91 protein-coding genes, 2 tRNA genes and 1 pseudogene (2 of these 94 cut by a window edge) are annotated in these 115343 nt (G+C 41.9%); 58 read left to right on the top strand and 36 right to left on the bottom strand.

Annotated elements, in window-relative coordinates; all coding sequences use genetic code 11:
* Nucleotides 1-12: the beginning of a LysR family transcriptional regulator gene (locus GO009_RS14725; protein ID WP_163627218.1), read on the bottom strand. It extends 876 nt beyond the left edge of the window; 12 of the gene's 888 nt are visible here — the first part of the coding sequence; it begins with the start codon at nucleotides 10-12; its stop codon lies off the left edge, out of view.
* A 74-nt stretch (nucleotides 13-86) separates the two neighbouring features.
* Between GO009_RS14725 and hutH the strand changes: the two genes are divergently transcribed.
* The 4 genes from hutH (at nucleotide 87) to hutG (ending at nucleotide 6189) form a co-directional block, all read left to right on the top strand.
* A complete protein-coding gene (hutH, locus tag GO009_RS14720) occupies nucleotides 87-1664 on the top strand; it encodes a histidine ammonia-lyase (protein WP_163627216.1) in 1578 nt (525 codons plus the stop codon).
* Nucleotides 1665-1864: 200 nt separating this feature from the next.
* Nucleotides 1865-3094 (top strand): imidazolonepropionase, encoded by a 1230-nt coding sequence (hutI, locus tag GO009_RS14715; RefSeq protein ID WP_163627214.1) that lies wholly within the window; start codon nucleotides 1865-1867, stop codon nucleotides 3092-3094.
* A 109-nt stretch (nucleotides 3095-3203) separates the two neighbouring features.
* Nucleotides 3204-5213, top strand: a complete 2010-nt coding sequence (locus tag GO009_RS14710; protein WP_163627212.1) for a urocanate hydratase — start codon at nucleotides 3204-3206, stop codon at nucleotides 5211-5213.
* A gap of 4 nt (nucleotides 5214-5217) precedes the next feature.
* Entirely contained in the window at nucleotides 5218-6189 is a 972-nt protein-coding gene (gene hutG / locus GO009_RS14705) for a formimidoylglutamase (protein WP_163627210.1), read from the top strand.
* Nucleotides 6190-6916: 727 nt separating this feature from the next.
* Here hutG and GO009_RS14700 read toward each other — a convergent pair.
* Nucleotides 6917-7366, bottom strand: a complete 450-nt coding sequence (locus GO009_RS14700; RefSeq protein ID WP_163627208.1) for a LexA family transcriptional regulator — start codon at nucleotides 7364-7366, stop codon at nucleotides 6917-6919.
* A complete protein-coding gene (locus GO009_RS14695) occupies nucleotides 7363-8622 on the bottom strand; it encodes a Y-family DNA polymerase (RefSeq protein WP_163627206.1) in 1260 nt (419 codons plus the stop codon). The genes GO009_RS14700 and GO009_RS14695 overlap by 4 nt, the downstream gene beginning before the upstream one ends.
* 141 nt (nucleotides 8623-8763) lie before the next feature.
* On the opposite strand from GO009_RS14695, the gene GO009_RS14690 reads away from it, so the two are divergent.
* Nucleotides 8764-11064 carry an FdhF/YdeP family oxidoreductase gene (locus GO009_RS14690; protein ID WP_163627204.1) on the top strand — a complete coding sequence of 767 codons (2301 nt, stop codon included), beginning with the start codon at nucleotides 8764-8766 and terminating at the stop codon, nucleotides 11062-11064.
* A gap of 5 nt (nucleotides 11065-11069) precedes the next feature.
* Here the strand turns inward: GO009_RS14690 and GO009_RS14685 are convergent, their stop codons facing one another.
* Together GO009_RS14685 and GO009_RS14680 are read right to left on the bottom strand one after the other, a co-directional pair.
* Nucleotides 11070-12248, bottom strand: a complete 1179-nt coding sequence (locus tag GO009_RS14685; RefSeq protein ID WP_163627202.1) for an acyl-CoA dehydrogenase family protein — start codon at nucleotides 12246-12248, stop codon at nucleotides 11070-11072.
* A 44-nt stretch (nucleotides 12249-12292) separates the two neighbouring features.
* A complete protein-coding gene (locus tag GO009_RS14680; protein WP_163627200.1) occupies nucleotides 12293-13003 on the bottom strand; it encodes a tRNA1(Val) (adenine(37)-N6)-methyltransferase in 711 nt (236 codons plus the stop codon).
* Between the two features lie 189 nt (nucleotides 13004-13192).
* On the opposite strand from GO009_RS14680, the gene GO009_RS14675 reads away from it, so the two are divergent.
* The gene (locus tag GO009_RS14675) at nucleotides 13193-13696 is read left to right on the top strand and encodes a hypothetical protein (RefSeq protein ID WP_163627198.1); all 504 of its coding nucleotides are present in this window, start codon (nucleotides 13193-13195) and stop codon (nucleotides 13694-13696) included.
* Nucleotides 13697-13825: 129 nt separating this feature from the next.
* Here the strand turns inward: GO009_RS14675 and rimM are convergent, their stop codons facing one another.
* Together rimM and GO009_RS14665 are read right to left on the bottom strand one after the other, a co-directional pair.
* Nucleotides 13826-14353, bottom strand: a complete 528-nt coding sequence (gene rimM / locus GO009_RS14670; protein WP_163627196.1) for a ribosome maturation factor RimM — start codon at nucleotides 14351-14353, stop codon at nucleotides 13826-13828.
* A gap of 12 nt (nucleotides 14354-14365) precedes the next feature.
* The gene (locus GO009_RS14665; RefSeq protein ID WP_163627193.1) at nucleotides 14366-14944 is read right to left on the bottom strand and encodes a 30S ribosomal protein S16; all 579 of its coding nucleotides are present in this window, start codon (nucleotides 14942-14944) and stop codon (nucleotides 14366-14368) included.
* Nucleotides 14945-15208: 264 nt separating this feature from the next.
* On the opposite strand from GO009_RS14665, the gene GO009_RS14660 reads away from it, so the two are divergent.
* The 5 genes from GO009_RS14660 to GO009_RS14640 all read left to right on the top strand — a co-directional run bounded on the left by GO009_RS14660 (nucleotide 15209) and on the right by GO009_RS14640 (nucleotide 21827).
* Complete coding sequence (locus GO009_RS14660; RefSeq protein ID WP_163627191.1) at nucleotides 15209-15664, top strand: PA2169 family four-helix-bundle protein; 456 nt, start codon at nucleotides 15209-15211, stop codon at nucleotides 15662-15664.
* A gap of 146 nt (nucleotides 15665-15810) precedes the next feature.
* Entirely contained in the window at nucleotides 15811-20196 is a 4386-nt protein-coding gene (gene dnaE / locus GO009_RS14655) for a DNA polymerase III subunit alpha (RefSeq protein WP_163627189.1), read from the top strand.
* 102 nt (nucleotides 20197-20298) lie between these two features.
* Nucleotides 20299-20616, top strand: coding sequence for a thioredoxin (gene trxA, locus GO009_RS14650; protein ID WP_108246432.1), 318 nt, complete (start codon nucleotides 20299-20301; stop codon nucleotides 20614-20616).
* Between the two features lie 82 nt (nucleotides 20617-20698).
* Complete coding sequence (locus GO009_RS14645) at nucleotides 20699-21628, top strand: DUF58 domain-containing protein (RefSeq protein ID WP_163627187.1); 930 nt, start codon at nucleotides 20699-20701, stop codon at nucleotides 21626-21628.
* Nucleotides 21629-21753: 125 nt separating this feature from the next.
* Nucleotides 21754-21827: transfer RNA gene (locus tag GO009_RS14640), tRNA-Asp, on the top strand.
* A gap of 255 nt (nucleotides 21828-22082) precedes the next feature.
* Here the strand turns inward: GO009_RS14640 and GO009_RS14635 are convergent.
* The 10 genes from GO009_RS14635 to GO009_RS14590 form a co-directional block, all read right to left on the bottom strand.
* The gene (locus tag GO009_RS14635) at nucleotides 22083-23207 is read right to left on the bottom strand and encodes a VCBS repeat-containing protein (protein ID WP_163627185.1); all 1125 of its coding nucleotides are present in this window, start codon (nucleotides 23205-23207) and stop codon (nucleotides 22083-22085) included.
* A 104-nt stretch (nucleotides 23208-23311) separates the two neighbouring features.
* Nucleotides 23312-24013 (bottom strand): hypothetical protein, encoded by a 702-nt coding sequence (locus GO009_RS14630; protein WP_163627183.1) that lies wholly within the window; start codon nucleotides 24011-24013, stop codon nucleotides 23312-23314.
* Nucleotides 24014-24049: 36 nt separating this feature from the next.
* Nucleotides 24050-25753: a serine hydrolase gene (locus GO009_RS14625; RefSeq protein WP_163627181.1), complete on the bottom strand. Its 1704-nt coding sequence runs from the start codon at nucleotides 25751-25753 to the stop codon at nucleotides 24050-24052.
* A 62-nt stretch (nucleotides 25754-25815) separates the two neighbouring features.
* A complete protein-coding gene (locus GO009_RS14620) occupies nucleotides 25816-26745 on the bottom strand; it encodes a polysaccharide deacetylase family protein (RefSeq protein WP_163627180.1) in 930 nt (309 codons plus the stop codon).
* A 5-nt stretch (nucleotides 26746-26750) separates the two neighbouring features.
* On the bottom strand, nucleotides 26751-27779 hold the full coding sequence (locus GO009_RS14615; protein ID WP_163627178.1) for a C45 family peptidase: 1029 nt from the start codon (nucleotides 27777-27779) through the stop codon (nucleotides 26751-26753).
* 123 nt (nucleotides 27780-27902) lie between these two features.
* On the bottom strand, nucleotides 27903-29672 hold the full coding sequence (locus GO009_RS14610; RefSeq protein WP_163627176.1) for a serine hydrolase: 1770 nt from the start codon (nucleotides 29670-29672) through the stop codon (nucleotides 27903-27905).
* A gap of 142 nt (nucleotides 29673-29814) precedes the next feature.
* Nucleotides 29815-30528 carry a CPBP family intramembrane glutamic endopeptidase gene (locus tag GO009_RS14605; protein ID WP_163627174.1) on the bottom strand — a complete coding sequence of 238 codons (714 nt, stop codon included), beginning with the start codon at nucleotides 30526-30528 and terminating at the stop codon, nucleotides 29815-29817.
* A 22-nt stretch (nucleotides 30529-30550) separates the two neighbouring features.
* A complete protein-coding gene (locus GO009_RS14600) occupies nucleotides 30551-31822 on the bottom strand; it encodes an amidohydrolase family protein (RefSeq protein WP_239057480.1) in 1272 nt (423 codons plus the stop codon).
* A gap of 297 nt (nucleotides 31823-32119) precedes the next feature.
* Nucleotides 32120-32818 (bottom strand): hypothetical protein, encoded by a 699-nt coding sequence (locus GO009_RS14595; protein ID WP_163627169.1) that lies wholly within the window; start codon nucleotides 32816-32818, stop codon nucleotides 32120-32122.
* Between the two features lie 24 nt (nucleotides 32819-32842).
* Nucleotides 32843-34063 (bottom strand): hypothetical protein, encoded by a 1221-nt coding sequence (locus tag GO009_RS14590; RefSeq protein ID WP_163627167.1) that lies wholly within the window; start codon nucleotides 34061-34063, stop codon nucleotides 32843-32845.
* Nucleotides 34064-34426: 363 nt separating this feature from the next.
* Between GO009_RS14590 and GO009_RS14585 the strand changes: the two genes are divergently transcribed.
* A complete protein-coding gene (locus GO009_RS14585; protein ID WP_163627165.1) occupies nucleotides 34427-35350 on the top strand; it encodes a PAS domain S-box protein in 924 nt (307 codons plus the stop codon).
* Nucleotides 35351-35459: 109 nt separating this feature from the next.
* On the opposite strand, the gene GO009_RS14580 is transcribed toward GO009_RS14585, so the two are convergent.
* The gene (locus GO009_RS14580; RefSeq protein WP_163627163.1) at nucleotides 35460-36671 is read right to left on the bottom strand and encodes a toxin-antitoxin system YwqK family antitoxin; all 1212 of its coding nucleotides are present in this window, start codon (nucleotides 36669-36671) and stop codon (nucleotides 35460-35462) included.
* Nucleotides 36672-36684: 13 nt separating this feature from the next.
* Nucleotides 36685-38274: a hypothetical protein gene (locus GO009_RS14575; RefSeq protein ID WP_163627161.1), complete on the bottom strand. Its 1590-nt coding sequence runs from the start codon at nucleotides 38272-38274 to the stop codon at nucleotides 36685-36687.
* A gap of 174 nt (nucleotides 38275-38448) precedes the next feature.
* Here GO009_RS14575 and GO009_RS14570 point away from each other — a divergent pair, with 174 nt between their 5' ends.
* From GO009_RS14570 to GO009_RS14490, 17 genes are all read left to right on the top strand, one after another.
* Nucleotides 38449-39246 carry a response regulator transcription factor gene (locus tag GO009_RS14570; protein WP_163627159.1) on the top strand — a complete coding sequence of 266 codons (798 nt, stop codon included), beginning with the start codon at nucleotides 38449-38451 and terminating at the stop codon, nucleotides 39244-39246.
* Nucleotides 39247-39971: 725 nt separating this feature from the next.
* Nucleotides 39972-40415: a GNAT family N-acetyltransferase gene (locus GO009_RS14565; protein ID WP_163627157.1), complete on the top strand. Its 444-nt coding sequence runs from the start codon at nucleotides 39972-39974 to the stop codon at nucleotides 40413-40415.
* 8 nt (nucleotides 40416-40423) lie between these two features.
* Complete coding sequence (rpsU, locus tag GO009_RS14560; RefSeq protein WP_014033016.1) at nucleotides 40424-40621, top strand: 30S ribosomal protein S21; 198 nt, start codon at nucleotides 40424-40426, stop codon at nucleotides 40619-40621.
* Between the two features lie 31 nt (nucleotides 40622-40652).
* Nucleotides 40653-40844: a hypothetical protein gene (locus GO009_RS14555; RefSeq protein ID WP_163627155.1), complete on the top strand. Its 192-nt coding sequence runs from the start codon at nucleotides 40653-40655 to the stop codon at nucleotides 40842-40844.
* A 35-nt stretch (nucleotides 40845-40879) separates the two neighbouring features.
* Complete coding sequence (proC, locus tag GO009_RS14550; protein WP_163627153.1) at nucleotides 40880-41686, top strand: pyrroline-5-carboxylate reductase; 807 nt, start codon at nucleotides 40880-40882, stop codon at nucleotides 41684-41686.
* Between the two features lie 3 nt (nucleotides 41687-41689).
* A complete protein-coding gene (gene proB / locus GO009_RS14545; RefSeq protein WP_163627151.1) occupies nucleotides 41690-42466 on the top strand; it encodes a glutamate 5-kinase in 777 nt (258 codons plus the stop codon).
* Nucleotides 42466-43665: a glutamate-5-semialdehyde dehydrogenase gene (locus tag GO009_RS14540; protein ID WP_163627149.1), complete on the top strand. Its 1200-nt coding sequence runs from the start codon at nucleotides 42466-42468 to the stop codon at nucleotides 43663-43665. The genes proB and GO009_RS14540 overlap by 1 nt, the downstream gene beginning before the upstream one ends.
* A gap of 184 nt (nucleotides 43666-43849) precedes the next feature.
* Entirely contained in the window at nucleotides 43850-44182 is a 333-nt protein-coding gene (locus GO009_RS14535; RefSeq protein ID WP_163627147.1) for a YegP family protein, read from the top strand.
* A gap of 531 nt (nucleotides 44183-44713) precedes the next feature.
* Nucleotides 44714-46855 carry a DUF5723 family protein gene (locus GO009_RS14530; RefSeq protein WP_163627145.1) on the top strand — a complete coding sequence of 714 codons (2142 nt, stop codon included), beginning with the start codon at nucleotides 44714-44716 and terminating at the stop codon, nucleotides 46853-46855.
* Between the two features lie 362 nt (nucleotides 46856-47217).
* A complete protein-coding gene (locus GO009_RS14525) occupies nucleotides 47218-49839 on the top strand; it encodes a hypothetical protein (protein WP_163627143.1) in 2622 nt (873 codons plus the stop codon).
* A gap of 87 nt (nucleotides 49840-49926) precedes the next feature.
* A complete protein-coding gene (locus GO009_RS14520; protein WP_163627141.1) occupies nucleotides 49927-51249 on the top strand; it encodes a T9SS type B sorting domain-containing protein in 1323 nt (440 codons plus the stop codon).
* An 11-nt stretch (nucleotides 51250-51260) separates the two neighbouring features.
* Nucleotides 51261-52211, top strand: coding sequence for a type IX secretion system membrane protein PorP/SprF (locus tag GO009_RS14515; protein ID WP_163627139.1), 951 nt, complete (start codon nucleotides 51261-51263; stop codon nucleotides 52209-52211).
* Between the two features lie 18 nt (nucleotides 52212-52229).
* A complete protein-coding gene (locus GO009_RS14510; protein ID WP_163627137.1) occupies nucleotides 52230-53243 on the top strand; it encodes a hypothetical protein in 1014 nt (337 codons plus the stop codon).
* 234 nt (nucleotides 53244-53477) lie between these two features.
* Nucleotides 53478-53852 carry a hypothetical protein gene (locus tag GO009_RS14505; protein ID WP_163627135.1) on the top strand — a complete coding sequence of 125 codons (375 nt, stop codon included), beginning with the start codon at nucleotides 53478-53480 and terminating at the stop codon, nucleotides 53850-53852.
* Between the two features lie 209 nt (nucleotides 53853-54061).
* A complete protein-coding gene (locus GO009_RS14500; protein WP_163627132.1) occupies nucleotides 54062-54733 on the top strand; it encodes a hypothetical protein in 672 nt (223 codons plus the stop codon).
* A 1059-nt stretch (nucleotides 54734-55792) separates the two neighbouring features.
* On the top strand, nucleotides 55793-57532 hold the full coding sequence (locus GO009_RS14495) for a sensor histidine kinase (protein WP_163627130.1): 1740 nt from the start codon (nucleotides 55793-55795) through the stop codon (nucleotides 57530-57532).
* Nucleotides 57533-57542: 10 nt separating this feature from the next.
* Nucleotides 57543-58295 carry a LytTR family DNA-binding domain-containing protein gene (locus GO009_RS14490; protein WP_163627128.1) on the top strand — a complete coding sequence of 251 codons (753 nt, stop codon included), beginning with the start codon at nucleotides 57543-57545 and terminating at the stop codon, nucleotides 58293-58295.
* Nucleotides 58296-58457: 162 nt separating this feature from the next.
* Here the strand turns inward: GO009_RS14490 and GO009_RS14485 are convergent, their stop codons facing one another.
* The 4 genes from GO009_RS14485 to GO009_RS14470 form a co-directional block, all read right to left on the bottom strand.
* Nucleotides 58458-59039 carry a bifunctional precorrin-2 dehydrogenase/sirohydrochlorin ferrochelatase gene (locus GO009_RS14485; RefSeq protein ID WP_163627126.1) on the bottom strand — a complete coding sequence of 194 codons (582 nt, stop codon included), beginning with the start codon at nucleotides 59037-59039 and terminating at the stop codon, nucleotides 58458-58460.
* Between the two features lie 102 nt (nucleotides 59040-59141).
* Nucleotides 59142-60083, bottom strand: a complete 942-nt coding sequence (locus GO009_RS14480; RefSeq protein ID WP_163627124.1) for a type IX secretion system membrane protein PorP/SprF — start codon at nucleotides 60081-60083, stop codon at nucleotides 59142-59144.
* 2 nt (nucleotides 60084-60085) lie between these two features.
* Nucleotides 60086-63127, bottom strand: coding sequence for a gliding motility-associated C-terminal domain-containing protein (locus GO009_RS14475; protein WP_163627122.1), 3042 nt, complete (start codon nucleotides 63125-63127; stop codon nucleotides 60086-60088).
* 690 nt (nucleotides 63128-63817) lie between these two features.
* Nucleotides 63818-63970 (bottom strand): hypothetical protein, encoded by a 153-nt coding sequence (locus tag GO009_RS14470; RefSeq protein WP_163627120.1) that lies wholly within the window; start codon nucleotides 63968-63970, stop codon nucleotides 63818-63820.
* 130 nt (nucleotides 63971-64100) lie between these two features.
* Here GO009_RS14470 and GO009_RS14465 point away from each other — a divergent pair, with 130 nt between their 5' ends.
* From GO009_RS14465 to GO009_RS14455, 3 genes are read left to right on the top strand one after another with little or no spacing between them, the layout of a single operon-like run.
* Nucleotides 64101-66461 carry a TonB-dependent receptor gene (locus GO009_RS14465; protein ID WP_163627118.1) on the top strand — a complete coding sequence of 787 codons (2361 nt, stop codon included), beginning with the start codon at nucleotides 64101-64103 and terminating at the stop codon, nucleotides 66459-66461.
* Between the two features lie 39 nt (nucleotides 66462-66500).
* Nucleotides 66501-67280: a DUF4625 domain-containing protein gene (locus GO009_RS14460; protein ID WP_163627116.1), complete on the top strand. Its 780-nt coding sequence runs from the start codon at nucleotides 66501-66503 to the stop codon at nucleotides 67278-67280.
* Nucleotides 67281-67338: 58 nt separating this feature from the next.
* Nucleotides 67339-67815 carry a DUF4625 domain-containing protein gene (locus tag GO009_RS14455; protein ID WP_163627114.1) on the top strand — a complete coding sequence of 159 codons (477 nt, stop codon included), beginning with the start codon at nucleotides 67339-67341 and terminating at the stop codon, nucleotides 67813-67815.
* 79 nt (nucleotides 67816-67894) lie between these two features.
* Here the strand turns inward: GO009_RS14455 and GO009_RS14450 are convergent, their stop codons facing one another.
* The 3 genes from GO009_RS14450 to GO009_RS14440 all read right to left on the bottom strand — a co-directional run bounded on the left by GO009_RS14450 (nucleotide 67895) and on the right by GO009_RS14440 (nucleotide 71566).
* Nucleotides 67895-69685, bottom strand: a complete 1791-nt coding sequence (locus tag GO009_RS14450) for a ribonucleoside-diphosphate reductase subunit alpha (RefSeq protein ID WP_163627112.1) — start codon at nucleotides 69683-69685, stop codon at nucleotides 67895-67897.
* A gap of 2 nt (nucleotides 69686-69687) precedes the next feature.
* A complete protein-coding gene (locus GO009_RS14445; protein ID WP_163627110.1) occupies nucleotides 69688-70962 on the bottom strand; it encodes a ribonucleotide-diphosphate reductase subunit beta in 1275 nt (424 codons plus the stop codon).
* A gap of 522 nt (nucleotides 70963-71484) precedes the next feature.
* Nucleotides 71485-71566: transfer RNA gene (locus GO009_RS14440), tRNA-Leu, on the bottom strand.
* Nucleotides 71567-71727: 161 nt separating this feature from the next.
* On the opposite strand from GO009_RS14440, the gene GO009_RS14435 reads away from it, so the two are divergent.
* The 3 genes from GO009_RS14435 (at nucleotide 71728) to pth (ending at nucleotide 74046) form a co-directional block, all read left to right on the top strand.
* A complete protein-coding gene (locus GO009_RS14435; RefSeq protein WP_163627108.1) occupies nucleotides 71728-72669 on the top strand; it encodes a ribose-phosphate pyrophosphokinase in 942 nt (313 codons plus the stop codon).
* A 19-nt stretch (nucleotides 72670-72688) separates the two neighbouring features.
* Nucleotides 72689-73327 carry a 50S ribosomal protein L25/general stress protein Ctc gene (locus GO009_RS14430; RefSeq protein ID WP_163627106.1) on the top strand — a complete coding sequence of 213 codons (639 nt, stop codon included), beginning with the start codon at nucleotides 72689-72691 and terminating at the stop codon, nucleotides 73325-73327.
* An 89-nt stretch (nucleotides 73328-73416) separates the two neighbouring features.
* On the top strand, nucleotides 73417-74046 hold the full coding sequence (gene pth / locus GO009_RS14425; protein WP_163627104.1) for an aminoacyl-tRNA hydrolase: 630 nt from the start codon (nucleotides 73417-73419) through the stop codon (nucleotides 74044-74046).
* 1 nt (nucleotide 74047) lies between these two features.
* On the opposite strand, the gene GO009_RS14420 is transcribed toward pth, so the two are convergent.
* Nucleotides 74048-74734 (bottom strand): hypothetical protein, encoded by a 687-nt coding sequence (locus GO009_RS14420; protein ID WP_163627102.1) that lies wholly within the window; start codon nucleotides 74732-74734, stop codon nucleotides 74048-74050.
* Nucleotides 74731-78525, bottom strand: coding sequence for a reprolysin-like metallopeptidase (locus GO009_RS14415; RefSeq protein ID WP_163627100.1), 3795 nt, complete (start codon nucleotides 78523-78525; stop codon nucleotides 74731-74733). The genes GO009_RS14420 and GO009_RS14415 overlap by 4 nt, the downstream gene beginning before the upstream one ends.
* A 58-nt stretch (nucleotides 78526-78583) precedes the next feature.
* On the opposite strand from GO009_RS14415, the gene GO009_RS14410 reads away from it, so the two are divergent.
* The 14 genes and pseudogenes from GO009_RS14410 to GO009_RS14350 all read left to right on the top strand — a co-directional run bounded on the left by GO009_RS14410 (nucleotide 78584) and on the right by GO009_RS14350 (nucleotide 90195).
* Entirely contained in the window at nucleotides 78584-79513 is a 930-nt protein-coding gene (locus GO009_RS14410; RefSeq protein ID WP_163627098.1) for a bifunctional riboflavin kinase/FAD synthetase, read from the top strand.
* On the top strand, nucleotides 79514-80830 hold the full coding sequence (locus GO009_RS14405) for an HTTM domain-containing protein (RefSeq protein WP_163627096.1): 1317 nt from the start codon (nucleotides 79514-79516) through the stop codon (nucleotides 80828-80830).
* A gap of 50 nt (nucleotides 80831-80880) precedes the next feature.
* The gene (serS, locus tag GO009_RS14400; RefSeq protein WP_163627094.1) at nucleotides 80881-82152 is read left to right on the top strand and encodes a serine--tRNA ligase; all 1272 of its coding nucleotides are present in this window, start codon (nucleotides 80881-80883) and stop codon (nucleotides 82150-82152) included.
* Nucleotides 82153-82428: 276 nt separating this feature from the next.
* Nucleotides 82429-84165: a tetratricopeptide repeat protein gene (locus GO009_RS14395; RefSeq protein WP_239057478.1), complete on the top strand. Its 1737-nt coding sequence runs from the start codon at nucleotides 82429-82431 to the stop codon at nucleotides 84163-84165.
* A gap of 112 nt (nucleotides 84166-84277) precedes the next feature.
* Nucleotides 84278-84595 (top strand): DUF4286 family protein, encoded by a 318-nt coding sequence (locus GO009_RS14390; protein ID WP_163627092.1) that lies wholly within the window; start codon nucleotides 84278-84280, stop codon nucleotides 84593-84595.
* Nucleotides 84596-84598: 3 nt separating this feature from the next.
* Nucleotides 84599-84907, top strand: coding sequence for a gamma-glutamylcyclotransferase family protein (locus tag GO009_RS14385; protein WP_163627091.1), 309 nt, complete (start codon nucleotides 84599-84601; stop codon nucleotides 84905-84907).
* Nucleotides 84908-84925: 18 nt separating this feature from the next.
* Complete coding sequence (gene rsmA, locus GO009_RS14380; RefSeq protein WP_163627089.1) at nucleotides 84926-85798, top strand: 16S rRNA (adenine(1518)-N(6)/adenine(1519)-N(6))-dimethyltransferase RsmA; 873 nt, start codon at nucleotides 84926-84928, stop codon at nucleotides 85796-85798.
* Complete coding sequence (gene mgtE / locus GO009_RS14375; protein ID WP_163627087.1) at nucleotides 85785-87137, top strand: magnesium transporter; 1353 nt, start codon at nucleotides 85785-85787, stop codon at nucleotides 87135-87137. The genes rsmA and mgtE overlap by 14 nt, the downstream gene beginning before the upstream one ends.
* A gap of 9 nt (nucleotides 87138-87146) precedes the next feature.
* Nucleotides 87147-87512, top strand: a complete 366-nt coding sequence (locus GO009_RS14370) for a cupin domain-containing protein (RefSeq protein ID WP_163627085.1) — start codon at nucleotides 87147-87149, stop codon at nucleotides 87510-87512.
* Between the two features lie 19 nt (nucleotides 87513-87531).
* Nucleotides 87532-88464, top strand: a complete 933-nt coding sequence (locus GO009_RS14365) for a 2-hydroxyacid dehydrogenase (protein ID WP_163627083.1) — start codon at nucleotides 87532-87534, stop codon at nucleotides 88462-88464.
* Between the two features lie 18 nt (nucleotides 88465-88482).
* Nucleotides 88483-88677: pseudogene (locus tag GO009_RS17980) on the top strand (DUF1801 domain-containing protein); the annotation flags it as partial.
* Nucleotides 88674-89060 carry a VOC family protein gene (locus GO009_RS14360; protein ID WP_163627081.1) on the top strand — a complete coding sequence of 129 codons (387 nt, stop codon included), beginning with the start codon at nucleotides 88674-88676 and terminating at the stop codon, nucleotides 89058-89060. The pseudogene GO009_RS17980 and the gene GO009_RS14360, both read left to right, overlap by 4 nt.
* Nucleotides 89061-89110: 50 nt before the next feature.
* Entirely contained in the window at nucleotides 89111-89500 is a 390-nt protein-coding gene (locus tag GO009_RS14355) for a YtxH domain-containing protein (protein WP_163627078.1), read from the top strand.
* A gap of 203 nt (nucleotides 89501-89703) precedes the next feature.
* Nucleotides 89704-90195, top strand: coding sequence for a GNAT family N-acetyltransferase (locus GO009_RS14350; RefSeq protein WP_163627077.1), 492 nt, complete (start codon nucleotides 89704-89706; stop codon nucleotides 90193-90195).
* Here GO009_RS14350 and GO009_RS14345 read toward each other — a convergent pair.
* The 3 genes from GO009_RS14345 to GO009_RS14335 all read right to left on the bottom strand — a co-directional run bounded on the left by GO009_RS14345 (nucleotide 90192) and on the right by GO009_RS14335 (nucleotide 93852).
* Nucleotides 90192-92012 (bottom strand): lysophospholipid acyltransferase family protein, encoded by a 1821-nt coding sequence (locus tag GO009_RS14345; RefSeq protein ID WP_163627075.1) that lies wholly within the window; start codon nucleotides 92010-92012, stop codon nucleotides 90192-90194. The two genes, GO009_RS14350 and GO009_RS14345, sit on opposite strands and share 4 nt — an antisense overlap.
* 78 nt (nucleotides 92013-92090) lie before the next feature.
* Nucleotides 92091-93341 (bottom strand): aspartate kinase, encoded by a 1251-nt coding sequence (locus GO009_RS14340; RefSeq protein WP_163627073.1) that lies wholly within the window; start codon nucleotides 93339-93341, stop codon nucleotides 92091-92093.
* Between the two features lie 28 nt (nucleotides 93342-93369).
* Nucleotides 93370-93852, bottom strand: a complete 483-nt coding sequence (locus GO009_RS14335; RefSeq protein WP_163627072.1) for a GNAT family N-acetyltransferase — start codon at nucleotides 93850-93852, stop codon at nucleotides 93370-93372.
* Between the two features lie 112 nt (nucleotides 93853-93964).
* Between GO009_RS14335 and fbp the strand changes: the two genes are divergently transcribed.
* Nucleotides 93965-94972: a class 1 fructose-bisphosphatase gene (gene fbp / locus GO009_RS14330; protein ID WP_163627067.1), complete on the top strand. Its 1008-nt coding sequence runs from the start codon at nucleotides 93965-93967 to the stop codon at nucleotides 94970-94972.
* On the opposite strand, the gene GO009_RS14325 is transcribed toward fbp, so the two are convergent.
* Nucleotides 94969-95397: a TerB family tellurite resistance protein gene (locus GO009_RS14325; RefSeq protein ID WP_163627065.1), complete on the bottom strand. Its 429-nt coding sequence runs from the start codon at nucleotides 95395-95397 to the stop codon at nucleotides 94969-94971. The two genes, fbp and GO009_RS14325, sit on opposite strands and share 4 nt — an antisense overlap.
* Before the next feature lie 98 nt (nucleotides 95398-95495).
* On the opposite strand from GO009_RS14325, the gene GO009_RS14320 reads away from it, so the two are divergent.
* The 3 genes from GO009_RS14320 (at nucleotide 95496) to mfd (ending at nucleotide 102551) form a co-directional block, all read left to right on the top strand.
* Nucleotides 95496-97958 (top strand): ligase-associated DNA damage response DEXH box helicase, encoded by a 2463-nt coding sequence (locus tag GO009_RS14320; RefSeq protein ID WP_163627267.1) that lies wholly within the window; start codon nucleotides 95496-95498, stop codon nucleotides 97956-97958.
* 262 nt (nucleotides 97959-98220) lie between these two features.
* Nucleotides 98221-98853: a ligase-associated DNA damage response endonuclease PdeM gene (gene pdeM, locus GO009_RS14315; protein WP_163627063.1), complete on the top strand. Its 633-nt coding sequence runs from the start codon at nucleotides 98221-98223 to the stop codon at nucleotides 98851-98853.
* 290 nt (nucleotides 98854-99143) lie between these two features.
* Nucleotides 99144-102551 carry a transcription-repair coupling factor gene (gene mfd, locus GO009_RS14310; RefSeq protein WP_163627061.1) on the top strand — a complete coding sequence of 1136 codons (3408 nt, stop codon included), beginning with the start codon at nucleotides 99144-99146 and terminating at the stop codon, nucleotides 102549-102551.
* A 266-nt stretch (nucleotides 102552-102817) separates the two neighbouring features.
* On the opposite strand, the gene GO009_RS14305 is transcribed toward mfd, so the two are convergent.
* The 4 genes from GO009_RS14305 to GO009_RS14290 all read right to left on the bottom strand — a co-directional run bounded on the left by GO009_RS14305 (nucleotide 102818) and on the right by GO009_RS14290 (nucleotide 107287).
* Nucleotides 102818-103975, bottom strand: coding sequence for a serine hydrolase (locus tag GO009_RS14305; protein ID WP_163627059.1), 1158 nt, complete (start codon nucleotides 103973-103975; stop codon nucleotides 102818-102820).
* 182 nt (nucleotides 103976-104157) lie between these two features.
* On the bottom strand, nucleotides 104158-106140 hold the full coding sequence (locus GO009_RS14300) for a DUF3352 domain-containing protein (RefSeq protein WP_163627057.1): 1983 nt from the start codon (nucleotides 106138-106140) through the stop codon (nucleotides 104158-104160).
* A 73-nt stretch (nucleotides 106141-106213) separates the two neighbouring features.
* Entirely contained in the window at nucleotides 106214-106873 is a 660-nt protein-coding gene (locus GO009_RS14295; protein WP_014032964.1) for a hypothetical protein, read from the bottom strand.
* Nucleotides 106874-106927: 54 nt separating this feature from the next.
* Nucleotides 106928-107287 (bottom strand): YraN family protein, encoded by a 360-nt coding sequence (locus tag GO009_RS14290; protein ID WP_163627055.1) that lies wholly within the window; start codon nucleotides 107285-107287, stop codon nucleotides 106928-106930.
* Nucleotides 107288-107456: 169 nt separating this feature from the next.
* Between GO009_RS14290 and GO009_RS14285 the strand changes: the two genes are divergently transcribed.
* The 5 genes from GO009_RS14285 to GO009_RS14265 all read left to right on the top strand — a co-directional run.
* Complete coding sequence (locus tag GO009_RS14285; protein WP_163627052.1) at nucleotides 107457-108956, top strand: DUF1800 family protein; 1500 nt, start codon at nucleotides 107457-107459, stop codon at nucleotides 108954-108956.
* Between the two features lie 10 nt (nucleotides 108957-108966).
* A complete protein-coding gene (locus GO009_RS14280) occupies nucleotides 108967-110685 on the top strand; it encodes a DUF1501 domain-containing protein (RefSeq protein ID WP_163627050.1) in 1719 nt (572 codons plus the stop codon).
* A 143-nt stretch (nucleotides 110686-110828) separates the two neighbouring features.
* Nucleotides 110829-112928, top strand: coding sequence for a methionine--tRNA ligase (metG, locus tag GO009_RS14275; RefSeq protein WP_163627048.1), 2100 nt, complete (start codon nucleotides 110829-110831; stop codon nucleotides 112926-112928).
* Nucleotides 112929-113393: 465 nt separating this feature from the next.
* A complete protein-coding gene (locus GO009_RS14270; protein WP_163627046.1) occupies nucleotides 113394-114395 on the top strand; it encodes a hypothetical protein in 1002 nt (333 codons plus the stop codon).
* A gap of 61 nt (nucleotides 114396-114456) precedes the next feature.
* Nucleotides 114457-115343: the beginning of a Tex family protein gene (locus GO009_RS14265; RefSeq protein ID WP_163627044.1), read on the top strand. It continues 1246 nt past the right edge of the window; the window shows 887 of its 2133 coding nt (coding positions 1-887); it begins with the start codon at nucleotides 114457-114459; its stop codon lies beyond the right edge, outside the window.

Genomic DNA, 115343 nt, shown 5'->3' with positions numbered 1-115343 from the left:
TTGATAATTCATACTTATTGATTATTACGAAAATAAGTATTGGCAATTATTAATCATAACCTTTAACTTTATTCAAAAGAAAAAACATGGCGATAGACCGAACATTTCAATTTGGTGAAGACCATTTAACCGCAAGCATAGCTTTGGGTATGGCCCATGGCTCCATAAAAGGTATTCTTACCGATGAATGCCTCAAAAATGTGAATGCCAGTTACCAACGTGTACAGCGTATTGTTGAAAAAGGCGATACCGTGTACGGCATCAATACGGGTTTTGGCCCCTTGTGCAGTACAAGAATATCAAAGGAAGACACCAAAATCCTTCAATCCAATATACTAAAGAGTCATAGTGTGGGAGTGGGAGAACCCATCTCCACGGAGTTGGCAAAAATCATGCTCATTCTTAAAATCCACGCCTTGGCGAAAGGTTTTTCGGGTATTGCTGAAACTACTTTGCAACGGATGCTTTGGCATTTGGAGAACGATGCCATTCCCGTGGTTCCCTCACAAGGTTCGGTCGGTGCTTCTGGGGATTTGGCTCCATTGTCCCATCTCTTTTTGCCATTGATTGGCTTGGGTAAAGTAGAATACGAAGGAAAGACCATTCCAACAAAAGAACTTTTCGAACAGAATGGATTGCAACCTTTGGAATTGGGCCCAAAAGAAGGACTCGCTTTGATCAACGGAACCCAATTTATCGCTGCACATGGGGTAATGGTGGTTCACAAACTACAATATTGTTTGCGACATGCCGACATTATCGGCGCTATGATGTTGGAGGGACTTCAAGGCTCTATGAAACCATTTTATGAAGAATTGCATGAACTGCGACCTTTCAAAGGCAACCAACACGTAGCGGGCAGGATACGCACCCTACTCCAAGGTTCCGAGATTTTGGAAGACCATATCGATTGCGAACGGGTGCAGGACCCCTACTCCCTTCGTTGTATGCCACAGGTGCACGGGGCATCGCGCAATGCTTGGCTCCACCTCAAGGAATTATTGGAAATAGAACTCAATTCGGTAACCGACAACCCTGTAATCATCAATGATGAATTGACCATCAGCGGTGGGAATTTCCACGGACAGCCTTTGGCCATGGCTTTGGATTATGCCGCATTGGCCGCTTCGGAAATCGGAAATATATCCGACCGACGCATCTATTTGGCACTCGAGGGCAACAGTCCAGGTGTTCCCAAATTGCTCATGAAGGACACGGGCATCAATTCGGGCTATATGATTTTGCAGTACACATCGGCCGCCTTGGCCAGCGAGAACAAAAGTTTGTGTTTCCCCGCCAGTGCGGACAGCATTCCGACTTCATTGGGACAGGAAGATCACGTAAGTATGGGCTCCATCAGCGGTAGAAAAGCACTCAGCATTATTGAAAACGTGGAGAAAATCCTGGCTATCGAATTGTTGACCTCAGCACAAGCCTTTGAGTACAGAAAACCGTTGAAATCGGGCGTTCTGTTGGATGAAATCCATACATTTCTTAGAACCAAGGTCGCCTTTGCCGAAAATGATCGTGTTTTTGCAGACGATATTGAAACAGGAATCGAAATCATTCAAAACAGGGAAATCATCGATTTGGTAGACCGTGTGATGGACCAAAAACAACTGAAGTGGAACACCCCACATCTTGAAGCATTTGAAATGTATTAAACCAAACCTCTGTGGATTTGAAGTCCATAATTTTTAAAAGAGTAATGAAATTGTAAACCGTTATTAGGTTATTCAGTTATTTAGACAATATGCTTCAACAACTCAATAATCTATAACTTAATAACTCTTATGACGATAATGTTTGTAGAAACTGGAAGTCTTGCACTAAAGTGCACTGCTTCAACTAATGATTGTGACCAATGAACAAACCACTATTGATAGGACCCTTTGCCCAATTACTTCCCATGACGGGACTTCCTTTAAAAGGAACGCTCAAAGATGAGCAACTTCGCATCGTTGAAAATGGGGGCATTTTGGTTTCCGAAGGAAAAATTCTCAAAGTCGGTGTTTTTAATGAATTGAAATCCGATGATGTCGACATTCATCATATCGAAGGAAACCATGTTTGCCTACCTGGCTTTGTGGACTCCCATACCCATATTTGTTTTGGAGGGACCCGTGCCCGCGATTACGCCTACCGTAATGCTGGAAAAACCTATTTAGAAATCGCCAAAGCCGGTGGCGGCATCTGGGACACCGTGACCCAAACCCGAAAAGCATCACAGCAAGAATTGGTCGAAGGGATTCTTTCCAGAAGTAAAAAACATCTCAAAAATGGCGTTACCACCATCGAAGTGAAAAGTGGTTATGGCCTTTCCGTGGATGAAGAGCTCAAAATGCTTCGCGCCATCAAACAGGCTAACGAAGACACAAATGCTTCTTTGATCCCGACTTGTTTGGCAGCCCACATGAAACCGAAAGATTGGAATAAGGACGAAGGTTATCTGGACACGATCATAAATGAATTGTTCCCAATTATAAAAACCGAAAACTTAGCCAATCGCATAGATGCCTTTGTGGAAGAAAGTGCTTTTTCCACAGAGGAAATCAAACCCTATTTTCAAAAAGCGAAGGAAATGGGATTTGACATCACGGTACATGCCGATCAATTTACCACAGGCGGCAGTCAAGTAGCCGTGGACTTCGATGCAGTAAGCGCCGACCATTTGGAGGCAAGTACCGAAAAAGAGATTCAATTGTTGGCCAAAAGCAATACCATAGCCACGGCTTTGCCCGGGGCTTCCATTGGTTTGGGATGCGCTTACACCCCTGCACGTAAAATTTTGGATGCAGGTGGTGCTTTGTCCATTGCCAGCGACCATAATCCAGGCTCTGCTCCGATGGGCGATTTGCTCACCCAAGCCAGCATTTTGGGAACTTTTGAAAAACTCTCCAACACCGAAGTTTTGGCAGGTATCACTTTCAGAGCTGCTGCAGCTTTACGATTGGAAGACAGAGGAAAACTGGAAACTGGTGCTGTAGCAGACTTTATTATTTTTCCAACGGACAACTATCAAGAAATCACCTACCATCAAGGACAATTAAAGCCTTCTGATGTGTGGAAAAAAGGAATTAACGTTTGCAAATAACTTTGTCATTCCGCACGGCTGCTGAGCGTAGTCGAAGCAAGATGCGGAATCCACTACCCTAATTTGGATTCCTGCTTTCGCAGGAATGACAAATCATTCTTAATTACTAATGAAAAAAGATCATTTCAAATCACAAATTCTTCAAGGAATTCCTTCGGAATTACCCGCCACCAAAGCATACCCCAAAAACGGCAACCCGGCACCAAAACGCAAGGATATCCTTTCCAAAGAAGAGAAAAAACTGGCCGTTCAGAATGCGCTGCGTTATTTTCCCGAGGCTTGGCACCAAGAACTCGCCCCAGAATTTGCCGAGGAACTAAAAACTTACGGTCGTATTTATATGCATCGGTTCAAGCCCTATTATGAGATGTATGCCCGGCCTATTTCGGAATACCCTGCCAAAACACATCAGGCTGCCGCCATTATGTTGATGATTCAGAACAATTTGGACCCTGCCGTAGCACAACATCCCGAAGAATTAATTACCTACGGAGGCAACGGAGCGGTGTTTCAAAACTGGGCACAGTACCTGCTCACGATGAAATATTTGGCGGAGATGACCGAGGAGCAAACCCTCAATATGTTTTCTGGGCACCCGATGGGACTTTTTCCATCCTCCAAAGAAGCACCAAGAGTGGTGGTCACCAACGGCATGATGATTCCCAACTACTCCAAACCGGACGATTGGGAGCGTTTCAATGCGCTTGGCGTGACCCAATATGGACAAATGACGGCAGGTTCTTATATGTACATCGGCCCACAGGGTATTGTCCACGGCACGGCCATTACTGTGATGAACGCTTTCAGAAAAGTATTGCAAAAAAATGAATCACCCGAAGGCAAGATTTTTTTGACCGCTGGACTTGGAGGCATGAGCGGGGCACAACCCAAAGCTGGAAACATAGCTGGGGGCATCACCATTTGTGCGGAAGTCAACCCGGAAGCGGCCAAAAAACGGCACAACCAAGGTTGGGTGGATGAATTGTTAGTGGATTTGGACCTACTGGTTGTCCGCACCAAAGAAGCCGTGGAAAACAAAGAAGTGGTTTCCTTGGCGTACATCGGCAATGTGGTGGATGTTTGGGAACGTTTTTACGAAGAGGATATTTTTATCCATCTAGGCTCCGACCAAACCTCGTTACACAATCCTTGGGCAGGAGGTTATTATCCCGTTGGACTTTCTTTTGAAGAATCCAACAACTTGATGGTGGATAATCCTGAAGCATTCAAGGAAAAAGTACAGGAATCGCTTCGTAGACAGATTAATGCCATCAACAAACACACCGCAAAAGGCACCTACTTTTTTGATTACGGAAATGCCTTTTTGCTGGAAGTATCCCGCGCAGGCGGCGACGTGATGGCCAAAAACAACATCGATTTCAGGTATCCGTCCTATGTACAGGATATTTTGGGGCCTATGTGCTTCGACTATGGATTTGGTCCATTTAGATGGGTTTGTACCTCGGGCGACCCAAAAGACCTTCAAAAAACGGATGCCATTGCCCTTGAGGTGATGAAAAAGATAAAATCCGAAGCTCCAGAAGAAATCCAACAGCAGATGCAGGACAACATCAAATGGATTTCGGAAGCGGAACAGAACAAATTGGTGGTGGGCTCACAAGCTCGAATCCTCTATGCCGATGCCGAGGGGCGGAGCAAGATCGCGGATGCGTTCAACACGGCCATTGCCAAAGGAGAAATTAGCGCTCCCGTGGTGTTGGGCAGAGACCACCACGATGTAAGCGGCACGGATTCTCCCTTTAGGGAGACCAGCAATATTTACGACGGCAGCAAATTCACCGCCGATATGGCCATTCAAAATGTGATTGGCGATAGTTTTAGGGGTGCCACCTGGGTTTCCATTCACAATGGTGGCGGTGTTGGCTGGGGAGAAGTCATCAACGGAGGTTTTGGCATGGTACTGGACGGTTCCGAGGAAGCCTCCATTCGATTAAAAAAAATGCTCTTTTTTGATGTGAACAATGGGATTTCCCGTAGAAGCTGGGCGAGGAACAAAGAAGCCCGCTTTGCCATTGAGCGGGAAATGGAACGCTCTCCAAATTTAAAAGTAACTTTACCTCATCTGGTGGAACCGGATATTTTGGACGACCTATTTTAATACTATGAAACATTACGAAATCCCAAATCAAAACCTTTGGACCGGAAGAGTGTCCAATAAATGGTTGTACCTTCATGAAAAGGTTCACTTTACCCCTTTGAACGAAATTCCCAAAGCCCAAAAAAAATCCATTGCCCTGCTGGGCTACGCCTGCGACGAAGGTGTTCGACGAAATCAAGGCCGAGTCGGAGCTGTTACAGGACCCGATGTAATAAAAAGTAGTTTTGGAAAAATGCCCAATCACTTGGGCAGTAATGTAAAGTTGCACGATGTTGGCTCCATTGTTTGCAGTGAAGGTGATATGGAATCTGCTCAAAAAGCACTTTCAAATGCAGTAACAGACCTTTTGAAGAAAAAACATTTTCCCATTGTTTTGGGCGGTGGGCACGATATGGCCTACGGCCATTACCTCGGTGTCAAAAATTATCTGGATGCAAAAAAGGAAGGGCAAACCATCGGTATCATCAATTTTGATGCACATTTTGATTTACGGAAGAACACGGAACAGAACAACTCTGGAACACCATTCTATCAGATTGCCAAGGACTGCGAAAAAGAAGGGATTGATTTTAACTACCTCTGTCTCGGTATCCGAAAGGATGCCAATGACCGAAACCTGTTTCAAACAGCCAAAGATCTGGACGTTATCTATGTAATGAACGAGACTTTTCAAGCGCCTTTAGTGGAGGAAATCAATACTTGGATCAATGCCTTTGCCAAAAATGTGGACCACATTTATGTGACGATCGACTTGGATGGCTTCTCTTCTGCCTACGCCCCTGGTGTCAGTGCCGCTTCGCCCATGGGCTTTAGTCCGTATATGGTCTTGGAGTGTTTAAAAACGATTATCGGCTCTGGAAAATTAATCAGCTTGGATATTGCCGAGATGAATCCGAAATTTGATATTGACGGACAAACGGCAAAATTGGCTGCTTCGCTGGTGCATCATGTGGCACATAGTGTTTCGGGAAGTTGATATTACTTGTCAAGCTTGAGATTTCTCACGCTTCCTACGATCGGTTCGAAATGACATCCTCCACAAAAAAAGATTAACTGGTCATTTCGAAAATGAGGAACACAGTGACGATTGAGAAATCTAATTGTTATTCTAAGCCTTTCGACTACACACTAGAAAAGCTTTGCGAAGAATCTTTTCCTTGGATAAATGGCTCGACACGAATCGCACTAATTATCACAAATGTTTTATGATTTACTGGGGAAGATTCCGACCTGCGTCGGAATTTGTTCGACCATCAATCTTGAATCAAATTCAAAATTGGGTTTCACAAACAAAAAAAGCCTTCCAAAAGGAAAGCCTTTCATTGGCGAGCATCAGTTTTGATGCTTCAACCTGATTCCAATCATCGTGACTGGAATCCAACACAACGTTGCAAAGATAGTAAAGGTTTTGGATTTATGTGTTTCTAAACCTCCTTTTTGAAATCACATCTCTTAAATTCGCTAATTATTTTCAGGTGAGCCTTTGACTTCAGAAAGCTATCCAATATGATATAAACCAATTATACATGTTGACTGAAATTTGTCAGTTCAAGTGATTTTTCGGAAGAAAAATTATACCTGCCTGCCGGCAGGCAGGTCGAGAACCAGCATTCCAAGCCCAAAACCGATTCTCGACACAAAATTCCTTCGGAATTTTACTCGAATTGACGGGTTTGGCATAAAAAGCCTTCAAAATCCAATTGTCATAATGCCTTGATCACATAAGTGACCACTCCCCAAATCAATAAATCACTATCCCTGGAAACTTCAATGGGTTTGTAGCTTTTATTTTCTGGCATCAATGTAATGGTGTTCTTCTTGATATGCAGTCGCTTTACGGTAAACTCTCCATCTAAAAAACAAACTGCTATTTTGCCGTGTTCTGGGTCCAAACTGCGGTCTATAATCAATAAATCCCCATCATCCAACCCTGCCCCGATCATGGATTCTCCACTCACCCGTGCATAGAAGGTTGCTTCTTTATTCTTGATCAAAGTTTTGTCCAAACTGATGCGCTTTTCCTTAAAATCATCCGCAGGTGAAGGAAATCCCGCAGATATGGTATTTTTGGAAATAGGGATGTTCACATCTTTACTCTCATCAGGCGTGAAAAAAGTCAGGGCATCCATATTTGAAGTTTTCTTGGAAGTCATTTTACCACAATTATTTCGTTGATATTTGTAGTGTATCTAGGGGAAAGATGATTTTGTCGCATCTTCCAAGTTCTTTCCAAATCTTGATTGGCTATTTTCATTTTGTTAGTGCCATATTTGGTATTGATCCCATCCATAACCTGCATAAGTTTATGGTGTTTTGGATTTTCGGTCAGGAACAGGTCCAATTGCCGTTCATTGGTGGGTACCAGTCCCGATACAATTACTCCCGCTCTTTTATATTTGATTCCAGGTTTGAATAGGGCAACCGCAGCCTTAACTGCGTAGTTGCTTATGGTTAGGCTGGAATCCGTAGCGTAGGGCAAAGTAACGATAAGACTGCTTTTATCCTGTGGTTCGTCTTTTTTATGCCTGTCGCTTCTTAAAAGCACCACCAAATAGTTGCAACTGCTCCCTTGGTTCCGCAATTTTTCGGCACAACTGGTCGCGAAGGTGGATATCCGTTCCTTTATATTCTCAATATCGGAATAGGTGTTCTCAAAGCTTCTGGTGGTGGCTATCGCTTTTTTATCGCGAGTGTCATCATCCAAGTCCAATGTTGGCTTACCTTCCAAATCTTTTTTCAACCTAAGACCGATAATGGCCATTTGTCTCCTTACCCATTCATCTGGCAATTGGGTAAAATCATAGGCTGTTTTCACGTTTCTGGTCTGTAACCGTTTCAGGTTTCCACGTCCTATCCCCCAGACGCTCTCGATTTTAGTCCATTTCAATGCTTTTATCCGTCTTTCTTCGGAATGGATCACATATACTCCTCCGGTTTTTGATTTCAGTTTTTTGCCGATTTTATTGGCGACCTTGGCCAATCCCTTCGTGGGTGCAATTCCTATACTGATGGGAATGCCCGTACATTTTTGAACAGTCCGTTGGATTTCCCTGCCGTAAGTATCAAAGTCATAATCTTTGAAACCATCAAACTTTAGAAAGGCTTCATCAACACTGTACACTTCCATATCGGGAGTGAAAGTTCCGAGAATGTTCATGACCCTCGTACTCATATCACCATACAAAGGGTAATTGGATGAAAACACCTTGATCTTATTATCCTTACAAAACTGCCTATATTTGAATTCCGGGGCGCCCATGGGCAATCCAAGTACCTTCGCTTCATCGCTACGCGAGATAAAACAACCATCGTTATTGGAAAGAATACCCACAGGGACATTATTGAACTGGGGCTGAAAAGCCCGTTCACAAGAGGCATAGAAGTTATTGCAATCTACAAGGGCGAACATGCTTTAAAATACTCGATTTTTGCTAAATTACATAGGAAATCCATTGTAATTCAAATTTGAACCAAAGGTAATTCCGTTCAGTATAGGATTGCCCAAAGTCATGAGAAATAATTATCCCACCCCAAAATCCTATATTAGGACATGCAAAAAGAGATAACCCGCAATATTTCCCTTACTGGGGATATCAAATTCACTGGACTCCGCCTAAAAGATCCCATGCATACATCTGCTGGCCTTTTGGGAGTAAAGGAAGCATTACGGCACACTTTTAAGGAAATGGGCATTATGCGTTCCATGCGAACCCTTTTGGAAATGAACCAAGAAGATGGGTTTCGCTGCCCTAGTTGTGCTTGGCCCGTTCCCGAACATCCATCAAAAATTGCGGAATATTGTGAAAATGGGGCAAAAGCCTTGGCCGATGAAGCCACACGGGAACATATAGGAGCCGATTTTTTTTCGGGACATTCCGTTGAGGAACTCTCCAGATTAAGTGACTTTGAACTGAACAAACTAGGTCGCCTCGTAGAACCGATGGTCTTAAGACCCAACAGTCTGCACTACGAACCCATTACTTGGCAAGATGCTTTTGAATTGATTTCTGAAGAATTGCATAAGCTAGAAAACCCCAATAAGGCCATTTTTTATACTTCGGGCCGATCTAGCAACGAAGCTGCCTACCTCTATGGTATGTTCGCCCGTGCCTTTGGCACCAACAATATGCCCGATTGCTCCAATATGTGCCATGAATCATCGGGTGTTGCCCTCTCCGAAACACTTGGAATCGGAAAAGGTTCGGTAAAACTCGATGACCTATATGGTGCTGAAGTGGTTCTGGTAGTGGGTCAAAACCCCGGGACCAATCACCCAAGAATGCTGGCTGCGCTGGAAAAGTGCAAGAAGAATGGGGGTAAGGTCATCAGTATAAACCCATTGGCGGAAACGGGATTGGTCAACTTTAAAAACCCGCAAAGTGTTTCGGACATGTTGGGCAACGGACAGGCCATGGCCGATATCCATTTGCCTGTAAAAATCAATGAGGATATTGCGCTGACCAAACTCATTCTAAAAAAATTGGTCGCTCTTGATGCCAAAAACAATAATGTCCTAGACCATGAATTTATTGTGGAATATGTGGATGGCTATGATGACCTGCTGAAAGATTTGGATCGTTATGATACGGAAAGCCTTCAAAAAAGAACGGGGGTGTACATGCGAAAAATTGATCAGGTTGTACAATTGTTGGCCGAAAACACCAAAATCGTTATCTGCTGGGCCATGGGCATTACCCAGCATAAAAATGCAGTGGATTGCATCAAGGAATATGTGAATATTCTATTGCTCAAGGGAGCTGTGGGAAAACCCTTTGCCGGGACTTGTCCTGTGCGTGGGCATAGCAATGTGCAGGGCGATCGTTCGGTGGGCATTATGCACTACGTAAGCCAAAGTTTGAACAAAAAAATCCAAAAGCACCTCAATTTTGACCCACCTACGGAAAAAGGATACGATACTGTCGAGGCCATCAAAGCCATGCATGAAGGAAAGGCCAAAGTGTTTGTTTGTTTGGGCGGCAATTTTTTGATGGCCGCTTCAGACACACGATATACTGCCGAAGCCATTCAAAATTGTGATTTGACGGTACAAATCAGTACCAAACTGAACCGAAGCCATTTGGTTACGGGCAAAACTGCATTGTTGTTGCCGACCTTTGGCCGTTCCGAAAAAGATGAGAAGAACGGCGAGCTTCAATTTTTGACGATGGAAAGCAGTACGGGCAAGGTTCGACAGAGCAGAGGACTGTTGAAACCTGCTTCCGATCACATTAAAAGTGAACCTGAGATCATTGCCCTCTTGGCCCATACTTATTTTAGAGGCAATCATTCCATGAATTGGTATGAGTTGGGTCAGGATTACAATCTTATCCGAAAGTTGATAGACAAAACCGTGAAGGGGTTCGAGAATACCAGCGAACAATCCAAAGGATTTGGCTATTATCTACCTAACAATGTCCGTACGCGTGATTTTAGGATGCTACCCAATGGAATGGCACAATTGTCCATTACCCCATTGCCCAACCATCAATTGCAAGCTAATGAGTTATTGCTGATGACCATTCGCTCGCATGACCAGTTCAATACCACCATTTATGGATTGAACGACCGTTACCGTGGCATTCACAATGAACGACGTGTGGTTTTTATGAATAAAGAGGATATGGTTGAAAAAGGGCTTACCCGATTGGATATAGTCAATCTGTACAGCACTTATGACGGTATTCAACGCACCGCAGAAAAATTTATAGTTGTGCCCTATGAAATCCCAAAAGGAAACATGGCCGCCTATTTTCCTGAAACGAATATGCTGGTTCCCTACAATCAATTTGCCGATAAGAGCCAGACGCCTATCAGTAAATCCATCAAAGTCAGGGTGGCAAAAGTTTCTTGAATCGATTATTTGAAAGCAGGAATACCGGTAATGTCGGCCCCGGTAATCAACAAGTGAATATCGTGTGTGCCTTCGTACGTGATTACACTTTCGAGGTTCATCATATGGCGCATAATGCTATATTCTCCCGTAATTCCCATTCCGCCCAACATCTGCCGTGCTTCGCGAGCTATTTTAATGGCCATTTCCACATTGTTCCGTTTAGCCATGGAAATTTGGGCGGTAGTAGCCTTGCCTTCATTTTTTAATTGTCCCAAACGAAAGGCCAATAATTGGGCCTTGGTGATTTCGGTAATCATTTCGGCCAATTTCTTTTGCTGAAGTTGATATGCCGCAATGGGTTTCCCAAATTGAACACGTTCCTTGGCATAACGGAGTGCCGTGTCGTAACAATCCATGGCAGCTCCGATAGCTCCCCATGCAATGCCGTATCGGGCGGAATCCAAACAACCCAATGGTGCACCGAGTCCACTTTTACCCGGCAACAAATTTTCTTTGGGCACTTTTACATTATCAAAAATAAGCTCGCCCGTAGCCGACGCCCTCAACGACCATTTGTTATGGGTCTCTGGTGTGGAAAAGCCTTCCATGCCACGCTCCACAATAAGTCCGTGGATTCGTCCTTCTTCGTTTTTGGCCCAAACAACGGCCACATCGGCAAATGGTGAGTTGGAAATCCACAGTTTGGCACCGTTCAACAGGTAATGGTCACCAGCATCCTTGAATTTGGTTTCCATTCCTCCTGGATTAGATCCGTGGTTGGGCTCGGTAAGTCCAAAACAGCCCATCCACTCCCCTGTTGCCAATTTGGGCAGGTATTTTTTGCGCTGCTCTTCGGTACCGTAGGCGAATATGGGATACATGACCAATGAGGACTGCACGGAAGCTGTAGAGCGAACTCCACTATCGCCACGTTCTATTTCCTGCATGATCAAGCCATAACTGATTTGGTCCAAACCTGCCCCGCCGTATTCTTCAGGGATGTAGGGACCAAAAGCACCTATTTCAGCCAATCCACCAATAATCTGTTCTGGGAATTCCGCCTTTTGGGCATATTCCTCAATAATCGGGGAGATATCTCGCTTTACCCATTGGCGGGCCGCATCACGAACCAGTTTATGCTCCTCTGAAAGCAAATCATCTAGATTGTAGTAATCTGGGGCTTCAAATAAATCGGGCTTCATTTAGAATAAATTTTAAGTAAATATAACATTTCATTCAGTTATTGTTACATTTTTAAATAAAATGCTTGAGTCAATTGGATATATTCCTTGGTGTATTTATGTCTACCTTCTTCAATGACCAAGGTATCAATGTGTGGTTCGCTTTCATCAAAACTGAATTCTATCAAACTTCTTTTAAAATCGGTATGGGGATTTCCCTTTACCCGAGTGATTCGGTTTGGAAATAATCTTTCTTTTTTGGCAACATCGGTAAAATAAGACTCCTCTTTAAAGGGAATGATTACCGCAAAAATCCCATCTTCATTCAAAAGTTTTGCTGCTCCCTCAACTAATTCCTCAAAAGGCAGCGAACTGCTTTGCCGTGCCTTGTCCCGTGATTCATTTCTACTGGCCACATCTTCGGAATAGAAAGGCGGATTGGAAATGATCAAGTCGTACTTATCGTCCATTTCATCCACAAATTCATCAAAACCTGCATGATAACAGAACAGTCTGTCTCCCCATGGTGATACTTCAAAATTAGCAACGCACTGCTCATAGGCAGCATCATCCAACTCAATGGCATCTATGGTTTCGGCCAATGAGCGTTGTGCGAGTTGCAATGCGATAAGACCGGTTCCTGCTCCTATGTCCAAAACGGATTCAGGATCATTATGCAAAGATGTCCATGCGCCCAATAATACACCATCGGTTCCCACCTTCATGGCACATTGGTCTTGGTGAACTGTAAACTCTTTGAATTTAAAAGGTTTCATGTCATCAAAGATACGTTAATGATGTGTACTTGATTTACGGACATCAATTCAAATAGGGCATTCATAAATTGATATAAGGCATTCGTTAATTCTGGAGGCAATACTTGAATAGAATATAGTTATTTCGCCGACAACTTTACGGGGAAAGGCCCCAATAAAATCATTACCAAATTATCTAAACTTATGATTATGAAAAAAATCTTTTTTGCAATGTTCCTTTTAGTTGGAATAACAACTTATGCACAAAATGACTCAAACTCCTTGAGTCAAGGTAGCTGGATTATCGAAGCCAACACGGGTTCGTGGACGACTGGTAGCACAGCTTTTTCCCTGGTCTCAACTAATGGGTATACCTTGTATTCTATCGGAACAGAGGGAGGTTACTTTGTATCCGACAATTTAGCTTTAAAACTAGGTTTAGGTTATTCTGGGGGAGATGATATGGATGGCACATTCAATTACAAAGTGGGGGTCAAATACTATATTATAGATGAGATACCTTTAGGAGTGGATTATACTGGGGCAAGTTCTAATGGAAATGGTGCCAGTTGGGTTGGCGTTCAAGGAGGTTATGCATGGTTTGTCGCAAACAATGTAAGTATTGAACCAACAATTCGATACAATATGACTTTAGATGAAGATAAGGCAGACAGTGCTTTTCAAGGATTAATCGGTTTTGCTTTTCATTTTTAAATAAAAACTAAAACTCCTACTTGGGCATATCATTAGGTTTTTATCTTGGTGGCGGCAAGTGGAAAAAATAGTGTTTCATCTAGTTTTATTAAGTTAATAGGGAGGCAAATTAATGCCTCCTTTTTGTTTTTAACCTAGATATAAATCTACCAAACCTTCGGGGGTCTTCACAAAAATTGTCCTGTTCTTGCGGTCAACCTTTTTGATTATTTCATCGCTGACAGGAATCAACAATTCCTTGTCGCCCTTTTTTACTTCAAATAAATCTTGTGAAGTACTATCGTTAATGGATTCCACAACACCAATATCTCCATAAACCTCATCCATTAGGGTAAAACCGATTACCTCATGAAAATAAAACTTGTTGCCTGTAAGTGGAGGCAGCATGGTAAGAGGAAGGTATAATTCGGAACCAATAAGTTTATCAGCACTTGGTTCGTCCTTTACCTCTTCAAAATCAATGCGAAGTAGGTTGGATTTGTGCAATCGGCATCTATCAATAAAAAATGGAATCAGGTTGTTCCCTAATGAAACAAGTACTGATTCCATATTTTCGTAGATATCGGGCTCATCGGTGTCCAGTTTGACCAACACCTCGCCCTTAAAACTATATTTTGAAACGACTTTGCCCAGGTAGAAACAGTCTTCCTTGCGCATCGCCTTATGTTTCTATTCTTCTTTTTTATCAGCTTCTTCACCAGCAGGAGCCTCCTCGGCAGGTGTTTCAGCTTCGGTAGTGGCTTCCTCTGTAGCCGCTTCGGCAGTCTCTTCGGCAGCATCTTCAGTTACTTCCTCTTCTTCTGGCAAAGCAGCGGCAACTCTCTTAGCGTTCGCTTCCTTCTCAGCTTCCAATGCTTTGGCTCTGGCTTCGGCTTCGGCTTTGGTCAATCCATCTTTCTTGTCTTGAATTTTTTGTTCTTTCTCTTCCAACCAAGCGTTGAATTTTTCTTCGGCCTGTTCTTCGGTCAATGCTCCTTTGCGAACACCGCCCAACAAGTGATGCTTCAACAGAACACCTTTGTAAGAAAGGATTGCTCTTGCAGTATCTGTTGGTTGTGCACCATTTTGCAACCATTTTACAGAACCATCAACATCTAGATTAATTGTAGCTGGATTGGTGTTTGGGTTGTAAGTACCCAATTTTTCCAAAAATTTACCGTCCCTTTTTGCTCTAACATCGGCGGCAACTACCCAATAGAATGGTTTACCTTTTTTACCGTGTCTTTGAAGTCTAATTTTAACTGGCATATCACATTAATTTGTAGGGTGCCCGACCCTGATTATTAATTCTTTTTAATCGCTTATCCGTTAAGCGGGTGCAAATATACATTTATTTGTTTATAGCACAGTGTTTTCGGTAAAAAAAGTTAAATACTTTTAACAACTGAACCCTATCTCGTTAAACCTATTATAAACCATTGCAACCATTTGTTATTCTGACACTTAACCTTATCTTATATATAGAAATCATCGAAAGCCGATGGCCATTAACCGATAAAATGAAGAGAGATTATGAAGTACACTGTAGAAATGTCGAACAAATTGAACGAACTTTTGGAAAGAACATACGATGCTGAAAAAGGATTCAAGCAAGCAGCTGAAAAGGTAAACAATACAACCATTAAACAATTCTTTATGGACAGTGCCAAACAGCGATACAATTTTGGCCAAGAGTTAAAAGCTGAAATTATGTCCTTTGGACAAACCCCAGAAAAAGGAGGAAGCACCAAAGGAACCTTGCACCGATCTTGGATAGATTTTAAATCGTTGTTCACTACCAACAATGAAGAAGCCATGTTGGAAGAAGTGCATCGAGGCGAGAAAGAAGCCATCGCCACATACAATGATATATTGCACGATAAAGATTTTGTGCTGCCACCATCCACGGAAAGCCTATTGATGAAGCACAGAAATGCCATCAGGGAAACCTTGGAGACAGCCAACATATTTGAAACAGCAGTATCGTAATTCCAAAAGTCAGCAGATACAATCAGAAAAAGTCGGGATGTATTCCCGGCTTTTTTTTAGTTGATAACTCCTAAAAACTCTATTTCACCAAATCTATCTTCTTCCGTACTTTTATCTATTCTTTTTTTGACCGAGACTATTAGCCTATGTATTTGATTTTTGATACGGAAACCACTGGTTTGCCCAAACGCTGGGACGCCCCGATTACCGATACCGACAACTGGCCAAGATGCGTTCAGATTGCATGGCAGTTGCATGATGAACTTGGTAATTTAATTGAGCACCAGGACTTTTTGGTAAAACCCGAAGGTTTCAACATTCCCTACGAATCAGAACAGATACACGGCATTTCCACTGCTTTGGCTGAAGAAAAAGGTGTTCCCCTAAGCGAAGTTTTGGAAGCTTTCAACAAGGCATTGCAACAGACCAAATTTGTGGTGGGTCAAAATGTGGGGTTCGATATCAACATTATGGGATGCGAGTTCCACCGTGAAAGTGTGGAAAGTCCTTTGACCGAACTCCCAGTACTCGATACCTGTACGGAACATACCGCAGAACTCTGTAAAATACCAGGAGGGCGTGGCGGTAAATTTAAATTGCCTACGTTGACCGAACTCCACGAGTTCCTGTTCGGCGAGCCTTTTGCCGAGGCGCACAATGCAACGGCCGACGTGGAAGCTACGACCCGTTGCTTTTTGGAATTGGTCCGCAAAAAACAATATTCCTACCAAGAACTCGATGTTCAACCTGATTATTTTGAGCGTTTCTCCGAAGCCAATCCGCAGGAAATAGAGCTTATCGGGTTAAAGCACATCAACCTAAAGGCCGCATCAAAAGAAATTGCTGATGCCCTTTGGGCCGAAGATACAGGAGGCGTATCGGATGAAGAAATACAAGAAAACGTGGAGACGTTGGAGGACGAACCCTTTGTTCATCTACACAACCACTCACAGTTTTCGGTGCTTCAGTCAACCATCAATATAAAAGATTTGGTAAAAGCCACTGCCAACCACGGCATGCCTGCGGTAGCCCTTACCGACCACGCCAATATGATGGGCGCCTTTCACTTTGTTAAAGAAGTCATGGGACACAACAAAGCGGTAAAGGCCAAAAACGAGGAACTTATAGCCAATGGCGAACAGCCTACCGAAAAAGAGATTACTCCAATCGTAGGTTGCGAATTCTTTGTCTGCGAGGATCACACCAATAAAAACGTCAAGGACTACGGACATCAAATTGTGCTCTTGGCCAAAAACAAAAAAGGCTATCACAATTTGGCAAAAATGTCCTCCATTGCGTATACCAATGGTTTCTACTACGTGCCCAGAATCGACAAAAAGGTCATTGAGCAATACAAGGAAGACATCATCGCCCTTACGGGAAACCTATATGGTGAAGTGCCCAACAAAATCCTGAATGTTGGCGAAAACCAGGCAGAAGAAGCCCTATTGTGGTGGAAAGAACAATTTGGTGACGATTTTTACATCGAAATCATGCGTCACGGGCAAGAAGACGAAGATCGTGTTAACCAAGTTTTGGTTCGGATGGCCAAAGACCATAACGTAAAACTGGTCGCCACGAACAACACTTATTATTGCGATAAAAAGGATGCCGAAGCACACGATATTTTACTATGCGTGAAAGATGGGGAAAAGCAATCCACCCCCATCGGTAGGGGTCGTGGTTATCGCTATGGATTGCCCAACCAAGAGTATTACTTCAAATCTTCGGACGAGATGAAGGAGCTCTTCAAGGATTTGCCCGAAGCCATTTTGAACATCAAGGAAATCGTGGACAAAATTGAGCCCTACGATCTTGCCAGTGATATTTTGCTGCCCAAATTCAGTATTCCAGAAGAATTCAAAGATCCTGAAGATGATGTGGATGGCGGAAACAGGGGTGAGAATGCCTACCTGAGGCACATCACTTACAAAGGAGCCGAAAAGCGGTACGGAGAACTTACGGATGAAATCAGGGAACGGATAGACTTTGAGTTGGAGATTATCAAAAACTCGGGGTACCCAGGATACTTTTTGATTGTGGAGGACTTTATCCGGGAAGCAAGGAATATGGATGTTTCGGTAGGACCAGGTCGTGGTTCCGCAGCAGGTTCGGTGGTAGCATACTGTTTAACGATTACCAACATCGACCCCTTAAAGTACGACCTACTTTTTGAGCGGTTCTTGAATCCGGACAGAGTGTCCATGCCCGATATCGATATTGATTTTGATGACGAGGGCCGTAGCCGAGTAATGGACTACGTTATCAATAAATATGGTGCAAACCAAGTGGCGCAGATTATTACTTACGGTACCATGGCCGCCAAATCGTCCATTCGCGATACTGCACGTGTGTTAGATTTGCCATTGGGCGATGCCGACCGTATTGCCAAATTGATTCCAAACATGTCCAAGCTCAACAAGATATTTGGAGTGGACGAAGCCGACCTGAAAAAGAAGTTCCGTTCCGAGGAACTCGAAAAAGTAAACGAGCTCCTCAATATCGCCGAAACCGACGATTTGGAAGGCCAGACCTTAAAAATGGCTAGAGTGCTCGAAGGGTCTTTGCGAAATACGGGAATCCATGCATGTGGAGTAATCATTACTCCAGACGATATTACCAACTTCGTACCCGTATCCGTAGCCAAAGATTCTGACCTTTACGTTACCCAGTTCGACAACTCGGTAGTGGAAAGTGCCGGTCTGTTGAAAATGGATTTCTTGGGATTGAAAACCTTGACCTTGATCAAGGACACCGTCAAAATCGTAACAGCAAGAACGGGAATAGAGTTGGTTCCCGATGATTTTCCGTTGGATGATGAAAAAACATACGAGCTTTTCCAACGCGGGGAAACCGTTGGGGTGTTCCAGTACGAATCACCCGGGATGCAGAAGCACATGAAAAACCTGAAACCTACGGTTTTTGATGACCTTATTGCCATGAACGCCCTGTACAGACCTGGGCCCATGGAATATATTCCCAGTTTTATTGCACGTAAACACGGTGAAGAGGAGATTACCTACGACCTCCCCGAAATGGAGGAATACCTTCAGGAAACCTACGGGATTACCGTGTACCAAGAGCAGGTGATGTTGCTCTCCCAAAAATTGGCAGGATTCTCCAAAGGTGATGCGGATGTACTCCGAAAAGCCATGGGTAAAAAGATTTTTGCCTTGCTGGAAAAACTAAAGCCACAGTTCTTGGACGGTGGCGAGAAAAACGGGCATCCACGTGATGTACTGGAAAAAATCTGGAAGGATTGGGAAGCTTTTGCCTCCTACGCATTCAACAAGAGTCACTCCACCTGTTACGCATATATTGCTTACCAAACCGCCTATTTAAAGGCCCACTACCCTGCCGAATATATGGCGGCCGTGCTGTCCAACAACATGAACGACATTAAGCAGGTCACCTTTTTTATGGAGGAATGTAAACGTATGGGGCTGGAAGTATTGGGTCCTGACGTTAACGAATCCTATTACAAGTTTGCCGTGAACAAGGACAATGCGGTACGATTTGGCATGGGAGCCATTAAAGGTGTTGGGCGCTCCGCTGTGGAAACCATTGTTGAAAACCGAAAAGAAGGTGGGGCTTACCGATCTATCTTCGATTTGGCTAAACGTGTAGATTTGCGTGCTGCCAATAAAAAAGCCTTCGAAAATTTGGCGCTTGCCGGAGGGTTTGATTCCTTTGGTGATACCCATCGTGCACAATATTTTCACGATGATGGCGATGGTATAACCTTCTTGGAAAAGGCAGTGAAGTATGGTTCCAAGTTTCAGGAAAATCAAAACTCATCGCAGGTGAGTCTTTTTGGGGATGCGAGCGAGGTTCAGATTCCGGAACCCATTGTTCCTCCATGTGAAGAATGGGGCACCATGGAAAAGCTACGCCGCGAAAAAGAAGTGGTCGGTATTTATATTTCGGGGCACCCGTTGGATGATTTTAAAAAAGAAATCAAGGCTTTTTGTAAAAATACGGTAAGCGATTTTGCTCGTTTGGAAGAGCACGTAAATCGGGAACTCACGGTGGCCGGGGTCATAACCGATGTTCAACACCGCATTTCCAAAAATGGGAAGGGCTGGGGGCTCTTTACATTGGAAGATTATAATGAATCTTACGAACTAAGGATTTTTGGGGAAGAATACTTAAAGTTCCGCCACTTCTTAATGATCAACTCCTTTGTGCACGTGCGGGCATACGTGCGCGAGGGCTGGGTAAACCGTGATACGGGCAAAAAAGGAGACCCAAGGCTTCAGTTCAACGATTTTAAACAGCTTCAGGACGTAATGGATGCCTTTGCTAAAAAACTCACCATCAAACTGAACATAGATCGCCTGCAAGAGCAACGCATCAGAACATTAAAGGACACTTTAACATTACATAAAGGTGACCACCCGATAAGTTTTGTAATTTATGAGATGCAAGAGGAAATCAAACTCAAACTATCGAGCCGAAAACAGAAGGTGAAGATAAACAGCGAGTTACTTTCCGAACTGGAGGCACATGAAATTCATTACAAATTGAATTAGATCATAATTATTGTCAATGGCGCAATAATTAAAACGAATACGCCCTATGTAAGTTACATGGGCATTATTTGACTAACTTTGCATAATATTAAAATAAATAAGATGGCACTAGAAATAACAGATGCAACTTTTGACGAAGTTGTTTTAAAAAGTGACAAGCCTGTCCTGGTAGATTTTTGGGCAGCATGGTGTGGACCTTGTAGAATGGTAGGTCCAATCATTGAAGAAGTAGGACAAGAATACGATGGTAAAGCCGTTGTTGGGAAAGTTGATGTTGATGCCAACCAACAATTTGCCGCTAAATACGGTGTGCGTAATATCCCTACCGTTTTGGTTTTTAAAGATGGTGAGGTAGTAAACCGTCAAGTAGGCGTATCTCCTAAAAAAACCTATACAGATGCTATTGATGCAGCACTGTAAAACAAAACTTGGAATTAGATTTTAAAAAAGGTTTGGCAAATGCCAAGCCTTTTTTATTTTATCTTGTCTGCGGAAATCAATTATGGACGTACGATCGGAACTTAGCAAAGCGACCCTTTTCCAAAACTTGGAGCTTTTGGCCCACCAAATTGTGGAAGGGTTTATCAGTGGTATCCACAAAAGTCCGTTCCATGGATTTTCCGCCGAATTTGCAGAACACAAAATTTACAACCATGGGCAGAGCACCAAACATATTGATTGGAAACTCTTCGCCCGAACAGATCGCTTGTACACCAAACGCTATGAGGACGAGACCAACCTCCGTTGCCATATGATTCTGGACAACTCGACTTCCATGTACTATCCCGAGGTTAAAGAATATGCCTTGGACAACCTCAACAAAATTGGTTTTGGGGTACTTTCCATTGCCGCCTTGATGCAGGTTTTGAAAAAACAACGCGATGCGGTCGGCTTGAGCATTTATTCAGATACCTACGATTTCCATGCTTCGGAAAAGAACAGTGAACGCCATTTTCAGATGCTGTACTCCAAATTGAACGAAGTTGCTTCCCATAAAAAAGATACGAAAGAGACCAAAACCTATACTTTCCTGCATCAGATTGCGGAAAAAATCCATCGCAGAAGCCTGATTTTTCTATTTACGGACATGTTTCAGACAGAAACAGAGGAGGAAAAACTCTTCGAAGCGCTGCGACATCTTAAATACAATAAACATTCTGTAGTTCTTTTTCACCTGTTGGATAAGGAACATGAGCTCCATTTTGATTTTGACAATACACCCAAACGTTTTGTGGATGTAGAAACAGGCGAACAGATAGATTTGTACGCTGACTCCATTAAAAAAGCATATTCAGAAAAAGTGCTGCAATACCAAAAGGACCTGAAACTGAAATGCGCGCAATATCAAATCAAATATGTGGGAGTGGATGTTCGCTCGGACTTCTCCCAAGTCTTGAATTCCTTTATGATAGAACGGCAGAAATTTGCTTGATCATTTTTTTTAAAAAAATGTTTTGCCATATCCGAAATGAGAGTGTATATTTGCACTCGCTTTAAAAAAGCAATGAACAAGATTTGAATCCGGCTGTTGTCGGAGTCTAAGAAGATAAAATCATTGGTCTGGTAGTTCAGTTGGTTAGAATACCTGCCTGTCACGCAGGGGGTCGCGGGTTCGAGTCCCGTCCAGACCGCAGAAAGCTCCGAGAAATCGGGGCTTTTTTTGTTGTTGCGGCAATCTAAACAGATACTGTTTTTAGTATAAGGTAAGTTCGACCTTAGAAAGTTGATTTTAAGGCAAGAAAAAACAGACTATTATGCAAATTAAAGTGCTGACAACCAATTCGCAGCAAATACCCTGACTTATAGTTTCTTTACTTAAGATTGCTGGGGTTTTTGTTCCATTGCTTGATCGGCCAAACTCCAGGAGTTCCATTCACAGATTTACTTCATCTGCTTTTTAAGGTTCTGTAATACAAATTCCAAGCTCCCGAATTTGCTTCCACAATGTCTGGTAGTCCATCATTGTTCAAATCTCCAATGGCAATATGATAGGTATCATCTTCGAGGTCTTCCCTGAGACCAATTTCTTGAAAATCCATATCTTCCTTACCCAAAAACACATAATTCCTCCCCTCGGAATTCCCTTCCACAATATCCATGTGGCCATCTTGGTCCAGATCGGCAACTTGTATGGAATAGGTGGAACGTTCACTTCCCAATTCAAGGGTTTTGTCAAAGTTCAACCTTTCATTGCCCAAATAAATGGTGTTTTTTGCCTCCAAATTTCCAGTAACTATGTCCAAAAAGCCATCTTTATCCATGTCTGCAATGGCTATGGAACGTGTTTCAACATTTTCATTGCCAAATTCCAGAACCTGGGTGAATGACAGCTTTTCATCACCAAGGTAGATTCTGTTATTGCCCTGTCTCTCTGCAGTTATCAGGTCCTGATGACCATCATTATTGATATCGGTCACCAATGTTTGGATGGTTTGGTCCAACCCATCACCAAAATGGAGAACAGTTGTAAAGTTACCTTGACCGTCGTTCAAGCAAATCTCGTTTTTGGCCTTTCTGTTCGATATGACCAAATCCATATCGCCATCATTGTCCACATCGGCAATTTCGAGGTTCCGTGATGGTGATATGGCCCCAAAGGGCGGTCGCTCCGTGAAGCGATTGTTTTCAGTACCGAAATACAGTGCGTTTGGAACATTGTCGTTGGCAACGGCAATGTCCATGAAACCGTCATTGTTGAAATCGGCCGACTTGATGGCATATGAGGCGTCCAGAAAATTACCGATGGGCCGTGCCATTTTAAAACCGCCTTTTCCATCATTATAGTAGATGTAATTTTGTTCTGCCCAATGTCGTCCGTTGGCAACAAGGGCATCCAAATCACCATCTTTGTCCACATCGACCAGGGTTATGGATGCAGTTCGGTTAGATTGGGTGCCTATGGAAAAGAAACCGTCTGCATTTTGGAAAGACACGTTCTGTGAAAATGTGGTCATTGAAATGGCCCCAAAAACGGCCAATAACATGTTTTTAAGTATTTTATTTAACTTCATCAACTTATTTTTTTTATACGTAAAACCAGTCATCTTCCAAAAATTCAATAATTCTCTGGGCACGACCCGATGAACTAAAATTATTGCCATTGCCGAAGAGTTTTTTAATAGGTTGTATTATTTCCATTTTTGTCAATAATCTCAAACCGGGTATTGTCCAATTCATCTACATAAATTTTAATCCGTTCATTTCCCTTTGAATCATAGATGAACAAACCTGTATTCTTGTTTTCTTCACGACCCAGGAACATTCTGTACACATTGATTTCGGAGTCCAGATGTTTTTTAAATTTCAAATATTCAACATCTTTTTCTGGCTTTGTCATTGATTTTGTACGTTCAAGAAATTGCTCGTACAATTTTTCCACCCGAATTGAATCGGACCGTTCCCTAAAGAACATTCCATACCACCTTTTCCACTCGCCCCCTTCCAAGTACTCATCTTTCATAATGGCCATTATTTGGTCATTTTTTTGTTGATCAAAGGTGATGCCTGCAAAATTCTCTTCATCCGTTCCATCATAATAGATACCACCTACTTCATCCCCAACACGATTAAAAAATATGATCCCGGGCAAGTCTCTTTTTGAACCTGGGTTGTGTGGAATACCATGGGTAGTGGCCAATGCTTGCTTTTCGGGGTTGCTGATTGAAATGTACAAGTTTTCCTCTGCATCAATTATGCTGAGTCTTTCTGCCTGGATTTCTTTGAATGTTTCCACATTTTTGACCTGTCTGTCATAAAAGAAAAAGCAGGTCAAAACAATCAGAAAAGCGAAATTGATTATTGGAAGCTGTTTTTTCATTTTATTATATCATTTTTGATTTGATGATGTAAGCACTTATTTTAATTGAACGGCGGGCAATATGTATTTGTTTACAATTGAAAAAGGACGGTCCTCCATTTCTGGAAATAAATTATAGTTGCCCCCTGTCATGGTAATGGTCATTTCAATTTCGGGAATGATGATAAGAAACTGGCCGCCATTGCCCCAAGCCTCAACGGTCTTCATCTGTTTTCCACCTACTTCACGTTCCAACAGCCTCCACAAGTACCCATAATCGGAATTTTTGGGCCAACTTCCTTTTATATGGGGTGTCGTGGATTTCTTGATCCAGGATTCCGAAATCAAGGGTTCTCCGTTCCATGTTCCCTTGTTGAGCACCAATAATCCAAACTTGGTAAAGTCGATGGGCCGCATATAAAATGACCCTGCCAAATATCCTCTCCCTTGTGGCGATGTGAGCATTTGAAAGTTATGGATTTCCATGGGCAACAATAGTTCCTCATAAAAGAAAAGAGGAAGATAGGTACCCACCGATTCTTGAATGACCTCGGTCAAAAGGTTGCTGCCTCCAGAGGAGTATTCGTAAACGGTTCCTGTCTCGTGCTCCATGGGGAGGTTGAGTTTGTACCCCACCCAGTCATCGTGCTCCCATTGCATCTTATCTTCATCCTCCAACTGTATGCCCGTACTCATGGTCAATGCATGATGGACAGTAATTTTTTTCTTCCGACCATCGTTAATGTCGTATTCAGGATAGTAGTCCAAAATGGAATTTTCAACCTTTAATCCATCACTTTTCATCATCGCCCTCCCCACCGCCAAGGATGCCATGGATTTAAAAGCGGACCGTATATCATGAAGGTATTCCCTGCTATATCCGTGAAAATATTCTTCAAACACAAGTTTTCCATTCTTTGTGATCAGAATACTATGGATGTGCTCCAGGTTCTTGTTGTTCTTTGGGTCCATGAGGTCCAAAAGCGACTTATTGATGCCGACATCTTCCAAAGAAGCTGTTTGCATGGCGGAATCGGGAGCCTTGGGAATCTCATACACATAGTTTTCATGGGGCGATCTTGGCAAATAGCCTTCCAGTTGATCATCGTTGAGTTTTTCCAACTGAATTTCCCTTTTCCCCCCAGCGTTGCCATACTTAAGGGATATATTCCTTTTCTCTGTATTGTACTCAGCCGAAATCCCGAAACGGTCGTTCGTAATGTTGAAGTTGATATGGTTCCCTTCGATCAAAACCTTATCGATGGTAAAATGCAGCTCCCTATTTTCCTTGTTACTCTGAATATTGGCCTGTACCGTGCCTGCAGAATCTTTATAAAATTCCAAATAGACGAGATAATCAGTGTCGATTATTTCCGGTTTATGAATCTTGGCGACCCATTGCATTCCCTTTTTTTGAAAATTGAGGCTTTGTGCCCAAAGATCATGGGTAAGCACTCCATGCAAAGTTTTTTCATTATGGGACAGAAAAGCATCAAAACGGAGACCTGAGGAATCCTTGAAATTTAAATCTGTTCCTTTTTTGATGATATGGTGAACGGTTTCCTTGCCCTTCGAGTATAAGCGGGCTTCGGTGGGGTCATTTGCAGGTGATAAGATTAAAGAATCGTACTTTGATTCGGTCTGGAACAATAATCCGGACCATACCCCGATGAGTTCATCCGTTTCAAATGTTACCTTTTTCGGGGAGCAAAAAGAGAACAGTATTGCCAGTAATGGTACAATAAACAGTTTTTTTATCATAATGAATGTTTGATGGTTGAGCTTAACTTTTGTTGAAAATGATACCTTCAATTCAATAGGCTTCAATTTTCAAGGATTTGTTGATAAGCGTCCTGTATTTCAGATAAATCAGGTTCCTGCTTCATCCATTCTACACGTTCTTCCTGTGTATCCATCCATCGGTATAGCCAACTAATGCCCCACTTTTTGTAATAGTGGTCTTCTTGATCATAAATCGGGTCGGTGAGCGATTCTTTGAAACTTACGATTTTGTAATCGTCATGTTTTAGCCGTGTGATGATTTCCCCCAAATAATCGGCATTAATGGCATTGTCATGGCACAAATAGATATGTTTTACGGAGCGTCCGTATAAACTTTTCGTCATTTCTTCAAAAAACCTGACCAAGGCGATAGTCTTTTCAACATATTGTTCCCCTATGGCCTTGGCCATTTCTACTTCGCCATTGTCCAAATAATGCTGATAAACAAAATCGAACATCCAATCAGAACTCTCTACGGTGAAAGGGGCTATTATGTAATCCTTTGATTTTAAATACTCCCTAATTTGTGTATGCTGGATGGAATCTTTGCCTATATCATTAAACGGAAACCGGAAATACTTAAGCCCCTTATTGTACTTGGCAGCATACTGTCTTGTCAAATTTTCACCTTGCTCAATATCTTTTACAAAACTTTTAAAACCCTCCTCGGAATATCTGGGGTGACTATAGGTGTGGTTTCCAATCAATGCCTTATCCGTTTTGATCCAAGATTCCAAGAGTTCCTTGTTACGGTTTACTGCATCTGTTTGCAGAATTTTATCCTCGTTGATAAAAATGGTAAAGGGAACATCCAAGGAGTCCAACAGGTTCAATAGCACCGGAGTAAAACCGTCTTTTTGATACTTTGTGGTATTGGGTACATCATCAATGGTTATGGAAATAGATTTTTGCTGGGCAAGGCCTAAGTACAGACAAAAAGACAAGATTATTGTAAAAAGCTGCTTTTTCATTTATTCTATTTTTCCTGAGTATTTATTTTTTTACCATCTCTCTTTCCCAACCACCAATTGAGCCTTGTGTCAGCTTTATAATTTGAAACTTTCGGTTTGGTCTCGGCTCTTTCGATCGTTAATTCATTAAGTTCGGACACAACAGACCAAATAGTGCCAAAGCCTTGCTTTTTTAAATCTAAACAAACACATTTATTGGATAAGATTTCTTTTGCTTTAGTAAGGTCTATTTTTGTAAGGGCACTTAATTGTTTTTCCAAACCTTCGTAACGCTCTAAACTTTTACTCCATGCAACGCCTCCTTTTTCGTGTTCCTTCATTTCAGTTAATTGGAATTGGTTTGTTATGGTTATAAAGTTTTCGTGGGGGTTTGGCCTTCTAACACATGCCATTTGAGGACAAGATTCTACGACTGCAATATCTCCTGTCTTATCAGCAATTAAAAAGTTATTTGCTGAAGAAACCTTTGCGTTTTGTATTAATTCAATCGCTTGTTTTGTTGATTTACATTCTTCCAGAACTTTCCTTATCATAAAATGAAAACTGATGCCTGGTTGAACTTTATTACCATTTACAAAAGACATGGCAATGGCCAACCCTTTTTCGTTAACCCCATCCGAACGTCCTATAAAAACATCAGATTGACTGATATAGGCATATTTATCTTTAGGGGCAATTAAGTTGCTTTCTGTAAACTTTTTAAACGCATAGAGCATGTCATAATTTCTCCCAAAAACAACCGAACTGTTGTTCTTAAATGCAAATACACTGCATTGCCCTGTTGAATTAAACACCCCAAGACTTAATAAAAAGGCACCTACCTGTTCAGGTTTATCATTTATTCCTTTAGCAAAGCCATTAATTTCTTCTATCACTTCTGGATAGAAATTTTGTAACTCCTTATACGACTCTAGGCCGAAGTCATGCTTTTCCTTACTTATTTTTGGCAAGTTAAAATTAGCTTTGTCCAAAAGAAGGCTACCATATTTGAGTCCCATATCATAGAAGTCTCCATAAAGTCTGGGGTGATACATAATTTATACTGTTTTAATTAAAGCTCCTTTTTTTGGCTTCTGACCAAAATATCAAAAAAAGCAATTGAAATTTAAATTGCATGATTTTCAGGAAGTTGATAGTATAACAATCGAGTAAATGTCCTAGTCTTTCTCCAACAGAAAATCCAACAAGTTCTCATTGAATTTTTCCTTCATTTCGGAATTGGTAAAAAACACATATCCTACTTTTTGATCCCTATTGAACATGTAATGGGCAGTGGAACTCAAATTATCGCCTCCATGCATGTAGTTTGTACCACCCGCCGAAGGCTCGATTACAATTCCCAAGCCATAGTTGCGTGATTTACTTTTTTCCGTTGCCGAAGATGTGGATTGGATCTTGGTCAATTCTTGATAACTCTTATCGGAAAGCAAGGTGTTGTTCATAATGGCAACCAAAAAATTACTGAATGCACTAACGTTGCTCTGCAAACTGGCAGCGGGGTTAAAATTGGGGTTATTGGCATTTATGCTCCAACCATCGTTCCTTTTTCCTCTAAAATGCCCTTTTGCCCTGTGAGCTTCTAAATAATCGTTCCATACAAAACTGCTTTCATCCATTTCCAAGGGCTCAAAAATTTCAGTTTCCATAAGGTCTTGCAACTCATTTTCTTGAATACCTTTTAAATGGGCAATGACTTTGGATAGGTATTGGTAACCTTCCCCGGAATACTGAAACTGGGTCCCCGGTTCAAAGCTGATGGTAAGTTTGTTATTGGGATTATATTCCCCTTTATCGTTCAAATACCTCAAATTGGGAAACCCCGAGGTATGGGACAGTACCATTCTGGCCGTTATTTTTTTATACCTTTCGTCATAAGCAATATCAGGGTATTCCATATAGGTATATAGCGGAGTGTCCAAATCCAGTAAACCTTGGTCCACCATTTTCAATACAAAAACGCTAAAAACAGTCTTTGACATGGAAGCAGCATCAAAAAGGGTGTTTTTGGTTACTTTTTCTTGGGTGTCCAAGTTGGTTACGCCTTTGTAATTATCATACACCATTTTATCCCCGTTAACAAAAGCTATGGACAAGCCTGGAATTTCCAGAAATTTCATCTGTTCATCTATAAATGTATCCATTTCCGATTTTGAAATACGTTTACCGTTGAAGGACTTAAAGGTTTTATCGGTTCCTTCTTGCTTTTGGGTTGTTTTTTGATTTTTCCAACGGGCAAATTGTTGATTGAGCAAGGTGACGGCGGGTTTTCCTCCTTTTTCTATGCCTTGAATGGCCATTTTAAAGATAGCATCATCTTTGGGGTTGTATACCATGATAAAAGCTGACCTGGCGGATTGAGAGCCACATCTTTTATCGCCCCCAGCTTCTTCACCAGCTTTTAGGGCCAACATCAGTCGTTCGGCCAAAGGCTTGTCCCTATTTTCATCAAAGGCTTTGTACGCATCTAAAACAACCTGTTGCCCCGGAAGGATATTCCCCATAACTGCAAAATCGTTACCCACCTCTTCTCCGTTCCAATCTTTGATTTCAGCACCTGAATAAACAAGGGGACTTGCATCGGTGTTTATTAAAATCACACCATATTGTTGTCTTTCGGGATTGAATCTTTCATCTTTCATGGCCGTCAATATCTCTTCGAGGCTACTTCCTTGGTTCATTAATTCTGCGCCTTTCATTCGTGCGAAATAATCACTTCCTGCCTGGACCACTATGGCTCCTTTTCTTGGGACGATTGATGCTATACCGGACACATCAAAAGTACAAGAAGCGCCTACAATGCCTATTTCACCGGTCTTACGGTCTACTGCAATTATCGACCAAGTGGCAAATAATTGTGAATGAGTCAGAAAGGTGAATACTAAAATTAAAAGTAATCGAAATGGTTTTTTGGTTTGATTGTGTGTCATTGTTCTTTTTTTGATTTGATGAATTAAAAAAGAAGCTGATCAGCTTCCATAGCCAAAGAGTGATTTATTTAGTTTTTGTTACACTATTTTAATGGTTTAACTCCTTTTCTACCAACGAGTTGACAATCACAAACTTTGTTTCTTAGAGAAAATACATATAATAGGTTAAAATAATGGCTGACATATTGTAGACTCCGTGGGCCACTATGGAAGCCGTAAGGCGTTTGGTCCAAATGAACAATACTGTGTATAGTATCGTGGGCACCAAAATATCGAACCAATCCAATGGACTAGAAGGCATGTGTCCCAATGCAAAAATCAAAATGGACAAAATTGCCGAAAACCACAGCCCTGTTTTTGGGTTCTTGAAGGTCTCTTTCAGTACATTGATGAAATAGCCGCGGTTAAAAAGTTCTTCAGTGATTCCACCACCGATTACCCCCAACGCCACAAAAGACAAGGTTCCGACCAGGGTGCCATCATACATTTTGGACATCCCATAAATGTCCGGACGGTTTATTCCACCTGTATTGGGAATAATGAAAACAAATTGAAGAATGGTCCACAAGCCACCGAAAAGGAGGCCCAAGAGTACATCTTTCCCCAGATTTTCGAAACTAAGGCCAATATCTCTAAAGTTTTTCTTAAGGATCTTGAGGGAAAAGTAGAGTAGAGCTGTGACCGATATCAATTGAAAGAGGGCAATATAAAGCAAGTTGATGCCGATTTTGCCTCCATTTATTTTGGTGACCCCCAAAAAAACATCGGGTATAATAAAAAGCAGATACCCCAAAATAATGGTCGCTATAAAAACAACCAACGTTTTTGTCTTGCTTACTGAATTTGTAGTCTTCATATCAATAGTTTGTGTTTGTGATTCATTCTTTTGCAAACTGCCCTTCTATGGTTTCCAAAATTGAATCAGGATCATAGCCAACGCCATTTTTAAAAACAGTTTCGACCTTTTCAATAATAGTAGGGTCTTTTTCCAAGCTTCCGTTTAGGATTACAAAATTGGCCCTTTTACCTTCCTGAATGGTTCCAATATTGGAACGTTCCAATGCTTTTGCACCGTTGCCCGTCATAATCTGAATAGCTTCTGGCGTGGAAAAACCGGCTTCAATGAGCAATTCGTAATTTCGTTGGTCACCAAAACCCGGAAGCACATACCTGCCCGCATCTACACCCGCACATAATAAACCTCCCATTTTATAGTACTGGTATTCAAATTGCATAATTCGTTTTAACCTATTGTTTCTGATGGTATCTTTTATGCTCTTGTCAAAGTTGTCCCTTCGTTCTTTATACTCGTTCAATAAAAATGGGGACATGGCCTTTAATGTTCTTTCATCTGCATACGCCCTATTGGGAATACTGGCTTCATAAATGGATAGTGTGGATGTCAGAAACACATCATTATCGATTATCAATTGCTGTAATGCTTTTACTTTTGGGTTTTCTATTATAAGTTCATCCATATACTCACGTCCGCCATTACATATACCGTACGTTTTATCGGTTCTAAAATCACTCGTACTGTTTAAGCCATGCTCAATACCATCGATTCCCCATTTAGTGGCTTCTTCAAAGGTTATGGAGCATAGATGCCCTCTTACTTTGCAATTATTTTTATGGGCTTCATCAATAATGACCTTTAGGTCATCAGGATTTGTATTGCGATACACCTTGAACCATTTTATACCTTGATTTATATAATGTTGCATGGTGTCCCTTAAATGCTTTTCATTTCTTGGAATAATCATATTGGGATTGCCACCTTTTCCCGTGATGAAGGGTGCACTGGGAATTATATCCGGTCCAATTTGCATCCCTTTTTCTATAGTATTTGAAAGTGCTATTTCATTATTTGGAGAGGCCGCTCCACAGGTCTGAATAGTAGTCACTCCTGATGCTAGGTATAATTTAGCCGCTACGTCACCTACATCGGGAAATCTTGGAATATGTAAATGATTGTGCATCCCCACAATGCCCGGGATAATGGTTTTTCCCTTAAGATCCAGGATTTTTGCATTCCTTGGAACTTTAATCTCGGTAGGCCCGCCAATGGCTTCGAACAAACCGTGTTTAATTACAATGGTTTGATCTTCCTTTAAGACCGCACCGGTTCCATCTACAACATTGACATGCATCAACGCCAAAGTTGGATAGTTGTACTTTATATATTTAAGGATACTATCTGAATAAATGTCCCGTGTGGATGAAACTTGGCTATTTCGATAATGGTGGGATTTTGATCCATGAACATTATTGCAACCCAAAAATGGAACCAAAATAAGGATCAATACTAAAAATGATATTGGTATGGTGTCTTTCACTGCGTTTTGGTTGTTTTTGTAAGATAATCTTTTCTACTTGTCCGTGGTGTACTTCAAATTTTGGAGTTTCAATGGTTATGCTATATGTCAGTAAGTTGCTTCCCCAAAGAATTATCTTAAAATAAGCAAGGCTCCTACGCGGGGTCTTTTTCTCCTCAATGAACGAACATAGAAAGTGCTGCTCCTACCTAAAATCTCATCTTGTATGTATTGCTCTTCAGAAAAGTTTCCATGATCGGATATACTTTTCCCTTTATTTGATTTTTGAAAACCATATAATTCAAATTGGTACTGATAAGCTGCCCAATACTCTAGCCATCTTCTCCGTGTTGGACTGATGGAAAAGTTCTTGAACTTCCTTTTCATTTTTTCATCAAAGTCCGAATGTCCATTTTCATCAAAAACAACAACTTTAATGGAATCTGTATTCTTCACTGATGCATGGTTCCATGTTATTTCATGCTGCGCATAATATTTTTTGGGTTTCAAGGCTTTACGTCCTCCATTCCGAAGTTCGCAGGTCAATATCAGTCTTAACTTATCATATTTTTCAAAATCCCCAACGTTAGCAATCTTCAGCACCATGGAGGTCATGTCTTCATAGATCAAAGTGTCAAAAGGTTGAACACGTTCTTCAGGGTTTCCAGAGAACAGCGCTACCCGGTTTTCTTGCCCCCATAGAGAAGTGCCGGACAACAAAATAATTGCAGTGATGGAAAAGAATAGCTTCATGCTTTGAACATTACCGATTAAAAAACAAACCACCATGCAGATATTGCGCTGCATAGTGGTCTTGGATTTAAAAATCATGTAAGGGCAATATGTACCCGCTGATTACTCACAATCGGTATCATATTGGTTTCCTGTGGCGTAGTGAAAAAGTGTATTGCCATACTCCCCGTTTTCATGCATGGACATCAAGTCAAAATACTGGAACGTACAGTGACCATCAGGCCATGTGGCTTTTGCGGCAACTTCTACAATACGCCCAATATAGGATGTTGTGATCACATCGCTCCAGCTACCGGAGGTAATTACAAGGTCGGTAAAGTTTTCTTTCCAGCCCTTCTCCTTGGCATGTTTTTGGAGTGCTTTCAGGGCTTCGGCCTTTATGGCATCATCGTTCATGGCAGCAGTGGGCATTTTTGGCTTATCAACCCAGCTATTCATAAATATTTCCCGCTGATCCTTGAACTTCTGTTCTATATCGTCTTTGGCCTTGAACTCATTTTCTGTGATTTCCTGATCGCTGTATTTCTTTTTCTTATCGTCACCGAACAGAAATATGGTCTTTTGTCCCTCATCATAGATATAATGCTGGCCATCTGCACCAAAGTACAGATACTCATCAGGGGTGCTTCTTCCCCAATACGTTGGAGTGCCATAATAAATAAATAAGTTTGGATTTAAGTGGTGTCTATAAAAAGATTTGGTAGCACCTTGAGATTTGGCAAACATTTTTATTCTTACCCCTATGGTTACATCAATGATGTTTTTATCGACCCTCTCGATGTGCACAAAATCCTTTTTACCGAATGAACTGATGCCCTTATAGGGTTTTTCGATTTGAAATCTTTCCTCTGCCGGAGCTTTGGCATATTTACACAATAGTCTTGGAAAGTAGAATTTTTCCTTTCCGCTTTCCAGCATATTTCGTCTCAATTCCGCAGAGCTCTTTTTGGAATTGACCAAGGATTGATCTTGAGACAGGATTTCATAATAATCAGCCGGATCTGCGGTAGCATAATTAAAGTTGCCGTTGAAAATGTATCGCTCAAGATACCCATCGCTCTCGGCTATAAAATAGAAAAAGCCATCGCCCACATGTAGGTAGAGCCCATCGGTACCTTGCACGGATTTCAGTTCCCTGGTATTTTCGGTTCCGTCCGTGTTCTTGAAGGTAATCGTTAACTTGCCATTGTCACAGCAGTCGGAAACTTCAATGGTGCCATCGCTGGCCGTGCGATAGTACGTTCCTTTTTTCAATTGTTGTGATCGGGCAGTAAAACCCATACAGACCAATAGTAGGCATAAGACTGTTTTTGTTGTTTTCATGTGAATAAATGATATAAAATTTAAAAATTGTTCGTTTTTTGAATTGATGGATCGAAAATAATGGGACACTGCGCCATGGGCAAACACAGAATCCCAAAACCGTTAACAAACCGTTAACGTTACATAAAAAATTATTTGAACGGGTGGCAATTAAATCAAAAAGAGGCATTTAATACTGTTGCCCCTAATGGTTGTAAAAGGTGTTGACAAAGCGTACTGCTCTAAAAAATAGTTGTCTTTTTTTGAGCTTTATTTATCTTCGCCACATCAACCCTCACTTTTTTCTATAAATGGACGTAGTTGTTTTGCATTTCTGCATTAGAACAACAAACTAAAGGTATCTGAAAACTAACATACTTGTAGGTGAACAGAACGAATGGAATACAAAACAGAGGAGAGGAAACCGAGCATCTTTTAAAGCTCCTTGACGAGGACAAAAACCTTGATGGGAAAGCGCTTGGTAGGCTATTGGCGGAACAAAGGCTCGATAAACTCAAACTTATTGCCGAAAATACCATTGATGTCATTTGTTTGCACCATCCAGCAGATGGTCGTTATCTATATGCAAGCCCTTCCACAGAGCGCATTATGGGCTACACTTCTGAAAACCTCAAGGAAAAGGTCCCCTTTGATTTTATCCATCCGGACCATCACTCTATCCTCCTAAAAAATATTTCAAGTTCCACGGAGGGTTTAACCTCAACTCCCCATAAACTAGAATTAAAGTTTAAAACAAAGCACAATGGATACCAATGGTTTGAGGGGTATACCAAACCTATTTTTGATAGGAAGAACAAAGTTGTATTGGTATTGAGCTGTACCCGGAACATCCAGGACCGGAAAATTGCAGAAATGGAGAAAAGGGAAAGAGAGGTTATTCAGCAGAACCTGCTCCTATCTTCAATTTTATTGGAGAAAAAGAAAACCATCGTCCAAAAAATAGAAAAGAAAATCTTGGAGGTCGAACCCAACCAAAGAAAAGAACTGAGGAGCGTGTTATCTTACATTCAAGAAACCTTGAACTTGGATGAGGACTGGGAAGACTTTTTGGTCCACTTTAAAAAAATTCATCCCGATTTTTACGAGAAAATCATAAACTCCTACCCTGATCTTTCAAAAAAGGATATAAAACACTTGGCCTTCATAAAGCTGGGCATGACATCTTCTGAAGTAGCCAAGACCATGATTATTAAAAAAGAGAGTTTAAGGGTATTGAGAAGTCGCTTGAAAAAAAAATTAAAACTCCAACCATCGGAAAGTCTTACTACGTTTATCCAGAATTTTTAAGTGAAAAATTCCATTTTTTTCACAATTGACTTAAACATCAGGGGCTTTGTACAATAAGCTATTGGCAAAGGTTATTTTGGGGATTAAAGCGGTATAGACCTACCCTTTTCTATAATCTTTCTTCTTTTATTAAGTTCCCATTTTGGTCATAGTAGCTCCATTTACCATGTTTGTCGCCATATTTATACTTTCCCTCTTCTTTCAGTTTTCCATTGGGATGATATGCTTCCCAACTGGCTTTATTGCTATCGCTTAATAGACTATATTTTTTTGTCGACTTCAAATCACCGTCTTCATAATAGGTTCTCAATTCTCTTAGCAATATTTTTCGGTTCACCTTTACATACTCTTTTATGGCCTTTAGTTGTCCGCTTTTATAGTAGGCTTCATAAACATATTGGTCACCATGGCCCTCTTTTAGTTTGAGTTGGCCATTGTTATAATACTCTTTCCAGATACCGGTTTTCTCATTATTGTCTTCATTATATCCTGTACCAAGTAAGAATGTAACCTCTTCCTTATAAGTACCCTGCTCCTTGAGCTGTCCATTTTTGTACCAGCTTCTGTATGGTCCCCATAAATGGGACCGAACCCTTCCACTGGTATAGGATACCGACCTGTAGTGGGCTATTTCTTTGGTCTTTCCATCGTCGTAATAATAAACCCATTTTCCTATTTTTCCGGTAATCTTTCCTCCATCCCAGTAGGTTCCTTGGGCGGCCAATTGTCCATTTTCGTGGTAATGTTTCCATGGGCCCACTTTTTTCTCTTCCCCTATTTTTTCTCCTTCTTCTTTGAGTTGGCCGTTTTCATAATAGGCCTGCCAGGCAATGGTATTTGAACCTTCCGTAGTTTTGGTTATCGACTTTAACGCGCCACTGGGGTAGTACTCTTTGGGGTTTCTTCTATCGTCTTCCTCTTGGTTCCATTTCTCCCAGGCCGCTCTGTCCTTGGGATATTTTTTGAGGTCTTCCCCAATTTGGTACACTTCCCTGAACCTATCATCAAGTTCGTAGTTGGCCATGGCCTCCAAATATGTATTTACATGGTTCCTAAGTCCCTCCAAAAGCTCGTATTGTTCCGGGTTGTTGAAAAGCTTGTCCCCATCAAACAGATGGTTTAGGGATGCAATTCTTAAGTAAAGGGTTTTTGATGTGGGTTGCGCCATGGCCTCCACTTCGTCCAGCTTTTCCAGTACCGTTTTAAAATCGCCCGAGTTAAAAGCCTTTTCGGCTTCTTCAAATTTGAGCAACGTAACGGCATCTTGCCCCTGCATGCCAATGGTTAGTAATAATGACAATAAGAAAATACTTTTTTTCATTGGTTTGTACTTATCAATTGTTTTTTATTGGAACACCCAGCCCTCCTGTGGTTTTCGGCGTTGGTCTGCCCATAGTTTTTTTGTGCTCTTTTTTGAGTGTCCCCAAAGGAACGCCCAATGGATTGGAGTTATTATTGGATTTTATCTCGCTTTTGGGTTTTCCCTCATATTCTACTTCTTTGATACTTACGCCCTCAATGGACTTAAAACTATTTACAAATTCGCTGCGCATGGTTTTAGCATCGTCCAAAGTAAGGTAATACCCTTGCATGGTAGGCGCATGCGGAGCCAGTGCGGCAATTTCCTTATCCACTCTTCGTTGATAAGGCCAAGTGCCGTTGTTGTATTGTGCTATTTCAAAGACATTGGAAACATAAACAGTGGTATTTTTCTTGTCCATGGTACTGGAATCCGTGGCATAAAAAAAGTAATAGATTTGATTGGTTTGCAGATTGCTGCTCGACAAGGGGAGCGGCAAGCTTTCGCTGAAGGCATGCAGTATATTTTTTCGCTGGTCGACAATCATTTTAAATGCTTCGCGTCTTAAACGCTCCTGTTCTTCCCGGTACCGTTGTTCCCTTTCCCGCTGCAATTTTAAGCGACGTTGCCGCTCTGCTTCTGCGCGTTCCTCTGCTTCTCTTTGCTTTTTTCTTTGGGACAGATCGGCGATTATAGATGCAGCCGTACCTACTACCACAGCACCCACCGCTCCTTCCACATTGCCCTGTCTGGCAAACTCTTCCGCTAGTGGCTGTACTCCATCTATATAATTGGTTCCGCCATTTTGTATCTGTTGGGCCCATTGGTCCATGGTCTGGTCTGCGGCATTTTGTAAATTTTGCGATTGGCGTTGCTGTTCGGCCAGTCTTTGTCGCATTGAGGCGATTTGCCGACGCCTATCCATCATTTTTTTCTGGTAGGCCTGGTTTTGACTGGCACCTTGACGGTTATAATCCGAAGTAGCTGTGGAAACGGACTGGTTATTCCCTGTTTTTAAAGCTGTATCATTATTGAACGTAGAAGGATTTTTATAATTATCGGAATTTGCCCCTGCATCCATACTGGACAGAACCAAAGTCTTTTTCTTTTTCTTGGTCTGCAGGCGAGCAATGGTGTTTTGTGCACTTAAAATGTCGTCTTCTGCATATTTGGTGCTTGCATTTCCCCCAAAACGTTGATTGATATCTTTTTGGACACCAATAGCTTGTTGTTTATAAGTTATGAATGCCTCCAATTTGTCAATGGCCTCTTGTCTGTCCGCTTCAAAATTTGGATTGTTGTCCGTTAATTTGTTGCTGGCCCTATGCCCTTCTTCCCATACTTTCTGGGCCTTATCGTCCAAAGCATTCTTTTGGACATGCATGGTCTCAATCTCAGCTTGCCTTTTTTCTTTCTCTGCCGCTTTCTTACATCTGCACTCCAAACACTTGATTATCTGCTCCATATTTTCATAACCGGCAAGGGATCCCCTTATATCGTCACAGTCAATTTTAACATTGGGCATCGCGGCAATGCCCTCACATTCCGTGCATGGGGAATTATTCTGTGCCGTCAACGAAAAGGTAGAAATTATAAAAATAAGGACCGGAAGTATTTTGAACATACCGTTTAAATTATTGAAATTTAAGTATTGGGACCAAAAAGGCTATATGCCTGGACCAAATGCCTATTCACTCCAAAACTACCTCATAAAAAGCTCCATGTAAATACCGCATTTTAGGTAATTTTAACATAAATCCCTAATTTAATCGCTGAACCGACCTAACAACTTAAGCACATGGATCCAAACCTTGTTCCTGTATTCCAGGCATGGAAAAAGGGATATAAAGACCGGATAAAAAAGCCTTCTCGGTTTAAAATCCCGACAAACTTGGTGCGCATGGCCGCACTTTTTACACCGGGCCAATTTTATTTCTACATTGTCAATACATTTACCTTTGAGTTGGAATATGTTTCTCCTGGAGTAGAAGGTATGTTGGGCATTAACCCTGAGAAAACTACCATGGATATGTTGTTGGACATGGCCTTGCCCGAGGTTATTCCTTCCATTGTGCAAAAGGAAGCGGCCACTAGCGATTTTTTTAATCGTTTTCTCTCCGAGGAAGAACGTTTACTTTATAAATACGTGTATACATATCCCTATAAAAACCATCGAGGTGAAAAACGCGATATGATGATACAGGTATCACCATTGTCACTTTCCGAAGACGGTGCAACACAACACCAACTGGGCATACATACCGATATTACCCACCTTGGCATTCAACACAATGATACAGTGTCCTATTTCAGCATTGATGAGGGAAAAAATTACTTGAACGTTTCTGCAAACAAAGGTGTTTTTGATCCCAGTATGGGAAAGGAGGTACGTAATGCAACAGCTCAATCCCTTACCAAAAGGGAAAGGGAAATAGCCAAGCTTTTGGCTAAGGGTCTAAATGATATGGAAATTGCGGAGGAATTGAAGATAGCTATTCTCACTGTCCGTACACATAGAAGGAACATGCTCAAAAAAACCCAGTGCAAAAATAGCGTGGAGCTAGTAACCTTATGCCTTATGTGCGGAATGATTTAAATAGACCAACACGGTTATTGAGGTTACCTCCTACTCCCTTTTCCTATCACATACAATTATTGGAGGTAGTACGTTTTTTTTGGTTTTGATGGTCTAGAAGAAAGTAAAGCAACCTATAGGTTAAAGCAACCCCAATTGGAAATGCCGTATGTCGCATGGGGCAGCCAATCTTTATAAAACCGTCCATACCTTCTCGTTTCCTATGTCGCTTTTTAAATGGGAAGGGTTAAAGCTTGTTGATTGGAAGCATTCTTGGATTTAATGGAAATATTTGAAATTTTGACCAAATCTATAACGGTTAAATAATCCGTTGAAAAAGTTGACTTTTAAGAACAATTAACATTAAATGCAAGATCTTTAAGTAATCCTTACAATAATCGACCCAATCACCACTTTAATTTCCGTCCAAAACCTTGAAATAAACGTTACAAAAAACATAAACCCCAGTATTATTGGGATTTAAGGGCTATATTTATTATCTTTGCCCCGATGAACGTCAAGCTCCACGAGAGAAAAAATTGCAGGATCCTAAGTTTTAATTATCTGGTGTTTAGAAACCAGCCAGATAAGTTTATACCGCCTACCCTATAATTATCTTCCCCTAACCCGGGAAGTTGACCCCATTCCAATGGAAATTACGGAAAAAGATTTTCCGCCATTTTCCATCAGCCCTATTTGTAACCGTTAACAAAAAAACCAAATCCATTATCGTTCAAAACAAAAGCATGGTAATCAAGACCTACGATGCCTATACTAGACTTTCTACCATGGAAGCAAACCGGTTTGCCAACTTCCTTTTTGATCATCAAGAGGGAAAAAAGGCAGAGAAAAAAGCCATTAGAAAAGCTATTCAGTATTCCACCAAAGACATTCCCGGATTGGGGGGATATGTTTTTGCCATGGAAGAAAAAAATGAAATTCTAGGTTTAGCTGTTGTGAACAAAACAGGTATGGGAGACTATATCCCCGAAAACTTTCTTGTATTCTTTGTAATACACCGAAATCATAGGGGTAACAACATCGAACAGAAACTATTGGACTATACGCTCCAATATTGCAAAGGGGACGTTGCCATTCACATTACCAGTGAAAACCAATATCCGAACAAAAAATTTTTTGAAGAAAAAGGGTTCAATGCAACCCATTTAGAAATGAGATTGAACAGATAAATCATTATATGCTAAAAATAGAAGTTAAGCCAGGCGAAAGTATTGAAAGGGCTCTAAAACGCTACAAAAGAAAATATAGAAACACCAAGCGTTTGGACCAAATACGAAGCCGTCAAGAATACACTAAAAAATCCGTAGAACGCCGTAAAACATTAAAAAAGGCACAATACAAGGAACAATTCCTGAACGAACAGGAAGACCAATAACATCAAAAACAAAAGTATCAACAACAATAAAATGAGACTTTCAAAAATTAAAAGGGAAACCAGATATGAAAAACGCTATAGCGTTAAAATGGGGGAACTTACCACCCAGGTCACGTATATTAAACAATACATTATAGGGCTTCCCGTTCGCACTTTGCACAAATACCGTGAAACTTACTATGGTGAGGTCAAAGATTGCGAAGAATGTAATGTATTAGCATAACACCATTATAATTTAATAACCCTTTAATAAAACAAATGAAAGTATTGGTTATTGGCGCAGGTAACATGGGGCTTACCTATGCCACAGGTATGTCCAAATCCAAATTGTTGAAGAAACGCAACATTATGGTGCTGGACAAATCAAAAGAAAAATTGGAAGAAGTAGGTAAAATTGCCTATTTCGATGCCATTGACAAAATCGAAGATTGTGTTCCGCAAGCGGACATCATCTTTTTGGCAGTAAAACCCTACCATGCCGAAGAACTCTTCCAACGCATGAAAAAATTGGTGAACCCCGAACAATTGTTCATTTCCATAATGGCAGGAGTCACCATAAACTATATTCAAGATGCTTTAGGAATAAAAAAAGTGGTAAGGGCCATGCCAAATTTGCCGGCACAGGTTGGGAAGGGTTTGACCAGCTATGTTTCTGCCGAGGAAGTATCCCGTTTGGAGCTTTTTATGGTAGAAGGCCTGTTGGACACCACAGGAAAATCGCTCCGAGTGAAAAATGAAAAATTCATTGATGCATCCACCGGAATATCCGGAAGCGGACCGGCATACGTATTCTATTTTATGCAAAGTATGATGGAAGCCGCCCTGCAAATGGGATTCTCCGAAAATGTATCCAAAGTATTGGTGAGCCAAACTTTTACGGGTGCGGTAGAGTTGTTCAACCAAAACAACCTAAACCCCGACACTTGGATGGAAATGGTAGCCTCCAAAGGAGGAACAACCAGGGCCGCCTTGGACTCTATGGAAGACAACAATGTAAACGAATTAATCAAAGAAGCCGCCTTTGCAGCATTTGGCAGAGCTGTGGAACTGGGTGAAGAATACTAAAACATGTATAAAGAACTAGTGGTCATCAAAGTAGGCACAAATGTGATGACCAACAAAGACAACAGAATAGTAAGACCTGTGCTAAACAATTTGGTACAACAAATTGCAGAACTGTACGAACGGGACATCATGACCATTTTGGTCTCCTCTGGATCGGTAATTGCCGGTAAAGAGGTGCTGGGAAAAGCAAAGATCAAGGACAAAACCCAACGTAGGCAAGTGTATTCTGCCATTGGGCAGCCCAGAATGATGAGAAAATATTATAACATTTTTAGTGATTATGGGATGAAGTGTGCCCAAGTACTTCCCACAAAAAGGGATTTTAACCCAGGGGTACACCGCGACAATATGATCAATTGCATTGAAGGACTCCTTTCCGAAGGAGTAATCCCAATAGCCAATGAGGATGATGCCGTTTCCGTATCCATGTCCATGTTTTCGGACAACGATGAGCTGGCAACCTTGCTTGCACAATTAATGAAAGCCGACAAATTGATCCTTATGACGGATATTGACGGACTTTATGATGGACATCCCGAGAAAGAGGATTCCAAAGTAATCGATAAAGTTGAGCCAAAAGAAGACTTGGACAAATATATCGAAGAAGGAAACAAAGAAGAAGGTGAAGGCCGTGGAGGCATGGGATCTAAGTTGAGCTACGCACAAAAAGCAGCTGCCGATAACATTCCATCCTACATTGTTAACGGTAAGCGGGATAACGTAATCCTAGATATTATAGACGGAAAAAACGTAGGAACAGAAGTTTCAAAACCAGAGTAATGAAGTTATTAAAAACAGATTTAAAAAATAAAGTATTACAAGATATGGAGCAAATTCTTGATGAAAATCGAGAAGAATTGCTCCAAGCAAACAAAAAAGACCTTGATGCATTTAATCGCGACGACCAAGCGCTTTACGATCGTTTGGTAGTGGACCAAAAGAAAGTGGATCAAATGATCCAGGCCGTAAAAGAGGTTCGCTTGCAAGATGACCCCGTTAACAAGGAGATTTCTACAAGAGAACTCGACAATGGTCTAAAAATCATCAACCGTACAGCACCTTTTGGCACTATAATGATCATTTACGAATCCCGCCCCGACGTAACCGTTGAGGCTGCCGTACTTGCATTTAAGGCCAACAACAAAATATTGCTAAAAGGAGGTAAAGAAGCCTACCATAGCAATAAGGCCCTTGTTAAGTTTTGGCACCAAGCCTTGACCCAAAACGGACTGTCCGAAGACTTTATCCAATTCTTAGAAATGGACAGAACCCAAACACAGGAGTTCCTTAGGAATCCGGACCAAGATTTGGACCTTATTGTCCCCCGAGGCGGTGAACGTTTGATCGCTTTTGTGAAAGAGCATGCCAAATGTGCGGTTTTGATAAGCGGTAGAGGAAACAATTTCCTTTACGTGCACAAAGATGCCGATTGGGAAAAAAGTTTAAAAGTGATTTTAAACGCAAAAACCCATAAGATTTCGGCTTGTAACGCATTGGACAAAATTTTGGTCGATACCCAAATTGATGGTTACGAAGACAAGCTGAAGGAATTTCAACAAGTACTTACGGCAAACAATGTATCCATTATCGTGGACGATGAAGTCAAAAAAACATTGACCAATGAGGATACCATTACAGACGAATCCATTTGGCAAGAAGAGTTTTTAGCGATGAAATGCGTTATCGGTGCCGTCAATAATATTGATGAAGCCGTGGAAAAAATCAACAAAAATTCCGGTGGACACTCTGCCTCCATAATGACAGAGAACAATGGCGTAGCCAAAACGTTCATGGAAAATGTGGACTGTGCAGCCGTTTACCAAAACGCCTCCACCCGATTTACCGATGGTGGACAAATGGGTGTTGGTGCGGAACTTGCCATTAGTACGGATAAATTACATCACCGTGGTCCTTTGGGACTTAAACAATTGGTCACCAACAAATACTATGTATTTGGAGACGGTCAGATCAGGGTGTAAAGCATAAACTTACATTAATTCAGAAGGAGGCCAGTCGGCCTCCTTTTTTGTCTGAAAAATATGTATGCTATTCCCATTTACCCTTTATCAAAGAGTAAAAGCTTATTTTATTGGTAATTTCTCCCTCATTTATTGGTCAATTTTTAATAAAATATCTAGATTTATTACTTAAAACATAAAGAATATGGGAAAATTTGAGATTAAAACGGATAAAGCTGGTAAGTACAGGTTTAATTTAAAAGCCGGAAACGGCCAAGTAATTTTAACCAGTCAGGGATATTCCTCCAAAGCTGCCTGCGAAAATGGAATCGAGTCAGTAAGAACTCATTCTCAGGACGATGGAAATTTTGAAAGAAACACCGCAAAGGATGGAAGCCCATTCTTTAACTTGAAAGCATCCAACGGACAAGTCATTGGAAATAGCGAAATGTATTCCAGCGAATCTGCCATGGAAAATGGTATTTCTTCCGTTAAAAAGAATGCACCAAGTGCATCGGTAGAGGAAATCTCCGAATAAAACCGTAGTATTTAGATTATATACAGCAGTCCTTGAGGCTGCTTTTTTTATGTCTCAAAATTTCTTTGTCAAATCAAAAAGGCCATTCGTTAGTTGAAACAGGGCATCCGTAAATTTGGGTCCTTTTTATTTAATTTTTGCTCTTATGTTTGTTCTGCAATCAAGCGTTAAAGCCAATTGAAAAAGCAAGATCAATTTTTAACGCATGCACATATAGCAATTCACTTTTGACGACTGTTGGTCATAAAAGTGTTTAGTTTAGTTGAGGTTTCCGTTACGCCAAGGAACTAGATCAGTTCCTTGGTTGTAATGGTTTTTTATTTTCCAACACCTGTGTTTTTTCCATCCATTTTTCTGGGGAATATTCCTTCAAATTAAATTCCAGATAAACCCAACTCCCCCATCCGTCAATTCAAAAGGGCCTTTCGTGCATTGTACCCTCTACGCTACCTCTTTTTGTATTCTCTTTGGGGTCTATTAATCAAAATAATTAATAACCCGCCCTTGTTATAGGGACTAAAATTTTAAAACATGCATTCAAAAAATACCCTTTTGAGCATTTTACTTTTATTTTCAGTCTACATGCTCAGAGCACAATCTTATGAAGGTTTGCTCACAGACAATTACAATGGAGTGCACGGTGTTCTTTCCAACCCGGCCAATATTGCAGATTCCAGATTAAAGCTGGACATTAACCTAATAGGTGTAAGTGCCTTTTTTGGAAACAATTATTTAAGCGCCACTTTGGGAGATGCATTCAATGACATAGACAAAACCTTTGACGATGCCAAAACAACTCCAAAAAGCAACAACTTTATAGCGGCCAACTTGGATATTCTTGGGCCATCGGCCATGCTCAGTCTTTCCGAAAAACATTCGGTAGCCCTTTATACAAGAGCCCGCATTTTTGCCAATGTGGATGATATAGATGGTTCTACCATTGACAAAGAAGGAGGTTTTGATGAAAATGAGGATTTTTCCATCAATGAAGGAGACCTGTCCGGAGAGCTCAACCTTTGGACAGAAATAGGTGCCACCTATGCAAGGATATTGATGGACAAGGACGAGCATTTCCTAAAGGGAGGTCTTACCCTTAAATATTTGTCCGGCATACACCATGCCTATCTTAATGGTTCCGAAGTAACTGTGGACTATAATGCTGCCACAGAAGAAGTAGCAACAAATGGAACCCTTACCCACGGTTATGATGTTGGAGGTGACGACAGTTTGGGAGATGCATTCAATTTTGGAGAGTCCACAGGCCTTGGTGCAGATATCGGATTTGTATATGAATGGAGACCCGACCATGAAGATCAAAAGTTAGTGGACCTCAATGGAAATAAAATATCCAACAGGGGCATCAATAAATACAAGCTAAAATTTGGTGCGTCCATCACAGACATAGGTAGCATAAACAACAAAGGAGGAGAACAACAAACCTATGACCTGAACAAGGTACAGAGCATTGATAATTTTGAAGGAGATGATCTGGAAGATGCATTAAAAGATAATTTTGATGCCATCGGCGGATTGCAAGAATCATCCAAAACAGGATTGCCCACCGCTTTGCATGCCAATGTGGATTGGAACATCTATTCAAAGTTCTACCTGAACCTAAACTCCGATATATCGTTAAGGAGAGAGAACAAGCTTAATACACATCATATCCAAAACCAAGTTTCATTGACCCCAAGACTGGAAACTGCTTGGTTGAGCATCTACTCCCCAATAAGTTTGATGCGGGAAATAGGTTTTCGTTGGGGTGCTGGTCTTAGAGCTGGTCCATTCTATCTGGGATCGGGATCCATCCTAACATCTATTTTTGGTCAAACCAAATCCTTGGATGTCTATGCCGGACTAAAGGTCCCCATTTATCAAAACAAATTACGTGATAAAGATGGTGATGGGCTCAAAAATGATATGGACCGTTGCCCAGAAACCCCTGGCCCCATAGAAAATACGGGCTGTCCTTGGCCAGATACTGATGGTGATGGCCTTTTGGACAAAGACGATGACTGCCCCAATGAAGTTGGACCACAAGAAAACAATGGATGCCCATGGCCCGACACCGATGGAGATGGTATTCTAGACAAGGATGACAAATGTCCGAACACAGCGGGACTTGAAGAATTCAATGGTTGCCCCGATACGGATGGGGATGGAATTATAGACCTAGACGACCGCTGTCCCAACGACCCAGGTAGCCCAGAACTTAAAGGATGTCCAGATTTTGATGGCGACACATTGGCCGATATGGATGATGACTGTCCTAAAGTAGCAGGTCCTGTAAGCAATAATGGATGTCCAGAAGTAACGCAGGAAGTTCAAAAACAGTTGAACGATTATGCCAAGACCATCCTTTTTGATACCGGAAAAGCAACGATCAAACCAGAATCTGTTACTGTGATGGTAGATATTATCCAAATCTTGAACGAATACCCCAATGCCAAATTTACCGTGGAAGGACATACCGATAGTGTTGGAAGCCAAGCCAGCAACCAAAAACTATCGGAAGCCAGGGCCAATTCGGTAAGGGATTTCTTGATCAACGAGGGAATCTCAGGCAATAGATTAACAGCCATTGGGTATGGTGAAGAAAAACCAATCGCCTCCAATGGAACAAAAATTGGAAGAAAGCAAAACAGAAGAGTAGAAATAAACCTGATAAAATAACCATCCTGCCCATATTTTTAAATCAATGTATGAACTAGGTTTGGTGTAACTCTTTGGTTCTTCACTAACAGAGATGGTTGGGCCGCCAATAAAAAATTGGCGGCCTTTTTTATCAGCTTATCATTTTCTGCATTCTTTCAGAATTCAATCATTCTTAAAAATAACAAGACAATACTTACAAAATTGACTATTTCTACATAAGGGCAATTTTTCATTCGTAAACTCATTTACGCCTTTCATCAATTGGAACCCTGCATAGGTTAATTGGTTGACCCTGTGTATGTATAAAGTACCTTATTTTATACTTACCAAATCTATTTCTTGAACTGGCCCCATCAAGAAATCTTTAAAACCTACTCGTTATGACGAAACTTCTACTCCATTTCTTTTTTCAACAGAAATCAGCCAAAAAAGAACCCTGTGTTCTCTTCGGTGATTTGCTGAAATATACACTCCAGTGCATAATTATACTATGCATATTCCTTTCAAAAAGTGAAACTTATGGTCAAAATCAAGTAGATACATGGTTTAAAGCGGGAAGGGCCATTAACGCTGCTCCTGGCAATAATTTTTTTTGGGATCCCAACCCATTGCCGCCAGCAGATGGCACACCTGTTTCCATTTGGTACGATCTGGTCACATATACCCCACAGGATGCCGTTCAGCATCCAGCTCCATCAGATTATCCACTCCCATATCCCGATGGATTTGATTATCCTTTTGGTTCTCCAAATTACCTCGACCCAACTGGTTCCATTCCTGGATTGCCGGTTTTTCGAAGAGGAAGTACAGAAAACATCAACTTTAACCCCGTAGTACGGTTCGATGGCAGTGGTAATGGTCAAGCCTTGCATTTTCGCTCCAACTCCAGGGACAATATCACCGTGTTCATTGTATTCAAAGCAGAAGGAGCAGGAAATTCAGCAGAGACCCAACGTCTTCTATTTGGTGGCGATATGGACACATATCATAGTTCAACCACAAATTTATCATTGGGCGTTGCAGATGGGAATCGTTTTTCCATAGGTCGTACATGGTCAGCCCCGGGAAGTGATTATTTCCAAAGTGGAAATGTTGACCTTTTGGCACAACCAACCATAGGTGTTTTTAGAAGAGAAGTTATCAACTTTGAAGAGGAAGCTTTGACCACTTATGTAAATGGCATTCTTGACATTTCTCAAAATAGGCTTGATAACTCCGCAGACTTGAGTCTTTCAATTTTTAACAGATTGGGAATGCACTTCAACAGCAGCGACCCCAACCGTAACCTTACCGGTGATATTGCAGAAGTGCTATTGGCTGATGAATCCCTACCCAGCAACTATATCCAAAGAGCCGAAAGCTATCTGGCCATAAAATATGGCATTACCCTGTACAATGGCCCCCAATTGGGAAGCATTGTAGGCAATGACACCTACAGGTACTTAGCTGCCAACGGAGACATTATTTGGGAAGCCGAAGCAACATATAAGCATGATATAGCAGGAATTGGCGCTGATCGGTTCAATGACAACGATGCTGTAAATGGCGGAATAAAACTTCGCTATACATTAGATCAGCGCATCTCCAAAAGTGAAAATGCAGATGCCATTGTCACCATTTCCACAAACACAGATTTTATTGAAGACAATGTAGATCCAGACAGCAGACCAGCCATTCCCGGATGGCCAACTTATAATTACAACTACCTCCTTTGGGCCAACGACAACGGAAATGTAAACGAAATATTCACAGAACTCCCAACAGACCCAACCGGAATTACATCAAGAATAGAAAGGGAATGGAGAGTGCAGAGCAATCAACTCGGTGGTGTAACCCCCATATCAGGAGTAAGTGTTCGCGTAAATCTTTCAGGATCCAACATATTGACCAACAATGATGCTTGCGCCATCAAATTATTGATAGATACTGACACTGATGGTGACTTTACAACAGGCACCATTACCGAGATAGAAGCCACAAGCATCGATGGAGACGGAAACGCTTACTTCGATAATGTAACCTTCAATCATCGAGAAGTATTTACAATTGGTTATGGCGATAACACACCCCCTACCGCATCCAACCCAGACCCCATTACCGTCTGCAATACAGCACCAGACCCAGACCCTACGGTAGTGGATGATGAAAATGATAATTGTGGCGTCCCTACGGTAACATGGATTGATGACACCTCTGACAACCTCTCCAATCCCGAAACCATTATACGCACCTATAGAGTAACCGATGCTGCAGGTAATTCCATTAACGTAAAACAAACAATCACCATATACACATCTCCAACTATAGATGCAGGAGAAAATGCAAAAGTCTGTGGAGAAACTGATTTTATTGTATCAGATGCAACTGCATCTGGTTATAACACTTTGGAATGGAGTCACAATGGAAACGGAGATTATGTGGACAATACCGTATTGAACGCTGTCTACCAACCAGTTGCATCAGATATTGGTAATATCGTTACACTCACCCTGACCGCCACAGGTCCCAATGACTGCCAAACTTCCGATACAGTTGAAATCACATATCGTACAGCCCCAGAAGCTTTCGCTGGAAACGATGCACAGGTATGTAGCAATGAAGACTTTACGCTTTCAGGAGCCACTGCATCAGGTTATGACATCCTGCAATGGACCACTACCGGTGATGGCAGTTTTGTTGATTCATCAATACTCAACGCAGTATATCAACCAGGAACCAACGACATTAGTACGGGAAGCGTCACTCTCAGACTTTCTGCCACTAGCATAGATAACTGTACAACAACGGATGAGATGGTTTTATCTATCTCAATACCCGCCAACACCGTCTTCGCTTCACTGCCCACCGACGACGTCTGCGGCCCTCATTGGCATCACTGCCCACCGACGACGACAACTCCGTGGCCGGTAGCTGGGCCGTGGCCGACAACGGGGACGACACACATACATACACCTTCACCCCGACGGACACCGACTGCTACAACGACTACGACTTCACCGTGACAGTCACGGGGGCGGCCAACACCGTCTTCGCTTCGCCAACACCGTCTTCGCTTCACTGCCCACCGACGACGTCTGCGTGGGCCCTCATTGGCATCACTGCCCACCGACGACGACAACTCCGTGGCCGGTAGCTGGGCCGTGGCCGACAACGGGGACGACACACATACATACACCTTCACCCCGACGGACACCGACTGCTACAACGACTACGACTTCACCGTGACAGTCGTAGAACCACCACTAGTTGACAATCCTGTCAATGTAGAAGTATGCAACTCCTACATTTTACCGGAACTAGTTAATGGAAACTATTTCACTGAAAGTGGTGGTACAGGAATCCCAATGCTTGCTGGAGATGTTATTACCTCATCACAAACGATATATGTATTTAGTTCTGGTGGTGCTATCTGCCCGGATGCTGAGACAAGTTTTGAAGTGGCAATAACTGGATTCAATGTAACCACAAATGTTCAGCATGAAAGCTGTTGGGAAAATAATAATGGTTCTGTCTCCGTAGCTATTGAGGATGCAGTTTTGCCTGTTACAGTTCAGTTGAACAATAGGGAACCTATAGTTTTCAATACAAATTCGTTTGATATTGACGATTTGGCTCCTGGCAATTATGAAATGACCGTAATTGATGACACGGGTTGCCAAACCACTACCAGCTTCGGAATCCAATCTGGAGGGCCAAACCTTGGTGCTTCGGTTGAAGTGATGTATTTGTGTGATTCAAATCTTCCATCAAATACTATTACAGTTACATTATTTGACCAATCCATCAGCAATGATGTACTCTATGCCTTGGATTCCACAGATCCAAATGATTTTGTCCTAAGTCCTGACTTTGGAAATATCACTCCAGGAAATCATACGCTTTCCATCATGCACCATAATGGTTGTTTGACAGAGATTCCTTTTGAAGTTGTAAGCTTTGAGCAATTAGAGTTAACGCTGGTAAGTGAATATGTGAATCAAATAACCGCAAATGTTACTGGTGGAGCAGCGCCTTACACTTATTATTTTGACGATAATGAAGGAACCGATTCTAATACCTATACCATTGATCGAAGTGGGACTCTCCCGATTCGAGTGGTGGATAGTAATGGATGTGAGGTTGTGCAAAGTACCACGATGAATTTAGTGGATATATCAATTCCAGACTTTTTTACTCCGAACAATGATGGACAAAACGATTATTGGAGTCCCAAAAACACTGAATTGTTCCCAGATATTGAAACCTACATTTTTGACAGGTACGGAAGAAAAATCAAAATCATGGGACAATCCGATGAATGGGATGGTGAATACGATTCCAAACCTATGCCTTCTGGCGATTATTGGTATATCGTGAAGTTAAATGATGGATCGGGGCGTGAGTTTGTTGGACACTTTACGCTGTACAGATAAAATTGAAATCAATGAAAAAAATTGTAGTTTTTTTAATATTAATGAATGTATTCCTCGTCAAGGGGCAGGAACTTACCGTGCCCCAATTGTCGCAATACTTATCCGACAATCCTTTTTTGATGTCGCCTACCTATGCCGGTATCGGCAACTTTGTGAAGGTGAGAATGAACGGTCTTACACAATGGGTGGGTGTCAAGGATGCTCCTGACACCCAATCGTTGTCCGCCGATGTGAGACTGGGGAACAGATCTGGAATCGGGATGGTGCTCTATAACGATTCCAACGGGGAAACCAAACAGCGTGGTGGTAAGGTTTCCTTTGCGCACCACTTGACCATTGATAAATATGAGGACCATTATTTCTCCTTTGCCCTCTCCTTTAATCTCAATCAAATTAGGTTTGATATTGAAAACTTTGACCCAAATTCAAAAAAAGACCCAGCGATTATAAACGATCGGTCTTCAAGCAATCCAAATTTTGATGTGGGGACCTTGTACAGGCGTGGTGGATTCTACCTTAGCCTGAATGTTTCCAATATTCTAGATAAAGATTTTGAAAAGTTCAATCCAATTTTTGAACCCAATAAGTTGCGGAACTATAACTTGTATTCCGGATATAAGTTTAGAAAAAATAGAAGGACCGATTTTGAAATTGAGCCTTCTGTCTTTTTCCAATATTTTGAAAATGATGGTAGATCGATTACGGACATCAATACAAAATTCAAATGGTTTGATTTTTTAGACTATTACTATGCTGGAATAACCTACCGATTTTTAAACGATCAATTGGGGTCTCCACTTTATATAGCTCCGATTATTGGGCTTAAAAAGGGGGATTTTTACTTTGGGTATTCCTATCAAGCTGTTATGACCGAAATATTGGGATACTCATCCGGGACCCATGTAATAACCTTGGGCATTGACCTCTTCCAAGGAATTTCCAATTGCACTTGCACCTATTAATTTAAAACAAATATGACTATGAAAAATTTTCTTAAATCGTTCCAAAAACTCAATCTACTTGCTCTCTTGGCCCTTTTGGGCGCCGCATCATCCTGCAGTGATGATGACAATGGTTTCCCATCTGGCCCTGTGAATGGCAAAACTGTAATTTCATCCACAACTTCGGACACCATTGTTCAGTTAAAAGTGAATAATGGCATTGTTCCCGTTTATTTATCCATCCCTAAAAATTGTAATAAAAAAAACTACCCTGCCGTGGTTGTGATGCATGGTTCGGATGGTATGTGGACAAACCACGATTCCAGCAAAGGAATCATGTCCGGCCAATTCAACGAATGGCGTAAACTATTCGATGAAAACTGTATAGTTGGCGCATTTGTGGACAGCTACTCGGGCAGGGGCGTATCCACAAGAACGGGCAAATGGACCACCGCTCCCGACAACTTTAAAATAAGTTCACAATTTATAAGGCCCAGGGATGCAAACGCAGCATTGGCCATGCTCAAGAATTTAACGTTCACCGATGGTAGCCCCGTCGTAAGACCCAAAGACATAGGTCTGTTGGGGTTTTCCGATGGTGCCAGTGCCGTAGCGGCAACCTTGTATAATACCGACACCACGCCAAAAGGATGGGAATGGACCCAAAGTTTTGAGGGAAAAAAATACGATACCTCTTCGGGCGTAATGCCTCCTGAACCTAAGCCTAGCATTGGTTTTGCTGGCGGTGTGTTCTATTATGGAGGTTCCGGCGGGTATAATTATTGGGGAGCCAGCCCATGTGGTGACAATGCCTTGGATGGAAATATCTTTCAACCCTATGCGCCAATGCTGTACCAAGTTCCTACGGAGGGTTATCTGTCGGAGAACACACTTTGCATGGTCGATATCCTAAAACAAAGAGGATTACCTGTAGAGCTCAACCTTTACAAAGGGGTCGGCCACGGATTTGATTTTGATGATAACGATCAAAGTTCAATAGCCCGAGCAAAGGCACTCAACTGGTTTAATGAATTATTATATATGGACGAATAAATCTTTTAATAAAGAGCAGTCCTTCAAAAAGATTGCCCAACTGCCAGTAACCTTCTGTTTTTTTATGCTCCCATAAAATCAGATAGTACAATACCATACTATAAAAACGGTGCCTTGGTGAAACAAGGTTCCTATACCTCAAAATAGGGAGCACAACCATCAACCTCAATATTAAAATTTGAACCAAAAGCCCAGTTATGGGCCCAAATCAGAACACCTAAAACTTAATTTACAATGAAAGGAAATTTTCTAGAAAAGTGGATTTTAGACCTCGTAAAATCTGAATATGAATTTGGAAAAATCCCTAAACATGCAACCTATAAACTTAGGGAACGAATGGATGATTTTATTGAGGTTACCATAGAGTGGATGGACTCCGAAAACAACAGCCACAAAACAGTATACCACGCCAGAGCTTATGGAAAAATGAAAATTGATGAAAGTTTTGAAGTTAACAGAGACCCCATTTTTGAGCTTGAAAACTATTATACCTTAGAAATTCACACGTATGTAAACCACATAAAGAGAAATTACAGTACCAGAAAAATTGCCAACTACGATGTTATGGGGGTAGTTGGGCAGATGGACGTCGACAAGGGAAATTCTTAAAAGGAAAAATGGTCCAACTTAAAATCTAAGAGTAAATATTCTTTGATAGCACCTGTGCATTACATCTATTAAAACAGACATTTAATCGATGGTTTTGCATTCGTCAATTGAGAAGCACCATCCGTATATTATAGGGGTAAACCTTCCATTTTTATTCGTTTCTTGGTACAAGATTAAAGTTCCCAAATTCTTAATCAAAAAAATGAATTATGCATTTATTGACCATTATTTGGACATTGATTTGTGCAGCCGTAATTATTGGATACCCACTTTATCTTTTAAACAAATCCGTTTCTTTAACAAAGATTCTGCAGGACGATTATAAACCTATGGCTCCGAATACCGTAGAGTTGTTATCGTTTGACATTAGGGAACAATTGCCCAGTTGGTCCTTAAGCATAGAGGCTCCCCACATTACTGAAGAAGTACTCCACAAAAACCCAATCCTTTTTTATCTGGAATCGGAGGACACCTGCTTTAAACTACCCTTGAACAATGCAGCCATGGGCTATAAAGCGAGTGTTTACAAGAATGTTGGCAAAGTATATGTCACCTTTAAATCACTAAAAGATGGGGTATCCCATTTTCATATCCCCACTTATCATTTGAAAAACCTTAAAATCTTGATCATAAAATTCAGTGATGAAAGGATCTATGGTAATTGGGGAGCCTCACCAAACAATTATACCATTCACAAAAGTTTGGAAAAGGCCGGAATAAACATACATGATTTTGAAGATGTGCTGGGACACTTAAGTAATATAGCTTCCATAGATTTTAAAGGACACTATGTTGCAAAAATGCCCCAACGAAAAAAAGTACGTACCGTAACCAGACCCATGGAACAGATTAATAAGGAAAGGTTATTTGCAACTACATAAAAACCATTACAAAGCATGCAATGATTTTTTAGTGTTCTCATGTAAACGTAAAATGGGATCTTCCTCAAAATAGAAATCCCATTTTACACTTTTTTTCCACTTCTAAATATACAGATAAATCCATAACGGCCATCCATAAACTCAAAACATGCATTCATCAAATTGCACCACTTTTTTTAATGAAACCGAAGTAGATTTAACCCATAACAAACAAAGAATGTTGGGCTGTACAGAAACTTTAATGTTCTTGTCTTTAGTTCTGGCGATAAAGACAGTACAGCCCACAATTCAAAAAATTAACTATTAAGCAATACTAAATCACTAATCACAAACTCACCATAAGTATTTTCTTCAGCTGAGAGCAAGTATGGGGTTATGCTGCGCAACAGTTCAATAAGAAAAGAAAGTGGTGAGTTATTTTTGTTAAAGGTCTATGCAGATATGTCTCGATCTATTCAACTTAAAACGATCAACTGTCTGTTTTTAAGGCCATATTTACTCTTCCCCCAAAAAAATTGTTTAACTTAATAGGTTAAAAAGTTTTTATCTAAAAATCGAAAAGATTGAAGAAACCATTATCTTGAAGAAAGTCCACAAACAGATAAAGGGTTCGTTAACATTAGTAATTAAAAGAATGAATGCCAAGGTAGACTAAAGTTTTACTTATGAGTATATAAAATCATAACACCCTTATTTTATGAGCCAAACCTTAACATTATCACTTTCTTCACCAATAAACCTTGGTAAATCAAGCTGTATTATGCACTTTACCCAAACATATAAAAATAAATTAATTCCTACAATAATTGAAAGAAAAAAATGTTCTGAAAAATTGACCTAAGAAGGTTGATCTCTAAATTTCCTCCTTTCTGAATGATTCCAATGACAAACTATATTGTTCCAAAACAAAAGCAATACAATTTCCTTATTAGTCTTATTGTTTGTCATTCACTACAATCAACTTCCACTATCTTCTTTAAAACAGTACAGCCTTTTTCAAGAACCATTTGTCTTTTCTTATCTCTTTTATCTACGGCCTTATCAGCCCAATCAATCGAGTTGGACCGAGCCACCAAAAAACTCCCTGTTTCATATTTTATGGCTGATGATTCAGGTTTAAAACTTACAGAAGTTCTAAACAATCATTCCTTTAAACCTGTTCATAATGTTTCGTTGGAAGTTGGCCCTACCTATTGGTTTCAAGTTGATTTTAAGAATGAACTCGATACGCTTCACACCCAAAAATCATGGCGTTTAAGGACAACCCCTTTTAACGAAGCAACGCTGTATTATCTTAGTGGAGACTCCATTGGCCAAAAAAACTTTGGTCAGTTTAATCCAAAAGAGGGAAACGGTTCTTTGATTTATCCCAACGGCGTTTTGTTCCAACAAGAAAATTTAATTTCGAACAGGTATTTGTACATTAAATGTCGCATGTACTCCCCACCTTCAAATCCGGCCCATTTTGAATATCTTTCCAATACCTCGAACCGGTTTTACACCGATTACTATACTGGACAAGATATAAATAAGTTAACCCCTTCCCTATTCTATTTAGGGGCCTGTTCCATTTTGTTCTTGATTTTTCTTGTTGTGTACCTTAACATCAAAAAGGTTGAGTTTCTGTTCTATTCATTATACGTACTTTTCTCGGCTACTTATCTTGCAGGAATTGACATACCTACTTTAAATACCCTTTTTGAAAGTAAGGCAGGCTTTTGGATTGTGATGATTTCTCAAGTATTTATTAATTTATTTTATCTGCTCTTTGCAAAATACTACTTGGCAACAGCACAATATTATCCCCAACTTAACAGTATGATCAGCTTAGCTGTAGTATTTTTAATCTTCGTGACAGTAGTACATTTTTTGACTTATTTTTTGGGTTTACATCAAATACAGGGCAACATTCTAAACGTTCAAAGATTGTTTATGACCCTTTTTGGGCTTTTCTCAATGCTCTTCCTTTTGTACAAAGCCAAGGACAAGCTAGCCATATTCATTGTTGTGGGTTCATTTATATTTATGTTGGGAGCACTGGCCTATTGGTTTATCCCTAACAAGTATTACATGATGGGCGGTTCTATTTTAGAAATCATTATCTTCTCCCTGGGGCTTGCCTACAAAATTAAACTGGAATATGATGACAAATTGGAGCTTCAAAAAGAAGTGTCCCTAAAAGAGATCAGTGTTAAACGCGCACAAATGAACCCTCACTTCTTCTTTAATTCACTAAGTTCCATCCAACACCTAATATTGATCAACAATAAAACCGCCGCTTTAAATTACCTCACAAAGTTTGGTAAATTGGCACGTAACGTGTTGGAGAGCTCGTACGAGACCACGGTAACCCTTGCCGATGAAATAGAGCTGTTACATTCCTATTTGGAACTTGAATCATTACGGTTTGATAATGCATTTTCCTATACCATTACAGTAGATGACCCCATTGATCTGGATAGTGTTGAAATTCCCCTAATGCTGGTTCAGCCATTTGTCGAAAATGCGATAATCCATGGATTGGTGGGTAAAAAAGATGGAGAAAAAACCCTTGAACTACGCTTTTTGCAAGAAGGAGAATACTACGTTATAGAAATCGAGGACAATGGTATTGGGAGACAGTATTTCAAATCTGGGGTGGGCAAGAAAAAATCCAGGGGAATGGAAATCACCAAAAAAAGACTAAAAATGCTCGACAAATCCGATCAACATAAAAACACCATAGAAATCATAGACAAGTTCGATTCCAATAGCCAACCTAGCGGAACCAAAGTAACAATACGATTATATAACCCCTAAAAACAACCCAATGATTCTAAAAGCAGTAATAATCGAAGATGAAAAACACAGCAGGGAAACCCTAAAATCCATGTTGGAGGAATTTTGTAAAGATGTTGAAGTAATTGCAATGGCCGGCACCGTTAATGAAGCGGTAAAAGTGTTGTCCATATATAGCCCGGACATCGTTTTTTTGGATATCGAACTCCAATCCGGGGTAGGGTTTGATGTATTGAATCAAATCAAGGATCCCAACTTTGAGGTCATTTTTACAACAGCCTTTGAAAAATATGCCATAAAAGCCATAAAATTCAGTTCGTTGGATTATTTGTTAAAACCTATTGACTTGGATGAGCTGCAACAAGCTGTAGAAAAAGCCAGAACCAGAATGGATACCAACGTATACCGGGAGCAACTGGATACTTTAATGCAAAGCATTTCCAGAGGAAAGATAAGACCCGAGAAAATTTGCTTGGCCACAACATCGGGCATGGAATTTATCGCCATTGACGACATTATCGCATGCAAAGCCGATGGTTCCTACACCTCTTTTATGCTCGAGGACGAAAGTACGCTCTTGGTTAGCAAACACCTAAAAGAATATGAAAACTTACTTTCGGAACACCAGTTTATGAGGGTGCACAACAGCTACCTTATCAACTTAAAAAAGGTGAAAAAATATGTTAAATCCGAAGGCGGCCGCCTAATCATGGACAATGATTTGGAAGTAAACATTTCACCAAGAAAAAAAGATGATTTGATCGAAGCCATGAAGCGGTTGTAAAACTCGTTTCAAAAATTGAAGCTGTAAACTACCCCGGGCAAGCCTGTCTGCCGACAAAGGCAGGCCCAAGATACATTGGCAGGAAAGTAATTTTGATTTCGAGGCAAGCCTCAGAGCAACTTGCCTGACGGCAGTCAGGTTTAAGTCTCGATTATCGAGTGATCAATCCTTCTTGTTCACCAACCCTTTCGTGAACTCGTTCAAGGCCTCTACCTTTTGCTCAAAATCCCCTTTCAAGGTTTTGCGGTATTCGTTAAGGTTGTTCACCAGATCGTCTATATTTTCGGGGAGAACATCCTCAAAAAATTGACGCAGCCGTTTGGCCGTGGTCGGAGATTTTCCGTTTGTTGAAATGGCGACCTTAACATTGCCCTTGGTCACAATGCCGCCCATGTAAAAATCGCAAAATGGTGGGTTGTCCGCTACATTTACCAATATACTCCTGTTCCTACAGTCCTGGTACACCTGTTCATTCACCTCTGGTTTGTCCGTACAGGCAACAACTATATGTTTTCCTTCCAAAAAATTTTCTGAATAGGCTTGCCTTGTAATTTTCACATCATGCTTTTCGGCCAATTCTAATGTTGCTGGCAAAAATTCTGGAGCTACCATCTGAACTTGGGCATTGGGACTGGATTTCAATAAAAAAGTCAGCTTTTCCAATCCAACATTGCCTCCTCCCACAATTAGTACGTTCAGGTTTGAAACTTTCAAAAAAACGGGGTACAACTCATTCCTCTCCATAGCAAATCAATTTTAGCAGCTTACTTTCTATTGCAATGCTAAAGATAATGACTATTTTTTGCCGATGTACACTTCTTAAAGTGAAGATATGTTGCCCACTATTTAAAATGTTGGCGTTTCTTTCTGTTTTTGGGAGGATTTGAACTCGTACCTTACAAACAGCTCGTGCGACCCTCCCGTGTAGCTTGCCAAATTGGACGTGGTAAGGTCGTAGGCATAACCTGCGCTAAAATTTGGGTTGATCTGCATACCCAACAAGGTAGAGAAAGAATCGTCCCACCGATAGGCCAAACCAAAGGTAAAGGTCTCCTTGAGTAGCGTATTTACCGATACATCGGCTATTATAGGTGCTCCTGGCACCCATTTTACAAAGAAAGCGGGTTTCAGTTTTACATCAGGGGTCAAATCAAACACTTTTCCACCAATAAAATAATAATGTAAACGCTCTGCAGCAATTTCCTGTTCTTCCCCATCGTAATGCTTTTGCGAAAAGAAATTGGGTATGGCAAAACCCAAATACCCTTTTCCTGAATCGTAATATATCCCTGCTCCTATGGTTGGAAAAAATTTGCTCTTTATATTGTTTTGAAAGGCAACATCGGCTTCATCAGTGAGTCCTTTGGAAAAATCCACATCAAAAATGCGCCCGCCAACCTTCATGCCAAAGGAGAGTTTTCTGTTGGTACTGTCCAGTTGAATGGTATAAGTAACGTTTCCGTCCAAGGAAATTTCGGAAGAAGGCCCCAAAGCATCACGGGCAATTATTCCCCCTATCCCAAGTTTGTTTTCCAAAGGTGAATCTACCGCCAGTACTTGGGTATTTGGCGCACCATTTACCCCAACCCATTGGGAACGGTGCATCAGCAAAGCGGTTAAATGTCCATTAGAGCCTGCATAGGCCGGGTTCACACTCATGGTGTTGTACATGTACTGGGTAAATTGAGGGTCCTGTTGCGCATACATGGAAATTGAACACATCACGACCAGCAATGCACAAACTTGCTTAAATCCTTTGGTTATATATTTTTTTGAAACAATCCCCATATTTATCTATTTATATACAACCAATCTGTTCGTGGTTCGGACCCATCGCCCAAATCCAGTACGTAATAATAGGTTCCTACCGGCAATTGGTCTTCTTTTTGAACAACGGCCCTTCCGTTGGGCGTACCGTCCCAATCATTGTTGTACGAACGTTTCTCAAAAACAATGTTGCCCCATCTGTTATATACCTGAAGCGTATTATCGGGATAACGGGAAATACAATCAATCTTAAAATAGTCGTTAACCCCATCCCCATTGGGCGAAAACTCGTTGTACACCACCAAACAGCTAGGTTCCACAAAAGCTTCGGCAAAGTTGTTTGCTTCATCGGTGTCCCATTGATTCACATAGGCCAAACTTGCCACATTTAGGTATTCTTCAATATCCAAGACCTTTACCGTAAGCAACAATGTTGCGGATTCGGAAACGGGCAACGATTCAATTTCCCAAAAAGATGATGCAGCATCGTACGTGCCCACTGTTACTTCCGAGCTTACATGACTATAGCCCAAAGGCAACTGCTCCTCAATTCCAAGATGAGTGGCATCATCCATACCTTGATTGGTTACGGTTATTTCAAAAACAACCTCATCACCAATGTTGGGCATGGTATTGTCCACATTTTTTATGATTGTGATGTCTGTAGTTTGAGGCGCTACAAAGGCAGTAGCTTCGTCATCATCTGCAATACCATCTGCAAAATCATCTTCATCCAGCCCCATTGAAGGGTCACTGTCCGGGTCGGCATACAAACTTTCCGAAATGAAAGCTGTATTCAAATATTCGTCTTCGGCTCCTGTTGGCGCATTGACCGCGGCCAAAATTTCCAGACTTTCTGTGTCCTGATCCAGAATAGTTCTGTTTACGCTCCAAATCCCTGAATCAACATTGTAAACCCCAGCCGTTGACGTATGTGATTCGTAGGTGTATCCAGATGGCAACATATCGGTGACCTTAACATTTCTGGCATCTGATGGACCATGGTTGGTGACACTCACCACAAACCGAACCACATCCCCCACATTGGGATTGGCATTGTCCACAGTTTTACTCAGGGATAAATCACTCAATCCACCAGGATCCGGAATTACGGTTTCTTGGTCATCCTCGGAACCTAAATTATTGTTTGGGGTTGAATCTGGGTCATACGTATCCAAAGCGGTAAGTTCCGCTGTATTCTGGTAATTTCCACTGGAAAGCACCCTTGCCCGTATTTCCAAAGTTTGGGTTGAGCCGTTGGAAACGGCCGGCAAATCCCACGAACCTGCGATTTCATCATAGATTCCCGATGTTACGGTTGCTGACACAAATGCGTACCCACTTTCAAGTTTATCCTCAATGATTAATCCTGAAGCATCGTTGGGACCATTATTGCTTACCTCAATGGTGAAAACAATTTCATCGCCCACTTCGGGGTTCATATCGTTCACCGTTTTTGAAACCGAAATATCGGTAATGTACCTTGGTGTTACAGATTGCTCGTCTTGATCATCTTCGGCAAGTATATGGTTGTTTGGCGTTGAATCCGCATCAAAAAAGGTTGCATCCACCACTTCTGAAGTAGTGGTATAAGCTCCGGAAGGATTCACCTCGGCTACAATGTTCAACTCCATTTGGGATTCAAGAGCAATAGTACCTACATTCCAAACTCCGTTGGATGAATTAAAAAGTCCTCCTGAATCATCGGAAATATAGGTAAACCCATCGGGCAGTACATTTTTAACTTCAACGCCCAAGGCATTGCTCGGCCCCTCGTTTATCAGGGCAATGGTGAACGTTATCTGTGCCCCAACATCGGGGAAATCATTGTCCACACTTACGTTCAAGGCCAAATCGGCAGAGGGAATGGGCGTGGTTCCAGCGTTATCTTGGTCGTTTTCAAAAACATTATTGTTGTTCGGAATGGAATTCGGGTCGTATTGATCGGAAGCAAATACTTCGGCAACATTAAAATGGTCTCCCGAATTATTTACCGTGGCCACAATGATCAAGGTATCCGTGCTTCCATCTGCCAAATCACCGTTGAGCACCCACATTCCAGAGGTTGCATTGTAAATTCCTGCCGTAGTTGTATGGGAAACATAGGTATATCCATCGGGCAAAAGATCCTTTACCTCAACACCTGATGCATCACTTGGTCCCAGATTGGTTATGTTCACCGTAAAAATAACTTCTTGGCCCACATAGGGGCTCAGCACGTTCACGGATTTACGCAAAAGAAGATCTGCAACAGGGATTGGAATGGGTTCAATGGTCTGTTGATCATCTTCAGATTCGTTGTTATTATTAGGGGTTGAATCCGCATCTTTCTCAGCTACATTGGTCAACTCGGCCGTATTGGTATAATTTCCCGTTGATAGAACCTGTACGGTCACTTCCAAGGTTTCCGCATCCCCATTAGGCAAATTGCCGACAACCCAAGAGCCATTGGATGCATTGTATGTCCCTTCTGAAGGTACTGCATTCACCAATTGATAACCCGAGGCCAAAACATCGGTGACCACCACATTGGTGGCATCGCTAGGTCCATCGTTTTGAACGGTTATGGTAAAAACTATCTCCTCTCCCACTTCGGGGATAAACTCATCTACAGTCTTGGTCACGGAAACATCCACCAAAGGTTCCGGTATTACAGAAACCTCGTCTTGGTCATCCTCACCGGGTGCATCGTTATTCGGTGTTGAATCAATATCCGTTTGGTCGTGTCCGGTTATCTCTGCAACATTATCGTAGTCGCCTGAAGCATTTACTTTAGCCAGAATATTTAGGCTTATGGTACCTCCACTGGCCAAAGACCCTACATTCCATATCCCAGTGGCCTCATTGTACGCACCTTCGCCATTATCCGTTACATAGGTATACCCTGAAGGTAAAAGGTCGGTAACCTCCACAGAGGTCGCCTCACTTGGACCATCATTAGTAACAGTAAGGGTAAACCTAACATTATCGCTCACCAAGGGTGGCGACTTGTCAATGGTTTTTGTTAAGGATAGATCAATATCTCCAGAAGATTGTGAATATGCATTTTGAAATGAAACAAACACAAGAAAAATTACTATCAACAAAAAACACCTATAAAGCAGGGAGGATTGGGGTTGGTTCATATTTTAGTTGATGAGGTTGGCCTTACGTAGTAAGACATACCCAAACATATCAAGAACAGGGTGAAAATGGGAAGTTATGTTGTATGAAAAGTTGCTTTTGTTGTGAAAACACCAATAACCGATGAAAGAAGCATCGCCTCTCTGTAATCTTTTTTAGGTGTTGACCACTTAAACCAAACCTATCCAAACTTTTTAAATGGTAAGGAACATCTACCTTCACAATTAAAAGTCTAAAGATGACAGCACATCAGGACAAGAAATATGGTAAAATTGACGCAATTAGTTTTATAAAATCTTAAAAATACCTTACTATGGAAGAATTTCACTTCCGATACAATGTTTTTTAATAAGTTTGTATCCGCATGAAACAAAATCGCCTATTAAATAGCGTCACCTATGCCTTTCTTGTCCTTTTCTTGGCAACGAAGCTTGTAGGCCTTCATGCATTAACGCACCATGACGACAAGGAGGACTATATGGACCATTGTGCCATATGCCACAATATTGCCTCCGACACCCATGCCCCCGGAATCTTAAATGATTCCTTAGAGCCCTTGGCCAAGAACATTGAGTTTGTTCTTCAAAAGGAAATAGGCTCTGAATATAATTTTCAGGTTTCTAGCAGCATAGCTACAAGCCTCCTTTTCTCTCGGCCACCTCCAGCCGTTTAATATCCCGTTCATTTTTTCCAGAAAGTAGTTCAGCTCCCAATAATTGGGAGTCAATGGTCTGTATCAATTCGTTTTCTATATCAAGATATGTGCTAAAACATACGTCGCACATATTCTTTTTGATTTGACCCTTAATCTGCACATTCTAGCTTTCTTGGAATCACTGTAATGGGAGCCGACGATAATGCTTCTGTCCCAGAAGCCATTTGAGAACCCATAGTATTCATACGATGATTAAAAAAATGCTGGTTACATGGCTATTTTTTAGCCTATGTACACAAGCATCTGCACAAGAGCACCACACGATAAAAGGTATTGTGGTAGATGCAAATACCTCGGAACCCATTGCGGGGGCCAACATTATAGGAGAAAGTTTATACGCGGTTTCGGCAGATAATGGTGAATTCATCATTAGAGAAGTTCCCGTAGGGACCTTTAAGTTCGAGATTACACATATTGGCTATGCCCATAACCAATTTACAATCCAAATCCTTGATGGGGATATCGAAGGTCTGGTCATCCGGTTAAAGGAGTCCGTTACCAGTCTGGATGGTGTGGAACTGCTCGGAAAAACAGAAAAGCGCAAAGCTCAGGAGCTCTCCACCATAGCCGTAGGGATAGATGAAGAGTTCTTAAAAAGCAATCGGGAAAACAGCCTAATGCAAACCCTAAAAAAAATTCCCGGGGTTAGCACCATAACCATAGGCTCCGGGCAATCCAAACCTGTTATCCGTGGTTTGGGCTTTAATAGGGTAAGTGTTGTACAAAACGGTATTAAGCACGAAGCACAACAGTGGGGCAACGATCACGGCCTCGAAATTGATCAGTATGGAATCGAGAACATCCAAATTATTAAGGGGCCCGCTTCACTCGTTTATGGCTCGGATGCTATTGCAGGCGTGGTGGACATTCAACCCGCCAAACTCCCTCTCCCCAATTCTTTCGATGGAGAAATCAATCTTTTGGGAGAGACCAATAATGACCTTATCGGTGTTTCCACCGGAATCCAGTCCAGAAAGGAAAAGTGGTTCTATCGAGGCCGATTAACTTATAGGGATTATGACGATTATAAAGTCCCCACGGACAAAATCAACTATGAGAACTACATTTTTGAGCTTCATGAAAACAACCTCAGAAACACAGCGGGCGAGGAAATAAACGCCAGTTTCAGCATAGGTTTTGTCTCAGATAATTTTAAATCTGAAACCTTTTTCAGCAATGTAAATGCCAAAAACGGGTTTTTTGCCAACGCCCATGGGCTGGAAGTTCGTTCTTCGAGCATAGATTACGACAGCTCCAACAGGGATGTGGACCTTCCTTATCATAGGGTGAACCACTTTAAAATCACCAACAACACCTCCATATATTTGGACAGGCACACCTTGGATGTTGACTTGGGCTACCAAAATAACCAACGGGATGAAAATTCGGAGCCCGTACCACATGGCCATATGCCGAAACCGCCCAATAGTAGGGAACGGATATTTACCAAAAACACCTATTCCCTGAACATCAAGGATACCTACAATACGAACGAGGAACACGATATCGTCCTGGGCGTAAACGCCGAGCTACAGAACAACAATATTGGCGGATGGGGATTTTTGATTCCAGCGTATGAAAGATATTCGGCAGGTATTTTTATCTACGACCATTTTAAAATACACGAGAACCTGCACCTACAGGGTGGCCTCAGGTACGATGCTGGTGTAATGGACACCAAACCCCATTTTGATTGGTTCCAAACCCCAATTGACAATCCCGATGGTTCCACATCTAATGTGTATGTGCAACGTTCCCACGACAAAAGTCTTGAATTCGGGAATTTGAGCGGTTCCCTTGGATTGAGTTACATCCATCAAAACACCACCTATAAAATAAACCTTGGCAAGAGTTTTAGAATGCCCTTGGCCAACGAACTGGCTTCCGACGGGGTAAATTATCACATGTACCGATACGAAAGGGGAAATATTGACCTAGACCCCGAGCAATCCTATCAATTGGATATCGACATTGATCATTCCACTTCAAAATTCAACATTGGGATAAGTCCATTCGTGAATTTCTTTGAGAATTTCATTTACCTGAACCCAACTCCTAATTATTATGAAACCTTGCAAATTTACGAGTACACCCAAAGCAAGGTTTTCCGGTTTGGCGGTGAAGCTCGTGCCGGAATCAACGTAACTCCGATGCTGCGGTTGGATGCGTCTGCCGAGTATGTGTATTCCAGACAGACCAGTGGACCTAAAAAAGGTTTTACCATTCCGTTTTCGCCACCACTTTCAGGGTTATTCTCAGCCAGCTATCAATTCAAGGATGTCGCATTTATGCAATCGCCTCAGGTTACGGCTGATTTTAGGGTAACCGCGGCTCAAAACGACATAGTACCTCCAGAAGAAGTTACCGATGGGTACCAAGCGCTCAATCTCTCGGCCAACACAAAAATCCAACTCTTTGGCAAGGGGAAACCAGCTCAATTACGCATCAAACTAAACAATGTATTCAATACCGAATACTACGATCATACCAGTTTTTATAGGCTCATCGATGTTCCTGAACCTGGCAGGAACCTATCTATATCGATGACCGTACCATTTTAATTAAATCAAATGAAGTTTAACACCAAAAACAGAAACAACATGAAAACAAATTTTAAATCTTTAGCGATTATCGCATTGGGAGCCTTTGCTTTACATTCTTGTAGCAGTGACGATGATGGGGGCGATGCTGTAGCTGCACCCGAAATTTCGAATTTCGAGTATGGTGAGGGGAGTTCACACTCGACAGAGCAAGTGGCCTATAAAGGTTCGGATATCCATCTGGAAGCAGAAATCAATGCTCCCGGAACGGTAAGCAGTATCGAATTGAGCATTCACGGACACGACCTTGAAGTAGGAGAAGGTGAAGTGGAATGGGATTTTGAACAGACCTTTACCGACGCCAGTTACTTGGTAATCAACCCGACATTCCATGAGCATGTTGACATCCCATCGAACATTCCTTCTGGTGAATACCATATTACATTGACCGTTACGGATGAATTGGGGAACAGCACCGAGGTTGAAGGCCATGTAGACATTATGGACGCCATCTCATTAAGTGCATTTTCCATTGATGAGACCGTAGTTCGCGGTACAGATATGCATGCAGAATTTATGATCAATGCGGTAAACGGAATCCATGAAATTACAGTCGACATTCACGGACACGACTTGTCCGTAGGTGAAGGCGAAGTGGAATGGGATTTTGAAAACACCTATTCGGAAGGCTACCACGAACAAAACGAAGTCGAGTTCCATGAGCATATTGATGTTCCCGCAACTGCCCCTGCCGGTGAATATCATATGTTGTTCACTATCGAAGATGAGAATGGGAACACTCTACAATACGAAACACATATTGATGTAACTGCATCATAAAACCAATTGCCGCATGGTATCCAAGTGCCATGCGGCTAATTATTCTAAAAAAATGAATATGAAATCGATTATCAAATACTTACAGATTCTTCCTTTGATAATATTGCTAGTATCTTGTTCCAGTAGTGACGATAGCGGTGTTGATGAGGAAAAACCATCCATAACAATTGATTACGATGGTGGATTTCCCCAAGCTTGTGAAGTCCTGGAAAGGGGAAACACCTACACCTTTAAGGCTCGAGCGACAGATAATCTTGCGCTTGCTGCTTACAGTTTGAACATCCATCACAATTTTGACCATCATACACACGATGACCAAGGCGCCCAATGTGAATTGGAACCTATTAAGGACGCAGTGAACCCTATGATTTATATAGAGAATTTTGATGTTGAAGAGGGCACCACTTCATATGAAATCAACGTTTCAATTGACATTCCAGAAGATATTGATACAGGAGATTACCATTGCTCATTCTCCGTAACCGATGTTACCGGTTGGCAAAGCAGGACTTCTGTAGACATTAAGATACTGTAATCTCTTTTCTAGTTAGCTTGAAGAAAAAAGGAGGTTTCGTTAATTCGAACCTCCTTTTTTTATTGGTTGTTATTTGCTTTTATGCCTCGCAGCTCACACAATCCTTCTTTTGCTTGAATTTTTGCGCTGCGTTCATACTATGCTGATAGTACAAGGATTTTAGACCCAGCTTCCATGCGGTAACGTGGATTTTGTTGATGTCCTTGGTAGGCATATCTGGGTGTACAATAATATTCACGGACTGCCCTTGATCTATATGGTTTTGTCTGTTGGCCGCTTGGTACACAATATCCAACTGATCTAATTCTGAATAAGTTTTGAACACAGCTTTTTCTTCTTCGGTCAAGAATTCCAAATGCTGTACGGAACCATCCATATCTCGGATACTCTTCCAAACTTCAGGGGTGTTTTTCCCTTTTTCTTCCAACAATTCCATTAAAAATGGATTTTTGATGGTGGTCTTTATTTTGGCAATATCCTTTACATAGCAATTGGACCAAATAGGCTCGATTCCCTGGGATACTTGGCCCAAAATAAAGGCCGAAGAGGTGGTTGGCGCAATCGCGTTCAATGTTGCATTGCGTCTTCCATAACCTTTTAATACTTCTGGTTCACCAAAGCGGTCTGCCAATTGCTCGGATGCTTTGTACGAACGCTCTTTTATTTCCCTAAAAATCTCACTGTTCAGGTTATAGGCTTCTTGGCTGTTGAAGGCCAATCTTTTGGACTGTAAAAGAGAGTGCCATCCCAAAGCGCCCAGTCCCAAGGAACGGTTTTGTTTTGCAAAATTATAGGCCCTTTCCATAAATAGGAAAGTTTGTTGGTCTTCCCTGTCTGAAGAATCCCTATAGGCTTCCAATTTTTCGATGAACTCGGTGATTACTGCATCCAAAAAGTGAACCATGGTTTCCACGGCATCGGTTTTCTTCCATTTGTCGTAATGCATCAGGTTGATGCTGGAAAGCACACAAACAAACGACCAATCATCATTGGAGGGCAGCATAATTTCGGTACACAGGTTACTGGCGTGTATACGGTGGTTCTTGTCTTTATACACATCCGCAGCACCATCATTGGCATTGTCGGAGAAGAATATATAAGGATACCCCATTTCGCCCCTGCGTTGCAATACTTTGGCCCACACGGTTCTTTTATCAACATCACCCTCGATCATTTCCTGCATCCATTGGTTGGTCACCGTTACCCCATGGGTCAATTGCTGTATAGGGTTACCTTCAGTACCAATTTCCAAGAATTCCATGATATCCTTATGGTCAATCGGCAAATATGGAGAAAAACGACCGCGACGTACCGACCCTTGGCTTACCACGTCCACCATGGATTCGAACAACTGCATAATATGGACTGCTCCAGAAGCTTGTCCATTATTTTTTACAGGAGCTCCCCTATGTCTTATTTTACCAAAGTAACCCGATGTTCCCCCACCAAGCTTGGACATCATCCCGACTTCTGATTGGGTGTACAGGATGTTCCCCATATCGTCATCAATATGAGACCCAAAACAGCTAATGGGCAGTCCGCGCTTTTTTCCAAAATTGGACCATACTGGAGAGGCCAAAGAGAAGAAACCTTCGGACATATACCCGTAGAATTTATCTGAATAGCCTGGAATTTGCAGAATCTCCTCCGCTCTGTCACCAATCTCACGGATGCGTTCCTCGGGACTCACCCCTTCGGTAAGGTAACCAGATGCCAAAAACTTTCGGCTATATTCGTTCAACCATTCAAATCCTTTGTCTTCCTCACTCTTAAGTTTGGACAAAGTATCCTTTCTTGCATTTACAAGTTCTTGTGTTTTGTTGTCCTGCTTTTGATCGGTGGTCGGGGTTATTTGTGTTCTCTTCTCCATAATTAAAATAGGTCGTCGCTTGTTATACTTTGTGTTCTTTTGCTATAGTTGATGGATCTTTTTACAAAAAAGTCTCCGTGTTTTGTTCCAATTATCTCGTCATCGAACCATTCGGTCTGCTCCAATAGTTTTGGATCGACATCGAATATTTTGGGGATTCCGATGCTCTCCAATGAATTGTTGAATCTGTTCTTGATGAATTCGTTGACCAAGTTCTTTGGCAAGAAATCCAATTCACCTTCTTCAAAAATCCAGTCCACTATTTTACTTTCCGCCTCGAATGCCTTTTCGCAGATATCCTGGATCATCGTCTTATATTCATCATCGAACCATTCCGGATGCTCTTTTTTAATGATGTTGATCACATCGATACCAAAATCTCCATGAATCTGTTCTTCTTTTGAGGTGGCCTCGACTACATTCGAAATTCCCTTCAATACATTTTTGTGCTTGTTGAACGCCATGATGATCAAAAACTGGGAAAACAGGGATACATGCTCAATAAAAAGAGAGAAGAGCAAAATGGACTCTGCATACTCCTTGTTGTTCTCGCTTTTTGCATTTTTAAGTGCAGTCTCCAAATACTGCACCCGCTTCATGATTACCGGCTTCTTCTTCAGGTTCTCAAACTCCTGGTTCAATCCCAAAATCTCCAATAAATGTGAATAGGCATCGTGGTGACGCACTTCACTTTCAGCAAATGTCGCCCCTACCGAACCTATTTCCGGTTTGGGCATACGGTGGTAAATATCGCCCCAGAATGTTTTTACCGCCACCTCAATTTGAGAAATGGCAAGCATGGTGTTTTTTATGGCGCTGCGCTCCACCTCGTTCAAACCAGATTTAAAATCTTGGATATCGCTGGTGAAATTAAATTCGGTATGTATCCAATACGAATGTCGGATTGCCGGAACATACTCATACAATTGAGGATACTCATAGGGCTTTAGGTTGATGCGTTTCTCGAAAATATCCGATTCGCGCATTTGTGCCCTTTTGTTTCTATAAATAATGTAGGCTTTTGCGGCATCGTGGAACTCACTGTTCATAAGTTCGTTCTCCACCACATCTTGTACCTCTTCAACTGTAGGCAAATAATGTTCATCCTGACTTTTTCGTTCCAATAACACCTTGTTCACGTTACTGGCAATGGTCTGCGCATCGTTGATCTGGCCATGGTCTACTGCCGTCATAGCCTTCAAGATTGCATTGGTAATCTTGTGTAAATCAAATTCTTGCGTACTAAAGTCCCTTTTGGTTATGTGAGTAATCTGCATGAAGAAAACGGTTTGGAGTTGTAAAAAATAGCTTGAATGTAAAATTCCTATTTTCTTCTGTTGAATTTTAAGTTGCTCCCATTAGGTTCTTAACACTTTTATCAACATTTACGTTTTGGGAATGTAAAAATCCGTCGGAGCAAACGCAGAATAAGGGCTCGGATAAAAACCCAACAAGCATCATTCCTACTAAATTTTTTTTCACAGTTTTTTAACAAAAATGTTCAAAAAACAATTAAGGGCAGGGATGGCCTAACCCTAGCGATATTTAACTCAAAAAAGCTTGTTACAAAAATTAGACTTTTGGAAAGCAGTTAAGTTTTCTCTTGGAAGATTTACCTCTACTGAAATGGAAAGTATTGAATCTTGGTGACTTGATTACCCATAAGGTCAAAGTGGGAACGTTCAAAGATTTGGCCCATGCCCAACAATTTAAGAGAATCAACAATAAAAAATAGTTGAAAAAACCCAATATTATACCAAAAAAAAAGCCGAGACGCTAATCTCGGCTTATCCCTTTTGTACCTTGGGAGGGAATCGAACCCTCACTCCCGAAGGAACTGGATTTTGAATCCAGCGCGTCTACCAGTTCCGCCACCAAGGCATTGGCACCACATTTTTTAAATGCGAGTGCAAAGCTAAAAAATATTTTTTATTTATCACCAAAAAATACTTTGATTTATCCTTTAGCAACCCGAATTAATTCTTAAATTTGCACCTCCTTACAAAAAAGTACTTTAAAACGCTAGTTAACAAGAGATTGTAATGGCCTATCAAGTTCCGGAACCTAAAATTTTTGCTTGTACCCAAAGTGTAGAGCTGGGCAAGAAAATCGCTGCTTCCTACGGTGCAGAATTGGGAAAAGTCCAATTCTCACGCTATAGCGATGGTGAATTCCAACCATCGTTCGAGGAATCCATTCGAGGAGCCAGGATTTTTATCATCGGTTCTACCAACCCAAGCTCGGAAAACTTGATGGAAATGTTGTTAATGTTGGATGCTGCCAAAAGAGCTTCAGCCAGGCACATTACGGCCGTGATGCCCTATTTTGGTTGGGCCAGACAAGATAGAAAGGACAAGCCACGCGTTCCCATCGCCGCAAAGTTGGTGGCCAAAATGTTGGAGACGGCTGGTGCAACAAGAATCATTACCATGGACCTGCATGCAGATCAAATTCAAGGGTTCTTTGAAAAGCCAGTGGACCATTTATTTGCCTCCACCCTATTTCTTCCTTATTTAAAAGGATTGGGATTGGACAATCTCTGTATTGCATCACCGGATATGGGCGGTTCCAAAAGGGCTTACGCCTATTCCAAAGCTCTGGAATGCGATGTAGTGATCTGTTACAAGCAAAGGGCCAAAGCCAATGTAATCTCCCACATGGAACTTATTGGTGATGTTCAGGGCAAAAACGTAGTTTTGGTGGATGATATGGTCGATACTGCCGGCACACTTACCAAAGCCGCCGATTTGATGATGGAAAGAGGAGCCGAGAGCGTACGTGCCGTTACAACACACGGATTACTATCTGGCAAAGCATACGAAAGAATAGAAGAGTCAAAATTATCGGAACTGATCGTTACCGATTCCATTCCGATTGATCACGATAAGGAAAAAATAAAGGTGTTGTCTTGTGCCGACCTTTTTGCAGATGTTATGCACCGGGTACATCACAACACGTCAATATCTTCAAAATTTTTAATGTAAATCAATTTAATATATAACAATGAAGTCAATTACAATCAAAGGATCCCAAAGAGAAAGCGTGGGCAAGGTTGCGACCAAAGCTTTACGTAATGCTGGAAAGGTCCCTTGCGTGCTGTACGGAGGGGATAAACCAGTGCATTTTTCAGCAGATGAAATCGCGTTCAAAGACTTGGTGTACACCCCAAATGCGCACACCGTGGTAATTGAATTGGAGGACGAAAAATTTGCCGCCGTACTACAGGACATTCAATTTCACCCTGTAACGGACAATATCCTTCACATCGATTTCTATCAATTGTTCGAAGACAAACCAATCACCATGAGAATCCCGGTACGTTTGGAAGGAAACTCTCCAGGGGTGAAAAATGGTGGTCGCTTGCTGTTTAGAAAGCGAAAACTTTCCATTAGAGCATTGCCCGATTTGCTACCCGACTTTATCACCATTGATATTTCCAAGTTGAGAATCGGTCAAACCATTGCTGTGGAAACCATTCTTAACGACGACTACACATTCTTACACCCAGATAGTACCGCTATCGTTCAGGTTAAAGCTTCTAGAACTTCTGTTGATGAAGAGCTTGAAGACGAAGATGAAGAAGGAGTAGAAGGAGAAGCTACTGAAGGTGGCGAGGCTCCTGAAGCCGAAGCTGCAGAATAGCACTTTGAAAAATTTGTAAGAGCATCCCTTTTTTACCTTGGTAAAAATTTGGGATGCTTTTGTATTTTTAGACAAATGGAAAAAAGTAGATGCTCAATTTTATCAAACAGCTTTTTGGCTCATCAAAACAACTATTGCAAGAAACTGACCCTATGAAAAAATTTTTGATTGTCGGCCTGGGGAATATTGGAGCCAAATATGATGAAACCCGTCACAACATAGGGTTCAAGGTTCTTGATTATTTGGCCGAGCAAGAAGGCTTTACTTTTGAAAGTGCCAAGTTGGGAGACGTGGCCACCTTTAAGCATAAGGGAAAAAGTGTGATTTGCCTAAAACCATCCACCTATATGAACCTGAGCGGAAAAGCGGTAAAATATTGGATTGACAAGGAAAATATAAGCTTGGACAATGTTCTGGTCATTACAGATGACATCAACCTTCCATTTGGCTCCATTCGCCTTAAGGGCAAGGGCAGTGATGGTGGACATAATGGACTGAAAGATATTCAAAATGTGCTACAGACCACCAAATACAACCGTTTTAGATTTGGTGTCGGTTCTGATTTTAGTAAAGGCAACCAAGTTGATTATGTTTTGGGCAAATGGGATGATGAACAGCAAAAGGCCATGCCGGAACGACTGGAAAAATCTACAGACCTTATCCGCTCGTTTGTGTTTGCTGGTGTAAAAAACACCATGAACCAATTCAATGGCAAATAATTTAGAGAACTTTAAAATCGAACACCCCCGAATCGGAACTATTCCCCTCTAAATCTGTTGTGACCACCCTCCAATAATAAACAGTTCCGGATTCAACACCTACAGGTATTTCCATGGTACTTGCATTTGTGAGCCCAACTGATGTTGTGGGTGGATCGGTATCCGAAAAAAACACTTCGAAAGATTCGACATCGTTATCCACATCTGCGCCGGACCATTCCAAAAGTACTTCGTTTGCGATATCCTTTTGCACTGTAGAGCCTGATGTTGGGCTTACCAATTGCGCAGGAAAAGGTGCATAGGTAGTTTGTGCACCTGCATTGTAGAACAACCAGGTTGCACTGGAGGCTATTTGGTCCGATGTTGAGTTCCGAGACGTTACAGACCAAGCGTAAGGCGTTCCCTTTGTTATGGTTAGACTTGCTGAAGTGGATGCCGTAGATATATTTTGCGGGACGTTGGTGTCCAAATTTACAACGCTCAATGTATAGCTTTCCGTATTATCGGACGCCATCCACCGAAATGTGACCTGAGTGGATGTTTCGCTGATATCGGTCCCTGTAGTGCACTCAGAATTTTCTTCGGGAAACACCAGCGCCGCTCCCTTTGGAGCGGGAGGCGGACCATCATCCCCCCCGCAAGAAACCAACAAAGCCACTATGGACAGCCCAATTATTTTCCGAATCATCTTTTTATAAGTTTAAACATTTCTTTTACCCCCGCCTTTTCTACACCTAAATAATAAATTCCTTTGGGGAGGTTCGACAAATCCAACTGTAAATCATTGCCATAAACCTTTCTGTTATCGGTTCGAACCAATCTACCATTGGCAGTAAATAGTTGTATACCAACATCTCCTTCATAGCCCGCCAAATAAACCTCTGTAACGGCATCTACCGGGTTCGGGGAAATAATTGGTCTTGAAGAGTAGAACAGCGTCTTTTCAATCACTCCCTGACATGGCAAGTTTGAATACACCTTTAATGTATTGACACCTTCCTTTAAAGCAAGTTGAACCTTGGATGCTTCGGTCTGTGTCACCAATCCATTGAATTCGACATTATAAAATGAAGCCCCATTCAATTCCACGCTTACAATACCTGAATCTATAACCGCATCTATATCCAGTACATCGGGCTGGGAAATTACCACATTAAAACAGACTTCTTGATAGGTAATCGTTCCATTGGTTCCTGTAATACAAAGGGAATATTCCCCTGCCGTTAAATTGGCAAAGGTTTGGGAATTAGTAAAATCGAATGATTCCGTACCACTTCCTCCATTTAAAACTGCTGTATAGGTGATGGAGGTATCAAAAGGAGTGATCGTTATCGACCCATTATTGCTGCTTCTACAAGTTTCACTTTCAATTTCAATTTCAAAATTGTCCGAAGCAAACCTATAAATGGCACAGCCGTTGGTATCCACTTCCACACCTTTGGGCGTTCCCAAGCAAAGGTCGTCCCCATCATCAAAAACTCCATCTTCGTCTTCATCTGGACGGTAGTTTCCTTCTATACAGACATCCAAAGAGAAACCTATCAAGCTTCCCCCGTCACTTGCAGCAGTATCCTGTATTTCCAATACCCACTCACCCAATATGGATTCTCCTTTTAATGATGCCAATGACCCTAAAGGTGTTACCGTTCCAGAAATGGCGGGACTATCCCCACATGTTATAGGGCTCCCATCATCATCAAAAACCGCATTGATGTTATTGGCCTCTCCACAAGTATTCGAAATTAACGTTACCACGGTTCCTTCCGGAGATGTAAGGGTAATAATCAAATCCTCCACATAGGTATGGTCCAACTCCAGGTTTACATTCACATCTGAAATGGGCAAATCTTCTACAAATAGAACCGATGTGGTAACGGTAGGCGTTCCTGAAGCTGAAATGGCAAGCGGCAAATCGTTAGGTTCCCTATTTTTACAGTCCACTTGCGTAGTAACGAAACTGAATGTGGTTCCAAAAGTTCCTGTTCCACACCCGTTGTTTGGCCTAACTCTCCAAAAATACTCGGTTTCCGGCTCCAAATTGGTGGTTCTGTAATTGGTAAAGGGTATGTTGGCCGACTCTACAACATCAACAAATCCAGCATCTGTTGCCACTTCCACATCATAACTTGAATACAATGGATTCTCTTCCCAATTGAGTTCTGTATCCAAAGAAACTCCGCCTTCACCATTAGCAGGAGACAACAGTGCTACATTGGAAAAAGTACCATCTTGTACCAATAGGGAAACAACCACACTTTTGGTCACCGATACGGAAGTGGCATTGACAATAATATCATATACCCCTGGGGCAACACTATTGGTATTGGACAAGGTCAAATCTACAGCGGTTTGATCTGCACTGGCCTCCGTCGGTGAAAAATTAGCAGATAAACCTGCCGGTACATCTGCAGAAAATGTAGTGTTTTCGTTAAATCCTGCGTAAGTTTCGTACACAAAGGGAATCACTATATCATCTGGTTGACAAACCTCATATTCCAACGTTTCAAAATTTAGGACCACTTCGGATTGTTCAATGGTAAAGTCAGTGGCGTTTACGGCAAAAAACACATTGTCGCTTGCCTTCACCATAATTCGAGCAGTTTCCGTAACATCTCCTGGCAAAAGCACTTCTTCGGAACCATCGTTAAGGGTGTTCTCCAAAAGTGTTATCGGAAAGGTAAGTCCTCCATCCAAAGAGAGGAATATATCCACGTTTAGGGCATTAATGGGGGCAACGTCTGTATTGGCCACGTCCCAAGTAATTTCTTGGGTCGAGCCTGCCTGATAAACCTCACTGACTGCTTGGGAAGTAACCAAAAAAGGACCAGCAGCCTTAATGACCCTAACATCCAATACATCGGAAACCACCTGTCCCCCTCCCGCTGCATTGTCCCGAACAGTAAAGGCAAACCTAAGGTTTCGTTCTATATCGGAAACGGTTTCCCATGCACTTCCGGTAGCGGGGTTGGTTTGCGTTAAATTTCCTTGGGCCACTTCCGATAGCCTTGGAAAATATCGTATGGGCTCCGTGGTGGGGGGTAATGATCTAAAATTGGCGCCACCGGGATTGGTGGATCCAAAAGATGAAGTTGTCACCACACCATCATCAATTTGTTCCCAAGTATAGGTAAGCACATCCCCAACATCGGGGTCGGTGGCAATGCCTTCCAGAACAAAAGCCGTCCCCTTTGGAATCGTAAAATCATTGACCGGAGTAAGCACTGGTGGCGAATTTACCAGTGCTTCGGTTTGGGCACATGAGGTTGTCGCGAGGTACGTAGCTATCTGAAGAATGCTATTGTAATGAAAATAATCGTCTCCTTGAGATGTTACATTATTGCCTTCAACAATTCCCGCATACCCCATTATTGTGGAACCACTTGCAGGTTCTGCTTGCACCCCTGTTCCTTCGGGTTCGAACGACCATGTATGGTTGGCCCCAAATTGATGACCGAGCTCATGGGCCACAAAGTCAAGGTCGTACGCATCTCCTTGCGGATTAAATGCTGATGAAAAAGCACTTCCTTTTCTATTATCCACACAAACTGAAGCAATAAACCCTGCATTTCCATTATCCAAGCCTTCGTTCACTTTATGAAAAAGATGACCTATATCGTAATTTTCCTCTCCGATAATGGAAGTTATAGTGGACTGTACCTCCGAATTTAAACTATTATCATAAGGATCTGCATTCGCATTGGTAAAAATGATTTCGTCGTTGTTTGGAACAAGCTCCAAAGTAACGCCCAAATCCGTTTCAAACACTTCGTTGACCCGTGTTAATGTCGCGTTTATTCCCGCTAAGGCATCTTCCACAGTTCCACCCATTTCTTGGGTATATTCTCCCGATGCAGAGACTGCAATTCTGTATTTACGTAACACTTGATCATCCACCAAAGGAACAATGGTCTTTGCCGTAGTGCCCGATGACTTACTTCCCACACCGAACAAATCCTTGCTGGTCTCGCAGATAAAATTCATTTTTGAGGAAAGACCATCCTCTTTATCATACAAAACATAGGCATCAGGTTTATTGGAAACTGGCTCCATAAAAGCTGTTTTGTTGTTCTGCAAATCCACCAACATAGTTTGAATACCTTTGTGCGAACTACTTAGCTTCACTTTGTATCTACCATCGGAGCTCACCCCCGTGTACGATTTGATATTCGGGTATTTCTTGGCAAGATCAGGATGCAGTACCGAAGTTTCTTTCAATGCAAAAGGAACAATATCCCCATCGTTGTTGGGCAGATAAACAATTTTTCGATTCGTTTTTGCTAATGAAAAAGGTTTCATTTCCTTGAAAAATCTTTCTCTATCCAAGGACAAAACCTTCTTGGCACCTGAAATATCTGTCAGGGAAGCACTTCGCAGGTTGGACTGTTTGGGAATGCTTTTCCAATAACCTTGCTGCCCGTAAATGCAAAAGCAGCTAAAAAATATGGCTATTGAAAAAACAAAATGTAATTTAGCTTTCATACACGGTTAGGGCATAGTATAATTTCAAATGTAAGCCTTTTTTTATTTCTTTATTGCGTTGGAAACAATCCATAACATTTCTGATTTTAAGCACATTCCACACCATACAGTGGTAACTATCGGCACTTTTGATGGTGTACATCTTGGGCACCGCAAGATATTGGAACGTCTCACAAACAATGCCAAAAACACGGGGTTAAAATCCACAGTGCTCACTTTTTTCCCTCATCCACGCATGGTTCTGCAAAAAGATGTGGACATAAAACTGTTGAATACCCTCGAAGAGAAAAAACAGATTTTAGAGACTTTGGGACTGGATTATTTGATCATTCACCCCTTTACCAAACAATTTTCAAGGCTCTCAGCTATAGATTTTGTTCGGGATATCCTCGTAAACAATATTAAATCAAAAAGAATCATCATTGGGTACGACCACAGATTTGGGCGTAACCGAAATGCCAATATACAAGACCTTATTTCCTTTGGAAATACTTTGGATTTTGAAGTGGAGGAGATTCCAGCCCAAGAAATTGACGATGTTTCCGTAAGCTCAACCAAAATCAGAAAAGCGCTTTTGGAAGGCGATGTGGAAACCGCCAACAACTACCTTAGCTATGCCTACATGCTCACGGGAACGGTAAAAAAAGGCAAAGGTTTGGGCAAAGATTTTGGTTTTCCAACAGCCAATCTCCATATAGTCGAAGCATATAAACTCATCCCTAAAAATGGTGTCTACGTGGTAAAAAGCAACATCGATGGAAAAGAGTATTTCGGGATGATGAACATCGGCTTCAACCCAACCGTGGATGGTTCTAAAAAAAGCATAGAAGTCCATTTTTTTGACTTTGATGGAAATCTATACGACAAAAAAATCCAGGTAGATCTATTACACCGCATTAGAGACGAGCATAAGTTCAACTCCGTTGAAGAGCTCAAGGAACAATTAAAGAAGGACAAGAATCACTCGCTGGGCCTAATCTCCAAGTAAATGTTGAACCAATTTCTATTTAGGAAGATTGACAACGCACAACTTGTAGTTTTCAGGGTATTTTATGGATTGTTGGTCAGCGCGGAATGTTATGGTGCCATAGCCACAGGCTGGGTGCGCAGAACTTTGGTGGAACCAAAATTTACCTTTTCTTTTATCGGTTTTGAATGGTTGCAGCCCTTGCCGGGCAACGGCATGTACATTTATTTTGCCGTAATGGGCACCTTAGGCCTTTTGATTGCCTTGGGATACAAATACCGTTTTAGCGCATTGGTATTTGCCATATTGTGGTCAGGGGTGTATCTGATGCAGAAAACATCCTACAACAACCACTATTATTTGCTGATGTTGCTCGCCTACATTATGGCATTTCTGCCCGCCAACCGAGATGCATCTTTAGATGCCAAATTACATCCAAAACTCCGTTCCCAGACCATGTACAACTGGGTTCGATGGACCATCATACTGCAACTCTTCATCGTGTACACCTACGCATCGGTGGCCAAACTGTATGCGGATTGGTTGGATTTTAGCATGATCGAAGTGTTGATGGGCTCCAAAAAGGACTACTATGTAATCGGCGATTTCCTCCAACAAAAATGGGTACACAAAATAGTAGCAGTCTTCGGTATTTGTTTTGATCTGCTGATTGTACCCGCCCTACTTTGGAAACCCACCAGAAAAATTGCCTTTGTACTGTCCATTTTCTTCCATTTGTTCAACAGCATTGTATTTCAGATAGGTATTTTTCCCTACCTATCACTTGCGTTTACGGTCTTCTTTTTTGAACCACAGACCATCAGAAACATTTTTCTTAGAACCAAAAAGATACTACCAGAGACCAAAATCATTATCCCCAAGACCAAAAATGTGGTTTTGACGGTTTTGGGCATCTACTTTGTGGTTCAATTGGTTTTGCCCCTGCGCCACCATTTTTTTATGGGTGATGTACTTTGGACCGAAGAGGGCCACCGGTTAAGCTGGAGAATGATGCTGCGTAGCCGTGGCGGAAGCATCTCGTACAAAATAGTGAACACAGAAACGAAAGACACGATCAAAATCAACCTTAACGATTATCTCACCACAAAACAACAACAACGGGTTGCTTGCTATCCCGATTTTATTTGGCAGTTTGCACAACACCTTAAAAAAGAACACGCCAAAAAAGGCCAAAACATTCAAGTTTTTGTAGAAAACAAGGTCAAGGTAAATCAAAGACCTTATCAACAGTTTATCGACCCCAAAGTGGATTTGGCCAACGTTCCGTGGAAACATTTTGCCCACAACGATTGGATTCTGCCCACTCCCAAGGAATAAAGTTGGGCACTTCTTAAGATTGGATTAAATTTGCGCCTCAAAACAAGGCCATGCTTCAAATACAGAACATCAGGGAAAACAAGGAAAGTATCATCATCGCTTTAAAAAAGCGAAACATCGATGCAGCACCTATGATATCATCCATTTTGGAACTCGACGAAAAAAGACGTTCCATCCAAACCGAACTGGACGCTACCTTGGCCGAATCCAACAAACTTTCCAAGGAAATCGGTGTGCTTTTCAAAACAGGAAAAGCACAAGAAGCCAATGTCCTTAAAGAAAAAACCGCTGGACTCAAAGAAAAATCAAAAACATTAGGGGACGACCTAAACACTACTGCCGATGAATTGCAGCAACAATTGTATTTGATTCCAAACGTTCCCCACGAGTCTGTTCCCGCTGGTAATTCTGAGGAGGACAACGAAGAAATTTTCAAGGAAGGTGATATCCCAACCTTGTCCAAAAAAGCACTTCCGCATTGGGAATTGGCAAAAAAATACGACATCATCGACTTTGAGCTTGGGGTAAAAATCACAGGCGCAGGTTTTCCTGTATACAAAGGAAAAGGTGCTCGCTTGCAACGCGCATTGATCGCCTATTTCTTGGACAAAAACACCGAAGCGGGCTACACCGAAATGCAAGTGCCGCTTATGGTCAACGAGGATTCAGGCTACGGCACAGGCCAGTTGCCCGACAAAGAAGGCCAAATGTACCACGTACAGGCAGATGATCTGTACCTTATCCCAACTGCCGAAGTACCAGTGACCAACTTGCACCGTGGGGATTTGTTGGCAGAGAGTGATTTTCCCATCAAATACACAGGCTATACCCCCTGTTTCCGTCGCGAAGCTGGAAGTTATGGGGCACACGTTCGCGGGTTGAACCGTTTGCACCAGTTCGACAAAGTGGAGATTGTACGTTTGGAGCACCCCAACAATTCATACCAAGCCTTGGACGAAATGGTCGAGCATGTTAAAAACATACTACGAGAACTCAAATTGCCATACCGTATTTTGCGTCTTTGCGGTGGCGATTTAGGCTTCACTTCTGCATTGACTTTTGATTTTGAAGTGTTCTCAACAGCCCAAGATCGTTGGTTGGAAATCAGTTCTGTATCCAATTTTGAAACCTTCCAAGCCAATCGTCTAAAACTTCGTTACAAGGATGAAAATGGAAAAAGCCAATTGGCCCACACCTTGAATGGGAGCGCTTTGGCCTTGCCAAGGGTTTTGGCGGGAATCTTGGAAAACTATCAGACCGAGGAAGGCATAAAAATACCCAAAGTATTGGTGCCGTATTGCGGTTTTGACACCATCGCTTAAACATTTCAACCATTTATTTGGATTCGCTTAACAGAATCCCCCACATTTCTGCGTTATATTTGAAATAAAGCTACTTTGGATTTACAATCTATTCTTTTTTGAGTACAATTGTCATTCCGACAGAGCAAAGCGACAAGGAATCTCATAATTTTTAATTTGGAATGAGATTTCTCACTATGTTCGAAATGACAAGATACTCTTAGTTATTACTAGATAATAAATATGCCTTTGCAACGTCTTTTATTTCTCATATTGATTTTATCCAGTTGTATTGGAATGGCACAAGAAGATTTCTTGGCCAAACAATACTTTAATGATGGAGACTTTGAGAAAGCCGTGGTGTTCTATGAAAAATTGGTAGAGTCCAACCCAAGGCGCACCGACTATGCCGAAGGATTGGTGTCCTGCTACCAACAATTGGAACGTTATGATGATGCCGAAGCTTTTTTACTTCAAAAAATAGAGGACAGCTACGCCTTTCCCACTTTTTATATCGAATTAGGGTACAATTTCACCCTTAAAAATGAAGCTGAAAAGGCAAATGCCTATTATGATAAGGCTATCAATAAAATAGAGGACAATCCAAACTACGGGTACAGTGTAGGCTATCGGTTCCAAAAATATGCACTGCTGGATTATGCCATCCAGGCCTACACAAAAACTATGGAGCTAAAGCCGGACCTCAATTATGATTTTCAATTGGCGCGTATCTATGGGGAACAAGGAGATATTGCAAAAATGTACCAATCCTACCTCAACCTTATTTGGGAAGGACGAACATCGCGCTCCAATGTACTTCGAAACATTGATGATTTTATCTCCGAAGACCCATCCGACGAAAACAATGTGTTGTTGCGAAAAGTACTGCTTCAAAATGCGCAAAAAGCGCCCGATATTCTCTGGAACGAGCTATTAAGTTGGCTTTTTGTTCAACAAAAACAGTATAGCAGTGCCTTTGGCCAAGAAAAAGCCATTTACAAACGAAGCGAAGGCCAGTCTGTAGATAGACTGGAAAACCTAGGAAGCATAGCTTTGGAGGATAAGGATTTGGAAACCGCCACATCCATCTACGAATTTATTGTGGACAATACCGAAAACCCACGGACCAAACTTAATGCAGAGCTTAGCTTAATTGACATTGCTTTGGAAAATCCCACGGAAAAAGTATTGAAAGATGTTGAAAAACAATTTGAGGACCTGATAGAAGAATATGGCAACCAGAGCAGAACCCTTCAACTACAAATTGCCTATGCTAATTTCTTGACATTCAAAAAAGAGCAGCCCGAACCTGCCATTGCGATGCTCAAACAAAGTTTGGAACTTCCCATGGGGCGAATGACCATGGCTTATATAAAATTGGCACTTGGTGACATTCTGGTGTTCGACCAAAGATTCAATGAGGCCCTAATCTTATTTACCCAAGTGCAAAAAAGCATGAAGAACGATGTGCTAGGACAAGATGCACGTTTTAAAGTGGCACAGACCAGTTTTTATAAAGGGGATTTTGATTGGGCACTCACTCAACTTAAAGTACTGAGAAGTTCCACATCCCAACTTATTGCCAACGATGCCATGCAGTTGAGCCTTTTGATTTCGGACAACTCCCTCGAAGATTCCACCCAAACCGCTTTGAAAAAATATGCCAGAGCAGACCTGTTGGCCTATCAAAATAAAAATACCGAAGCCATTGATGCACTTGAAGATATTTTACAAAACCATAAAGGCGAAAAAATCGAGGACGAAGCCTTGCTGAAACAGGCCGAACTCCAAGTTGAACAGAAAAATTATGAAAGTGCCGAGTTCAATTATCAAAAAATTGTGGAATTCTATGCCGATGGAATCTTGGCCGATGATGCCCACTTTGCTCTGGGAGAACTGTACGAAAATATCTTGAACGAACCCGAAAAGGCCAAGAGCCATTACGAGAAGATCATCTATAATTATCAGGACAGCTATTATTTTCCACAGGCCCGGAAGAATTTTAGGAAGTTGCGAGGGGATGCAATCAACTAATCTGTCATTCCTGCACTTCGATGATTTGCCCAGCATAAACTCCGGCGGGAAACTTATAACGAGATTTCTCAGAATTACACTAATTTCACCCATAATATAACAGACGAAGCAAATGCTCATATACAACGTAACCATCAATATAGACGAAAGTGTCCACGACCAATGGTTAGATTGGATGAAAGACAAGCACCTGCCCGATATGCTCGCCACAGGAAAATTTACGCACGCCAAAATGGTCAAGGTTTTGGTTGAGGAAGATATGGGTGGCATTACCTATTCCGTGCAATATACCACTCAGAACAGGGATACTTTGGAAGCATATTACAAAGAAGATGCGGAGCGTTTGCGCGGGGATGCGCAGAAAATGTTTCCCAACAAATTTGTGGCCTTTAGAACAGAGCTGGAAGTCATCAGTCAACAAATACCTTAAATTTTGGAATACCTGTTTTCCTACGGTACGCTTCAAGACCTGCAAGTGCAGAAGCACATTTTTGGTCGCTTGCTGACAGGAAAGCCCGATGCAGCCCTTGGTTTCAAAAAACTGGAAAATGCTGTTTATGGCCAATACCCCCTAGTTGTCCATACCAATAATCTTGAAAACAAAGTAGCGGGAATGGCGTATGAAGTAAATGATTCCGACCTTAAAAAAGCGGATATTTACGAGACCAGTGCTTACAAACGGGAAAAATTCCCCTTGGAATCTGGGGACGAAGCATGGATTTATATCGAAAATTCCAACTAACTTGCAAAAAAACCCTCTGTGTCCAAAAAGAAAAAGAAGAAGTACTCCAACAGCCCCTCTCACAAAAACAAATATGTGCAGGAAGATGGTGCGGTAAAGGCAAAAAAGCATTTAGGACAGCATTTCCTTAAGGACGAATCTGTGGCCGAAAAAATAGCTCAGACCCTTTCGTTGGAAGGATACAAAAATGTGTTGGAAATAGGGCCAGGCATGGGGGTGCTAACCAAACATTTACTACAACGGGACTTGGACTTGGTAGCCATGGACCTGGACGACGAATCCATCGTCTACCTCAACCACAGCTTTCCTTTGGAACATGCGGATATCCTAAAAAATAACAATCGCCTCAACATTATTGAAGCTGACTTTCTCCAGTTTGACCTGACCCAACTTTACGGAGACGAACAGTTTGCCATAACAGGCAACTTTCCATACAACATTTCCAGCCAGATAGTTTTTAAAATGCTGGAAATGCGGGAACAAGTCCCAGAGTTTTCGGGAATGTTCCAAAAAGAGGTAGCCAAACGTATTTGCGAAGGACCAGGGAGCAAAACCTACGGCATCCTATCCGTATTGGTTCAGGCGTATTACCATGCTGAATATTTGTTTACCGTTCCACCAAGCGTTTTTGACCCTCCACCAAAGGTGGATTCAGGCGTTTTGCGCCTGACACGGAAAAAAGAGCTGAACCTCCCCTGCGATGAACGCCTTTTCTTTAAAGTGGTAAAAACGTCCTTTAACCAAAGACGTAAAACCATACGTAACAGTCTTAAAGTCTTCAACCTTTCCGATAATCTAAAAGAAGATACTATCTTTGACCAGCGCCCAGAACAGCTGAGTGTAGCTGACTTTGTAACGTTGACACAAAAGATAGCCAATGACCCCGTTTAAACTCACAGACGAACTTTTAGAAGAAATCAGGCAACTGATTGCAGATGGTAAGGACGCCGAGCTTCAGATCATGATGAAGGAATTCCACTATGCGGATATTGCCGAGATAGCGGACGAACTTGAGGTTGAGGAGGCAACTTATCTGATTAAGCTTCTGGACAGCGAAAAAACTTCGGACATCCTTGCCGAAATGCACGAGGACATCCGTGAGGCCGTACTTAAAAACCTTACTGCAAAAGAAATTGCCGGTGAGTTGGCGGAGCTCGATACGGATGATGCCGCGGATATCATCAACGAACTTCCGAAGGAGCTGGTACAAGAGGTTATCTCGGAAATCGAAGATAGAGAACATGCCAAGGACATTGTGGACCTATTGCGCTATGAGGAGGATTCCGCAGGTGGGCTCATGGCCAAGGAGCTTGTAAAGGTCAACGAGAATTGGACCGTAACGACCTGTGTAAAGGAAATGCGCGCCCAAGCGGAAAATGTAACCCGGGTCCATTCCATTTATGTGGTGGACGACGAGGGAAAGCTCAAAGGCAGGCTTTCCTTAAAAGATTTGCTTACCGCTCCCGCCAAGAGCCACATCAAAGAGATATACATCCCAAAAGTGGATTCCGTAAACGTAAACGAAAAGGGTGAAGAAGTCGCCAAGGTCATGTCTAAATACGATTTGGAAGCCATTCCTGTGGTGGATGAAATCGGACGTTTGGTAGGAAGGATTACGATTGATGATATTGTGGATGTAATCCGTGAAGAAGCGGACAAAGATTACCAAATGGCGGCTGGTATTTCACAGGACGTAGAAGTGAGCGATAGTATTTGGATATTGACCCGTGCTCGACTCCCTTGGTTGACCTTAGGCCTTTTGGGCGGACTTGGTGCTGCGGCCATTATGGGCACTTTTGAAGATATGATCTCCAAGCACGCCGTTTTGTTCTTTTTTACTCCATTGATCGCGGCCATGGCAGGCAACGTGGGCGTACAATCCAGTGCCATTGTAGTACAAGGCTTGGCCAACGACGATTTAAAGGGAAGCGTTCGGAACCATCTGCTAAAAGAAATGCTATTGGCCCTCTTGAATGGATTCATTTTAGCTATTTTGCTTTTGCTCTTCACTTGGATTTGGAAAGGTGCCTTTGCCACCGCATTGGCCATTTCACTTTCATTGATTGTGGTAATTGTGGTAGCAGGGTTCATCGGTACATTTATCCCGCTGTTCCTTCACAAAAGAAATATTGATCCCGCCATTGCCACGGGCCCGTTTATCACTACAAGCAATGATATTTTTGGCATCTTGATCTATTTTTGGATTGCCAAAGTGATTTTGGGGATATAAATCCAAGGTATGAAACCCATCAATATAAAACAAAAGCACACTGAATTTACCAAAAAGTGGCATCCACATCAAATTGCCGTAGTGGACGACATGCAAGTACTGTTGGCAAAACTCCAAGGAGAATTTGTTTGGCATGCCCACGAAAACGAAGATGAACTGTTCCAAGTAATAAAGGGAACACTGTATATGCAATTTCGCGATAGAACCGAAGTGGTGAACGAAGGAGAAATCATCGTGGTTCCCAAAGGCGTAGAACACAACCCCATGACCAAAGAAGGCGAAGAGGTACATGTACTTCTTTTTGAAAAGATGGGTACTGCGCATACCGGAAAAGTCCAACACGAAAAAACACAGACCCACTACCCAAAAATCTAGGAGTTGTATATTTGCCCCCATGAAAGTTCTCCACCTAGATACCAATCACCCGTTGCTCCTCGAACAGTTTGCCGAGCTTGGGTTCGAAAATCATGAAGATTACACTTCGACCAAAGAGCAAATAGAAGAAAAAATCCACCTGTACGATGGAATCATTATCCGAAGCAGGTTTACCATAGACCAACAGTTTTTGGACAAGGCCACCAATCTAAAATTCATTGGAAGAGTGGGCGCTGGATTGGAAAATATTGATGTGGAACACGCCAAATTTAAAGAAGTATTTCTTGCATCGGCCCCGGAAGGCAACCGAAATGCCGTAGGCGAACATACTTTGGGCATGTTGCTCTCCCTAATGAACAATATGTGCAAGGCCAACCGTCAGGTAAAAAAAGGAATCTGGAAACGCGAAGCCAACCGTGGTGTGGAACTGGATGGCAAAACCGTGGGCATTATTGGCTATGGGAACATGGGCAAGGCCTTCGCCAAAAAACTACGCGGTTTTGATGTAGAGGTCATCTGTTACGATATTGTCGGAGGCGTTGGGGACGAAAATGCCCGTCAGGTTGGGATTATGGAATTTCAACAGCGTTCAGATGTCATCAGTTTGCACGTTCCCGAGACCGAACAAACCATAGGTATGGTGAATATGGAATTCATCAAGGGCTTCCATAAACCCTTTTGGTTGTTGAACACCGCCCGTGGCAAATGTGTAGTGACCAAGGATTTGGTGAAAGGCTTAAAATCTGGAAAAGTAAATGGTGCAGGATTGGACGTATTGGAATACGAAAAAAAATCTTTTGAGAACATGTTCGTGCAAAAGCCCAAAGCTTTTAAATACCTACGCAAAGCCAAAAATGTGCTGCTCACTCCGCACGTAGCTGGTTGGACGGTTGAGAGTAAGGAAAAGTTGGCACAGACCATAGTTGACAAAGTCAAAGAAAGGTTTTGTTAACTTCATTATTTAGGTGTTTATGCCAAAAACCCGTTTGATTGGTTCAATACTGAACACCCAAAACACGTGAAAATAAAATTGGATATGGGCAAAAGCTGTATTCGATTCAAGAACATCAATAAGATACCTTATGCGTTGATTGCCAAACTTTGTCAAAAAATGACACCGCAAGATTGGATTGCCCTATACGAACAAAACATAAAAAAATCATGAAAAATAGAGTGACGGGACTGGGAGGGTTTTTCTTTAAAAGCAAAGACCCGAACAAAATCAAGGAATGGTATAAAAACCATTTAGGGCTCAACACCGACCAATATGGCTGCACATTTTGGTGGAAGGACAAAGAAGGCAATGATTGCTCTACCCAATGGAGTCCGATGGATGAAAAAACGGAATATTTTAAACCCAGCGAAAAACAGTTTATGATGAACTTTAGGGTGGAAAACTTGGTGGAACTACTCGAGGTTCTAAAAAAGGAAGGAGTCACTGTGGTGGGAGAAATAGAGGAATATGAATATGGGAAATTTGGTTGGATATTGGATCCCGAAGGCAACAAATTGGAACTTTGGGAACCTGTTGATAAAGCCTTCCTTTAGGTATTGAATTATTTGCTACTTTTAAAGTTAATTAACCAACACTTTTAAACATGTCAGAAGAAGAGAAAAAAGACTTCGGCGATAAAGCCGAAGAAGCAGCCAAAGATTTTCAGGAGGATGTAAAAGAAGCCTTTGATCCCAAAAATCCTGAAAGTGGTAAAACGGTAGCTATTATTGCCCATTTAACAATTATTGGATGGATTATAGCAATAATAATGAACAGTAGCAACAAAACAGAGATTGGTTCTTTTTATGTAAGACAAGTCCTTGGAATTGGCTTACTTGGTTTAGTTTTGGGCATTATACCCGTAATCAATCTTATAGCCTGGATTTTCCCATTTATTTTGTGGTTAATAAGTCTGATTGGCGCTATCAATGGAACTCAAAAACCTGTTTTCCTAGTCGGGGAACATTTCCAAAAGTGGTTTAAGAGTTTATAAATAAAATTAACAAAGCTGTCTAAAATGCTTTAAAACGTCATTCTTAACCTGCCCGTCGGCAGACAGGTGCATTTCAGAATCCCATTGCGTAGACTAACAAAGCATCATGAGGACCTGAAACAAGTTTAGGTTGACGAAAATCAAATTTTAGCCAGCTTTTTTACACCCTTATCCATCGCAATATTACAATCAACAAATCAGCTATGATTATCAGAACAATGAAGGCATCGGATTGGGAAGATGTATCCAGAATTTATTCCGAAGGAATCTCCACAGGCCTTGCCACTTTTGAGACAACGGCACCCAGCTATGAACAGTGGGACAAAGCGCACACCAAAGAATGCCGTTTGATTGCCGAAAAAGATGGGGAAATTATGGGATGGGCTGCGCTTTCTCCAGTTTCCAGCCGATGTGTCTATGGTGGCGTTGGGGAAGTCAGCGTTTACATTGCCGATAAAAGTCGTGGTATGGGCGTTGGCAGACTACTAATGCAACATTTGATCGAAGAAAGTGAAAAAGCCGGTTTTTGGACTATACAATCAGGCGTATTTCCAGAAAATATAGGCAGTATTAAACTACACAAGAAAGTAGGCTTCCGCTATATTGGAAAACGGGAACGTGTGGGCAAAATCCACGGGGTTTGGAAGGATAACTTATTGTTTGAAAAACGTAGCAACAAAGTTGGAATGGATTAATCTTCTTCCACAGTTCCATTGCCCTCGGCCACTTTACGCTCCAGCTCGGCCTGAAATTCTTCCATAACAGGCTTTACGGTACTTTCTGGAAGGTCTGCAATACGAATATACATTAGCCCATCCACCGAATTATTGAACAATGGATCCACGTTAAATGCCACCACTTTGGCATTTTGCTTAATGTATTTTTTAATCAGAACAGGCAATCGTAAACTGCCTGGCTCCACTTCGCTGATCAGTTTATCAAACTTGTTCAGGTCGGCCTGTGTCTCATCAAACACAAACTCCTTATCGGCATCTTTTAGTTTTACCTTGAACTCTTTTTTAGGTCGAATGTATTGCGCCACATAAGGATCCCAATAGTTCGATTTCATAAACTCGATCATCAACGATTTTGAAAAATTGGAGAACTGGTTACTGATACTTACTCCTCCGATCAAATATCGGTGTTCCGGATGCCTCAAGGTCGTATGCACAATTCCTTTCCAGAGCAAGAATAAGGGCATCGGTTTTTGCTGATACTCTTTTACAATATAAGCTCTGCCCATTTCAATGGATTTCTCCATCATTCCGTATAATTCGGGTTCAAATCTGAATAGATCTTGAAGATAAAAACCATCAATACCGTACTTTTTGAAGATTTCCGACCCCAAGCCCATACGGTAAGCACCAACTATGGTCTTTTTATCGTTGTCCCATAGGAACAAATGGTGGTAGTACGAATCGAACTTGTCCAAATCAATGGCATTGTTGGTGCCTTCCCCCACTTCCCGGAAAGTAACCTCACGCTGTCGTCCAATCTCGTTCAAACAAAAGGGCATATCCTTGGCCTGGGCCAAAAACACTTCATAGTTCTTGCTTTGCAACATGCGGCAATCCTTCTCCCGTAGTTTATCAATCTCACCTTCCAACACCTCTGCACTTATCGCAGTGGCAATTTTCTGGGGTGGTTTTGGGATTTTAAGAGAAGTCGGGACCTTGTCTATAAAACGTTCCTTTTCAAAAGCGTTGGCCAATAAATAGGTCTTTTTCCGAAGAAGTTCCGCAAAATCTTCCAAAGTCTGTTCCTCATTCTGGGTATTTACGGATATGGGCTGACCGATACGTACTTTAATGGGCCTTCGGCTCTGTGAGGTAAGCTCGGAGGGGAGCCTCGCCGTTCGGAATACATCGTCTATCTTGGACAGTCGGTAAAACAATCGACTGTTGCGAGCGTGGAAATATATGGGTACCACGGGCACTTCTGCCTTTCTGATCAGTTTTATGGCAGCTTCTTCCCACGGTCGGTCCACCACTAATTTACCATCGCGGTAGGTAGACACCTCTCCCGCCGGAAAAATGCCAAGCGGATGTCCATCACGTAAATGTTGGAGCGCATTTTTAAAACCTACAATACTGCTCTTGGCATCCTTGTGGTTTTCAAAAGGGTTCACTGGCATTATGTAAGGCTTCAACGGCTCTATGCGGTGCAACAAAAAATTTGCGATTATTTTATAATCGGGTCGCTCCTTCAATAGTAATTTGAGCAACAGCACCCCGTCAATCCCTCCCAAGGGATGATTGCTAATGGTGATGTACGGCCCTGACTTGGGCAAGCGTTTGATATCCTCCTCCGGAATTTCAAAGTCGATTTCGTAGTGGTTCAAAATAGCATCGAGAAATTCTGGACCAGAAAGCTCTTTGTTTTTGTCGTAAAATCTATTGATGGTGCTAATTCTAGTGGCTACCATTAAAAGCCATCCTACAAATGTGCCCAAAAAGCCATATTTATCCAGATGAATGACTTTCGCCACCTCTTTAGCAGAAACCAAGCCCATAGAAAAAGTATTTAGGTACGTGTAAAGATAGAAAATAAACCCTAGAGCACTTTTTACCTAAATATTAAGCCTAAGGTTTTATTTTACAACCAATTGAACCGTTTCCTTGCCACGTTGCTCCACCAGTACGGACTTTCCATTTTGAAGTGATTTGACCGAATCGTCGTTAAAATGACGAATGGTATAAAGCGATACATCTTCATGGCAAACTACTTTGAATTTTCGTTTGAGTTCTTCCAACAAAGGGGGTAATCCCCGGAATTTATTGTCCAAACAAACGGAAAAGCTAATGGCGGAATTTTGGATAAGATCCACTTTGAGCCTATGATCATGGAACAGCTTGAAGATTTCGCTGATATTGTCCTCAACAATGAAAGAAAAGTCCAGAGATGACAATTTTAGCAACACCTGATTCTTTTTTACGATAAAACAGGGCACTTTGGGCTCTATGCCATTCCCCTTGCCCACTGTGGTTCCTTTGTCCTTAGGATTCACAAAGGATTTCACCTTCAAGGGAATTTCCTTGCGCTGTAGAGGCTGCAAGGTTTTGGGGTGAATTACAGAAGCACCATAAAATGCCAATTCAATGGCTTCACGATAAGAAATTTGATCCAACAATTGCGCATTTTCAAAATTTCTTGGGTCTGCATTTAAAACTCCCGGTACATCCTTCCAAATAGTTACCGATTCGGCGTTGAGGCAATAGGCCAAAATTGCCGCAGAATAATCGGAACCTTCCCTGCCCAAGGTGGTGGTAAAGTTGTTATCATCGCTACCCAAGAAACCTTGAGTGATATTCAGTTTGGATATATCCACTTTGGAAACCACTTCTTGTTGTGTGCGCTCCCAATTTACTTGGGCATCCCTGTTACTGCTATCGGTTTTGATAAGGGTACGGACATCCAACCAGGTATTGGAAATACCGATCTCGTTTAAATATGCGCTTACTATTGTAGTGGACAGTAATTCGCCATAACAAACCACCTGATCATAAACAAATGCATATTTGGGTGATTTGTTCCAAGCCAAAAAGCCTTTTACCTCCTCAAAAAGTACCTTTACTTTACCATAAACCGGATGGTTGGGGCTTTGGAATAGATCCAACAATATGCTGTTGTGATATTCCACTACTTCTTGTAAGGATTCTTGAACGGCGTCTTTATCGTTAAAATAAGATTCCACCACCTTTTCCATGGCATTGGTAATTTTACCCATTGCGGAAATCACCACTAAGGTGTCGTTGTAACCTACTTCTCGTAAAACGTTGACCACATTTTTGATCGCATCTGCATCTTTAACGGATGCTCCCCCAAACTTAAATACCCTCATGTATTTTATATTCTAGAATTTAGTCGGCCTAGTTAAGGCTTTCTATATAATTTTTGATTCCTTCTTCGTCCAATTGCACCACGTCCCAATCGCGCAGTACATTAGCCCCTTTCTTTTCATAAAATTCGATGGCAGGTTCATTCCAATCCAAAACCTCCCAACAAATTCGTTTTACGCCCAAACTGGCACCATACTTGACCACCTCATCCAGCAAAGCAGTGCCCAAACCGCTTCCTCGCATTTTTTCGGACACTATCAAATCCTCTAAGTGAATCGCGGGACCTTTCCATGTGGAATATCTGGGATACACCAAGGCTATGCCCGCAATGCCATCTTGGGTATCGGCAACAAAACAATGGAACATTTTTTGGGCACCAAAACCGTCGTTTATCAAATCATCTTTTGTTATCTCTACCGCATTGGGTTCCTTTTCAAAATCGGCCAGTTCCTGAACCAAGTTCAGCACCTGTTCCATATCCTCTGGTCGAGCTTCTCTGATTGTGTACTCCATAATTGTTACAAATAAAACTCAAAGTTATAAAATTAGACAATTAAAGTCTTCCGAAAACGTTGTAGTTTCACAAAATGCCCGATATTTGTCCTCAAATAAAACATCCTTTTCCATGTTTGAGAAGCAACGCCGCACCCTCGGTGAATTTATTATCGCCAACCAAAATTCATTTCAATATACTTCTGGAGAACTATCAAGATTACTGAACGGTATCCGCTTGGCGGCAAAAGTAGTGAACCACGAAGTGAACAAAGCAGGTTTGGTCGATATTATTGGAGCAGCGGGAGAAACCAATATTCAAGGTGAGAATCAGCAAAAACTGGATGTTCTTGCCAACGAAAAGTTTATTCAAACACTGAAGAACCGGGAAATTGTTTGCGGAATAGCCTCGGAGGAAGAAGACGATTTTATCAGCATAAATAGTTTTGACAAGCAACATCAAAACAAATATGTTGTACTTATTGATCCCTTGGATGGCTCGTCCAACATTGATGTAAATGTATCGGTAGGAACCATTTTTTCGATTTACAGAAGGGTAACACCAGTGGGTACCCCAGTTACCCTGGAAGACTTTTTGCAGCCGGGAAAACATCAGATTGCCGCGGGTTACATAATTTATGGAACATCCACCATGTTGGTCTATACCACGGGTGATGGCGTCAATGGATTTACCTTAAATCCTGCTCTGGGTACTTTTTACTTGTCCCATCCCAACATGCAGTTCCCGGAAACCGGTCAAATTTACTCCGTTAATGAAGGGAACTACATTCATTTTCCGCAAGGAGTAAAAGATTACATCAAATATTGCCAGATGGAAGAAGGGGACAGACCCTATACTTCCAGATATATTGGGTCACTTGTTTCGGATTTTCACCGTAACATGATCAAAGGCGGTATATACATGTATCCGAAAAGCAGTAAGTCCCAAAACGGTAAGCTCCGTTTATTGTACGAGTGCAATCCCATGGCATTTTTAGCCGAACAGGCCAATGGTAAGGCCAGTGATGGTTTTCAGCGCATAATGGATATAAGGCCCTCCGAACTGCACGAAAGGGTTCCTTTTTTCTGTGGAAGTAAAAAAATGGTAGAAAAAGCAGAAGAATTTATGGCCAAGGCCTAACTTTCCCTTTTTACCAATTCGTGGTAATCCTCGAACGGGATTTCCCCTCTAAAAATTTTGATGGATTTATCAATGATCTGAGCTGCTGTTTTTGGAGAAAAACCTAGTCCAACTGCATACTTTTCCACAATTCTGCGCTCTTCATCATCAATATCGTGATCTGAGAAAATAATCTGGAAGAAATCAAATAACCTTTTAAATCTTTTCTCGCCACTGTGCGGAGTTTCAATCGGATACTTGTTCTCCTTTTTCATCACCTCCTTAAACTCATCTTCACTAATATTGAGCTTAAAGGCAAACTTTTCCAAAATGGCCATTTCCTTTGGGTTAATGTCCCCATCGGCTGCTGCCAAACTTGCCAATGTGGCAAAATGGGCCAAGTTATTCCTATGGTCTCCGTGCTCGTAAAGATCTAAAATTGGCATATCTCAAATTTTGTGGCACAAATATAAATCTTATCGCAATAAAGAGGGTATAAACCCAATAAAGAAATTCGTAATTTTCAATCCAAAGCACTACTGCCCTGCAAAATCCTGAATTGTTTCATATTGCTGAAGATTGGTTCCAAGGACAAAATTGGGAACCGTTCCCTTTTCAAAAAGAGACTTGGAAAGCCTTTTTGGAAGGAAAACACGGCCTTTTGAACGCCCCTACGGGCAGTGGAAAAACCTATGCACTTTGGTTTCCGATCGTGCTCAATTACATTAAAAACCATCCTAATTACAAGAACAAGCACAAAAAGGGGCTGAAAGCCATTTGGATCACTCCCTTGCGAGCACTTTCACAGGAAATTAAACAATCTGCAGAGCGCATTACCCAAGATTTGGAAACCCAAATGACCGTGGGTATTCGAACGGGCGATACTTCGGCAAAAGAACGGGCAAAAATGCGAACCCATATGCCGGATCTATTGATTACTACTCCGGAAAGTTTACAGTTGTTGCTATCCTCCAAAGGCTACGCTAAAACTTTCAAGGACTGCTCCGCTATTGTGGTGGACGAATGGCATGAACTTTTGGGCACCAAACGAGGCGTTCAAATGGAATTGGGAATCTCCCGATTAAAAACTATCTGCAGGGAATTACGCATTTGGGGCATATCGGCAACCATCGGAAATCTGGAGCAAGCTCGCGAAGTCCTGTTGGGGCCAACATCGCCAGAATTGGAAAATTCGGTTTTGGTAAAGGCCAACCTCAACAAAAAAATCACGGTGAAAAGTATTATTCCTGAAAAGATGGAAACCTTTCCTTGGCGCGGACACTTGGGATTGCATCTTTTAGATCAAGTGGTGCCCATTATCAACAACAGTAAAACCACCTTGCTCTTTACCAATACAAGAAGCCAATGCGAAATCTGGTTTCAAAAAATACTGGAGAAATATCCGGAGTTTGCCGGCGAAATGGCGATGCACCACGGCAGCATCAACAAAGAAACCCGACTGTGGGTGGAGCAGGCCATCCGGAATGAAAGCCTAAAAGCCGTGGTCTGCACATCGAGCCTGGACCTGGGAGTGGATTTTGCGCCTGTGGAAACGGTAATCCAAATTGGTGGTCCAAAAGGCGTTGCCCGTTTTTTACAACGTGCGGGGCGTAGTGGCCACCGACCGGGCAAAGAAAGTGTCATCCATTTTTTACCCACCCATGCCATTGAGTTGGTCGAAGCTTCGGCCATGCAAAAAGCAGTATTGAACAGTGCCGTGGAAGACCGCATTCCATACTTGAACAGTTTTGATGTCCTCATTCAATATTTGACCACCTTGGCGGTTTCGGATGGGTTTTATCCTGATGAAATCTATCCCGAGATCAAACAGACCTTTTGCTACCAGACCTTGACCGAAGAACAATGGCAATGGCTGTTGAATTTTTTGGTGATGGGTAGTCAAAGCCTAAAAAGCTACGACGAGTATAAAAAGGTGGAGGTTGAAGAAGATGGCAAATTCAAAGTGAACAGCAGGGCAGTGGCCATGCGGCACCGCTTTCAAATTGGCACCATTGTGGGCGATGCCACTATTTCGGTGCGCTATCAAAAAGGAGGGTACATCGGAAGTATCGAGGAATATTTTATTTCCAAATTGAGCTCCGGCGATGTTTTCACTTTTGCAGGACGTAATCTGGAATTTATTAGGATCAAAGGGATGGCTGCACACGTTCGAAATTCCAAAAAAAGAACCAACAAAGTGCCCAGCTGGATGGGAGGACGTTTGAGTTTTTCTGCAAAGATGTCGGAATTGTTGCGACAAGAATTGTACACCGCTGAGTTGGAATTTTCGAAACAATCAGAAGAAATTCAAGTATTGCAGCCAATGTTTGCGAAACAACGAGAAGAAAGTATTGTGCCACAGCCGCATCAATTTTTGATAGAAACCTTTAAGACCCGTGATGGCTACCACCATATGTTTTACCCCTTTGAAGGCAGGGCCATTCACGAAGGAATGAGCAGTCTCTTGGCCTATCGTATCAGTTTGTTAATGCCGATAACCTGCTCCCTGGCTTTTAACGATTATGGTTTTGAGCTGCTATCGGACAAGGAAATCAACATTCAGGAAATTTTGGACAACAACCTTTTTACCCCGGAGTATATGTTGTCCGACCTTCAAAAAAGTTTAAACTCCAACGAAATGGCGCGCAGAAAGTTCCGTGACATTGCCGTCATCAGCGGAATGGTTTTTACAGGCTATCCCGAGAAAGGAGTCAAAATAAAACACCTGCAAAGCAGTTCGGAATTGCTGTTCGATGTATTCCGTGATTTTGAGGACGATAATCTGCTCTATCAGCAAGCTTACACCGAAACCTTTGAGCACCAATTGGAGGAGGGGCGACTGCGCTTGGCTTTGGAACGAATCGCGGAACAAGAGATTGTTTGGAAAAAATGTTCACAGCCCACGCCCCTATCCTTCCCGATAATCACCGACAGATTGCGAGAAAAACTATCCAATGAAAAATTGGCAGACCGCATCCAACGGATGATAAATAAATTGACCAAATAGCAATGAACACTCAAGTAATTGTCATTCTGTGCGGATGCTGAGCGCCCTTTTGTCAATCGGTTACTTAACTGAAGTGTAGACAGAATCGCAAATCGCTTCGACTCCCTGTCCGTCCGGCAGGCGGGCGCTCAGCGACCGATGAAGAAGGTCATTTCGATATGAGGAGGGTAACGACGATTGAGAAATCTATTTTCAGATTTCTCACACTTGCTTCGCTCGGTTCGAAATGACAATTGAACTAAATTTGTAGTATCGAAGGCAAATGAGGCAAAATATTCAAATACGCAATCAAATATTTCAACTGCACCCTTTGGGCGGACTGTTTTGGGAGGAAAAATCACTCTTGCTGATTAGCGATGTGCATTTGGGCAAGGTCTCCCATTTCCGAAAATTTGGGGCAGCTGTTCCTAGAAAGGCCATTCACAAAAACTTCCTGCTTTTGGATAAAATAGTCTCCGATTTTCAGCCTTTTCAAATCTGCTTTTTGGGCGATTTGTTCCATTCATCGCTGAACAAGGAATGGGAACTGTTTGAAAATTGGGTAGGCAAGACACCTGCCGAAATCCTATTGGTGGCAGGTAATCACGACATTATTGCTCCCGAAAAATTCGAAAAACTTAAGGTTTCGATATTTCCAGAGTTGATTATCGATTCTTTCCTTTTGACACACCATCCAGGGAAGCGAGAGGGTTACTTTACGTTTTGTGGGCATATCCATCCGTCCATCAAACTAAAAGGTCTTGGTAAGGATCGCATCAAATTGCCCTGCTTTTTTAAATCTGAAAATCAAATGATACTTCCCGCTTTTGGTCAATTTACGGGAACGCACGCACTCAAACCCAAGAAAGGCGACCAAGTGTATGCCATTGTGGAGGATAGTATTATTAAGGTATAGATTTTTTGTCATGCTGAACTTGTTTCAGCATCTCATCTAGTGTAATCTAAGATTTCTCGACTGCCCCCTCGACTGCGCTCGGGGTGACAGCTCGAAATGACAATAGAATTTTGAGATAATTCGTGCAATCCGTGTCAACACATAATTGAAAATTCCGGATTACCCCGTTCGACTCGGCTCGGGGATTACAGTTCGGAATGACGTGGTATTCAAATTGGCAAACAAGAAACTCAAAAAAACATTTTTAACACAAGTTTTCGCGGTTTATCTTTGCCGCAAAGTTTTTTGGATTGACCAAAACCCTAATTCCCAAATTATTTGAACAGTCTCCCCAACTCGGGAAACTGAGGGAAATTATTGCCCAACCTCTCGACTCCGCTCGAAGTGATAGTCAAAAAATAAGCCTTAAAGGGCTTGTAGGTTCATCCCTTTCCTTTGTGATTTCAGAAGCTTTCAAGTCTGCCGAATCACCATTCTTGCTGATTTTGAACGACAAGGAAGAGGCTGCTTATCTTTTGAACGATTTGGAACAACTGATTGGTGAAAAAGATGTGCTTTTTTATCCCGGAAGCTACCGAAGACCGTATCAAATTGAAGAAACGGACAATGCCAACGTACTTCTGCGTGCCGAGGTTTTGAACCGCATCAACTCCAGAAAGAAACCGGCAATAATCGTTACGTATCCCGATGCCCTTTTTGAAAAAGTGGTGACCCGAAAGGAACTGGACAAAAACACCCAAAAAATTAAATTGGGCGACGAAATCTCGTTGGATTTTTTGAACGAAGTGCTGTTTGAATATCAGTTTAAACGGGTGGATTTTGTGACCGAACCGGGGGAGTTTTCTGTTCGTGGAGGTATCGTGGATGTTTTCTCCTTCTCTCACGATGAACCGTACCGTATCGAGTTTTTTGGGGATGAAGTGGACAGTATTCGAACTTTTGATGTGGAAACCCAGCTTTCCACGGACAAGGTGAAGAAAATTACCATTATCCCAAACGTAGAAAATAAGTTTACCGAAGAAATACGGGAAAGCTTCTTAAAATATATTTCGGCCAATACCGTGGTATTTGCGAAAAACCCTGCGCTGATCTACGATCGCATTGATTCCTTTTTTGAAAAAGCTGAGGAGAGTTTTGCCAAGTTGAGCGAGGAAATCAAACATGCGGAACCCAAGGAATTGTTTTTGGATGCAGCTTTGCTGAAAGAGCAGCTTAAAGATTATTTGTTCGTTGAAATTGGGGCTTCCAGTGAGACCCTGGAACAAGTTCAGGGTAACGAAATCCAGTTCAACACCAAACCCCAACCAGCTTTCAACAAAAAGTTTGACCTGCTTATTGAAAACCTCAACGACAATCGGGACTCAGGTTACAGCAACTATATATTCTGCTCTACGGAGCAACAGGCCAAGCGTTTCCACGATATTTTTGATGAAGTGGATGAAACGGTTCACTACCAGACCATCATTTTTCCATTGTTCCAAGGTTTTGTGGATCCTGATTTGAAAGTTGCCTGTTATACCGACCATCAAATTTTTGAACGTTACCATAAGTTCCATTTAAAGAATGGCTACGCTAAAAAGCAGGCCATCACGCTGAAGGAACTCAACAAATTGGAAATCGGGGATTATGTGACCCACATTGACCATGGTATAGGTAAGTTTGGCGGGTTGCAAAAAATCGATGTGGAGGGCAAAAAGCAGGAAGCCATCAAACTGATTTATGGCGACCGTGATATTCTCTATGTGAGCATCCACTCGCTGCACAAAATATCCAAATACAACGGTAAGGACGGGGCGCCACCAAAAATATTCAAACTGGGTTCAGCTGCTTGGAAAAAGCTGAAGCAAAAAACCAAGGCACGGGTCAAAAAGATTGCTTTCGACTTGATAAAAGTCTACGCCAAACGAAGATTGGAAAAAGGTTTTCAATACGCTCCCGACAGCTATTTACAACATGAACTGGAAGCATCTTTCCTTTACGAGGATACTCCCGATCAGGAAAAAAGCACCCAAGATGTAAAAAAGGACATGGAAAGCGAGCGACCAATGGACCGATTGATTTGCGGAGACGTTGGTTTTGGAAAAACCGAAGTAGCCATTCGTGCCGCATTTAAAGCCGTGGACAACGGCAAACAGGTCGCTGTTCTGGTACCGACCACCATTTTGGCCTTTCAGCACAGCCGAACGTTCAGGGAACGTTTAAAGGAGATGCCCGTAACAGTGGATTACCTTAACCGCTTCCGAACCGCAAAAGAGAAAAAAGATGTATTGGAGCGATTGGCCGATGGTAAAATCGATATTATAATCGGGACCCATCAATTGGTCAACAAAAATGTACAGTTCAAGGATTTGGGCTTATTAATTGTGGACGAGGAACAAAAATTCGGGGTTTCGGTCAAGGAAAAACTGCGTTCCATCAAGGAAAATGTAGATGTGCTCACACTTACGGCCACTCCTATTCCGAGAACCCTTCAATTTAGTTTGATGGCTGCACGTGACCTATCCGTAATCAATACGCCGCCACCGAACCGCTACCCCATCGAAAGCCACGTGATTCGATTGAACGAGGATATTATCCGTGATGCCGTGTCCTATGAAATCCAACGGGGCGGACAGGTGTTCTTTATTCATAATCGCATTGAAAACATCAAAGAAGTAGCCGGGATGATTCAACGTTTGGTGCCCGATGCCAAAATTGGAATCGGCCACGGACAAATGGAAGGTAAAAAATTGGAGTCATTGATGCTGGCTTTTATGAACGGTGAGTTTGACGTATTGGTTTCCACCACCATTATTGAAAGCGGGTTGGATGTGACCAACGCCAACACCATTTTTATTCACAACGCCAATAATTTTGGATTGAGCGACCTGCACCAGATGCGCGGACGTGTGGGGCGAAGCAATAAAAAAGCATTCTGTTATTTTATCACACCGCCTTATGAAGTGATGACCACCGAGGCCCGAAAACGTATCGAAGCATTGGAGCAATTTACCGATTTGGGAAGTGGTTTCAATATTGCGATGAAGGATTTGGAAATCCGTGGTGCGGGAGACCTTTTGGGTGGTGAACAGAGTGGGTTTATCAACGAGATTGGATTTGAGACCTATCAAAAAATATTGGCTGAAACCATAGATGAGCTCAAGGAAAACGAGTTCAAGGAATTGTATGATGAAGTTGAGGGCGACAAGGAAAAAGTGTACGTGAAAGAGATGCAGTTGGACACGGATTTTGAACTGCTCTTCCCCGATGATTACATCAACAACATCACCGAACGCCTGAACCTCTACACCCAATTGAACGACGTGGAGGACGAAGAAGGCCTACAAAAATTTGAAGCGCAATTGGCAGACCGTTTTGGCGAACTTCCCGAGCCCGCCGTGGATTTGATGAACTCCGTCCGCATTAAATGGATCGCCACTCACATTGGTCTGGAAAAGGTCATCATGAAAAAAGGCAAATTCATTGGTTACTTTATTGCCGACCAGCAATCCAGTTTTTACCAAAGTGAAGTGTTCACCCAAATATTGCAATATGCACAAACCCATCCTCAACTGGTAAAACTCAAAGAAAAACAGACTCGTAACGGGCTTCGATTATTGTTGGTTTTTGAAAGGATCACCAGCGTGGATAAGGCGTTGAAGATGTTGGAGCCTTTTACTCCCCTAAAGTCCCCTCAAGGGAACAATGTTTCTGCGTAACATACCGTCTAAAAATAGATTTCTCACGTTTGTTCGAAATGACAATTAAGCACTCGTGGTCATTTCGACAGAGCGTAGCGACGAGAAATCCCAAGTAGTCAAAGATTCGGGCTCAAGCAACAGCTCAAAATGAAATCAATAATAATTTGTGAAAATCAGTGTGATTCGTGTCATTTTGAATTGATTACAATATCAAAACTGATGAGACCCTGAAACAAGTTCAGGGTGACGGATATTACATACAATTGTCTGGGAATACATTCAAATTAAAAAGCCTCATAAACCTGCTTCACGAAATCCCCAATTTTTGAAGGTTCCAGCCAACGGGTCACGATGACCAAACCACTTTTTTGATCCACCACGATAAAGTTGCCCCCAAAACCAGCAGCGTAGAACACATGCTCGGGAACGCCATCCCAATGGCGGTCACCTTGTTGGTTGAGCCACCACATATACCCATAATTTGCATTGGGCACTGATGGGGTAGTGGCTTTTTTAATCCAATCCTCACTGATGATCTGCTCATCTTCCCATTTTCCGTTGTTCAAGAACAGGGTTCCAAAGCGGGCCATGTCCTCAGTGGAGATAAAAAGCCCGGCACCGGAGTGCCCGCCACCGGTTACGGATTTCATTTTGATTCCATCCACAACCGTCCACGCATTATCGTATCCAAACCATCTCCAGGAAGTGGTTGCTCCAATTTTGTCCATCACCTCTTCTTTGAGGACCATGGGCAGCGGTTTTCTCCACACATGGGTCAAGGAATAGGCCAATACGTTTACGCGAACATCGTTGTATTCCATTACGGTACCGGGTTCATTGAGTTTTCGGAATTTCCAATCGTCCAGACCTCCTTCACTCGGTGGACGGTCCGCCCAATCCTTACCGCCCCACAATTCCCCTGACCAGTCAGAATTTTGTTGCAATAGGTGTTCCCAAGTTATTTTGGAGTTGTGCGCACCATCAAAAGTGCCATCCCAAATATAGTCCCCCACTTTGTCCTTGGTGCTCTTGATCAATCCTTGGTCTTCGGCCAGTCCAGCAACAGTGGATAAAAAGCTTTTGGTGACACTGAAAGTCATATCCACACGTTTGGTGTCTCCCCAAGAAGCCAGCACGTAGCCATTTTTCATAATCATACCTGCTGGACCGCCTCGCTTTTTTGTCGGGCCCAATACATCATGAAAAGGTTCCTTTTCAAACCCTTTTAAGATGGCAATTCGTAAGTCTCGTGACCCGGAATACTCGTTGGCATTGGCAAAACCAACCGCTTTGTTCAACTTTTCTTGATCATACTTGAATTGATTCTTTTCCGCCGTTTTCCATGTTGCGTAGCGCTCTGGAAAATTGATTTGTTGTGCATTGACAGTAATAGTTGTGGAGAATACAGCGAGAAGTATAGCTGCAACCAAGATATTTTTCATTTTTTGGAGGTTTGGTTTGGACAAGCAAGGTAATGATTGTTGGAGAACTGCTCCAATCACCGATTAGGATATTTAAAAAGGATTCTTCGCTACGCTCGGAAAGGGAAATGAGATTTCTCACTGCGTTCGAAATGACGATCGCACATCATCAGTCATTTCGACGGAGCGTAGCGACGAGAAATCTAAAACCGCTTTTTATGAACTTGATTGCCTTCTTTGTCATAGTAGCGCCAAGTGCCCACTTGCTCATCATCCCGAAAGCGGCCGCGGATTTTTCGGGTGCCATCCGAATAGAATTCTTCATATCTGCCATGTTTTAGACCATCTTTAAGGTCCACTTCAAAACGGATGTTCCCATTGGCATAGGTCTTACTGAAGGAACTCGCGTTCAAATCATTGGGATAAATGGGCCTTAAATCAAAAACCGCATCGGTGATTTCTGTGGATGCTGTACTTTGATTTGTGGTCACAACCTCAGTGTCGGGTTGGGCCATATCCAATGTCTTTTTCACCTCCTGCACATCTTGATAGTTGAGCACCAATCTACTTTCGAACAAATCCTCTTCAGGGGTCAGTTGCAATCCCACCTGAGGAAAACAGATGATGAAATCCTTGTTCTTGCGCATTTTTTGCTTGGTGGCAGCATCGGTCAGGGCATACATATTATCAAACAGCAAAGGCACATTGCTGTACACGAACACAGTGGATTCTGAATCGAACTTTTTGTCAAAATTTTTGAATTCTTCCGAAGTGGCCAAAATATCCCCCTCCGATACTTTATCAATAATACCCTTTAGGGTATTGGGACTGTCACTAAAGATCACAAAGTCATCAATCTGGGTGAAGTAGGGTTTATCAAACTCATCGAACCTACCGCCCAACAATATCTTAAAGAAACCCTTGATGGACAAAAAGTTGATTTCATAATCCTTATAGTTGACCGCCTTGAACTTTACAGGTGTCTTTTTACGGATCTGCTCCACCACAAAATCCAGATTGGTCTTGGCATCTTTGGCATCGTTTGCTTTGAGCACCAAGGCCATATCGTTCTTGCCTTTGGTAATGTGTGATTGAATTTGAAGCACGGCGATTTCGTCCCCTATCCAACTCACAAAATTTTCCTTGACATCGATTTTGAGGAATTTTTCCACTTTGGCAATTCCCTTTTGATAGCTCTCGAACTGTTCTGGATCGTTCTGCTGGACCATCTCGAAATTCTTGTAGAACTCGGAAAAACTATCAAACCCGTAGCTGATATAAAGTGCCGTGCTGTTCGGCGCCACTTGGGGAATAGAGCGTTCTGCCTTGCCCGATTTTTGCAACGCCTCCAAATAGTATTCGTTCACGGCACTGATGTTGGTATATCCGTTGGCCGTTAATGTGCTGTTTTCGTCCAAATCAAAATAAAAGCCCGAGAACAAAAAGTTTTCGCTCACCCGTTGTACCCAATCGGAAGGCCTGTCGGAGTACACTTTAATGTAATCATCAAAATAATGGTACTGCACGTACATTCGGAAGAGATCTTCGTGCCCCACTTTTTGGTTGATTTCCAAAAAATTGAGGTTTCGCCCCAAAACGGGTTCCAAGTATTGATCTATGGAAGCTTCCACCAATGTATGGGTGTACGAGGCCACCAATTGGTTTTTGATAAAGGCCAGATACATGGTTTCCTTGCTCTCACGATCGTGCACTTCCAAAATTTCGTGCTCGTGATAGGTTCGTTTGCTCAACACATAGCCATCGTCCAGTAAAGTGTTCAAATAGGTTTTGAGCAGTTGCAGTTTGGCGATGCGCTTCAAGTCCAGCACGTAGAAAATCCCATAATCCTTGGGAGAAATCATATGGATGGAAATGAACAGGGAACGATTGTCAAAAAACTCGAAGAGCTTATGATTGTCGTTGAAAACCGTATCCACTTTTTGAATGTTCTCGGTAAGATCTGAGAAATATGCGTTCTTTTTGAGATGGCGCCACCCTTCGCTCTTACTGATTTTTTCCCAACTTTCCACGGGTTGTTCCGATTCAATAATGAAAACTGCATCCTTCGGAATCAGATAAATGGACTGGAGATTGGTTTTGGGAGAAAGAATAAAAACATAGGCCAAATAGCACAAGTACAGTACTATCAGGCCCAAAAAACCGTAAAGAATCCTTTTTTTGGTCATTTTTCCAAAAAGTGTCTTTTTCTACAACGAAGAAGATGACTTTTTAGTTTAGGACCATAAAAGGAAAACCAATTTACAGGGATTTTAAATCTTTTATTGTTTTGAAAGCTACGTCTACCTGTTCATCGTTCACCAAAATGGTAAACTCGTTGGTCGTGGAAATAACCTCGTAAAGCACAATCCCCTCCCAGGCCAATCGCTGAAAGATGAAATAGTAGATTCCAGGGACCGAAACATTCTCCGCTGGCAATTTTACGGTAATGGATGATAGTCCTTCTGCCTTTTGGGTACAACGTTCCATTTTAAAGTACTTTTCCACAACACCGTCCATTATATTACTAATCACAATATTGATCTCGTTCACTCCTCGCGATGAAGTATAGAATACATCTTGATTAACATTTACCTCTTCCAGCAATCTAGCTTGTTGCTGCAAAATGGTGTCCGAAGCCAAAAATGTGTAATCGGTAAGATTGGAGCGTACCGTTATCTCACCGATATTTTTGAGAACTTTTACAATTTTATGGGTAGCCCTGAACTCCAAATCATCGGATAGGCGCTTGAGTGCCATCACAATGGCCCCATCCTTTACGTCCTTTCCCAATTCCTCGGCAATTTCGGGTTTTATCTGTCGAGATAAAGACGTTAGGTTAATAATACCCTGTGCCAAAGCGGTTTGCAAAAACGGCTTTTTCTTGATGTAGTGCTCAACTACTGCAGATATTGTTTTCATTTTTCCAGTTGGTTTTCAACAAAAATAACATATTGTTACAAAACAAACAAATGGTTAGAAATGGTAAAATGCGTTTTCAAAGTGCTCAATCTCAAAATTATCAGCATTTTTTACCACGGTAATCACATCAAACCTAACCTCCAGATCCCTATCCAATTCTTCCATGTAATGGTTGGCTGCCATGGTTAAAAGTTTGATTTTTTTGGGCGTGATAACATGGGATATATCTTCCAGAAAGCCTATGTTTCTTGACTTTACCTCAACAATGACCAAGAAGTCGTCTTTCTCGGCAATTATATCCACTTCGGCATTGAGATACCGATAGTTAAGCTTTTTGATCTCGTATCCAGAAGCCTTCAAAAAAGCTACTGCTTTTTGTTCTCCCAGTTTTCCAAATGTGTTATGATTGGCCATACAATTTGTAAAAATCAAAAAAAATTAAGCATTTTATCGAAAAAATTGGTCGTTCATGGACTTTAGTTCGTTAAGGTTGTACTTTGTTGGCTCAATTGAACCACATCCAACACTAGCATAAGCAATAGTTACCCCCAAACTATGTAACAAATTAACGCCAGACATTGCTATGGAGTACTTTATCAATTGTAATTCCTCAACTTTGGCGCAGTACACCTCTCCATTGGATGAAGTACGTGCCGCCCACTTGTACCGAAGGCTTGGTTTTAGTGCCTCAGTACAGACCATAAATGCTGCTGTGGGACAGACAGCGGAAGCCCTCGTCAATAGTTTGGTTGATCAAGCGCTTGCCGCGCCGATTATTCCAGCTCCTGAATGGGCAGATTGGAACGATGCCAACTATCCTGCTGATGATGATTTGGCCAGACAACTGCGTAGGGCACAAATAGAGGATTTTACCACCACCTACGGAAACACACTTTTGGACAATGGCCTTAGAGATCGAATGAGTTTCTTTTGGAGCAACCACTTTGTCACCCAATTGGAATCGTATAACTGTCCAGGCTTTCTATATTATTATATACTCTGCTTACAGCAGAATGCATTGGGCAATTTCAAGACTTTAACAAGCGAAGTTGGTCTTACCAGTGCCATGCTCTACTATTTGGATGGTGCCAGGAACCGAGGCGACAATCCCAACGAGAACTATGCCCGAGAACTTTACGAACTTTTTACTTTGGGCGAAGGAAACAATTATACTGAAGAGGATATTATTCAAACCTCTGCTGCATTATCCGGATATACCGAACGTGGCGAGGAAGGGTGCACACAAGTTACTTTCAATCCAGAGGATTTTAATACAGGGAACAAAACCATATTCGGTCAAACAGGTAATTGGGGGTATGATGACGTCATCGACATCCTTTTTGACCAAAGACCTGACGAGATAGGGTGGTTCATCTGCAAAAAACTGTACGAGTTCTTTGTCCATCCCGATTCCACTGGAGATGATGGAAACGGAATCGCTCCACAAATAATCGATGGTCTGGCCCAGACCTTTATAAGCAGTGGGTTTGAAATAGCGCCCGTACTCCGTCAATTGTTCAAAAGCCAGCACTTTTTTGATGAAACCGCGATTGGGGTCATTATTAAGAGTCCGGCCGACCTTTATTTTAATTTATTGAAGGAAACAAGCTTCACTTATGATGACACAACAGTCTTGAACATGATCGATTCCTGCGCCTTGATTGGGCAACGCTTTTTTCAACCTCCAGAAGTGGAAGGGTGGCAACGTGACCGAACATGGATCAATACCAACTTTATTATTGGTCGATGGTTGACAGTTGAGATGTTCTTGCAACGCTTTTATGAGAACGACCCAGAACAATTCAGGGATTTGGGCTTGGAACTTTCCGGTAATGCCGGGCTTACGAGCAACAACCCCGACGAAGTGGCCAAACCCATTATTGAAAAATTTGTGCCCAAGGGCCTGTTGACCGATGCCGACTACGAAAGAGCATACCTCGCTTTCAGGAGCGATGTGGACGTTAATTATTATGAAGGGGGCACAACACCTTCATGGACTTTACTTGCATGGGAGACCGGTCCCTCTCAAGTGTACCTTTTACTGCGTCATTTGTCCCGTGAACCCGAATTTCAACTCAAATAACCCCATCACTATGTGCGATAATCACCATACCCACGATAACTCCCCCCACAAAGGCCTCGAACACGAAGGCCATGATTTAGAACACAAAAAATGGAGTCGACGTTCCTTTGTGCAAGCGTTGGGCATAGCAGGTTCAGGTTCCATGTTTTTGGGAAGCCATATGATCTCGGCTTCCTCCCCATCACCACTGACCGCCGCTGTGGCTGCTGCCGAAACCGACAATATTTTAATCCTGATTCGATTATCGGGAGGGAACGATGGTCTCAGCACCGTGATTCCCATTCAACAATATGATACGTATGCCAATGCCAGGCCCAACATCTATATCCCGGAAAGCAAGGTCCTGAAACTTACCGATGATTTTGGGGTGCCCACTTATATGAGTGCCCTGGAACCGCTTTGGGGAGACGGACAGTTCAAAGCCGTGCATGGCGTTGGTTACGAAAACCAGAGTCTGTCCCATTTTACAGGCTCCGATATTTTTGCCAATACCGATTTGACTACAACTGGATTCTCTGGAGAGAACACCGGTTGGATGGGCAGGCATTTTGAACACCTTTATGAAGATTATTTAATCAATCCACCGCCAGCGCCTGCAGCCATTCAAATTGGGAACTTGGCCAATATGATTTTTCAAGGAGAAGAAACCAATTATGCCTTTGTGACCAATAATGTGGATCAATTAGAGCAAATTGCTGAAACCGGTGCCTTTTACGATATCGAAAATGCCCCTTTTGATGATTGTATGTACGGCGACCAATTGAAATTTCTAAGAGGCGTGGCCAATACTACTTATGAATATGCAGGCATCATTCATGACGCTTACATGGCAGGTCAAAATCAAGTGGAGTACCAAGACAACGGTTTTGCAAGGCAATTAGCACTCTTGGCGCGTTTGATCAAAGGAAACTTGGGCACAAAAGTCTACATGATCTCTTTGGGAGGGTTTGACACCCACGGTAACCAACCTATTGTTCATGAACGATTGATGTCCAACCTCTCCGTTGCCATCAACAACTTTTACGAAGATCTCGCTTTTACCGAACAGGATGACAAAGTGTTAAGCATGACCTTTTCCGAATTTGGCCGAAGAATCTTTGAAAACGGTTCCAATGGTACCGACCATGGAAAGGCCGCCCCTACCCTGTTTTTTGGATCGGGTTTGAGTGGAAGCGCCTTTGTGGGCGACCATCCCTCCTTGGACGAACCCAATAACCGCGGAAACTTGGAGTACACCATGGATTTCAGAAACCTCTACGGAACCGTACTGGCGGAATGGCTTTGTGTTCCAAGGGAATCCGTGGAGCAACATTTATTGGGCCACCCTTATCAAGCCATCGATTTGGGCTTCAACTGCAGCGGCGAGGAATTTGATGATATTGCCATGGACAATGACCCACCAACATTGCCAGAGACACCTCCAGGTCAAGACCCCGATAATCCAAACATTGATATTTTGGACGGTATAGAGCACGCAGCCGTATATCCTGCAACATCACCACGAAATCCACATATCCATTTGGAAATGCCCGTAGCTGCCCACGTGGATATCGAACTCTTCAATATTTTGGGACAGCGCTTAGGAACCCTGTTCAACGAAATGATGTTGGAAGGTGCTGTGGACATAAATATAAGAGAGCGTATGCGTGATAGTCTATCCACTGGAAAATACATTTATCGAATCTCCGTCGGAGATAAAAAGATGAGCAAATCAGTGATGATTACCTAAAGAAAACAGTACACATTTCAATTCATTTTTCGGAACCCTTCGACAATGTACCCCACACCCCAAATCGGGTCGCATTTTCGAGGGTTTCGTTTTTTATGTGTATCCCGTTAAAATCAGTATTTTTGGGGCCTAATTAAATCTAAATGGCTCAAAATACATCTCCTTCTAGATATACCATTACCGCGGCATTGCCCTACACCAATGGCCCAATCCATATTGGCCACTTGGCCGGCGTATATGTTCCTGCTGATATTTACTCCCGTTACTTACGATTAAAGGGCAACGATGTCGCCTTTGTGTGTGGCAGTGACGAGCATGGTGTGGCCATCTCCATGAAGGCCAAAAAAGAAGGCGTTACCCCAAAAGAAATTATAGACAAGTACCACAGCGTCATCAAAAAATCGTTTGTTGATTTTGGTATTTCCTTTGATAATTATTCCAGAACATCGGCACAAATTCACCACGAAACCGCTTCGGAATTCTTCAAAAAAATGTACGAGCAAGGAGACTTTATCGAAGAGGAAACCGAACAATTGTACGATGACGAGGCCAAACAGTTTTTGGCGGACCGATTCGTTATCGGGACATGTCCCAAATGTGGACACGAGGAAGCCTATGGCGACCAATGTGAAAATTGTGGGTCATCGCTCAATGCTACAGACCTTATCAAACCAAAATCGACCATTACGGGTACCGTTCCCACTTTAAAAAAGACAAAACATTGGTTTTTGCCATTGGACCGCTACGAAGGTTTTTTGAAAAAATGGATTCTGGAAGAACATAAATCCGATTGGAAACCCAATGTGTACGGACAGTGCAAATCCTGGATAGATGAAGGGCTGAAACCCCGTGCCGTGACCCGCGATTTGGATTGGGGCATTCCCGTTCCCGTTGAAGGCGGCGAAGGTAAAGTATTGTACGTATGGTTTGATGCGCCCATCGGCTACATTTCCTCCACCAAAGAATGGGCGGAACGCGAGGGCAAGGACTGGGAACCGTATTGGAAGGACAAGGACACCAAATTGGTACACTTTATCGGTAAGGACAATATTGTGTTCCACTGCATCATCTTCCCGAGTATGTTGGAGGCAAACGGCGATTATATTTTACCTGACAACGTTCCGGCCAATGAGTTTTTGAATCTTGAAGGAAATAAGCTTTCCACCTCAAAAAACTGGGCGGTCTGGCTGCACGAATATTTGGAAGAGTTTCCGGATATGCAGGATGTGCTCAGATATACCTTGACTGCCAACGCACCCGAGACCAAGGACAACGATTTTACATGGAAGGATTTTCAATCCAGAAACAACAACGAACTCGTGGCCATTTTTGGAAATTTCGTAAACCGGGTCGCAGTTTTAACACATAAATACTACGGAGGCGAAGTTCCCGCTCCATCAGACTTCACCGAGGTCGACAAACAGGCCTTGAATGATTTGAAAGAGTATCCAAAAATCCTTTCCAGTTCTTTGGAGCGCTACCGTTTCCGCGAAGGAAGCCAAGAATTGATGAACCTGGCGCGATTGGGGAACAAATATTTGGCCGACCAAGAACCTTGGAAACTCATCAAAACAAATGAAGAGCGTGTAAAGACCATTATGTACGTTGCTCTTCAGATTGCGACGGGATTAGCAATTTTGAGTGAGCCTTTCTTACCGTTTACTTCGGAGAAATTGAAAAAGATTCTTCACGTTGCTCAGAATGACAAAGACGGTGTCAGGTCGAGCGCAGTCGAGACCGATTGGGACGGAGTTGCCACAACCGAAACTTTGCTTTCCGCTGGGCACACCATCAACAAAAGCGAATTGCTCTTCAGAAAAATAGAGGACAAAGAGATTCAACAACAATTGGACAAATTGGAAGCCACTAAAAAAATCAACGCACAAATGGACAAGGAAGTAGCGCCACAAAAAGACACCATCACCTTTGATGATTTTTCCAAACTCGATATGCGTGTGGGAACCATTATCGAAGCTGAAAAAATGCCCAAAGCCAACAAACTTTTGGTGTTGAAGGTAGATACTGGTCTGGACACACGAACCATTGTATCGGGTATTGCCAATAGTTTTAAACCCGAAGACATTGTGGGCAAAAAAGTTACCGTTGTTGCCAACTTGGCCCCAAGAAAACTTCGCGGTGTGGAAAGTCAGGGTATGATTTTGATGACGGAGGACAAAGACGGGAAGCTCGTATTTGTAAATCCTGATGAACAAAACGTAAGCAACGGGGAGACCATAAATTAATCAGTTATTCATTCCATGAAAAATCAAATTCTATTATTGTTGTTGCTGTTATTGGTTCAATTTAGCAGCGCACAAGAAAAATTATTGGAAATACCCAACGATTTGAAAGATGGAAGTAGAAAGGTTCACACAGCCTTTACTATAGTTGATGACCGGACTGGGAATTTGGCCATTTTCCTAGATGATGAAAATAAACTGTATGGCTTCTTATACACTCCAGATCTAAAATTGATTGATAGGTTCACATCGGAAGGACTTCCAAAAAAATATAATCAAATAATTGGTTACTCCATCAAAAATTACCAAATCCGATTGTTTTTAAAAGACAAAAAGGACAAAAGGTTTGGAAGTGTACTTTTTGATTTTGAAAATGGGACAACGAAAGAAACCCTTTACGATTTCAAACTAAAAGACGAGGTTTATGTGGAAGGATATAGCAACGTTTCTAAGTTTCATCTGATAACCATGACCAAGGAAAGCAGCTTATTAAATTTGTACATTTTTGAAGAAGGAAATGCTTTTACAAAGGAGACACTCGATCTTTCACAAGAAAGGTTTATTGACAATTTTGGAAACGAGCAAAACCTCAATAGGATAATGGCTTGGGGAGGAGCAAGAGAAACAGGCAGAAGCACCTACTCATTTAAAGTAGACAAAATTGACCCCGAATCTCCCAATTCCATTGAAACTACAAGCGAAATTGTAAAAATGTATCCTGAAAAGGCTGGATTTAAATTGACTGCTGAGACTGAGGAGTATACTCACATCATTGACATTTCCACAAAAGATTTGAGTTATTCTTTAACATCAATAGAAAAACCAACCTTTTCTGAAGCCTCTGCGAACTCAAATTCATTTATACTGGAAGACAAGATTTTTCACATCGCATCCACAAAAAATCAAATGACATTTTCGGTAAAATCACTGGATGGTAAAAAGGAGCTAAAAAGTGTGACGGTTGAAAAAGGAGAAGAAATCTCGTTCAAAAACACCCCTGTAATTCAAGAAAATGGCACTTACAGCAAATATCGCGAAATGGAAAAGACTAGTAAGTTTTTAAGGAGGCTTGAGAGGGAAGACATTGGAATTGCAGTCACAAAACATAATGACCACTATATAATTACCATGGGTTCAAAAAGCGAAATACATAGAGGTGGTGCTCCCATGATGATGCCCGGTTTTGGTTTTCCCGTAGGAGCCGCTGGTGCCTTTACCGTTACATTTAATCCGACATTTTTTGCCTACGGAAGTTATTCATCAACAAAAGCTACTCGAATCGAGTGTTTGTTCGACCAAGATTTAAACCATAAAAAAGGAGAGATTCCAAAAAACGTTTTCGATAAGATACAGGAAGTAGCTGATAAAATAAATAACAAGGATGCGGAAACTGTTTTTAAATTTAATAAATCATATATCTGGGGTTATTACAACAAGAAACAGGACGAATACATTTTATTTAAATTTTAATCCTTTCAGGCCCAAGGTTATGAAAACCTCCTAAATCAACCCTGCTTAAAATACATTAAGAATGCAACTTGTCCCCTATATCGTTCGCCATACCAATCTTTCGGAAAAAAGTGTGGAGAACACCGTGGCACTTTTAAACGAAGATTGCACCGTTCCCTTTATTTCTCGATACCGTAAGGAACGTACGGGCAATTTGGACGAGGTCCAGATTGGTTCCATTGTGGAGTACAAAGCGCAGTTTGAAGCACTGGAAAAAAGGAAAGCAGCCATCATCAAAGCGGTAAAGGAACAGGATGCCCTTACCACGGAACTGGAAGCCAAATTTCTGAACTGTACCGATTTGACCAGTTTGGAAGACTTGTACCTTCCCTTCAAGAAGAGCAAAAAGACCAAAGCAGAGACTGCTCGCAAAAACGGATTGGAGCCTTTGGCCAAAATCATAATGGCGCAACGGAGCGATGAAATTGAATACATCGCCTCCCAATACCTCAGCAAGGAAGTCATCAACGAAGATGATGCCCTTGAGGGTGCTCGACACATCATTTCGGAATGGATTAATGAGCGTACCGATATCCGAAATCAACTTCGCGGTCAATTAGAGCGGCACGCTTTGATCACCACCAAGGTAGTTAAAACCAAAAAAGAAGACGAGAAAGCCCAAAAGTTCCGTGATTATTTTGATTGGAGCGAATCCTTGAGCCGCTGTCCATCACACCGGTTTTTGGCCATTATGCGTGCGGAAAAAGAAGGCTTCATTCGGGTGAAAATCGAAATTGATGATGACCGTGCACTCCAAAACATGGAACGCCGCTTGATCAAATCCAACAATGCATGTGCGGAGCAGATTGAATTGGCCATTACAGATGCCTACAAAAGGCTCTTGTTCCCATCATTATCCAAAGAAATTTTAAAAACCGCCAAGGAAAAAGCGGATGCTTCGGCCATTCA

Source organism: Allomuricauda sp. TY007 (assembly GCF_010468565.1).
In the GTDB taxonomy this organism is placed as follows: Bacteria; Bacteroidota; Bacteroidia; order Flavobacteriales; family Flavobacteriaceae; genus Flagellimonas.
This window is presented reverse-complemented; position numbering and strand designations above follow the sequence as displayed.

What these genes read in the sequence shown, in the direction of transcription:
- hutH (WP_163627216.1), top strand. Translation starts at nt 87, where the DNA reads ATGGCGATAGACCGAACATTTCAATTTGGTGAAGACCATTTAACCGCA.
- hutI (WP_163627214.1), top strand. Translation starts at nt 1,865, where the DNA reads ATGAACAAACCACTATTGATAGGACCCTTTGCCCAATTACTTCCCATG.
- GO009_RS14710 (WP_163627212.1), top strand. Translation starts at nt 3,204, where the DNA reads ATGAAAAAAGATCATTTCAAATCACAAATTCTTCAAGGAATTCCTTCG.
- hutG (WP_163627210.1), top strand. Translation starts at nt 5,218, where the DNA reads ATGAAACATTACGAAATCCCAAATCAAAACCTTTGGACCGGAAGAGTG.
- GO009_RS14700 (WP_163627208.1), bottom strand. Translation starts at nt 7,366, where the DNA reads ATGACTTCCAAGAAAACTTCAAATATGGATGCCCTGACTTTTTTCACG.
- GO009_RS14695 (WP_163627206.1), bottom strand. Translation starts at nt 8,622, where the DNA reads ATGTTCGCCCTTGTAGATTGCAATAACTTCTATGCCTCTTGTGAACGG.
- GO009_RS14690 (WP_163627204.1), top strand. Translation starts at nt 8,764, where the DNA reads ATGCAAAAAGAGATAACCCGCAATATTTCCCTTACTGGGGATATCAAA.
- GO009_RS14685 (WP_163627202.1), bottom strand. Translation starts at nt 12,248, where the DNA reads ATGAAGCCCGATTTATTTGAAGCCCCAGATTACTACAATCTAGATGAT.
- GO009_RS14680 (WP_163627200.1), bottom strand. Translation starts at nt 13,003, where the DNA reads ATGAAACCTTTTAAATTCAAAGAGTTTACAGTTCACCAAGACCAATGT.
- GO009_RS14675 (WP_163627198.1), top strand. Translation starts at nt 13,193, where the DNA reads ATGAAAAAAATCTTTTTTGCAATGTTCCTTTTAGTTGGAATAACAACT.
- rimM (WP_163627196.1), bottom strand. Translation starts at nt 14,353, where the DNA reads ATGCGCAAGGAAGACTGTTTCTACCTGGGCAAAGTCGTTTCAAAATAT.
- GO009_RS14665 (WP_163627193.1), bottom strand. Translation starts at nt 14,944, where the DNA reads ATGCCAGTTAAAATTAGACTTCAAAGACACGGTAAAAAAGGTAAACCA.
- GO009_RS14660 (WP_163627191.1), top strand. Translation starts at nt 15,209, where the DNA reads ATGAAGTACACTGTAGAAATGTCGAACAAATTGAACGAACTTTTGGAA.
- dnaE (WP_163627189.1), top strand. Translation starts at nt 15,811, where the DNA reads ATGTATTTGATTTTTGATACGGAAACCACTGGTTTGCCCAAACGCTGG.
- trxA (WP_108246432.1), top strand. Translation starts at nt 20,299, where the DNA reads ATGGCACTAGAAATAACAGATGCAACTTTTGACGAAGTTGTTTTAAAA.
- GO009_RS14645 (WP_163627187.1), top strand. Translation starts at nt 20,699, where the DNA reads ATGGACGTACGATCGGAACTTAGCAAAGCGACCCTTTTCCAAAACTTG.
- GO009_RS14635 (WP_163627185.1), bottom strand. Translation starts at nt 23,207, where the DNA reads ATGAAGTTAAATAAAATACTTAAAAACATGTTATTGGCCGTTTTTGGG.
- GO009_RS14630 (WP_163627183.1), bottom strand. Translation starts at nt 24,013, where the DNA reads ATGAAAAAACAGCTTCCAATAATCAATTTCGCTTTTCTGATTGTTTTG.
- GO009_RS14625 (WP_163627181.1), bottom strand. Translation starts at nt 25,753, where the DNA reads ATGATAAAAAAACTGTTTATTGTACCATTACTGGCAATACTGTTCTCT.
- GO009_RS14620 (WP_163627180.1), bottom strand. Translation starts at nt 26,745, where the DNA reads ATGAAAAAGCAGCTTTTTACAATAATCTTGTCTTTTTGTCTGTACTTA.
- GO009_RS14615 (WP_163627178.1), bottom strand. Translation starts at nt 27,779, where the DNA reads ATGTATCACCCCAGACTTTATGGAGACTTCTATGATATGGGACTCAAA.
- GO009_RS14610 (WP_163627176.1), bottom strand. Translation starts at nt 29,672, where the DNA reads ATGACACACAATCAAACCAAAAAACCATTTCGATTACTTTTAATTTTA.
- GO009_RS14605 (WP_163627174.1), bottom strand. Translation starts at nt 30,528, where the DNA reads ATGAAGACTACAAATTCAGTAAGCAAGACAAAAACGTTGGTTGTTTTT.
- GO009_RS14600 (WP_239057480.1), bottom strand. Translation starts at nt 31,822, where the DNA reads ATGCATGTCAATGTTGTAGATGGAACCGGTGCGGTCTTAAAGGAAGAT.
- GO009_RS14595 (WP_163627169.1), bottom strand. Translation starts at nt 32,818, where the DNA reads ATGATTTTTAAATCCAAGACCACTATGCAGCGCAATATCTGCATGGTG.
- GO009_RS14590 (WP_163627167.1), bottom strand. Translation starts at nt 34,063, where the DNA reads ATGAAAACAACAAAAACAGTCTTATGCCTACTATTGGTCTGTATGGGT.
- GO009_RS14580 (WP_163627163.1), bottom strand. Translation starts at nt 36,671, where the DNA reads ATGAAAAAAAGTATTTTCTTATTGTCATTATTACTAACCATTGGCATG.
- GO009_RS14575 (WP_163627161.1), bottom strand. Translation starts at nt 38,274, where the DNA reads ATGTTCAAAATACTTCCGGTCCTTATTTTTATAATTTCTACCTTTTCG.
- GO009_RS14570 (WP_163627159.1), top strand. Translation starts at nt 38,449, where the DNA reads ATGGATCCAAACCTTGTTCCTGTATTCCAGGCATGGAAAAAGGGATAT.
- GO009_RS14565 (WP_163627157.1), top strand. Translation starts at nt 39,972, where the DNA reads ATGGTAATCAAGACCTACGATGCCTATACTAGACTTTCTACCATGGAA.
- rpsU (WP_014033016.1), top strand. Translation starts at nt 40,424, where the DNA reads ATGCTAAAAATAGAAGTTAAGCCAGGCGAAAGTATTGAAAGGGCTCTA.
- GO009_RS14555 (WP_163627155.1), top strand. Translation starts at nt 40,653, where the DNA reads ATGAGACTTTCAAAAATTAAAAGGGAAACCAGATATGAAAAACGCTAT.
- proC (WP_163627153.1), top strand. Translation starts at nt 40,880, where the DNA reads ATGAAAGTATTGGTTATTGGCGCAGGTAACATGGGGCTTACCTATGCC.
- proB (WP_163627151.1), top strand. Translation starts at nt 41,690, where the DNA reads ATGTATAAAGAACTAGTGGTCATCAAAGTAGGCACAAATGTGATGACC.
- GO009_RS14540 (WP_163627149.1), top strand. Translation starts at nt 42,466, where the DNA reads ATGAAGTTATTAAAAACAGATTTAAAAAATAAAGTATTACAAGATATG.
- GO009_RS14535 (WP_163627147.1), top strand. Translation starts at nt 43,850, where the DNA reads ATGGGAAAATTTGAGATTAAAACGGATAAAGCTGGTAAGTACAGGTTT.
- GO009_RS14530 (WP_163627145.1), top strand. Translation starts at nt 44,714, where the DNA reads ATGCATTCAAAAAATACCCTTTTGAGCATTTTACTTTTATTTTCAGTC.
- GO009_RS14525 (WP_163627143.1), top strand. Translation starts at nt 47,218, where the DNA reads ATGACGAAACTTCTACTCCATTTCTTTTTTCAACAGAAATCAGCCAAA.
- GO009_RS14515 (WP_163627139.1), top strand. Translation starts at nt 51,261, where the DNA reads ATGAAAAAAATTGTAGTTTTTTTAATATTAATGAATGTATTCCTCGTC.
- GO009_RS14510 (WP_163627137.1), top strand. Translation starts at nt 52,230, where the DNA reads ATGAAAAATTTTCTTAAATCGTTCCAAAAACTCAATCTACTTGCTCTC.
- GO009_RS14505 (WP_163627135.1), top strand. Translation starts at nt 53,478, where the DNA reads ATGAAAGGAAATTTTCTAGAAAAGTGGATTTTAGACCTCGTAAAATCT.
- GO009_RS14500 (WP_163627132.1), top strand. Translation starts at nt 54,062, where the DNA reads ATGCATTTATTGACCATTATTTGGACATTGATTTGTGCAGCCGTAATT.
- GO009_RS14490 (WP_163627128.1), top strand. Translation starts at nt 57,543, where the DNA reads ATGATTCTAAAAGCAGTAATAATCGAAGATGAAAAACACAGCAGGGAA.
- GO009_RS14485 (WP_163627126.1), bottom strand. Translation starts at nt 59,039, where the DNA reads ATGGAGAGGAATGAGTTGTACCCCGTTTTTTTGAAAGTTTCAAACCTG.
- GO009_RS14480 (WP_163627124.1), bottom strand. Translation starts at nt 60,083, where the DNA reads ATGGGGATTGTTTCAAAAAAATATATAACCAAAGGATTTAAGCAAGTT.
- GO009_RS14470 (WP_163627120.1), bottom strand. Translation starts at nt 63,970, where the DNA reads ATGTGCGACGTATGTTTTAGCACATATCTTGATATAGAAAACGAATTG.
- GO009_RS14465 (WP_163627118.1), top strand. Translation starts at nt 64,101, where the DNA reads ATGCTGGTTACATGGCTATTTTTTAGCCTATGTACACAAGCATCTGCA.
- GO009_RS14460 (WP_163627116.1), top strand. Translation starts at nt 66,501, where the DNA reads ATGAAAACAAATTTTAAATCTTTAGCGATTATCGCATTGGGAGCCTTT.
- GO009_RS14455 (WP_163627114.1), top strand. Translation starts at nt 67,339, where the DNA reads ATGAAATCGATTATCAAATACTTACAGATTCTTCCTTTGATAATATTG.
- GO009_RS14450 (WP_163627112.1), bottom strand. Translation starts at nt 69,685, where the DNA reads ATGGAGAAGAGAACACAAATAACCCCGACCACCGATCAAAAGCAGGAC.
- GO009_RS14445 (WP_163627110.1), bottom strand. Translation starts at nt 70,962, where the DNA reads ATGCAGATTACTCACATAACCAAAAGGGACTTTAGTACGCAAGAATTT.
- GO009_RS14435 (WP_163627108.1), top strand. Translation starts at nt 71,728, where the DNA reads ATGGCCTATCAAGTTCCGGAACCTAAAATTTTTGCTTGTACCCAAAGT.
- GO009_RS14430 (WP_163627106.1), top strand. Translation starts at nt 72,689, where the DNA reads ATGAAGTCAATTACAATCAAAGGATCCCAAAGAGAAAGCGTGGGCAAG.
- pth (WP_163627104.1), top strand. Translation starts at nt 73,417, where the DNA reads ATGCTCAATTTTATCAAACAGCTTTTTGGCTCATCAAAACAACTATTG.
- GO009_RS14420 (WP_163627102.1), bottom strand. Translation starts at nt 74,734, where the DNA reads ATGATTCGGAAAATAATTGGGCTGTCCATAGTGGCTTTGTTGGTTTCT.
- GO009_RS14415 (WP_163627100.1), bottom strand. Translation starts at nt 78,525, where the DNA reads ATGAAAGCTAAATTACATTTTGTTTTTTCAATAGCCATATTTTTTAGC.
- GO009_RS14405 (WP_163627096.1), top strand. Translation starts at nt 79,514, where the DNA reads ATGTTGAACCAATTTCTATTTAGGAAGATTGACAACGCACAACTTGTA.
- serS (WP_163627094.1), top strand. Translation starts at nt 80,881, where the DNA reads ATGCTTCAAATACAGAACATCAGGGAAAACAAGGAAAGTATCATCATC.
- GO009_RS14395 (WP_239057478.1), top strand. Translation starts at nt 82,429, where the DNA reads ATGGCACAAGAAGATTTCTTGGCCAAACAATACTTTAATGATGGAGAC.
- GO009_RS14390 (WP_163627092.1), top strand. Translation starts at nt 84,278, where the DNA reads ATGCTCATATACAACGTAACCATCAATATAGACGAAAGTGTCCACGAC.
- mgtE (WP_163627087.1), top strand. Translation starts at nt 85,785, where the DNA reads ATGACCCCGTTTAAACTCACAGACGAACTTTTAGAAGAAATCAGGCAA.
- GO009_RS14370 (WP_163627085.1), top strand. Translation starts at nt 87,147, where the DNA reads ATGAAACCCATCAATATAAAACAAAAGCACACTGAATTTACCAAAAAG.
- GO009_RS14365 (WP_163627083.1), top strand. Translation starts at nt 87,532, where the DNA reads ATGAAAGTTCTCCACCTAGATACCAATCACCCGTTGCTCCTCGAACAG.
- GO009_RS14360 (WP_163627081.1), top strand. Translation starts at nt 88,674, where the DNA reads ATGAAAAATAGAGTGACGGGACTGGGAGGGTTTTTCTTTAAAAGCAAA.
- GO009_RS14355 (WP_163627078.1), top strand. Translation starts at nt 89,111, where the DNA reads ATGTCAGAAGAAGAGAAAAAAGACTTCGGCGATAAAGCCGAAGAAGCA.
- GO009_RS14350 (WP_163627077.1), top strand. Translation starts at nt 89,704, where the DNA reads ATGATTATCAGAACAATGAAGGCATCGGATTGGGAAGATGTATCCAGA.
- GO009_RS14345 (WP_163627075.1), bottom strand. Translation starts at nt 92,012, where the DNA reads ATGGGCTTGGTTTCTGCTAAAGAGGTGGCGAAAGTCATTCATCTGGAT.
- GO009_RS14340 (WP_163627073.1), bottom strand. Translation starts at nt 93,341, where the DNA reads ATGAGGGTATTTAAGTTTGGGGGAGCATCCGTTAAAGATGCAGATGCG.
- GO009_RS14335 (WP_163627072.1), bottom strand. Translation starts at nt 93,852, where the DNA reads ATGGAGTACACAATCAGAGAAGCTCGACCAGAGGATATGGAACAGGTG.
- fbp (WP_163627067.1), top strand. Translation starts at nt 93,965, where the DNA reads ATGTTTGAGAAGCAACGCCGCACCCTCGGTGAATTTATTATCGCCAAC.
- GO009_RS14325 (WP_163627065.1), bottom strand. Translation starts at nt 95,397, where the DNA reads ATGCCAATTTTAGATCTTTACGAGCACGGAGACCATAGGAATAACTTG.
- pdeM (WP_163627063.1), top strand. Translation starts at nt 98,221, where the DNA reads ATGAGGCAAAATATTCAAATACGCAATCAAATATTTCAACTGCACCCT.
- GO009_RS14305 (WP_163627059.1), bottom strand. Translation starts at nt 103,975, where the DNA reads ATGAAAAATATCTTGGTTGCAGCTATACTTCTCGCTGTATTCTCCACA.
- GO009_RS14300 (WP_163627057.1), bottom strand. Translation starts at nt 106,140, where the DNA reads ATGACCAAAAAAAGGATTCTTTACGGTTTTTTGGGCCTGATAGTACTG.
- GO009_RS14295 (WP_014032964.1), bottom strand. Translation starts at nt 106,873, where the DNA reads ATGAAAACAATATCTGCAGTAGTTGAGCACTACATCAAGAAAAAGCCG.
- GO009_RS14290 (WP_163627055.1), bottom strand. Translation starts at nt 107,287, where the DNA reads ATGGCCAATCATAACACATTTGGAAAACTGGGAGAACAAAAAGCAGTA.
- GO009_RS14285 (WP_163627052.1), top strand. Translation starts at nt 107,457, where the DNA reads ATGGAGTACTTTATCAATTGTAATTCCTCAACTTTGGCGCAGTACACC.
- GO009_RS14280 (WP_163627050.1), top strand. Translation starts at nt 108,967, where the DNA reads ATGTGCGATAATCACCATACCCACGATAACTCCCCCCACAAAGGCCTC.
- metG (WP_163627048.1), top strand. Translation starts at nt 110,829, where the DNA reads ATGGCTCAAAATACATCTCCTTCTAGATATACCATTACCGCGGCATTG.
- GO009_RS14270 (WP_163627046.1), top strand. Translation starts at nt 113,394, where the DNA reads ATGACCAAGGAAAGCAGCTTATTAAATTTGTACATTTTTGAAGAAGGA.